The organism is Pseudomonas peradeniyensis (genome assembly GCF_014268935.2).
Taxonomy (GTDB): domain Bacteria; phylum Pseudomonadota; class Gammaproteobacteria; order Pseudomonadales; family Pseudomonadaceae; genus Aquipseudomonas; species Aquipseudomonas peradeniyensis.
Window position 1 is genome coordinate 1,302,556 of sequence record NZ_JABWRJ020000001.1, and the last position, 115,343, is coordinate 1,417,898.

87 protein-coding genes (1 of these 87 running past the window's edge) are annotated in these 115,343 nt (G+C 66.0%); 37 read left to right on the plus strand and 50 right to left on the minus strand.

Features of this window, described 5'->3' with window-relative positions; all coding sequences use genetic code 11:
• Window positions 1-173 (plus strand): IS3 family transposase gene (locus HU751_RS05635; protein ID WP_437181031.1); it begins 1,191 nt to the left of the window's first position. Within the gene, window positions 1-173 belong to an annotated coding region that runs on past the window's edge; the region does not span the whole gene.
• An 820-nt stretch (window positions 174-993) separates the two neighbouring features.
• On the opposite strand, the gene HU751_RS05640 is transcribed toward HU751_RS05635, so the two are convergent.
• Genes HU751_RS05640 through HU751_RS05650 form a run of 3 tightly spaced genes read right to left on the minus strand, consistent with a single transcriptional unit; the run spans window position 994 to window position 3,641 of the window.
• Window positions 994-1,581: a TetR/AcrR family transcriptional regulator gene (locus tag HU751_RS05640; RefSeq protein WP_186733308.1), complete on the minus strand. Its 588-nt coding sequence runs from the start codon at window positions 1,579-1,581 to the stop codon at window positions 994-996.
• Between the two features lie 12 nt (window positions 1,582-1,593).
• Window positions 1,594-2,442 (minus strand): 3-hydroxybutyryl-CoA dehydrogenase, encoded by an 849-nt coding sequence (locus HU751_RS05645; RefSeq protein WP_186715304.1) that lies wholly within the window; start codon window positions 2,440-2,442, stop codon window positions 1,594-1,596.
• 14 nt (window positions 2,443-2,456) lie between these two features.
• Window positions 2,457-3,641 carry an acetyl-CoA C-acyltransferase family protein gene (locus HU751_RS05650; protein WP_186733307.1) on the minus strand — a complete coding sequence of 395 codons (1,185 nt, stop codon included), beginning with the start codon at window positions 3,639-3,641 and terminating at the stop codon, window positions 2,457-2,459.
• A 172-nt stretch (window positions 3,642-3,813) separates the two neighbouring features.
• Here HU751_RS05650 and HU751_RS05655 point away from each other — a divergent pair, with 172 nt between their 5' ends.
• From HU751_RS05655 to HU751_RS05680, 6 genes are all read left to right on the plus strand, one after another.
• Window positions 3,814-4,839, plus strand: a complete 1,026-nt coding sequence (locus HU751_RS05655) for an AraC family transcriptional regulator (RefSeq protein ID WP_186733306.1) — start codon at window positions 3,814-3,816, stop codon at window positions 4,837-4,839.
• A gap of 484 nt (window positions 4,840-5,323) precedes the next feature.
• The gene (locus tag HU751_RS05660; RefSeq protein WP_186733305.1) at window positions 5,324-14,299 is read left to right on the plus strand and encodes a non-ribosomal peptide synthetase; all 8,976 of its coding nucleotides are present in this window, start codon (window positions 5,324-5,326) and stop codon (window positions 14,297-14,299) included.
• Complete coding sequence (locus HU751_RS05665) at window positions 14,296-18,411, plus strand: non-ribosomal peptide synthetase (protein WP_186733304.1); 4,116 nt, start codon at window positions 14,296-14,298, stop codon at window positions 18,409-18,411. Before HU751_RS05660 ends, HU751_RS05665 begins: the two co-directional genes overlap by 4 nt.
• Window positions 18,408-27,428 (plus strand): non-ribosomal peptide synthetase, encoded by a 9,021-nt coding sequence (locus HU751_RS05670; RefSeq protein ID WP_186733303.1) that lies wholly within the window; start codon window positions 18,408-18,410, stop codon window positions 27,426-27,428. Before HU751_RS05665 ends, HU751_RS05670 begins: the two co-directional genes overlap by 4 nt.
• The gene (locus HU751_RS05675) at window positions 27,418-28,101 is read left to right on the plus strand and encodes a hypothetical protein (protein WP_186733302.1); all 684 of its coding nucleotides are present in this window, start codon (window positions 27,418-27,420) and stop codon (window positions 28,099-28,101) included. The genes HU751_RS05670 and HU751_RS05675 overlap by 11 nt, the downstream gene beginning before the upstream one ends.
• A complete protein-coding gene (locus HU751_RS05680) occupies window positions 28,083-28,952 on the plus strand; it encodes a TauD/TfdA dioxygenase family protein (RefSeq protein WP_186733301.1) in 870 nt (289 codons plus the stop codon). Before HU751_RS05675 ends, HU751_RS05680 begins: the two co-directional genes overlap by 19 nt.
• On the opposite strand, the gene HU751_RS05685 is transcribed toward HU751_RS05680, so the two are convergent.
• From HU751_RS05685 to HU751_RS05695, 3 genes are read right to left on the minus strand one after another with little or no spacing between them, the layout of a single operon-like run.
• Window positions 28,949-29,638, minus strand: a complete 690-nt coding sequence (locus HU751_RS05685; RefSeq protein ID WP_186733300.1) for a hypothetical protein — start codon at window positions 29,636-29,638, stop codon at window positions 28,949-28,951. The two genes, HU751_RS05680 and HU751_RS05685, sit on opposite strands and share 4 nt — an antisense overlap.
• The gene (locus tag HU751_RS05690) at window positions 29,607-30,641 is read right to left on the minus strand and encodes a GSCFA domain-containing protein (protein ID WP_186733299.1); all 1,035 of its coding nucleotides are present in this window, start codon (window positions 30,639-30,641) and stop codon (window positions 29,607-29,609) included. Before HU751_RS05690 ends, HU751_RS05685 begins: the two co-directional genes overlap by 32 nt.
• Before the next feature lie 3 nt (window positions 30,642-30,644).
• Entirely contained in the window at window positions 30,645-31,163 is a 519-nt protein-coding gene (locus HU751_RS05695; RefSeq protein WP_186733298.1) for a GNAT family N-acetyltransferase, read from the minus strand.
• A 308-nt stretch (window positions 31,164-31,471) separates the two neighbouring features.
• Between HU751_RS05695 and HU751_RS05700 the strand changes: the two genes are divergently transcribed.
• Together HU751_RS05700 and HU751_RS05705 are read left to right on the plus strand one after the other, a co-directional pair.
• The gene (locus HU751_RS05700) at window positions 31,472-32,665 is read left to right on the plus strand and encodes a DUF3142 domain-containing protein (RefSeq protein ID WP_437181044.1); all 1,194 of its coding nucleotides are present in this window, start codon (window positions 31,472-31,474) and stop codon (window positions 32,663-32,665) included.
• Window positions 32,652-34,799, plus strand: a complete 2,148-nt coding sequence (locus HU751_RS05705; protein WP_186733296.1) for a hypothetical protein — start codon at window positions 32,652-32,654, stop codon at window positions 34,797-34,799. Before HU751_RS05700 ends, HU751_RS05705 begins: the two co-directional genes overlap by 14 nt.
• Before the next feature lie 43 nt (window positions 34,800-34,842).
• Here the strand turns inward: HU751_RS05705 and HU751_RS05710 are convergent, their stop codons facing one another.
• From HU751_RS05710 to HU751_RS05735, 6 genes are read right to left on the minus strand one after another with little or no spacing between them, the layout of a single operon-like run.
• On the minus strand, window positions 34,843-36,384 hold the full coding sequence (locus tag HU751_RS05710; protein ID WP_186733295.1) for an ABC transporter substrate-binding protein: 1,542 nt from the start codon (window positions 36,382-36,384) through the stop codon (window positions 34,843-34,845).
• Between the two features lie 34 nt (window positions 36,385-36,418).
• Entirely contained in the window at window positions 36,419-37,393 is a 975-nt protein-coding gene (locus tag HU751_RS05715; protein WP_186733294.1) for an ABC transporter ATP-binding protein, read from the minus strand.
• A complete protein-coding gene (locus tag HU751_RS05720; protein WP_186733293.1) occupies window positions 37,390-38,376 on the minus strand; it encodes an ABC transporter ATP-binding protein in 987 nt (328 codons plus the stop codon). Before HU751_RS05720 ends, HU751_RS05715 begins: the two co-directional genes overlap by 4 nt.
• Window positions 38,373-39,221, minus strand: a complete 849-nt coding sequence (locus HU751_RS05725; protein ID WP_186733292.1) for an ABC transporter permease — start codon at window positions 39,219-39,221, stop codon at window positions 38,373-38,375. Before HU751_RS05725 ends, HU751_RS05720 begins: the two co-directional genes overlap by 4 nt.
• Entirely contained in the window at window positions 39,218-40,165 is a 948-nt protein-coding gene (locus HU751_RS05730; protein WP_186733291.1) for an ABC transporter permease, read from the minus strand. Before HU751_RS05730 ends, HU751_RS05725 begins: the two co-directional genes overlap by 4 nt.
• A 3-nt stretch (window positions 40,166-40,168) precedes the next feature.
• Window positions 40,169-41,059, minus strand: a complete 891-nt coding sequence (locus HU751_RS05735) for a proline iminopeptidase-family hydrolase (RefSeq protein ID WP_186715266.1) — start codon at window positions 41,057-41,059, stop codon at window positions 40,169-40,171.
• A gap of 172 nt (window positions 41,060-41,231) precedes the next feature.
• Between HU751_RS05735 and HU751_RS05740 the strand changes: the two genes are divergently transcribed.
• Together HU751_RS05740 and HU751_RS05745 are read left to right on the plus strand one after the other, a co-directional pair.
• Entirely contained in the window at window positions 41,232-41,993 is a 762-nt protein-coding gene (locus tag HU751_RS05740) for a LuxR family transcriptional regulator (RefSeq protein ID WP_186733311.1), read from the plus strand.
• Between the two features lie 98 nt (window positions 41,994-42,091).
• Window positions 42,092-42,991: a proline iminopeptidase-family hydrolase gene (locus HU751_RS05745; protein ID WP_186733290.1), complete on the plus strand. Its 900-nt coding sequence runs from the start codon at window positions 42,092-42,094 to the stop codon at window positions 42,989-42,991.
• 145 nt (window positions 42,992-43,136) lie between these two features.
• Here the strand turns inward: HU751_RS05745 and HU751_RS05750 are convergent, their stop codons facing one another.
• Both HU751_RS05750 and HU751_RS05755 read right to left on the minus strand, forming a co-directional pair.
• Window positions 43,137-43,355, minus strand: coding sequence for a hypothetical protein (locus HU751_RS05750; RefSeq protein ID WP_186733289.1), 219 nt, complete (start codon window positions 43,353-43,355; stop codon window positions 43,137-43,139).
• A gap of 98 nt (window positions 43,356-43,453) precedes the next feature.
• Window positions 43,454-44,086 carry an SEN1982 family lipoprotein gene (locus tag HU751_RS05755; RefSeq protein WP_186733288.1) on the minus strand — a complete coding sequence of 211 codons (633 nt, stop codon included), beginning with the start codon at window positions 44,084-44,086 and terminating at the stop codon, window positions 43,454-43,456.
• Between the two features lie 246 nt (window positions 44,087-44,332).
• On the opposite strand from HU751_RS05755, the gene ppk2 reads away from it, so the two are divergent.
• Window positions 44,333-45,151, plus strand: coding sequence for a polyphosphate kinase 2 (ppk2, locus tag HU751_RS05760; protein WP_186733287.1), 819 nt, complete (start codon window positions 44,333-44,335; stop codon window positions 45,149-45,151).
• 70 nt (window positions 45,152-45,221) lie between these two features.
• On the opposite strand, the gene HU751_RS05765 is transcribed toward ppk2, so the two are convergent.
• Window positions 45,222-45,887 (minus strand): HAD family hydrolase, encoded by a 666-nt coding sequence (locus HU751_RS05765; RefSeq protein ID WP_186733286.1) that lies wholly within the window; start codon window positions 45,885-45,887, stop codon window positions 45,222-45,224.
• A gap of 304 nt (window positions 45,888-46,191) precedes the next feature.
• Here HU751_RS05765 and HU751_RS05770 point away from each other — a divergent pair, with 304 nt between their 5' ends.
• The 8 genes from HU751_RS05770 to HU751_RS05805 all read left to right on the plus strand — a co-directional run bounded on the left by HU751_RS05770 (window position 46,192) and on the right by HU751_RS05805 (window position 55,717).
• Entirely contained in the window at window positions 46,192-46,602 is a 411-nt protein-coding gene (locus HU751_RS05770; protein ID WP_186733285.1) for an acyl-CoA thioesterase, read from the plus strand.
• 268 nt (window positions 46,603-46,870) lie between these two features.
• Window positions 46,871-47,398 carry a thioesterase family protein gene (locus HU751_RS05775; protein ID WP_186733284.1) on the plus strand — a complete coding sequence of 176 codons (528 nt, stop codon included), beginning with the start codon at window positions 46,871-46,873 and terminating at the stop codon, window positions 47,396-47,398.
• 160 nt (window positions 47,399-47,558) lie between these two features.
• Window positions 47,559-48,320: a hypothetical protein gene (locus HU751_RS05780; protein WP_186733283.1), complete on the plus strand. Its 762-nt coding sequence runs from the start codon at window positions 47,559-47,561 to the stop codon at window positions 48,318-48,320.
• A 3-nt stretch (window positions 48,321-48,323) separates the two neighbouring features.
• Entirely contained in the window at window positions 48,324-49,922 is a 1,599-nt protein-coding gene (locus HU751_RS05785) for a hypothetical protein (RefSeq protein ID WP_186733282.1), read from the plus strand.
• A gap of 70 nt (window positions 49,923-49,992) precedes the next feature.
• Complete coding sequence (lexA, locus tag HU751_RS05790; RefSeq protein WP_496197677.1) at window positions 49,993-50,601, plus strand: transcriptional repressor LexA; 609 nt, start codon at window positions 49,993-49,995, stop codon at window positions 50,599-50,601.
• Entirely contained in the window at window positions 50,601-51,221 is a 621-nt protein-coding gene (gene imuA / locus HU751_RS05795; protein WP_186733280.1) for a translesion DNA synthesis-associated protein ImuA, read from the plus strand. Before lexA ends, imuA begins: the two co-directional genes overlap by 1 nt.
• Before the next feature lie 6 nt (window positions 51,222-51,227).
• On the plus strand, window positions 51,228-52,646 hold the full coding sequence (locus HU751_RS05800) for a Y-family DNA polymerase (RefSeq protein WP_186733279.1): 1,419 nt from the start codon (window positions 51,228-51,230) through the stop codon (window positions 52,644-52,646).
• On the plus strand, window positions 52,643-55,717 hold the full coding sequence (locus tag HU751_RS05805; RefSeq protein ID WP_186733278.1) for an error-prone DNA polymerase: 3,075 nt from the start codon (window positions 52,643-52,645) through the stop codon (window positions 55,715-55,717). The genes HU751_RS05800 and HU751_RS05805 overlap by 4 nt, the downstream gene beginning before the upstream one ends.
• Before the next feature lie 16 nt (window positions 55,718-55,733).
• Here HU751_RS05805 and HU751_RS05810 read toward each other — a convergent pair whose 3' ends face one another.
• Window positions 55,734-57,020 (minus strand): sensor histidine kinase, encoded by a 1,287-nt coding sequence (locus HU751_RS05810; protein WP_186733277.1) that lies wholly within the window; start codon window positions 57,018-57,020, stop codon window positions 55,734-55,736.
• Entirely contained in the window at window positions 57,017-57,757 is a 741-nt protein-coding gene (locus HU751_RS05815) for a response regulator (RefSeq protein WP_050705623.1), read from the minus strand. Before HU751_RS05815 ends, HU751_RS05810 begins: the two co-directional genes overlap by 4 nt.
• A 219-nt stretch (window positions 57,758-57,976) precedes the next feature.
• Between HU751_RS05815 and HU751_RS05820 the strand changes: the two genes are divergently transcribed.
• Window positions 57,977-58,252: a DUF2790 domain-containing protein gene (locus HU751_RS05820; RefSeq protein WP_186733276.1), complete on the plus strand. Its 276-nt coding sequence runs from the start codon at window positions 57,977-57,979 to the stop codon at window positions 58,250-58,252.
• Window positions 58,242-58,787 (plus strand): thioredoxin family protein, encoded by a 546-nt coding sequence (locus tag HU751_RS05825; RefSeq protein WP_186714448.1) that lies wholly within the window; start codon window positions 58,242-58,244, stop codon window positions 58,785-58,787. Before HU751_RS05820 ends, HU751_RS05825 begins: the two co-directional genes overlap by 11 nt.
• A gap of 35 nt (window positions 58,788-58,822) precedes the next feature.
• On the opposite strand, the gene HU751_RS05830 is transcribed toward HU751_RS05825, so the two are convergent.
• The 12 genes from HU751_RS05830 to xthA all read right to left on the minus strand — a co-directional run bounded on the left by HU751_RS05830 (window position 58,823) and on the right by xthA (window position 75,753).
• On the minus strand, window positions 58,823-59,830 hold the full coding sequence (locus tag HU751_RS05830; RefSeq protein ID WP_186733275.1) for a GlxA family transcriptional regulator: 1,008 nt from the start codon (window positions 59,828-59,830) through the stop codon (window positions 58,823-58,825).
• A gap of 130 nt (window positions 59,831-59,960) precedes the next feature.
• Window positions 59,961-62,405, minus strand: coding sequence for a TonB-dependent siderophore receptor (locus HU751_RS05835; RefSeq protein ID WP_186733274.1), 2,445 nt, complete (start codon window positions 62,403-62,405; stop codon window positions 59,961-59,963).
• Window positions 62,406-62,635: 230 nt separating this feature from the next.
• A complete protein-coding gene (locus HU751_RS05840; RefSeq protein WP_050705627.1) occupies window positions 62,636-64,300 on the minus strand; it encodes a cyclic peptide export ABC transporter in 1,665 nt (554 codons plus the stop codon).
• A gap of 130 nt (window positions 64,301-64,430) precedes the next feature.
• On the minus strand, window positions 64,431-65,309 hold the full coding sequence (locus HU751_RS05845) for a formylglycine-generating enzyme family protein (RefSeq protein WP_186733273.1): 879 nt from the start codon (window positions 65,307-65,309) through the stop codon (window positions 64,431-64,433).
• 607 nt (window positions 65,310-65,916) lie between these two features.
• The gene (locus HU751_RS05850) at window positions 65,917-67,860 is read right to left on the minus strand and encodes a hypothetical protein (protein ID WP_186733272.1); all 1,944 of its coding nucleotides are present in this window, start codon (window positions 67,858-67,860) and stop codon (window positions 65,917-65,919) included.
• Entirely contained in the window at window positions 67,857-68,756 is a 900-nt protein-coding gene (locus HU751_RS05855) for a hypothetical protein (RefSeq protein ID WP_186733271.1), read from the minus strand. Before HU751_RS05855 ends, HU751_RS05850 begins: the two co-directional genes overlap by 4 nt.
• Window positions 68,753-69,526 (minus strand): polysaccharide deacetylase family protein, encoded by a 774-nt coding sequence (locus tag HU751_RS05860; protein WP_186733270.1) that lies wholly within the window; start codon window positions 69,524-69,526, stop codon window positions 68,753-68,755. Before HU751_RS05860 ends, HU751_RS05855 begins: the two co-directional genes overlap by 4 nt.
• On the minus strand, window positions 69,526-70,872 hold the full coding sequence (locus tag HU751_RS05865) for a Coenzyme F420 hydrogenase/dehydrogenase, beta subunit C-terminal domain (RefSeq protein ID WP_186733269.1): 1,347 nt from the start codon (window positions 70,870-70,872) through the stop codon (window positions 69,526-69,528). The genes HU751_RS05860 and HU751_RS05865 overlap by 1 nt, the downstream gene beginning before the upstream one ends.
• Window positions 70,859-72,091 carry a polysaccharide pyruvyl transferase family protein gene (locus HU751_RS05870; RefSeq protein ID WP_186733268.1) on the minus strand — a complete coding sequence of 411 codons (1,233 nt, stop codon included), beginning with the start codon at window positions 72,089-72,091 and terminating at the stop codon, window positions 70,859-70,861. The genes HU751_RS05865 and HU751_RS05870 overlap by 14 nt, the downstream gene beginning before the upstream one ends.
• Entirely contained in the window at window positions 72,079-72,969 is an 891-nt protein-coding gene (locus tag HU751_RS05875) for a class I SAM-dependent methyltransferase (RefSeq protein WP_186733267.1), read from the minus strand. Before HU751_RS05875 ends, HU751_RS05870 begins: the two co-directional genes overlap by 13 nt.
• Window positions 72,959-73,942 (minus strand): glycosyltransferase family 2 protein, encoded by a 984-nt coding sequence (locus HU751_RS05880; protein WP_186733266.1) that lies wholly within the window; start codon window positions 73,940-73,942, stop codon window positions 72,959-72,961. The genes HU751_RS05875 and HU751_RS05880 overlap by 11 nt, the downstream gene beginning before the upstream one ends.
• Window positions 73,943-74,940: 998 nt before the next feature.
• Complete coding sequence (gene xthA, locus HU751_RS05885) at window positions 74,941-75,753, minus strand: exodeoxyribonuclease III (RefSeq protein ID WP_186733265.1); 813 nt, start codon at window positions 75,751-75,753, stop codon at window positions 74,941-74,943.
• Window positions 75,754-75,916: 163 nt separating this feature from the next.
• Here xthA and HU751_RS05890 point away from each other — a divergent pair, with 163 nt between their 5' ends.
• From HU751_RS05890 to HU751_RS05900, 3 genes are read left to right on the plus strand one after another with little or no spacing between them, the layout of a single operon-like run.
• Complete coding sequence (locus HU751_RS05890; RefSeq protein WP_062574305.1) at window positions 75,917-76,567, plus strand: GNAT family N-acetyltransferase; 651 nt, start codon at window positions 75,917-75,919, stop codon at window positions 76,565-76,567.
• Window positions 76,568-76,620: 53 nt separating this feature from the next.
• Window positions 76,621-78,363 carry an autotransporter assembly complex protein TamA gene (locus HU751_RS05895; protein WP_186733264.1) on the plus strand — a complete coding sequence of 581 codons (1,743 nt, stop codon included), beginning with the start codon at window positions 76,621-76,623 and terminating at the stop codon, window positions 78,361-78,363.
• The gene (locus HU751_RS05900) at window positions 78,360-82,034 is read left to right on the plus strand and encodes a translocation/assembly module TamB domain-containing protein (RefSeq protein WP_437181035.1); all 3,675 of its coding nucleotides are present in this window, start codon (window positions 78,360-78,362) and stop codon (window positions 82,032-82,034) included. Before HU751_RS05895 ends, HU751_RS05900 begins: the two co-directional genes overlap by 4 nt.
• Before the next feature lie 54 nt (window positions 82,035-82,088).
• Here the strand turns inward: HU751_RS05900 and HU751_RS05905 are convergent, their stop codons facing one another.
• From HU751_RS05905 to HU751_RS05955, 11 genes are all read right to left on the minus strand, one after another.
• Window positions 82,089-83,144: a hypothetical protein gene (locus HU751_RS05905; RefSeq protein WP_186733262.1), complete on the minus strand. Its 1,056-nt coding sequence runs from the start codon at window positions 83,142-83,144 to the stop codon at window positions 82,089-82,091.
• 88 nt (window positions 83,145-83,232) lie between these two features.
• The gene (locus HU751_RS05910) at window positions 83,233-85,629 is read right to left on the minus strand and encodes a hypothetical protein (protein ID WP_186733261.1); all 2,397 of its coding nucleotides are present in this window, start codon (window positions 85,627-85,629) and stop codon (window positions 83,233-83,235) included.
• A 10-nt stretch (window positions 85,630-85,639) separates the two neighbouring features.
• Window positions 85,640-86,794, minus strand: coding sequence for a hypothetical protein (locus HU751_RS05915; RefSeq protein ID WP_186733260.1), 1,155 nt, complete (start codon window positions 86,792-86,794; stop codon window positions 85,640-85,642).
• Window positions 86,773-88,209, minus strand: a complete 1,437-nt coding sequence (locus HU751_RS05920; RefSeq protein WP_186733259.1) for an alkaline phosphatase family protein — start codon at window positions 88,207-88,209, stop codon at window positions 86,773-86,775. The genes HU751_RS05915 and HU751_RS05920 overlap by 22 nt, the downstream gene beginning before the upstream one ends.
• A complete protein-coding gene (gene eboE / locus HU751_RS05925) occupies window positions 88,196-89,431 on the minus strand; it encodes a metabolite traffic protein EboE (RefSeq protein ID WP_186733258.1) in 1,236 nt (411 codons plus the stop codon). The genes HU751_RS05920 and eboE overlap by 14 nt, the downstream gene beginning before the upstream one ends.
• A complete protein-coding gene (locus HU751_RS05930) occupies window positions 89,428-90,312 on the minus strand; it encodes a TatD family hydrolase (protein ID WP_186733257.1) in 885 nt (294 codons plus the stop codon). The genes eboE and HU751_RS05930 overlap by 4 nt, the downstream gene beginning before the upstream one ends.
• 58 nt (window positions 90,313-90,370) lie before the next feature.
• On the minus strand, window positions 90,371-91,111 hold the full coding sequence (locus HU751_RS05935; RefSeq protein ID WP_186733256.1) for an EboA domain-containing protein: 741 nt from the start codon (window positions 91,109-91,111) through the stop codon (window positions 90,371-90,373).
• On the minus strand, window positions 91,108-91,998 hold the full coding sequence (locus HU751_RS05940; RefSeq protein ID WP_186733255.1) for a UbiA family prenyltransferase: 891 nt from the start codon (window positions 91,996-91,998) through the stop codon (window positions 91,108-91,110). Before HU751_RS05940 ends, HU751_RS05935 begins: the two co-directional genes overlap by 4 nt.
• Window positions 91,995-93,869, minus strand: a complete 1,875-nt coding sequence (locus tag HU751_RS05945; protein ID WP_186733254.1) for a 3-dehydroquinate synthase — start codon at window positions 93,867-93,869, stop codon at window positions 91,995-91,997. Before HU751_RS05945 ends, HU751_RS05940 begins: the two co-directional genes overlap by 4 nt.
• Before the next feature lie 60 nt (window positions 93,870-93,929).
• A complete protein-coding gene (locus HU751_RS05950; RefSeq protein WP_186733253.1) occupies window positions 93,930-94,151 on the minus strand; it encodes a hypothetical protein in 222 nt (73 codons plus the stop codon).
• 42 nt (window positions 94,152-94,193) lie between these two features.
• A complete protein-coding gene (locus HU751_RS05955; protein ID WP_186714430.1) occupies window positions 94,194-94,562 on the minus strand; it encodes a Mor transcription activator family protein in 369 nt (122 codons plus the stop codon).
• A gap of 436 nt (window positions 94,563-94,998) precedes the next feature.
• Between HU751_RS05955 and HU751_RS05960 the strand changes: the two genes are divergently transcribed.
• Window positions 94,999-95,187 (plus strand): hypothetical protein, encoded by a 189-nt coding sequence (locus HU751_RS05960; protein ID WP_011533313.1) that lies wholly within the window; start codon window positions 94,999-95,001, stop codon window positions 95,185-95,187.
• Between the two features lie 36 nt (window positions 95,188-95,223).
• On the opposite strand, the gene HU751_RS05965 is transcribed toward HU751_RS05960, so the two are convergent.
• Window positions 95,224-95,586 (minus strand): fe2+ zn2+ uptake regulation protein, encoded by a 363-nt coding sequence (locus tag HU751_RS05965; RefSeq protein WP_050706026.1) that lies wholly within the window; start codon window positions 95,584-95,586, stop codon window positions 95,224-95,226.
• Between the two features lie 199 nt (window positions 95,587-95,785).
• Between HU751_RS05965 and pvdQ the strand changes: the two genes are divergently transcribed.
• On the plus strand, window positions 95,786-98,092 hold the full coding sequence (gene pvdQ, locus HU751_RS05970) for a bifunctional acylase PvdQ (RefSeq protein ID WP_437181036.1): 2,307 nt from the start codon (window positions 95,786-95,788) through the stop codon (window positions 98,090-98,092).
• A gap of 215 nt (window positions 98,093-98,307) precedes the next feature.
• Here the strand turns inward: pvdQ and HU751_RS05975 are convergent, their stop codons facing one another.
• Both HU751_RS05975 and HU751_RS05980 read right to left on the minus strand, forming a co-directional pair.
• A complete protein-coding gene (locus tag HU751_RS05975; protein ID WP_186733251.1) occupies window positions 98,308-99,030 on the minus strand; it encodes a UDP-2,3-diacylglucosamine diphosphatase in 723 nt (240 codons plus the stop codon).
• Complete coding sequence (locus HU751_RS05980) at window positions 99,027-99,530, minus strand: peptidylprolyl isomerase (protein WP_110699387.1); 504 nt, start codon at window positions 99,528-99,530, stop codon at window positions 99,027-99,029. Before HU751_RS05980 ends, HU751_RS05975 begins: the two co-directional genes overlap by 4 nt.
• 247 nt (window positions 99,531-99,777) lie before the next feature.
• Between HU751_RS05980 and HU751_RS05985 the strand changes: the two genes are divergently transcribed.
• Window positions 99,778-101,481 carry a glutamine--tRNA ligase/YqeY domain fusion protein gene (locus HU751_RS05985; RefSeq protein WP_050706022.1) on the plus strand — a complete coding sequence of 568 codons (1,704 nt, stop codon included), beginning with the start codon at window positions 99,778-99,780 and terminating at the stop codon, window positions 101,479-101,481.
• 9 nt (window positions 101,482-101,490) lie between these two features.
• Window positions 101,491-102,873 (plus strand): cysteine--tRNA ligase, encoded by a 1,383-nt coding sequence (cysS, locus tag HU751_RS05990; RefSeq protein WP_186714427.1) that lies wholly within the window; start codon window positions 101,491-101,493, stop codon window positions 102,871-102,873.
• Window positions 102,874-102,975: 102 nt separating this feature from the next.
• On the opposite strand, the gene HU751_RS05995 is transcribed toward cysS, so the two are convergent.
• The 7 genes from HU751_RS05995 to HU751_RS06025 all read right to left on the minus strand — a co-directional run bounded on the left by HU751_RS05995 (window position 102,976) and on the right by HU751_RS06025 (window position 109,332).
• Window positions 102,976-104,355: a sensor histidine kinase gene (locus HU751_RS05995; RefSeq protein ID WP_186733250.1), complete on the minus strand. Its 1,380-nt coding sequence runs from the start codon at window positions 104,353-104,355 to the stop codon at window positions 102,976-102,978.
• On the minus strand, window positions 104,333-105,013 hold the full coding sequence (locus tag HU751_RS06000; RefSeq protein ID WP_050706019.1) for a response regulator transcription factor: 681 nt from the start codon (window positions 105,011-105,013) through the stop codon (window positions 104,333-104,335). The genes HU751_RS05995 and HU751_RS06000 overlap by 23 nt, the downstream gene beginning before the upstream one ends.
• A gap of 259 nt (window positions 105,014-105,272) precedes the next feature.
• Window positions 105,273-106,292 (minus strand): branched-chain amino acid aminotransferase, encoded by a 1,020-nt coding sequence (locus HU751_RS06005; protein ID WP_028690746.1) that lies wholly within the window; start codon window positions 106,290-106,292, stop codon window positions 105,273-105,275.
• Window positions 106,293-106,417: 125 nt separating this feature from the next.
• Window positions 106,418-106,660, minus strand: a complete 243-nt coding sequence (locus HU751_RS06010; RefSeq protein WP_186733249.1) for a hypothetical protein — start codon at window positions 106,658-106,660, stop codon at window positions 106,418-106,420.
• A 155-nt stretch (window positions 106,661-106,815) separates the two neighbouring features.
• Entirely contained in the window at window positions 106,816-108,396 is a 1,581-nt protein-coding gene (locus HU751_RS06015) for an ATP-binding cassette domain-containing protein (RefSeq protein WP_186733248.1), read from the minus strand.
• A 217-nt stretch (window positions 108,397-108,613) separates the two neighbouring features.
• Window positions 108,614-108,967 (minus strand): hypothetical protein, encoded by a 354-nt coding sequence (locus HU751_RS06020; protein ID WP_186733310.1) that lies wholly within the window; start codon window positions 108,965-108,967, stop codon window positions 108,614-108,616.
• On the minus strand, window positions 108,964-109,332 hold the full coding sequence (locus HU751_RS06025) for a glyoxalase superfamily protein (RefSeq protein WP_186733247.1): 369 nt from the start codon (window positions 109,330-109,332) through the stop codon (window positions 108,964-108,966). Before HU751_RS06025 ends, HU751_RS06020 begins: the two co-directional genes overlap by 4 nt.
• Before the next feature lie 284 nt (window positions 109,333-109,616).
• On the opposite strand from HU751_RS06025, the gene HU751_RS06030 reads away from it, so the two are divergent.
• From HU751_RS06030 to ureG, 8 genes are read left to right on the plus strand one after another with little or no spacing between them, the layout of a single operon-like run.
• Window positions 109,617-110,450, plus strand: coding sequence for an urease accessory protein UreD (locus tag HU751_RS06030; RefSeq protein WP_186733246.1), 834 nt, complete (start codon window positions 109,617-109,619; stop codon window positions 110,448-110,450).
• Between the two features lie 11 nt (window positions 110,451-110,461).
• A complete protein-coding gene (locus tag HU751_RS06035) occupies window positions 110,462-110,764 on the plus strand; it encodes an urease subunit gamma (protein ID WP_038706005.1) in 303 nt (100 codons plus the stop codon).
• A gap of 10 nt (window positions 110,765-110,774) precedes the next feature.
• On the plus strand, window positions 110,775-111,092 hold the full coding sequence (locus tag HU751_RS06040; protein ID WP_186733309.1) for an urease subunit beta: 318 nt from the start codon (window positions 110,775-110,777) through the stop codon (window positions 111,090-111,092).
• Window positions 111,089-112,792: an urease subunit alpha gene (gene ureC / locus HU751_RS06045; protein ID WP_186733245.1), complete on the plus strand. Its 1,704-nt coding sequence runs from the start codon at window positions 111,089-111,091 to the stop codon at window positions 112,790-112,792. Before HU751_RS06040 ends, ureC begins: the two co-directional genes overlap by 4 nt.
• Window positions 112,793-112,802: 10 nt before the next feature.
• Window positions 112,803-113,288, plus strand: coding sequence for an urease accessory protein UreE (ureE, locus tag HU751_RS06050; RefSeq protein ID WP_186733244.1), 486 nt, complete (start codon window positions 112,803-112,805; stop codon window positions 113,286-113,288).
• Between the two features lie 19 nt (window positions 113,289-113,307).
• Window positions 113,308-113,853, plus strand: coding sequence for a HupE/UreJ family protein (locus HU751_RS06055; RefSeq protein ID WP_186733243.1), 546 nt, complete (start codon window positions 113,308-113,310; stop codon window positions 113,851-113,853).
• Entirely contained in the window at window positions 113,853-114,527 is a 675-nt protein-coding gene (locus HU751_RS06060) for an urease accessory protein UreF (protein ID WP_186733242.1), read from the plus strand. The genes HU751_RS06055 and HU751_RS06060 overlap by 1 nt, the downstream gene beginning before the upstream one ends.
• Before the next feature lie 11 nt (window positions 114,528-114,538).
• A complete protein-coding gene (gene ureG / locus HU751_RS06065) occupies window positions 114,539-115,180 on the plus strand; it encodes an urease accessory protein UreG (protein WP_186733241.1) in 642 nt (213 codons plus the stop codon).
• Window positions 115,181-115,343: the final 163 nt, after the last annotated feature.

Below are 115,343 nucleotides of genomic sequence, written 5' to 3' on the forward strand. Positions count from 1 at the left end.
GCTTTTTTGGCACGCTCAAGAGCGAGTTCTTTTATCTGGAATCGTTTGAGAGTGTTGAACAACTGGCATCAGGGCTAGAGGATTACATCGCTTACTACAACCAAGAACGCATCAGTCTCAGACTAAATGGCTTGAGTCCGGTACAATTTCGGACCCAAGCGCTGAACCCATAGCGTACCCTGTCCAACTTTCGGGGGTCAGTTCAACGGCGAGTCACTTTTTGTCAAACGCGACAAAAAGTAACCAAAAAACGCTGCGCTCCATTCATCCGGCCCTCCGCTTCGCTCCGGGTCCCCTCACTCCGGCCTTGCTCCCGGGAGGACCGCGCTGCAGGGCCCATCCTGGGCCCCAGCGCTTGACGGGCATCCATGCCCGTCACCTCCCTCCGCAAGGCCTGCGTTCGGCCTCCTGAAGTCGCGAAGTTACGAGCGGCGCCTGGATTGGCGCAGCTGTCGCTAGTTGGAGATTAATTAATCTCTCGATCGTTTCGCGGGGCAAGCCCGCTCCCACGCAATAGCCGCCGTTATATATAACCCTGTAGGAGCGGGCTTGCCCCGCGAAAGGGCCGGAACAGCCAGTACATAATTAACTGTCAAATAAATAACTTCGCATTTCCTGCTCTTGCTCTTGCTCTTGCTCTTGCTCTTGCTCTTGCTTCTAAGCGCGCAATAGTCCAGGCGCCGCCAATTGCGACTTCAGGAGGCCGAGCGGAGTTCTTGCGGAGGGAGGTGACGGCCATGGATGGCCGTCAAGCGCTGCGCCCCAGGATGGGGCGTTCAGCGCGGTCCTCCCGGGAGCAAGAACGGAGCGAGGGAACCCCGGAGCGAAGCGCAGGGGCCGTATGAATGGAGCCAGCGGTTTTTGCCTACTTTTGCCCAAGAGCAAAAGTAGGTCGCCGTAAAGGCGAAAAGGTGACTAAATGTCGACATCACCTACGAATGCGCTTAAAAAAACCAAAACAATCACCAGAGAGCCAGAACCAGATCCAGATCCCTACCCCAAAGCCCTCTCCACAGCCCCCACCACCAAACTCTCCATCAACCCAACCCCTTCAGCCTCTCCCAGCCCCTTCCCCCGCAACATCCCAGGCAACTGGTTCAACAGCGTCGCCAGCACATGCCCGGTAGCCGCGAGAACCTCCACCCCCAACCGCGCCTGTGGCGCAATCAACCGCAAAAGCCCGGTTTCATAGCGCTCCCGCAAGCCCGCCAGCCGCGCCTGCTGCTCCCCGGTCAGGCAGCAGACATCCCGCTCGGCCAGGCGAAACTGCAAAGGTCGCTCCGCATGCAACTGCCAGTGCGCGGCAATCAGGCAAGCCAGCACTGGCCGGCCCTGGGCCTGCGCCCGACGGCCCAGGTCCAGGGTGGCCTGCAACTCCTCGTACAACTCCTCGATCAAGTCATACAAGAGGTCCTGCTTGCTGGGGAAATGGTGGTACAGCGAGCCCGCGGTCAAGCCCACGTGCGCCGCCAGCTCACGCATGCTGACCTGGCCGAAGCCTTTCTCGGCGAACAGGGCCATGGCCCGGTCACGCCGCTCCTCGAAGTTGGCGCAGCGCAGCGCCGCGTTGACCGGGGGCATCGCGCGGCTCCTCTAGTAGGTGAAGAAGCCGCGGCCGCTCTTGCGCCCCAGGTAACCGGCCGCAACCATCTCCTTGAGCAGCGGGGCGGGGCGGTACTTGCTGTCGTTGAAGCCCTCGTGGAAGGCCTCCATGATCGCCAGCAAGGTGTCCAGGCCCACCAGGTCGGCCAGGGCCAGCGGGCCGATCGGCTGGTTGCAGCCCAGGCGCATGCCGGTATCGATGTCCTCGGCGCTGGCCAGGCCCTCCTGGAACACGAAGATCGCCTCGTTGATCATCGGCACCAGGATCCGGTTGACCACGAAGCCCGGACGGTTGCCAGCGGTGATCGGGGTCTTGCCGAGCTTTTCGGTGACCAGCAGCGCCTGGGCGTAGGTCGCATCGCTGGTCTGCAGGCCCCGGATGATCTCGACCAGCGCCATCATCGGCACCGGGTTGAAGAAGTGCACGCCGATAAAACGCTGCGGCTGCTCGATGCTGGCCGCCAGCTGGGTGACTGACAGCGACGAAGTGTTGGTCGCGATCAGGCACTCGGCGCCGACATTGGCGGCCACCTGCTGCAGGATGCGCTGCTTGAGGGCGAGGTTCTCGGTGGCCGCCTCGATCACCAGTTGCGCGTCCGCCAGCTGTGCGTAGTCGGTGCTGGTGCGGATCCGTGCCTTGGCCGCGCTGGCCTTGTCGGCGTCGATGGTGCCCTTGCCGACCTGGCGCTCGAGGTTCTTGCCCAGGGTCGCCACGCCGCGCTCCAGCGCGGCGTCGGAGACGTCCACCAGCAGGACCTGGTAGCCGGCCAGTGCGCACACCTGGGCGATGCCGTTGCCCATGGTGCCGGCGCCGATCACGGCGATGCGTTCGATGTTCATGTTGCTGACTCCTTTCAGACGCGTTCGAAGATGACGGCGATGCCTTGGCCGCCGCCGATGCACATGGTGGCCAGGGCGTAGCGGCCCTGGACGCGGTGCAGTTCATGGATGGCCTTGGTGGCGATGATCGCGCCGGTAGCGCCGACCGGGTGGCCGAGGGAAATGCCCGAGCCGTTGGGGTTGACCTTCTCCGGGTCGAAGCCCAGGGCCCGGGCCACGGCGCAGGCCTGGGAGGCGAAGGCTTCGTTGGACTCGATCACGTCGAGGTCGGCGACCTTCAGGCCGGCCTTCTCCAGCACCTTCTGCGTGGCCGGGATCGGGCCCAGGCCCATCAGCGCCGGTTCCACGCCGGCGTGGGCGTAGGCGACGATGCGCGCCAGCGGCTTGAGGCCCTGGCGACGCACGGCGTCACCGGTGGCCAGGACCAGGCCGGCGGCGCCGTCGTTGATGCTGCTGGCGTTGCCGGCGGTGACGGTGCCGTCCTTCTTGAACACCGCCTTCATGGCCGCCAGCTGTTCGACGCTGGCGTCGCCGCGCACGTTCTCGTCCACGGCGAATTGCACGGGGCCTTTGCGGGTCTTGATTTCGATCGGCACGATCTGGCCGTCGAAGCGGCCCTCGGCGATGGCGCGGGCGGCGCGGAGCTGGCTGGTCAGGGCGACCTCGTCCTGCATCTCGCGGCTGATGCCGTGGGCCGCCGCGACGTTCTCGGCGGTGATGCCCATGTGGAAGTGCTCGAACGGGTCCTGGAGGATGCCGACCATGTAGTCGATGCCCTGCAGGTCGCCCATGCGCGCACCCCAGCGGGCCTGTGGCAGCAGGTAGGGGCCACGGCTCATGGATTCGGCGCCGGCGGCCAGGGCGATGTCGCTGTCGCCCAGCAGCAGGCCCTGGGTGGCCGAAACGATGGCCTGCAGACCCGAGCCGCACAGGCGGTTGACGCTGAAGGCCGGGGTTTCCTTGGGAATGCCGGCGTTCATTGCGGCGACCCGGCCCAGGTAGGCGTCGCGCGGCTCGGTGGGGATCACGTTGCCCATCACCACATGGCCGATCTGCTCGGCGGCGACGCCCGAACGCTCGATGGCGGCGCGGCTCACCTGGGTGGCGAGGTCGGCCAGGGGCAGGTCCTTGAGCGAACCGCCGAAGCTGCCGATGGCCGAACGTACCGCGCTGACGACAAAGATTTCTTTGCTGCTCATGGGGGACTCCGTTTGCGAAGGCGTGGCGGGGTGGGGGTGGCTCTGCGAGAATGGCGGCCGCACCCTCCCGGGGTGGATCGAGTCTAGGCAAAGGCCTTCAGGTGGCCTATGCCGGATCTGTTCAATCAACCTGGCATTTTTTGCCACTCAGCATAGACAGCGGACTTCTGCCATGCGCGATAGCGATACGGTCGCGGTGTACTTCCTCAATGCCATGCTCCACGCCCTGCGTGAGCGGCCACAGGCACGCGACGCCCATCTGCGGGCGGTGGGCATTGATCCGCAGGTGCTGGCCGAGCCCCTGGCGCGGGTGCCGGCCAAGGCATTCGCCCAACTGTGGCTGGCGCTGATCGACGAGCTGCATGACGAGTTCTTCCACCTTGACAGCCACGGCATGCCCCTGGGCAGCTTCGCCCTGATCTGCCGCGGGCTGATCCAGGAACCCACCCTGGGCAAGGCACTGCGCCAGTGCCTGGGCAGTTTCGCCCTGTTCCTGCGCGACCTGAACGGCAGTGTCACGGTGCGCGGCGCGCGCGCGGTGATCAGTGTGCAGTCGAACATCGCCGATCCGCTGACCCGGGTCTATGCCGAGGAAACCTACCTGGTGCTGGTGATCGGCTTGTTGTGCTGGCTGGCGGGAAGGCGCATCGCCATCGACCGCACCGAGCTGGCCCTGGCGCGGCCCGCGCAGGAGGATGATGCGTTGCTGTGGGGGCCGGACCTGCGCCTGGGCAGCGGGCGTACCGAGGTCGAGTTCGACAGCGCCTGGCTGCGTCTGCCGGTGGTGCAGGACCTGGCGGCGCTGAAGGGCTTCCTGCGCAGCGCGCCGCAGGGGCTGGTGATCCGCTTTCGCAACCAGAACGGCCTGGTGGCCGAGGTCTACCGCCACCTGCGCGCCCGCCACTACGGGCAGTGGCCGACCCTCGACGCCATGGCCGAGCGGCAGGGGCTTAGCGCCAGCAGCTTCCGCCGCCGGCTTGAGCGGGAAGGGCGCTCGTACCAGCAGATCAAGGACGAGGTGCGTCGAGCAATGGCTTTCGAGCTGTTGCGTGAAGGGCGCCTGAGCATTGCCGAGATTGCCGAGCACACCGGGTTCCAGGAGCCCAGCGCGTTTCACCGGGCGTTCAAGAAATGGACCGGGCAGAGTCCGGGCAGTTACCGGGCCAAGGGGAAACATGATTCGTGGTGTACTACGTAGTACGTACTATCCCGTTTCGTCGAGCACCTCGAAAGATCAGCACCCAATCAAGAAAACATTTCTTTTTGTTGCCTTGGCGCCGACCCGCATGGTTATCATCCGCCAGCGCGCGGGGCCAGGAGCCCGGCGCCAATGGATCACCGCTGACCCACAGGTCACCGGTACCGCAGCCGAAGGGACCACCCAGGCTCAACGCTCGTGGCCCTTCCACGCCCCCCCATAAGGATGGTGAGGTTTCAATTGGTCACGCAGTCTGGAATCGTAGATATGACGGGCCGTGCGCCCGTAGTCGCTGCTCTTCCCATCACGTGCGCTGCCGCCCGGCCGCACGGCGTCCCGCCCGCCACTCCCGCACGCAACGGTGTAGCGCTCGGCCCCTGATCGCCGACGCATGACCGCCCCGGCCCGATGGCCGGGCCCGACAGGCAGGACGCCCGTCGTCCTGTACGTCCCATAAGAACAATACTCATGGATGGCAGCCTCGATGTTCGACACCACCTCCTCGCGCGGCACGGCCGGCGCGCAGCCCGACGTTTTACCCGAGAACTGGCACCACGATGCCCCGTTCGACGCCGATCAGTGCCTCCACGGCCTGTTCGAAGCCCAGGTGCGGCGCGCGCCGCAGGCCATTGCCGTGCGCTTTGGCGAGCAGGCACTGACCTACGCCGAACTCAACGCCCAGGCCAACCGCCTGGCCCACCACCTGCGTACCCTGGGGGTCGGGCCGGATGTGCGGGTCGGCCTGTGCCTGGCGCGTTCGCCAGACATGCTGGTGGCCGTGCTCGCCGTGCTCAAGGCCGGTGGCGCCTACGTGCCGCTGGACCCTGGCTATCCGCGGGCGCGCCTGGCGCACATGCTGGCCGACAGTGCCCCGGCGGTGTTGCTCAGCCATGGCCCGGCCCGGGCTGCACTCGATGGCCTGGCAGCGGCCTCGACACGGCTCGATCTCGACGACAGCGCGGCCTGGGCCGAGCTTGCGTCCCATGACCCGGACCCGCGAGCGATCGGGCTGACCCCCAGCCACCTGGCCTATGTGATCTACACCTCCGGTTCCACCGGCACGCCCAAGGGGGTGATGGTCGAGCACCGTGGCCTGGTCGCCCTGGGCGCGGCCTGGGCGCAGCTGTATCCGCTGCAGGCACCGCTCAATCACCTGCAGATGGCCGGTTTCTCCTTCGATGTGTTCAGCGCCGACCTGATCCGCGCCCTGGGTTTCGGTGGCACCCTGGTGCTGTGTCCACGCGAGACGCTGATGGACCCGCCCGCACTGTTCCGGCTGTTGTGCGAAGCACAGGTGGGCTTTGGCGACTTCGTGCCGGCGGTGCTCGACCCGTTGCTGGACTGGGTCGAGGCGAACGGCCGCGACCTGGCCTTCCTGCGCACGGTGGTGTGCGGCTCGGATGTCTGGAGTGCCCATAGCGCCCGCCGGCTGCGCCGTCTGTGCGGCGAACGGGTGCAGCTGGTGCAGGCGTACGGCGTCACCGAGGCGAGTATCGACAGCACCTGCCACGAACTGCCGGCGCATGAGGTGGCTGATGCTGTGCTGCCTATCGGTCGACCACTGGCGAACTGCCGCGTCTATCTGCTCGATACGCAAGGGCAGGCGAGCGAGGAGGGTGAGTTGTACCTCGGCGGTGTCGGGGTCGCGCGCGGTTACCTGAACCTGCCGCAGCTGACCGCCGAGCGTTTCATCGACAACCCCTTCGTGGCCGGCGAGCGGCTGTACCGCACCGGCGACCTGGCGCGCCTGCGCGGCGATGGCCAGCTCGAATTCCTTGGTCGCGGCGACCAGCAGGCCAAGCTGCGCGGCCTGCGCCTGGAACTGGGCGAGATCGAGGCGCGCCTTGCGCAGGTGCCCGGCGTGCGGCAAAGCCTGGTGCTGCTGCGTCAGGATACGCCCGGCGAGCCCCGCCTGGTGGCCTACTTCGCCCAGCAGCCGGGCGCCGGGCTGAGCCCGGCGGCCCTGCGCGAGCAGTTGAGCGAACACCTGCCTGACTACATGCTGCCGAGCGCCTACGTGCAGCTGGCTGCCTTGCCGCTGACCGCCAACGGCAAGTTCGACCGCGTCGGCCTGCCCGCGCCGGACGCCGCTGCCTTCGAGCGACGTGACTACCAGGCGCCGCAGGGGGCGCTGGAAACCAGCCTGGCGGCGATCTGGGGCGAGGTGCTGGGGGGTGCGCGTATCGGTCGCGACGATCACTTCTTCGCCCTGGGCGGCCATTCGCTGCTGGTCATGCGCGTGCTGGCCCGCGTGCGCCAGGAGCTGGGGCGCGAAGCGGCGCCGGTGGCGCTGTTCGAAAACCCGCGGCTCGTAGACTTTGCTAAACGGCTGCAGGCCAGCCAGGACGAAGCGCGGCTGCCGATCGAGGCAGTCGAACGCACGGGCGCGCAAACGTTGTCGTCCGCCCAGCGTCGGTTGTGGTTCCTGGCGCAGATGGAGGGTGGCAACGCCGCCTACCACATGCCGCTGAACCTGCGTCTCAAAGGTGCCTTGCAGGTGCAGGCGCTGGCGGACAGCCTGGACAAACTGGTGGCGCGCCATGAGGCACTGCGCACTACTTTCCTCAGCGTCGAGGGTGAGGGCCGACAATGTGTCGGCGCCGCAGACCAGGGCATGGCCCTGGTCCAGCTCGATCTGCAAGGCCTACCCGATGCCACCGCACGCCTGGACGCGCTGATCGAAGAGGAGGGCGCAAGACCGTTCGACCTGGCCAAGGGACCGCTGATGCGTGCCTGCCTGGCGCGCCTGGCACCAGACGAGCACGTGCTGCTGCTGACCCAGCACCACATCATCTCCGACGGTTGGTCGGTGGGCGTGCTCACCCGAGACCTGGAGGCCCTGTATGGCGCCGCCGTGCAAGGCATCGACGCGACACTGCCGGCGTTGCCGGTGCAGTACGTGGACTACGCCGCCTGGCACCCGCGCTGGCTGGCGGGTGAGCGGCTGGAGGGCCAGCGCCGATACTGGCAACAGGCGCTGGACGGCGCGCCGCCGCTGCTGACGCTGGCGACCGACCACCCGCGCCCGACGGTGCAGGATTACCGTGGTGGATTCGTGCCGCTGATGCTGGATCGCGAGCTGACCACGCGCCTGAAGGCGCTGTGCGGCGCCCATGGCTGCACGTTGTTCATGGGTTTGCTGAGCGCCTGGTCGCTGCTGCTGATGCGCCTGTCCGGGCAGGACGACGTGGTGGTTGGCGTGCCCACGGCCAACCGTCCGGACCCGGCGCTGGACGGGCTGATCGGTTTCTTCGTCAACACCCTGGCGCTGCGCATGACCCGCAGCGCTGCGCCGACGCTGGAGCAGTGGCTGCGCCAGGCCCGCCAGGTAACCGTGCAGGCCCAGGCTCACCAGGACCTGCCGTTCGAGCAACTGGTGGAGTTGCTCAACCCGCCGCGCAGCCTGGCCTACAGCCCGGTGTTCCAGGTGCTGTTCGCCTGGGAGCAGGACCAGGGCCAGACCCTGGCCTTGCCCGGGCTGGACATCAGCCCCGTGCCGAGCAGCCAGTCGGTGGCGAAATTCGACCTGCAACTGGCCCTGAGCGAACGTGATGGCCAGATCGTCGGTGGGCTGGAGTACGCCAGCGGGTTGTTCGAACGCGCCACCGTGGCGCGTATCGGCGAGTACCTGCGCCGCCTGTTGGAAGGCATGGTCGACAACCCCGGACAGTCCATTGCCACCCTCGAGCTGCTCGATGCCGCGCAGCGCGAGCAAGTGTTGGACCGCTTCAACCGCACCGTCCGCGACACAGCCGGCCAGCCGGATTGCATGGCGCGCCTGACGGCCATCGCCCGCCAGACACCGGATGCCGTGGCGCTGGTGGCCGACGGGCAGTCGCTGAGCTATGCCGAACTGGACCGTGCAGCCAACCGCCTGGCCCAGCACCTGGTCGGCCTGGGCATCGGCCCCGAGCAGCGGGTGGGACTATGCCTGGAGCGCTCGGCGCAGATGGTCGTCGGCCTGCTGGCGATCCTCAAGGCCGGCGCCGGCTATGTGCCGTTCGACCCGGCGTATCCGGACGAGCGCTTGGCCTTCATGCTCGCCGACGCCGCGCCGCGCCTGGTGCTGACCCAGGCCTCGCTGCGCCCGGGCCTGCCGCAGGCGGTCGAGCTGCTGTGCCTGGACGTCGACGCCGAGCGCTGGGCCGACTGCCCGGACAGCGAACCGCAGGTGACGGTCCATCCCGAGCACCTCGGCTATGTGCTCTACACCTCCGGCTCGACCGGCCGACCAAAAGGCGTCGCCCACAGCCGTCGGGCCCTGGACAACCTGATCGCCTGGCAACTGGAGGACGCGCCAACGCCATGCCGCGTGCTGCAGTTCGCCTCGCTGAATTTCGATGTGTCGTTCCAGGAGATCTGCAGCACCCTGTGCCAGGGCGGCACCTTGCAGTTGATGAGCGAGGCTGAACGCAAGGACCTGGCCACCCTGCGTCCAACCCTGGTGGCCGAGGGCGTGGGGCGTGCGTTCCTGCCGTTCGCCGTGCTGCAACAACTGGCCGCCGTGACCGAGGCCGACGCGCCGATGCCGCCCGGCGGCTGCGAGATTGTCACCGCTGGCGAGGCGCTACAGGTCAATGACGCGCTGCGCGCCTTCGTCCGTGGCCTGGGCGGCACGCGACTGCGCAACCAGTTCGGGCCGACCGAGACCCATGTGGTCAGTCAGTTCAGCCTTGATTGCGCCGATGCCGAGCACTGGCCGGAGTTGCCCGCCATCGGCAAACCGATTGCCAATGCGCGTCTCTACGTGCTGGACGTCGACCTGAATCCATTGCCGGTGGGTGTCCCGGGCGAGCTGTATATTGCAGGCGACTGCCTGGCGCGTGGCTACCTCAACCGCCCACTCCTGAGCGCCGAGCGCTTCCTGCCCGACCCGTTCAACCCGCGGCCCGGCGCGCGCATGTATCGCAGCGGCGACCTGGCCCTGTTGCAGGCCGATGGCAACGTGCAGTACCTGAGACGCGTGGACCAGCAGGTCAAGCTGCGCGGTTTCCGTATCGAGCTGGGCGAGATCGACAGCCTGTTGCGCCAGCAGCCGGGCGTGCAGGATGTCGCCGTGCTGCTGCGTGAAGACATTCCCGGCGATCCGCGCCTGGTGGCCTACGTGGTGGGCAGCGGCGATCCGCAAACCCTGCGCGCCGCCTTGCAGCGCCAATTGCCCGAGCACATGCTGCCCAGCGCCTGGGTCAGCCTCGCGCAGCTGCCGCTGACCCGCAACGGCAAGCTCGACCGCCAGGCGCTGCCGGCGCCCGAGCGTGGCGGCGCGGCGCATTTCGAGCCACCACGCAACGAGACCGAACGGCGCATGGCCCAGGTCTGGGCCGAGGTGCTCAAGTGCGAGCGGGTCGGCATCCATGACAACTTCTTCGACCTGGGCGGCCATTCGCTGCTGGCCACGCGCCTGGTCTACGCGATCAACCAGCGCCTGGGCGCGCAGCTGTCGCTGAGCAGCCTGTTCCAGGCACCGGTGCTGATGGACCTGGCCGCGCAGGTCGGGGTGACGCAAGAGGCCCATGGCGAACGCCAGGGGCAGGCTCTGCAAGCCGACCCGGCCGGGCGCCATGCGCCGTTCCCGCTCACCGACATCCAGCAGGCTTACTGGTTCGGCCGTGAGGCCAGCGTCAGCCTCGGCGGGGTCAGCGCCCATGGTTACGAGGAGTGGCGCATCCCCGATTTCGATGTGCCGCGCTTTGAGACGGCGCTGAACCGCATGATCCAGCGTCACGACATGCTGCGCGTGGTGTTCCTCGACGATGGCACCCAGCAGGTGCTGGAACAAGTGCCGGTTTACCAGCTGGCCCGCCGCGACCTGCGCGGCATGAGCGGCGAGGAAGCCCGGAGTGCCCTGATGGCTGTCCGCGAGCGCCAGTCGCACCAGGTGCTCGATGCCAGCCGCTGGCCGCTGTTCGACTTCAGCGTGTCGCTGCTAGATGACGGCATCAGCCACCTGCACATCAGCCTCGACGCCCTGGTGGTCGATGCCGCCAGCACGCAGATCCTGTCCCGTGAGCTGATGGGGTACTACCACGAGCCCGAGCTGGAACTGCCCGAGCCGGGCGTGACCTTCCGCGACTATGTGCTGGCCGAGCGCCGCTTGCGTGCCGACTCGTCCTATGAACGCGCCCTGGACTACTGGCGCGGGCGGATCGAGACCCTGGCTCCCGCCCCGGACCTGCCACGGGTGTGCCAGCCGGAAAGCATCGCCAACCCGCACTTCACCCGCCGCGACCGCGACATGCCGGCGGCGCAGTGGAGCCGGCTCAAGGCCATGGCCCGGCAGTTCGGCGTCACCCCGTCGGTAATGCTGCTGACCGCGTTCAGCGAAGTGCTGGCGTTGTGGAGCCGCCAGCCGTGCTTCACCCTCAGCCTGCCGCTGTTCAACCGCCTGCCGCTACACCCGCAGGTGGATGCGATCATCGGCGACTTCACCTCCCTGGTGCTGCTGGAAGTGGCCATCGACGGCAACGCCAGTTTCACCGACAAGGCCCGCGCCGTGCAGGCGCGCCTGTGGCAGGACATCGACCACTCGGTGGTCAGTGGCGTGCGTGTGCTGCGCGAGCTGTCCCAGGCCCGCGGCGTGCAGCAGACGGCGATGCCGATCGTGTTCAACAGCACCCTGTCCGAAGCGGCGCCGGAGCTGGCCGAGTTCAACCTGGGCGACGCCCTGGGCGCGACGCTGGAACACAGCATCACCCAGACCCCGCACGTGTGGCTCGACCACACCCTGCTTGAACTCGAAGGCCGCCTGCTGTTCAACTGGGACAGTATCGACGCGCTGTTCCCCGAGGGCATGATCGGGCAGATGTTCGCCGCCTACAACGCGTTGCTCGACCGCCTGCTCGCCCCTGAAGCCTGGGCCGCCAGCACGCCGCAGTTGCTGCCCCAGGCGCGCCTGGCGCAGGCGCCGCCAGCGCCACGGGATCTGCCGTTGCTGCACGCGCTGTTCGAGCGCCAGGCCCTGGCCAGGCCACAGGCCATCGCGGTGCTGGGTGCCCGTGAGCTGAGCTACGGTCAATTGCGCCAGGAGGCCCGCCAGCTGGCTGCGCAGTTGCAATCCCGTGGCGTAAAGCCCAACCGACTGGTCGCCGTGGTGATGGAGCGCGGCTGGGAACAGCTGGTGGCGACGCTGGCGATCCTCTATGCCGGCGGCGCTTATCTGCCCATCGACCCAAACCTTCCCGGCGCGCGCCTGCGCCATATCCTCGAACGCGCCGAGGCCAGCCTGGCGCTGACCCAGCCGTGCCTGCTGGAGCGGGTGGCGTGGCCGGCGCAGGTCACCGCGCTGCCGGTCAGCGACCAGCCGGACAGCCCGGGCGAGCCGCTGCGCGACGTGCAGGTGCGGCCCGACGACCTGGCCTACGTGATCTACACCTCCGGTTCCACCGGCACGCCCAAGGGCGTGGTGATCGACCACCAGGGCGCGGTGAACACCTTGCTGGACATCAACCGCCGCTTCGCCGTGGGCCCGCAGGACCGGGTGCTGGCCATCTCGTCGCTGAGCTTCGACCTGTCGGTGTACGACTTCTTCGGCACCCTGGCGGCGGGCGCGGCGGTGGTCATGCTCGAACCGCAACTGAGCCTGGATCCCGCGCACTGGACCGCGTTGGTCGAACAGCACCGGGTCAGCCTGTGGAACTCGGTGCCGGCGCTGCTGGGCATGCTGGTGGAATACCTGGAGGGCGAGGGCAGGGTGCTGCCGGCTAGCCTGCGCCTGGCCATGCTCTCCGGCGACTGGATCCCGCTGGCACTGCCCGAACGCGCCCGGGTGTTGCGTCCGAGCTTGCAAATGATGAGCCTGGGTGGGGCTACCGAAGCGTCGGTCTGGTCGATCGGCTACCCGATCGACCAGGTCGATCCGGCCTGGCGCAGCATTCCCTATGGCCAGGCGCTGGATCACCAGCGTTTCCATGTGCTGGACGAGGCGCTGCAAGTGCGCCCGACCTGGGTCACCGGCCACCTGTACATCGGTGGCATCGGCCTGGCCAAGGGCTACTGGCGCGACGAGGCGCTGAGCGCCAGTAGCTTCTTCGACCATCCGCTGACCGGCGAGCGCCTGTACCGCACCGGAGACCTGGGGCGCCTGCTGCCGGATGGCAACATCGAGTTCCTCGGTCGTGACGACAACCAGGTCAAGGTCCAGGGTTATCGGATCGAGCTGGGCGAGATCGAGGCGGTGCTCAACCGCCACCCCGGCGTGCACAGCGCGGTGGTGCGCATCCTCGGCGAGGCCCAGGCGCACAAGCGCCTGGCCGGCTACGTGCTCAAGGCCGACCCGGCGCTGCAGGCCGGCGATTTCACCAGCTACCTGGCCGACAAGCTGCCGGCGTACATGGTGCCGGCGTCCTTCACCTTCGTGGAGGCCTGGCCACTGTCGGCCAATGGCAAGGTCGACAAGAGCCGCCTGCCCGAACCCGAGCAGGTCCGGGCAGGCGGCCTGGCGCTGGAACTCGAAGGGCCGCAGGAGCAGCGCCTGGTGGCCATCGTCGAGCAGGTGCTGGGCAGGGTGGGTATTGCCGCCGACGCCAACCTGCTGAGCCTGGGCGCCACCTCCATCGACATCGTGCGCATCAGCAATGCGCTGTCGAGCGAGCTGCGCTTCCGCCCCCATGTGGCGAACCTGCTGGCGCAGCCGACCCTGCTCAACCTGCTTGCGCTGTACCGCCAGCGCCAGGAGCAGAGTGGGTTACCGAGTATCAGTGTCGACGCCGTGCTGGACGATCCGCAGCAGCGGGCGGCGTTCAAGGCCGAGCAGCGCGCACGGAGGCGCTTTGCCAGCGACACGCCGCAGGTGGCCCTGGCGCTGCCGGCCGATCCTGCTTTCGCCCGGCGCTACCGCGACTATCGCTCGGTGCGTCAGTACCTGGAACGGCCCATTGCCGAGCAGGCGTTCGCCGAACTGCTGGCGGTGCTGGCCCAGGGGCAACTGGACGGCGAGGCGAAGTACCTGTTCCCGTCGGCGGGGGGCGCGTACCCGATCCAGACCTACCTCTACATCAAGCCCGGCCGGGTGCTGGGCGTACCGGGCGGTGCCTACTACCACGATCCGCTCGGGCACCGCCTGGTGGCCACGGGCGCGGGCGAGCTCGACCCGGACATCTACGACTTCTTCGTCAACCGCCCGGTCTACGAGGGCGCGGCGTTCGCGCTGTTCTTCGTCGCCGACCTGGCGGCGATCCGTCCGCTGTACGGCGAGGGCAGCCATGACTTCTGCCTGATCGAGACCGGCGCCATGGCGCAATTGCTGACCATGGCCGCCGCCGACCTCGGGCTGGGCCTGTGCGGCGTGGGCGCGGTGGAGGAGCGCCAGCTCGCCTCGCTGTTCGACCTGGGGAGCAGCCATGCGCTGGTCTACTCGATGGTCGGCGGCCTGCGCGGGGGGAATGTGCCCCATTGCACGCAAACCGAAGCGCTCGCCATCACGGCACAGGACGACAACGACATGGAGGAATTCGAAGTATGAACGCCCATCAACTGCTGGCGTTGTTCGATCGCCATGGCGTGACCCTCGAGGTGGACGGCGACAAGCTGCGCTGCAAGGCGCCCAAGGGGTTTCTCGACGAGGCCCTGATGCAGGCGCTGAAGATTCATAAGCAAACGCTGATCGCCTTGCTCGCCGGATCCGACGACAACGCGCCGATCCCGCGTCGCCCCGATGACCAGACCCGTTGCCCGTTGTCGTTCTCGCAACGACAGCTGTGGTTCCTCGACCAGCTGGAACCGGGCAACCCGTTCTACAACGTGCCCTCGGCGGTGCGACTCAAGGGGCGACTGGACGTGGCCGCGCTGGAACGGGCCCTTAACGCGCTGATCGAACGCCACGCGATTTTGCGTACCACCTTCGCCAACCTCGATGGCGAACCACAGCAGGTGGTGCACGCCAGCAAGCCGCTGAGCCTGGCCGTGCTCGACCTGCGCGGGCTGCCCGAGCCCGAGCGTCAGGCCCGCCTGACTGAGGCGGTCGACGCCGAGGCCCGTGCCCCGTTCGACCTGGCAAGCGGCCCGCTGCTGCGGGCACGGCTGGTGCGACTGGCTGACGAGGACCATGTGTGGTTGTACAGCGTGCACCATATCGTCGCCGATGGCTGGTCGATGGGGGTGATCCAGCACGAGATCGCCAGCCTTTACAGCGACTTCCTGCGCGGCCAGCCGCCGAGCCTGGCTCCGCTGCCGGTGCAGTACGCCGACTACGCCTGCTGGCAGCGGCAACGCCTGGATGGCGAGGCGCTGCAGGGCCAGATCGACTACTGGCGCCGCGCCCTGGGCGACGCGCCAGTGCTGCTGGACCTGCCCAGCGATCGCCCGCGTCCGCGGGTGCAGCGTTTTGTCGGCGCCACCTTCAGCTCGATGGTGGACGGCGACACCCTGGCCGAGCTCGAGGCGCTGGCCCGGCATACCCAGGGCACGCTGTTCAATGTGTTGCTCGCCGCCCTGGACGTGCTGCTGTGGCGCTACAGCGGCCAGCACGACCTGTGCGTGGGCACGCCGTTCGCCAACCGGGGCAGGGCGGAGCTTGAGCCGCTGATCGGACACTTCGTCAACACCCTGGTGATCCGCCAGCGGCTCGATCCGCAACAGACCTTCGCCGAGCTGCTGCGCGAGGTGCGGGCGAACATGCTGGAGGTCCATGGGCACCACGATGCGCCGTTCGACCGGGTGGTCGAGGCGCTCAATCCGCCCCGCGACCCCAGCCACTCGCCGCTGTTCCAGGTGATGATGGTGTTGCAGAACACCCCCGGCGCCACGCTGGCCATGCCCGGCCTGGCGCTGTCGGCCCATGGCACCGGCAGTGCCACGGCCAAGTTCGACCTGGCCTTCGAGTGGGTGGTGCGCGACGGCGCGTTGCACCTGCTGGTCGAGTACAACACCGACCTGTTCGACCAAACCACCATCGAGCGCCTCAGCCGCCACTACCGCCAGTTGCTCGCCCAGGTGGCCGCCGAACCCAAGCAGCCGCTGCACGCGCTGTCGCTGATGGATGCCGGCGAGCGCGAAAGGGTGCTGCATGCCTGGAACCAGTCGCCCGCCCTGCAGGCACCGATCGACTGCGTGCATCGCCTGGTCGAGACGCAGGCGGCGCGGCAACCGCAAGCCTGCGCGGTGGTGTTCGAGGGCCAGACCCTCAGCTATGCCGAGCTCAATGCCCAGGCCAACCGCCTGGCCCGCCACCTGCGCACCCTGGGCGTTGGGCCGGATGTCCGCGTGGCCGTGTGCATGGAGCGCTCGCTGGAACTGCCGGTGGCGCTGCTGGCGGTGCTCAAGGCCGGTGGTGCCTATGTGCCGCTGGATCCGGACTATCCGGTCGGGCGCCTGGGCCACATGCTTGGCGACAGCACCCCCGTGGCGCTGCTGACCCTGGGTTCGGCCCGGGCGACCCTGCACCAGGCCATGCAGGTGTGTGGCTGGGAGGCGCCGTTGATCGACCTGCAGGCCGACGCGCCCGGCTGGGCTGAACGGGACGGCGACAACCTGGCGCCCCACGAGGTGGGCGTGACGCCCGAGCACCTGGCCTATGTGATCTACACCTCAGGTACTACCGGCCTGCCCAAGGGCGTGATGGTCGCGCACCGTGGGTTGGCCAACCTGCTGGTCTGGTGCCTGGGCGTCTGCGGTGAGCCCGGGGCGATGCTGCACAAGATCCCGTTCGGCTTTGACGCCTCGGCCTGGGAGACCTTCTGGCCGCTGGCCACTGGCGGGCGGCTGGTGATCGCCCGGCCCGGCGGGCATTTCGAGCCAGGCTACCTGGCGCGGCGGGTACGCGAGCAACAGGTCACGGCCATGGTCTTCGTGCCGGCGATGCTGCAACTGTTCCTGGAGGTGGAGGAGGCCAGCCAGTGCCACGGCCTCACCGACGTGTTCTGCGGCGGCGGCGAGCTGACGCCGGCCCTGGCGCGGCTGCTGCGCGCTCGCCTGCCGCAGGCGCGGCTGCACAATGTCTATGGCCCCACCGAGACCACGGTGATCAACAGCATCTGGACCCTGGCGCCGGGCGATGAAATCCCGGCGTTGCGCCTGCCGATCGGCCGGCCCATCGCCAACAACCGCTTCCATGTGCTCGACGCCTTTGATGCCCCGGTGCCGCCCGGTGTCACCGGCCACCTGCATATCGGTGGGGTAGGCGTGGCCCGCGGCTACCTGGGGCTGCCGGCGCTGACCGCCGAACGATTCATCGACAGCCCGTTCGTGGCGGGCGAGCGCCTGTACCGCAGCGGCGACCTGGCGCGCTACCGCGCCGACGGCCAACTGGAGTTCCTCGGGCGCGACGACTTCCAGGTCAAGCTGCGTGGCGTGCGCCTGGAACTGGGCGAGATCGAGGCGCGGCTGCAGGCCTTCCCCGGCATCGCCTCCAGTGTGGTGCTGATGCTCGGCGAGCAGGCCCAGCACCAGCGCCTGGTGGCCTGCTGCGTGACGAGCGCCGCGCTGGACGAGCAGGCGGTACGTGCGTACCTGGCCGAAACCTTGCCCAGCGCCGTGCTACCCAGTGCCTACCTGTGGCTCGACGGCATGCCGCTCACCGCCAACGGCAAGGTCGACCGCCAGGCCCTGGCCGAGCGCGCGGACAATGACCTGGCGGCGCGCCAGGTCAACCTGAGCAGTCCCCGCGACCCTATCGAGCTGGCCCTCTACCAGATCTGGAAAAGCCTGCTGCTGGCGCCGCAGATCGGCATCCGCGATAACTTCTTCGCCGTCGGTGGCACCTCCATCGCGGCGATCAAGATGGCCTACCAGATCGGCCAGGCGTTCAATGTCGAGGTCCCGGCCCGGGTGGTACTCGGCCATCCGACCATCGAAGCCTTGGGCGGTTGGCTGCGGGCCGGGTCCAGTATCCAGGTGGACAATGGCAACCTGATCACCTTCCGCAGTGGAGACGGGGAGCGCAACGTGGTGTGCATCCACCCGGCCGGCGGCACCGCGTTCTGCTACCTGTCGCTGGCCAAGGTGCTGCCCGAGGCGGTCGGCGTGTACGGCGTGCAGTCGCCGGGGCTGAACCCCGGGGAGGCCACCGAACCCACGGTCGAGGCGATGGCCGAGGCCTACCTGCGCCAGATCGAACCATTGCTGGAGCGGCCGCTGGTGCTCACCGGGCTGTCGTTCGGCGGCCTGGTGGCCTACGAGATGGCCCGGCGCCTGCGCGCGGCCGGGCGGACGTCGGTCAGCGTGGTGCTGCTCGACACCCAGGGCTCGGATGATCCGGCTTTTCGCGGACAGATCGGCACCGTCGACATGGCCGAGTTCCGCGACAAGCTGGTGCGCTTCAACGGCATGTACCCCGGTATCGAGGACGCCCAGGTCGAGCGCTATTTCCACCTGTACAACCACAATCGCCTGGCCATGGCCGCCTATACCTGTCCGCCGCAGGCTGGGCGCGTGGTGCTGGTGCAGGCCCGCGAAGACCTGCCGCGTGGCCAGCTGCGCGTCTTGCGCGAATTCTGGCGGCGTCGCGCCGCCGACGGCTACCTGGCCACCCTGGTGCAGGGCGGTCATTGGGACATGCTCGAAAGCGCCGAGATTCATCGGGTCTCACGGACGATCCAGCGCGAACTGCAACGTTTCGATGCCCAGGAGGGGAAATGATGAGCGTGCTCCAGGAAACCGTGCTCGCGCGTTTTGCCGCCCAGGTGCAACGAGATCCGCAGGCCCTGGCGGTGATCGACCGACAGCTGCACATGACTTACGCCGAGCTGGCCAGCGCCAGTGAGCGTATCGCCCGGGGGCTGCAGGCTCGGGGCGTATTGCCGGGCCAGGCCCTGGCGCTGTACCTGCCGCGCGGCTGGCAATGGCTGGCGGCACTGCTTGGCGCGCTCAAGGCCGGTGCCGTGGTGATGCCGCTGGATCGGGCCAGCCCCGCCGAGCGCCGCGGGTTGATGCTGGCCGATGCCGACTGCGTGGGCGTGCTCAGCCTCGCCGATGCGCCCCAGGGTTTGCCGGGGCCGTGGGAGGCCAGTGTCGAGGCGTTGCTGGACCACCCGGATCAACCGGCCCAGCCGTTGCCGGAAAACTTTGCCGAAGTCATGTGCCTGTTCTACACCTCCGGCACCACCGGGGTGCCCAAGGGCGTGGAGGTCGGCGAGCGCGGGCTGCTGCGCCTGGCGCAGGCCGGCAGCTATATCGACATCCGCCCCGGCCAGCGTTTCGCCTGCCTGTCCAACCCGGCTTTCGATGCCTGCAGCTTCGAGTTGTGGGCGCCGTTGCTCAATGGTGGCTGCGTGGTGATGGTCGCCGATGAGGACGTGCTCGACGCCCGCCGGCTGGCCCGGCTGCTGCAGGTACAGCAAGTCGATACCCTGTTCATCACGGTGTCGCTGTTCAACACCCTGAACGCGCAGTACCCGGCGTGCTTTGCCAGCTTGCGCCAGGTGCTGACCGGTGGCGAGCAGGTCAGCCCGGTGGCGGTGCGTGCCTGGTACCAGGCCAACCCGGACAGCGCCTGCCGCCTGTTCAACGTCTACGGCCCCACCGAGTGCACCACCTTCGCCCTGTGCCACCCCATCCCGCGCGACTTCAGCGGCGACAGCGTGCCCATCGGCCTGCCGCTGCCGGACACCGGCATGCAGGTGCTCGATCCACGCCAACAGCCGGTGGCGCCGGGAGAAGTCGGCGAGCTGTACCTGAGCGGCAGCGGCGTGGCCCGTGGCTACCGCAACCGCCCCGAGGAGACCGCGCGCGCTTTCGTGCGCCTGCCGGCGCTGGATGGCGGGCGGCAGGTGCACTACCGCACCGGCGACCTGGTGCGGGTCAACGACCAGGGGCGGGTCGAATGCCTGGGGCGGGTCGACCGGCAGATCAAGGTTCGCGGTTTTCGCATCGAGCCGGGCGAGGTGGAGCAGCGCCTGCTCGAACACCCCCAGGTGGCCCAGGCCTACGTCTGCAGCCGCCGGCAGGCCGCCGAGGACCATCAACTGCTGGCCTTCCTGGTGCCGTGCGGGGAGCTGGACTATCGCGTGTTCGACGCCTACCTGCGTGCCCACCTGGCGCCCTGGATGCGCCCGCACCAGTTGTTCCGGGTGCCAGGCCTGCCACTGACGGCCAATGGCAAGATCGACCAGGAGCGCCTGCTTGCCCAGGCCGACACGCCCTGGCGACCGCCTGTCGAGGCCGGCGAGCACTCGCCGGCCCTGGACTGGCTGTTGCAGCAGGTGCGCACGCTACTCGGGCAATCCGCCCTGGGTGGCCAGGACGACTGGCTCGGCAGTGGCGGTGATTCGCTCAGGGCCATGCGCCTGAGGTCGGCGATCCGTGACCGCTGGCAGCAGGAAATCAGCATGGCGACGTTGCTCGGCGAACCGTTCGAGGCCTTGGCCGAGCGACTACAGAGCGGGCAGGGCATGGCGCCGGCCTATCCCCCCGCGCCGGCCGCGCAAGGCGCCCGTCGCGGTCCGGCCAGCGCCGAGCAGCGCCGGCTGTGGCTGGAGCAGCAGCGCGTGCCCGACTCGACCGCGTATAACGTGCCCATGGTGCTGCACCTGGCCGCAGGCGCTGATCCGCAGGCCCTGGCCGAGGCGGTGAGGCGACTGGTGGCAAAGCACCCTGCGCTGCGCACGGCTTTCGTGGCGGGCGCCGACGGTCCGGAACAGGTCGTCGGCGAGCAGGCGGCGGTGTGCCGGGTGCTGGCAGCGGGCGCGCTGGACGACAGCACCTGGCCAGCCTTCGCCAGCCTGGTGTTCGACACCCCGTTCGAGCTGGCAAGCCCCACGCTGCTGCGCGCCTGGGTGGCGCCACACGCCGACGGCAGCTGCCGCCTGCTGCTGAACCTGCACCATATCGTCACCGACGGCTGGTCGATGAACCTGCTGTTCGACGACCTGGCCAGCCTGTACCAGGATGCCCTGCAGGGGCAGGACAGCACAGCAGCCACGCTGGCACTGGATACCCTGGACTTCGCCTTGTGGCAGCGGCAGTGGAGCGTCAGCCCGCACTACCGGGAGCAGCGCCGTGCCTTGGCCACGCTGCACGCCCGTCACGGCGAGGCGACCCCGCCGCGGCCAGCCAGGTACCCCGGGGAAACAGGAGGGCGGCTGTATCGCCAGCCCCTGGGTGAACGGCGCAGCGCCGCGCTTGAACGCTTTTGCACCGAGCAGCGCCTGACCCGCTTCGACGTGCTGTTCAGCGTCTTTGCCTGGAGCCTGCACGCCCTGGTCGGCTGCGAGCGTCCACGGATCGCCAGCCCGGTGGCCAACCGCCCGCTGGCCGAGTTCGAGGCCAGCGTGGGCATGTTCGCCAACACGGTGCTGATCCCGACCGATCTGCAGGGCTCGCAAGCGCTGGACGAGCAGCTGCGCCGACAGACCGCCACCGTGCGTGAGGTGCTGGCCTTGCAGGATGTGGCCCTGGCCGATCTGGTCGAGGACCTGCGGTTGTCCTCCGACCAGGCCCTGTTCGACTACCTGTTCGTACTGGAGAACACCGAATACGCCAAGCTCGCCGCCGCCCCCCTGCGCGCCAGCCTGGAACCGTACCCGACACCCCAGGCCAAGTGTCCGCTGACCTTGCTGGTAGTGGGCGGCGAAGGGCCGTTGGAGTGCTGGTGGGAATACCAGTGCAGCCATTTCGACGCCCATGAGGTGGCCGCGCTGGACCAACTGCTGCAGCGGGGGCTGGATTTGCTGCTGGAAGATCCTCGGGCGACCCTCGACAGCCTGGTGGCGCCTTATCGGCAAAGCCTGCCGCCGGCCAGCGAAGGCCTGGCCGCCACGCTGCCGTTCGCCACGCTTGCCGACTGGTTCGAGCACCAGGCGCAGCAGACCCCCGAGGCCACCGCGCTGGTGGCCGGGCAGCGGCGGTTGAGCTACGCGCAACTGAATGCGCTGGCCGACACCCTGGCGGCGACCTTGTCCAGCCAGCACGCACGCGACGAGTCAGCGACCATGGTGCTGTTCCTGGCGCCGTCGGTGGAGCATGTGGTGGCCTTGCTGGCCCTGGCCAAGCTCAATATCACCGCCGTGCCGCTGGACCCGAACTACCCCGTGGCGGTGCAGCGTCAGGTGCTGGCCCAGGCGCGTCCGGACTGCGTGCTGTTCAGCAGCGCCACCGAAACGGCCCTGGCCGTGCTGGACGCCGAGCGCCTCAGCCGTCACCGGGTGGACCTAGAGGCGCCGGCACGGTCCCTGGAACGCCTGCGCCACAACGGCGAGCGACCGCTGTACACCTTGTTCACCTCGGGCTCTACCGGCACACCGAAGGGGGTGCAGGTGGCCGACCGTACCCTGTGCAACCTGTTGCACTGGCAGCGCCACGCCGGGCAGTTACCGGCCCGCTCGGTGACCTTGCAGTTCTCCATGCTGTCGTTCGACGTGGCGTTCCAGGAGCTGTACGGCACCCTGTGCGGTGGTGGTTGCTACCACCTGATCGAGCCCCACTGGCGCCAGGATGCCCAGGCGCTGCTGACATACCTGCAGCAGGCTCGCATCGAGCGGCTGTTCCTGCCCTGCGTGGCCTTGCAGCATCTGGCGCAAGCCGCCGTCGCCCAGGGCATCTACCCAGCGGCTCTGCGCGAGGTGGTAACGGCCGGCGAGCAGTTGCTGTGCAGCGAGGCACTGCGCAGCTGGTTCGGCGGCATGCCCAAGGCCCGCCTGTTCAATCACTATGGCCCCACCGAAACCCATGTGGTCAGCGCCTACGCCCTCCCGGCGCAGGTGAGCGACTGGCCGCTGCGCGCGCCCATCGGCCAGGCGGTCGACAATGCCCGGCTGTTGCTGGTCGACGCCCATGACCGTCCCGTACCCCCTGGCAACCAGGGCTACCTGCTGGTGGCAGGGGCGATGGTCGCCCGCTGCTACCTGGCAGATGCGGTGCTCAACGCCGAGCGCTTCGTCGAACTGCCCCAGGCCGACGGCAATCGCTGCCTGTACTACCGCACCGGCGACCTGGCCTGGGTCGATGCCCAGGGTTGCCTGCACTACATGGGCCGTGACGACCAGCAGGTCAAGCTCAGTGGCCATCGCCTGGAACTGGGGCAGGTCGAATCGGCACTGATGGCGGTGGCCGGGGTGGCCAACGCGGTGGTGACGGTGCAGGGCGAGCCATCGTGCCTCACCGCCTATCTGCAACTGACCGGCATGCCGCCCTCGGCGCAGGATCTCGATCACCAGGTGGCGCGGCACTTGCCGGCCCATGTGCGCATCGACCAGTACCGGCGCCTCGACAGCTGGCCGCGCACGCCCAGCGGCAAGGTCGACCGCAAGGCGCTGGCCGGGCAGGGCGAGGCCCTGGAGCGGCGGCGCGTGCAGGCGGCCACCTTGACCCCGCTGGAAAGCCAGCTGGCCGCGCTGTTCCGCGAGGTGATCGGCCACGACATCGAGCCGATGCAGACCTTCTTCGAGGCCGGCGCCACCAGCCTGGGCCTGATGCGCCTGCAGGCGCGCTATGTTCAAGCCTTGCCCGGCGCGCCGAGCATGGCCGAGCTGTTCGAGCACGTGACCATCCGTCGCCTGGCCGCGCACCTGGCCCGTGCCGAGGCCGCACCGCAACGCCGTGAGCGCGCATCCAACCCAGGCGAACAGCCGATGGCGATCATTGGCATGGCGGTCAACGTGGCAGGTGCCCGCGACCTGGGCGAGTTCTGGACGATGGTCCAGGGCAACGCGCTGGGCATCGAGCACTTCCAGGCCGGCGAAGGCCTGGTCGGCGCACGCAGCCAACTGCAGGGCATGCTCGACTTCGACCCCGAGTACTTCGGCATCAGCCGCCAGGAAGCGCGGCTGATGGACCCGCAGCAACGCCACCTGCTGATGGCCTGCGTACAAGCCCTGCAGCATGCCGCCATCGTGCCGGCGGCGGACGGCCCGCGCATCGGCCTGGTGGCCAGTTGTGGCGAGACCACCTACTTCCAGCAGCTGCTGCGCGAAAACGGCGAGGGCGAGCTGCCGGATGGCTTCCAGCTGGCCCTGCATCACGACAAGGACTTCCTCGCCACCAAGGCCGCCTACCACCTGGACCTCACCGGGCCGGCGCTGAGCGTGCAGGCTGCCTGCGGCAGTTCGCTGATCGGCGTGCACCTGGCCTGCAACCTGCTGCGTCAGGGCGACAGCGACGTGATGCTGGCGGCCGGCGTGCTGATCGACCCGACCCTCAGCGACGGTTACCGCCACCGTTCGCAGCACATCTTCTCCCGCGACGGGCTGTGCCGGCCATTCAGCGAGGATGCCAGCGGCACCCTCGGCGCCAGTGGCTACGGGGTGGTGGTACTCAAGCCCCTGGCCCGCGCCCGTGCCGACGGCGACCGCATCTACGCGCTGGTGGAGGGTTCGGCGCTGAACAACGATGGCCGCGGCAAGATGAGCTATACCGCGCCGTCGGTGGCCGGGCAGGGCGCGGTGATCGCGCAGGCCCTGGAACGGGCCGGGGCCGCAGGTGCCGACATCGGCTATGTCGAGGCCCATGGCACCGGCACCTTGCTCGGCGATCCGGTCGAGGTCGCCGCGTTGACCCACGCATTCGGCGAGGCGCCGGCGGGCAGTTGCGCCCTGGCCTCGGTGAAGAGCCAGATCGGCCACCTGGGCGCGGCGGCCGGCGTGGTCGGGCTGATCCGCGCCACGTTGGCGGTGTACCACGGGGTGATCCCGCCTAACCTGGGCTTTTCCCGGATCAATCCGCAGATCGACCTGGCGTGTTCGCCGTTCCATATCCCGACCACGGCACGTCCCTGGCCGTCGGGGCGCAGGCGCATGGCCGGAGTCAGCAGCTTCGGCATTGGCGGCACCAACGCCCATGTGATCGTCGGTGCCGTGCAGGAGGAGCCACAGCCCCCCGAAGATGCACCACCGCTGTTGCTGCTGTCCGCCCATAGCCGTGAGGCACTGGAGCGCGACATCGCCGCCACCGATGCCTGGCTGCGTGACAATCCCGGGCAGGCACACGCGGTGTTGCGCCACTTGCAGGCCGGTCGCCGGCAGGGGCGTTGGCGCTTTGCGGCGCCGTACCAGGCGGGCGACGCCTTGCCGTTGTCGGCCATCCGCGAGGTCACGCCAACGCAGGCGCGGATCAAGGCCAGCGAACATGCACCTGATGACCTGCTGACGGCGTGGTACGAAGGCGCGCATATCGAATGGCCGGGCCGTTCGGCGCCGCCGCCCTGGAACCTGCCGCCTGCGTCATTCGATCTGCAGGCCTTCCGTTTCCAAGGTCAAGCGGCAGCGCAGCGCCAGCCACTGGCCGACTGGTTCCATCAACGACAATGGCAGCGGGTGCGACGCCTGGGTAAATCCATGGCGCAGGGTGTCCGGCAGACGCTGGTGGTGTGCGTCCGCGAGGCCGTCGACGACGTATTGCTCGCAACCCTGGGCCGTGCCTACCAGCGAGTCGTGCAGGTCCAGGCAGGCCAGGGCTACCGCCAGCTCGCCACGGATCGCTTCGAGCTCGATGTGCTCGACACCCAGGCGCTGGGACGGTTGCTCGAGGCACTGCCGGGTGAACTGGACTGGCTGCACGCCTTGCCCTTGTCGGTGACCGGCGCAGTCGACGAACAAAGTCTGGCAGCGGCCCAGTGGGCCTGCCTCGACACGCCCAGCAGCCTGTTGCAGGCCTGGGGCCAGGCACCGCGAGACGCCGACCTGCGCCTGTGGCTGCTGTCCTGGCAAGCGTGCCCGGTGCAGGGCGCGGTGGCGCGTCCGGAGCTGGCGGCCCTGGCCGGGGTGACCGAGGTGGCGCCCCAGGAATACCCGCTGCGCTGCCACTGGCTGGACTGCCCGAGCCCATCACTGGGCGAGCATGCCAACGCCCTGGCCACGTTGCTGGCCGAGCCCGAGGCATTGCCCCGGCGCATGGTGCTGCGCGAAGGCTACCTGTGGCAGCCGCGCCTGGTGCCAAGCCCGCTGCCGTCGCCCACGGCGCCAGGCCTGGCCGAGCGCGGCACGTACCTGATCCTGGGGGCTGGCGGCATCGGCCGCACCCTGTGCCAGCACCTGCTGCGCGCAGCGGACCGGCGCGTGGTGCTGCTGTCGCGTTCGCCGGTAGCGGACCTGGACCACGAGCGGGTCGATTGGGTGCAGGCCGATCTTGCCGACCTGCAGCGCTGGCCCCAGGTCCTCGAGGCGCTGGCCCGACGCTACGGGCGTTTCGACGGGGTGATCCATGCCGCCGGCATCGGCGCCGGCAGCCTGATTCGCCAGCGCGATGCCCGGCAGATGGCGATCGCCATGGCCGCCAAGACCCGCGGCATGCTCGCCGTGGAGGCTTTGATTGCACGGATGGCACCGGATTTCGTGCTGTACTGCTCGTCCATGTCGGCGCTGTTCGGCGGTGCCGGTCACCTTGACTACGCGGCCGCCAACGCCGTGCTCGACGGCTTCAGCCACTACCGTGCAGCGGGCGACGAAGGCTGCCTGCGCCTGGGTATCAACTGGGACATCTGGTGTGATACCGGCATGGCCACGCGGGGCAACAGCAACGATGCGGCGCACCAGCAGCACCTGAAGGTCGGCCTGTCGGCGCAGGAGGGTTGCGAGGTGTTCGAGCGCGCCATGGCGGCGCAATTGCCCCAGGTGCTGGTCTCGACCACGGCACTGCACAGCGCCCGGCGTTTCTATCCACGCCGTCATGGTGCCGTGGCCGCACCGGTCGACGTGCAGCCGAGCCAGGACGATCTGCCGACACGCCTGCGCGACTGCCTGTGCCAGTGGCTGGGGGTGGACTCGTTGGAGGACGATGCCTCCTTGTATGACCTCGGCGCCGATTCCCTGACCCTGCTGGACCTGATCGACGAACTGCAGCGCGCCACCGGCGTGGTCGTGCAGCTGTCGCAGTTCAGCCCCCATGTGAGCCTGCGCGAGGTGCTGGCCCTGGTTGACGCCGACCCAGGCCAGGCCGAGTGCGGCAGCGACCCGTGGCGCGAGGCGCTGCGCATCGATCCGTGGCAACAGGGCGATGGTCGCCAATGCCTGTACCTGATCCACCCGGTCGGTGGCGATGTCCAGGCCTACCGCGAGCTGGCCGCGGCGCTGCACCCGAGCCTCGGCGTGCGGGTGATCGCCGACCCGGTGCTGCGCCAGCCTGAACTGGCCAACCTTTCACTGGCGGCGCGGGCGCAGCTGTACCTGGAGGCGATACAGGCCGACCTGCCCGATGGCGCAAGCTGGGGGCTGCTCGGCTGGTCCTTCGGCGCCTGGGTGGCCCAGGCCGTGTGTGCCTTGGCCCGTGAAGCCGGGCACAAGCCACCGACGCTGTACCTGGTCGATCCACCTGCGCCGGATGCCGGAACAGAGTTGCGGCAGATTGACGAGGGGCAGATCCAGCAGGTGTTCGAACGGGAGTTCGCCCTGCGCAACGGCGAGTCGGACGGGGCGCGATATCTGGAGCGCCTGGTGACCTGCTGTCGCAACAACCTGGCGAGCATGCTGGGGCATGTGCCGGCAACGCTGGCCGGCCCGACCGGGCGCCTGTTCATCGCCACGCGCCCCAACCCCTATGGCATCGGCAGTGGCTGGCAGACCCAGGACCTGCGCCAGGCCTGGCAGGCCTTGCTGCCGGACCTGGACAGCTGGACGGCGCTGGATACCGACCACTATGGCATCGTCACCGGTCCCTTGGCCCGGCAGATTGCCGAGGCGATCAATGCCGACCTGCTCCGGCAGGAGGAGGGTGTCCATGGTGCCTGAACACGCCACGCCACCGACGTGGCTGAGCCCGCTGCTGCGGGTCTTGGGGGGCGGGCCCTTGGCGCAGCCGCTGGACCGTGAGGCGTATTGGCGACTGCTGCACTTATGGCAGTCCAAGGTAGTGCTGCCACGGCTCGCCGAGGCGCTCCCCGAACACGCTCCGGCCGTAGTCACGCTGCAACGCCTGCACCAACGTGCGAGCCTGGGCCTGCGTGGGCGCATCGGCGAGTGGCGCGCTGCGTTCAGGCCGGTGCTGTTGCCGACGTTTCGCCGGGCCTACGACTTCGAGGGCGCTTATGCCCAGGCCTATGACAGCGCCCTGGCCTACGGCCGGGCGCCGTCCAACCAGACAATGATCGCCGGGCAGTTCGGCGACGCCGAGGCATTCGCCCGGCACTATGCGCAGCTGAGTACCGAGGCCAACGCCCAGGCATTCGCCACGGCCAACGCTGCAGCCAGCAGCGAGGTCGCCGCCCGCGCCTATGCCCACGCTGACGAACAGGCGTGTGCCAGTGTCGTCGGCGCCTTGGCGCGGGTCTGCGGTTGGGCCTGCGCGACCTCGATCGAGCAACGCATGGCGCTAGTGACGCAACTGGCGACGGGGCTCCAGCGCCTGGCGAGCCAACTCAATCAACACACATCAGGGAGGGAAGCATGGATCAACAGGGATTGAACGCCATCGAGCGGATTGCCGGCGCCCAGCGTGCGCCGTACCGCAGCATCAGCGTGGAACGGCTGACGCCAGTCATCGGCGCCGAGATCGGCGGAGTCGATCTGTCGCGCAGCTTGCCGCCGGAACAGTTGGTGGAGATCCGCCGGGCGTTCCTGGAAAACCACGTGCTGGTGTTTCGCGACCAGCAGCTGAGCGTCGAGCAGCACAAGGCCTTCGGTCGGCTGTTCGGCGAGCTGCGCGCCTTGCCGCTGGAGGACATCGACGGCGACGACCCGGAACTGGTGGTGATCCGCGCCAACGCCCAGTCGCGTTTCGTTGCCGGTGAAACCTGGCACACCGACGGCACCGCCGACCCGGAGCCTTCCATGGGCTCGATGCTGTATGTGAAGGAAACGCCGGCCATCGGCACGGGCGGCGACACCCTGTTCGCCAACATGCACCTGGCGCTGGAGATGCTGTCGCCGGCGATGCAGGGGTTTCTCGGCACCTTGACGGCCATTCATGACGGCGAGATCCCGTGGAAGGGCTACACGCCGCCGCCCGGCCTGCCCAAGACCGAACACCCAGTGGTGGTGCGCCATCCCGAGACCGGACGAGCCTCGCTGTTCGTCAACTCGGGCTTCACCTCGCATATCGTGCAGTTGTCCGCCGGCGAGAGCCAGGTGCTGCTGGGGATGTTGTTCGACCTGGTGGCCCGCGAGCCGGTGCTCAGTTGCCGGGTACGCTGGGCGCCGGGGACCCTGGTGTTCTGGGACAACCGCTGTACCCAGCACCATGCAGTGTGGGACTACTTCCCGCATTCGCGGTATGGCGAGCGGGTGACGATTCTTGGCGGGCGGCCACAGGCCTAGGCCATCTGCCGCAACAACTGGTCGAGCACCAGCTCGCCAAAGGCCAGGTTGCCATGCAGCGGATCATCGACTTCGCAGAACTCGACCCGTTGCAGCCCCCGGTCGTCATTGGCGGCCTCCCGCACATCGACCAGCTCGACGCCCAGGGCGCGCAGGCGCTCGACCAGCCGGGCCTGGGCGGCCATGAACACTCGCGCGTCGGACATCGGCGGCACCCGTTGCGGTGGCAGCACGGCGTATACCTTCAAGTCCAGGGCCAGCGCCTGCTCGTAGAACGCCAGGGCAGGGCGCGACAGGGTGTCGATGATCGTGGCGAACAACGGGCCCTCGAGAAAACCGGGGTCGAACTCACCGTCCGCGCCCTGGTAGCACAGCCAGTTCTGGGTGGTGGCCAGGTAATGCACGCTCAGGCCGATGCTGGACACCAGCGGCCCGGGAATCCGCCCGAGGCTGGGGGCGTCGAGCTGGGCGAGGGCCTGGCGGTACAGATGCTCGAGCTCGGCGTCGCGCATTGCCACGTCGTCCGCCGTCAGGCGGAAGAAGTCGACGCCGAAATCGCGCCCGGCACCCAGCGGCCCACCACCGAACGCCAGTCCCCGGGCCCTGGCGGCCAGGCCGACGACACCGACATGGGAGTCGCCCAGCAGCAGGAAGCTAGGCGTAGTAGTCGAGTCTGGCGTCTTCACAGACAAGGTCCTCGCTGGCCAGGGATGCAGTGGCGGTGGGGGCTGCCGGCACGGTTTCGCCATCCAGGCCGGCAAAGAACTGGCGCATCACGAAGGCCACGCCCTCGGGCGTCACCTCGCGCTGGTTGGGCTGGTAGAAGGCGCCCTTGAACGGCGTGCCGGTGATGATCTCGTAGGAGGGGAAGTAGTCCACGCCGGGAAGGTCCTGGCACAGCTGGCCGGCCACGGCGCGCAGCACCGACTTGGAATAGGTGGTGGCACTGAGTACATGTTCGCCAGTGGCGCTGGCGGTCAGCGGCACCGGTGAGACGGTGAGCAACAACTTCAGGTCCGGGTTCACCGAGTGCATCAGCGCGATGGCGTCGGTCATGGCCTGGTAGCTGTCGTTGAAGCCGAAGTTGCGGAATACGTGTACCTGCGGGTCGAACTCACCGCGCACGGTGCCTGGGCACACCGGGTACAGCACATCCGTGTCGCGGTTGGCCCAGGCCTCGGTCAGGCCCAGGGTGAAGACGAACACCTTGGCGCGGCGCAGCGCCAGGCGAATCGCCGCTAGGGTCTGCTCCCGTGCGTCGAACAGTGCCTGCTCGCTGGCAAAGCCGGCCGCATCCAGCGCCGGGCGGAACGGATCGAAGAAGCGCCCGTCGTGCTGCCAGGTTTCGCCCGCCTGTGGCTGCCTGCCCAGCGCCCACTCCAGCCACTGGCGCAGTATCGCCGGGGTATAGAGGTTGCCGGTGCGGAACGAAAAAACGCCGTACTGTTGCGCCTTGCGTTCCTGCTCGGGCATCGCGGTCGGCGCTGGCTCCGCGTCGAGCCAGTTCATCCCGCGCGCCACCAGGGCCTGGCCGATGTGCTGGGCGAAGCAGGAGCCTGCGGTGACGATGGCGTCCTTGGCGTCGATCTCGAAGGCGGGCGACCACAGCTCAGCGATCTGCTCGTCGGGTCGGTCGGCGATCGCCGTGCGCCAAAAGGCGCGGGGCGGCAGGCATTGGTAGGGGTTCATGGGCTACCCGTGCAGCGCGATGCTGTAGATGAGGTCGTCGTGCCAGCGGCCACCAAGCCGGTAGGCTTCCGGCACACGGCGGGCGAGGGTGAAGCCGCACTTTTCCAGGACCCGGCTGGAGGCCGTGTTGCCGTCGGTGACGGTGGCCTCCAGCGAGGTGAGGTCGGTGGCGCTGGCGAAATCCACGATCACCCGCAGCGATTCACTGCCCAGGCCCTGGCCGTGCCACTCGGGCAGCAGCAAGTAGCCGCATTCGGCATGCCCTGGGCGCAGCACGCGCAGGCCGGTGACCCCGACGTTCCGGCCGCTGGCCTTGTCGGTCATCACCAGGCACAGCCAGTGTTCGGCACCGGGCGACCAGTCCGGCAGGCGATGCTCGAAACCCCGGCGCACTTCGCTTTCCGGCAGCTCGTCGAATACATGGCGCATGGTCTCGGGCTCGCGGTGGAGCCTGAGGAACAGCGGCCAGTCGGCTTCGGCCAGGGTACGCAGGTACAAGCGATCGGTGTGCAGCTCCAGCATCCGGTGCTCCTTGCGGGATTGGGAGGGCTGGAGGATTTGTACGCTGGGTTGCCTTGAGGTTCAAGCCTTGCCGACTGTTTGCGCGATGAGCCAACACAGCGAAGGTCCGCAGGTACCTGGTAGATTTGCAGAGTACATGTGGGCTCATTACCTCCCGGGAGCGTGTTGATGTCACTGTTGCCGCCAGACAACCGGCCGAACGCGCTGATTTAAAAAACAGTACCGTGTCCATCCGTTGGCGCACTGGAGTAAAATCTGTACTTCACCCCGGCGCCCAGATTCGTCAGACAAAGGACTGTATGCCCGCCATCCCGCTACTGCGCCGTCTTTTCGCAGGTTTCGCCCTCGCAGTGCTCACCGGCTGCCAGCCCGAGCCTGTGCTGCCCCTCGACCAGCAACTCTACATTTGGCAACGCCAGTGGCGGCCGGCCCACGAGCAGGCCCTGGCCGAAAGCCGCGCCGACTTCTCGACCCTGCGTGTGCTGGCCTTGCAGGCCCAGCCCAAGGCAGGCTGGAGCAGGGCGCTGGTCAACCTGCCTCAGCTCAAGGCCGATGGCCGCCCGGTGATCGCCGTGGTGCGTCTTGACGGTCAGCTGCCCGCGCTCGACCTGCAGCTGGCCGGCACTCAGATCGCCCAATTGCTGGCCGACTGGCAGAGCGCTGGCTTGACCCCAAGCGGGCTCGAGATCGACCACGACAGCGGCAGCGCGCGCCTGCCGGGCTATACCGAATTCCTCCTGAAACTGCGCGAGCAACTGCCGCCGGGCCTGAAGCTGAGCATCACCGCGCTGCCCGCCTGGCTCGACAGTCCGCACCTGCCGGCGCTGTTGCAGGTGGTGGACAGCAGCGTGCTGCAGGTGCACGCGGTGAGCGATCCGCGGCGGGGCCTGTTCGATCCGCTCCAGGCGAAGGCCTGGGCCGAGCGCTGGAGTCGCGTCAGTGACAGACCGTTCTACCTGGCCTTGCCCGCCTATGGCGTCGCGCTGCTGCCGGATACCGGCGGTGCGCCGGTGGTGGAAAGCGAAACCCCATTGAACCGACCCGGCGAGCGCCGCGAGCTGCTGGCCGATCCGCAGCAACTGGCGGACCTGGGCAGGCAACTGCGGGATAAGCCGCCCGCGCGCCTGGCCGGGCTGATCTGGTTCCGCCTGCCATTGCCCGGCGACCGCCGGGCCTGGAGCCTGGCCACCCTGAAGGCGGTGGCGCGCGGCGACGCGCTCGCCAGTCAGTGGCGTGTCGAGCTGTCCGGGCAGCCCGGGCTTTATGACATCAGCCTGGTCAACGCCGGCAATCTCGACCTGCCGGTACCCGCGCGCGTGGAACTGAACGTCGAGTCCTGCGACGCCGCGGATGGGCTCAATGGCTACCGCCTGCAGCAATCCCCGCAACACCTCGTCTTCAACCGTCAGTCCAGCGTGCGTGTGGCCGCTGGCGGCCGGCGCGTCCTCGGTTGGGCGCGCTGCCATGGAATCGAACAAGGAGCATGGAATGTCTACCCCTGACTGGCCTCGGCGCCTGCTGTGCCTGTCCCTGAGCGTGCCAGTCGGCACGGCGCTGGCCTGTGGCCCGGACTTCCCGATGCGCCTGCTGGATGACCGGGCGCAGACCCTGGCCGAGCTGCCGGAAGGCAATTTCGGCTTCGAGGTGAATCGCCTCGGCGAGCAGCTGGCAGGTCTCAAGCCCACCACCGAGATGACCCTGACCCCTTACTGGGACGGTGACGACAACGACCGGCCTTACCGTGAGCAGCGCCGCCGGATCGAAGCCAGCGAGTTGCCGGAATCGCTGCGCGAAAAGGTCGCGCAACTGCGTGCCCTGCAGGATCCGCAACAGGTGCTGGAGCAGGGCGCCGAACTGCCGGATGAACTGCGCCTGTACATTGCCGGCGCAGTGGCCTTCGACACCGACGACCACGCCCTGGCGGCGGATTACTTCGCCAAGGTGCTGGCCCTGCCTGCCGAACAACGCAAGTTGCGCAGCACCTGGGCGGCCTACTCGCTGGGGCGGGCGCTGATGGCCCGCAGCTTCGAGGCCAGCGATGATCCGCAACAGACGCCGCAGGCCCTGCAAGCCCAGGCGCGCGAGGCCTTCCACCAGGCCCGCGCGCTCAGCGTCGAAGGCTTCAGCGACCCGCTGGAGCTCGGGGTGGCCAGCCTTGGTGAGGAGGCCCGCCTGGCCAAGCTCGCCGGCGACTGGAACAGCGCGATTCAGTTGTATGCCAGTCAGAGCCGCCTGGGCTCGGGCAGCGGCTACAGCTCGCTCAGGCAGCTTGCCGACGAACTGGTGAGCCTGCCGGATGAGCAGTTGAAGGCGCTGCTGGCACAGCCGATGCCGCGCAAGCTGCTCACAGCCTACCTGCTCAGCCATGTCGGCTGGGACTACGACGGCCAGCCACCGACCCAGGCCCGGCGCCTGCCCGCGTTGCTGCAGGCCAGTGTCGGCGACAAGCTGGAAGACGCCGACCGCCTGGCTGCGTTGACCTACCAGCAAGGCAACTATGCCGCGGCCAGAAGCTATCTGCAGCAGGCAGGCGACACCGGCCTTGCCTGGTGGCTGCGCGCCAAGCTGGCCTTGCGTGACGGCGACAAGAACCAGGCAGCGGCGGCCTATGCCAAGGCCGCAGCCGCGTTCCCCCGCGAAGAGTCATGGGGCTCGCGGCAGACACCCGATTGGGACTATGAGAGCGTTAAACCCGGCTGCCGGGTCGAAGGCGAGGGTGCGATCCTGGCGCTGGAGCGTGGCGACTACCTGCAGGCCTTCGACCTGCTGTACCGCAGCCAGGAGATCTACTGGCAGGATACGGCCAACGTGGCCGACCGCGTGCTGACCCTGGATGAGCTCAAGGGCTATGTCGATGCCCATGTGCCGGCGCCGCCAGCGCCCAAGGTGGAAGAGGGCGGCTATGTGCCGCGCCCGGTAGCGACACAGTTGCGCGAGCTGCTGGGGCGACGCTTGCTGCGCGAAGGACGCTACGACGAAGCGCCCGGCTACTTTGCCACGCCGCAATTGCAGGCCGACGCCAAGGCCTACGGCCAGCACCGCCAGGATGCTATCTCGCGCTGGACACCCACCGGCCGCGCCGAGGCACTGTACGCCGCGGCAACCCTGGCGCGCAGCGCGGGCATGGAGATCCTCGGTTATGAAATGGCGCCCGACTACGCCTGGTTGGGCGGCAGCTACAGCCTGGGCAGCGCCGAAGTGCAGCCAGGGCCGTTCCTGGCTGCCGGCGAGGTGCAGCGGCAACTGGCGACCGAGGCCAAGCCCGATCAGCGATACCACTACCGCTATGTCGCCGCCGACCTGGCCAACCAGGCCGCTGACCAGCTGCCACACAGCAGCCAGGCCTTCGCCGCGGTGCTGTGCATCGCGGCCGGCTGGGTGCCCGGCAGCGAACAGGAAAGCGCGCTGTACAGGCGCTACGTCCAGCAGGGGCCGTTCGTGCAGTGGGCGGAGGATTTCGGCAAGCAATGCGAAGAGCCCCGGTTCGACCAGGCCAACAAGCGCTACCTGACCGAGAAGCTGGACAGCGTGCGCACGGCGTTGCGGCCGTACAAGGCGCAGGTGCTGCCGGTGGGGTTGGTGCTGCTGGCGGGGGTTGCCTGGGCGTGGATGCGGCGGCGCAAGGCAAAGGCTTGAAATGAGATCGAGCGCCGCGAGGGCGGCGCTCGATAAACCGCCGTCAGTTCTGCGCGGTCTTCTGCCCAGGCTCCAGCTTCACTGTCTCCTCCAGGGTGAAACGCCCCAGCGGGTTCTGCAGGAAGTTCTGGATATTGCTGCGCGAGATGTTGATGTACGGGCTGTAGTACAGGTCGATCCAGTGCACGTCCTGCTTGGCCAGCTTCTGCAGTTCCTGGTACATCTGCTTGCGCTTGACCGGGTCGGTTTCCACACGGGCCGCGGCCACCAGGTCCTTGACCTTGTCGTTGTGGTAGCGGGTCATGTAGTTCATGTTGGTGTCGTGGCCCAGCACGAAGGTGGTCTTCTGGTCCGGGTCGAGCACGTCGTTGGTCCAGTACATCACCGACAGGTCGTAGTCGCCGTCGACCAGCATCTGCCAGCTCTGGGTCGGGTCGACCTTCTGCAGGTTGGCGGTGATGCCGACATCGGCCAGCTGCTTCTGCACCAGTACGGCGATCTGCTCGTCGGCCTCGTTGCCGGCGTTGACCACGTAGTTGACCTTGAGTCCTTCGGCGCCGGCTTTTTTCAGCAGCTCGCGGGCCTTGGCCGGGTCGAACGGGCGCTGCGGGTTGTCGGCGTTGTGGTAGAGCGCACCCTTGGGAATGTACGAATAGGCCATTTCGCCATGGCCGAAGGTCACCGTGTCCACCAGCGTCTTCTTGTCGATTGCCAGGTCGATCGCCTCGCGCACTTCCTGCTTGCCCAGCAGGCCCTTGGAGTGGTTGATCAGCAGGTGGTCTTCACGGGTCGAGGGGTCGATATGGATGGTGATCTTCTTGTCCTTCTGCAACTCGTCCACCTGGGTGAACGGCACAAAGATCGCCGAGTCCAGTTCGCCGGCCTGGACCTTCATCATGCGCGTGCGGTCATCCGGGATGGAGATCCACTCCACGCCATCCAGGCTGACCTTGTCGGCCTGCCAGAACTCCGGGTTCTTCTCCAGGATCACCCGGTCGCCCCGTAGCCATTCCTTGAGTTTGAAGGCCCCGGACACCACCGGGTTCTGTGCGTATTCTTCCTCGCCGAGCTTGTCCATGGCCTTTTTCGACAGGATCGAGATGTTGGCGGTGGCGAGCTGGGCCAGGAACGGCACCGACTTGCTGTGCAGGGTCACCACCAGGGTATGCGGGCCGGCGGCCTTGGCGGTGTCGATGATCTTGTACGAGTCGGCCCAGAGCGAACCCGGGTTGTCGCGGATGCGCAGCAGGGAGAAGGCGGCGTCCTCGGCGGTGATCGGCGAGCCGTCGGAGAACTTGGCGTTGCGCATCTTGAAGGTGTAGGTCAGGCCGTCGTCGGAGACCTTCCAGCTTTCGGCCAGGCCCGGCACCAGTTGGGTGCCGCTGTTGTCGACGCGGATCAGCACGTCATAGACGTTGGCGAACACCCAGCTGTCGCGGTTCTGCGCGCTCTTGATCGGGTCGAAGGTGGTGCTTTCCTCACGGCAGCCGATGGTCAGCACGCCGGCTGCCTGGGCCATGCCGCTGGCCAGGGTGCTGGCGGCCAGTATGGCGGCGGTGAGAAGTTTCAATGCGGCGGGTTTCATGCTCAAGCTCCGTTTGATGGTCATGGTGGTGAAGTCAGCAGGGCAGTTGCGGATGCACGCAGGCGTGGCGCCGGGCGCCCTGGATATGCTCGGGTGGCGCGGTGTCGCCGCAGCCGGGCAGGGCATGCCGGCAACGCGGATGGAAGGCGCAGCCGGAGGGCAGGTTCAGCGGGCTCGGCGGCTCGCCGGCCAGCGGGTCCTGCGGCAGGCGCCGGGCCGGGTCGATGTCGGCGATGGACTGGATCAGCGCGGCGGTGTAGGGGTGGCGTGGGGCGGTAAAGACCTCATGCACCGGGCCCTCCTCGACGATCTGCCCCAGGTACATCACCGCCACCCGGTCGCACAGGCGGCGCACCACACCCAGGTCATGGGTGATGAACAGCAGCGCCAGGCCCATGCGCTCACGCAGTTCCAGCAGCAGGTTGATGATCTGCCCCTGGATCGACACGTCCAGCGCGGCGACACATTCGTCGGCGACGATCAGACGGGGCTCGACGGCCAGGGCCCGGGCGATGCCGACCCGCTGGCACTGGCCACCGCTGAGCGAACCGGGCCGCCGCTCGGCCAGCTCGGCGCGCAGGCCGACCAGCTCGAGCAGCTCGCCGACCCGGGCCGGAATCTGCGCGGCGGGCACCTTGCGCTGCACCTGCAGCACCTCGGCGAGGATCTGGCCGATGCGCTGGCGCGGGTTGAGCGCGCTGTACGGGTCCTGGAAGATCATCGCGGTCTCGCGGCGCAGGCGGGCGATATCCACCGGGTTGCCCTGGTTCATGTCGGTGCCGTCGAACAGCACCTGGCCGCCGCAGCTCGGGGTGAGCTGGAGGATGGCCCGGGCCAGGGTGCTCTTGCCGCAACCCGACTCGCCCACCAGGCCGAGGGTCTCGCCGGCGGCGAGATTCAGCGAGGCACCATTGACCGCGCTGACCTTGCGCGGGCGCAGGTTGAACAGGCCGCTGCCAGCGGCGGGAAACTGTACCTGCAGGTCCTTGACCTGCAACAACGTGGTCATGACAGGCCTCCGGCCAGCAGCGGGGTATGGCAGGCCAGACGGTGGCCGGGGCTTGCTTCCAGCAGTTCAGGCAATTGTTGCCGGCAGAGCGGCATGGCCTGGGGGCAGCGTGATTCGAAGCGGCAGCCCGCCGGCAGGTCATCGAGCAGCGGTGGCTGCCCGGCGATGGTGGTCATGCGCACTGCCTCGGGCTGCGCCGCCGGATGGCAGGCCAGCAGCCCGGCGCTGTACGGATGTCGGGGCCGGGCCAGCATTTCGTGCTTGGCGCCGTGTTCACAGAGGCGCCCGGCGTACATCACGGCGATACTGTCGCAGGTCTGCGCCACCACGCCCAGGTCGTGGCTGATCAGGATCATCGACAGGCCCCGGCGGTCGCGCAGCTCCAGCAGCAGGCGCAGGATCTGCGCTTGCACGGTGACATCCAGGGCCGTGGTCGGCTCGTCGGCGATCAGCACCCGGGGATTGCAGCCCAGGGCCACGGCGATCATTGCCCGTTGGCGCATGCCACCGGAGAACTCGTGGGGGTAGTTGTCGACCCGGGATTGCGGGTCGGGAATACCGACCTGGCGCAGCACCTCGATGGCTTCGGCCCGGGCCTCTCGACGCGAAGCGCCCTGGTGCAGGCGGATGCCCTCGGCGATCTGCTCGCCGATGCGCATCAGCGGGTCCAGGTGGCTGCTGGGGTTCTGGAAGATCATCCCCAGCTCACGGCCGCGCAGGCGGCGCATGCCGGCTTCGTCCAGCTGCAGCAGGTCGTGGCCCGCCAGGCGCACGGACTGGCCCTCGACCCGCAGGTTCGGCGCCGGCAGCAGGCGCATCAGGCCCCGGCAGGCCAGGGTCTTGCCCGAGCCGCTTTCGCCCACCAGGCCGAGGATCTCGCCTTCGCCAAGGTCGAAGGACAGCCGATCAACCAGGGTGATATCCCGTTGGCCGGTACGGGCGATGACGCTCAGCCCGCGGACCTGGAGCAGGGGCGTGGTCATGAACGGTCTCCCAGGCGTTCGGCGACGCCGTCGGCCAGCAGGCTGAAGCCCATGGCCAGGGTCACCACCGCCAGGCCCGGGAAGGTGCAGATCCACCAGGCGCTGGTGATGAAACTCTGCCCCTCGGCGACCATGGTGCCCCATTCCGGGGTCGGCGGTTGCACGCCCAGGCCCAGGTAGCTGACGGCGGCGCCGTTGAGCAGCACCAGCACGGCGTCCGACATGCAGAACACCACCGAGCCGAACAGCGCGTTGGGCAGCAGGTGGCCGAACAGCGTGCGCCGGTGGCTGAAGCCCAGGCTCCTGGCGGCCAGGGCGAAGTCGCTCTGCTTGAGCACGAGGATCTGCGAGCGGATCAGCCGTGCATAGGACACCCAGCCGACCAGCGCCATGGCGATGTAGAAGCTGCCCAGGCCCGGGCCGAGAATGGCCATGATCGCCAGCATCAGCACCAGGAACGGGAAGGCCAGGACGATGTCGATCAGGCGCATGCAGGCGTTGTCCAGCCAGACGCCGACGTAACCGGATACCGCGCCGATGCAGGTGCCGAGCAGGAACGGGAAGATCACCCCGATCAAGGCCATCTGCAGGTCGACCCGGGCGCCCCAGATCACCCGCGAGAGCACATCGCGGCCGAAGTTGTCGGTGCCGAAGGGGTGCGCCAGGCTGGGCTCGGCCAGGCGCAGGTCGCCGTTCTGCAGCAGCGGGTCGAACGGCGCGACCCACGGTGCGCACAGCGCCAGCAGGCACCAGCCGAGGACGATGGCCAGGCCGCAGTACAGGGTCAGGCGGCCATTGCCGAGGTTCCAGGCCAGGCGCACGCGCAGGGCGAAGGTGGCGCTCATTGGATCTTCACCCGCGGATCGAGGACGGTGGTCGCCACATCGGCGAGGAAGTTCACCGCCACCGTGGCGCAGGCCAGCACCATGGCCACACCCTGGACCACCATGTAGTCACGGGTGAAGATGCCGCGCACCAGCAACTGGCCGACGCCCGGCAGGGAAAACAGGCTCTCGATCACCACCGTGCCGCTGATCAGCCAGCCGATGTTGACCGCCAGCAGGTTGATGGTCGGCACCATGGAGTTGGGCAGGACATGCCGGCGCAGGATCGCCCCTTCGCCCAGGCCCCGGGCACGGGCGGCGGTGACATGGTCGGCCTGCATCTCCAGCAGGATGCTGGCGCGCAGGTTGCGCACCAGCACCGCCGACAGCGCCAGGGCGATGGTCAGGCAGGGCAGCACCAGGTGGTGCAGCTTGTCGGCCCAGGTGCGGCCATAGCCGGACACCGGGAACAGCCCCCAGTGCACGCTGAACAGCAGGATCAGCATCAGCCCCAGCCAGAAGGCCGGCAAGCCGAGGCCGGCAGTGGTGAACAGGCGGATCAGGTTGTCGGCCCAGCCGCCCTTGCTGCGGGCGGCAAGTATGGCCAGCGGCACGGCGATCAGCAGCGCCAGGGCCACGCTGCCCAGCACCAGCATCAGGGTCGGCTCGATGCGGCTGGCGATCAGCGGCAGGGCGTCGACCTTGTACAGCAGCGACTTGCCCAGGTCGCCGTTGAGCAGGTTCTTCAGGAAGTACAGGTACTGCACCCAGATCGGCTCGTCGAGGCCGAACTGGGCGCGGATCTTCTGGATCGCGTCCGGGGTGCTTCGTGCGCCCAGCAGCACCCGCGCCGGGTCGCCCGGGATCGAGCGCACCAGCACGAAGGTGATGATGCTGATGCCCAGCAGCACCGGCAGCAATTGCAACGGACGGATGAGGACGAACCGGTAGCGGGCCAGGCTCATCGATCAGCCCCGGTTTCTTTGCAGGAAATCCAGCAACACCGGGAAATAGGCCTGGGGTTCTTCGTAGAACGGCATATGGCTGCTGTTGGGGAACACATGCAGCTCGGCGCGCCCGTGCAGCGCCAGTTTCATGCGCATGGCGCAGGCCGGGGTCAGTTCGTCGTGCTGGCCGGTGGTGATCAGCACCGGCATGCGGAACGCGCCCATCTGCTCGAGGCGGTTCCAGTCCTTGAGATTGCCTATATAAAGGAACTCGTTGGGGCCCTGCATGGTGGTGTAGGGGCCCATGTTCCAGTCGCCCAGCGAACGCTGGATCGGCGCCGGCCATTCATCGAGCCGGCAGACGTGGCGGTAGTTGAGCAGGGTGATGGCGGCCTGGTACTGCGGGTGGTCGAGGGTGCCCATGGCCTCGTGGCGCTGCATCATCGCCACCGTCTCGCTGCCCAGGGCGCCGCGCAGGCGTTCCAGCTCGGTGATCAGGTGCGGGATGTCGCCGACGGTGTTCTCGAGAATCAGGCTTTTCAGCGACTGCGGGTGATGAATGGCGTACTCGATCGCCAGCCAGCCGCCCCAGGAATGCCCCAGCATGTGCACACGGCCCAGGTCCAGGGCCTGGCGCACCTGCTCGACCTCGGCCACGTAGCGGGTGATGTTCCACAGGCTGTCGTCATCGGGACGATCGGAGGCGCCGGTGCCCAGCTGGTCGAAGGCGACCACGCGGATGCCCTTGTCCTTGAGCCAGGCATGGGCGTCGCGCAGGTAGTCGCAGGGCAGCCCCGGCCCGCCATTGAGGCACAGCAGCACCTCGTCCCCTTCGCCAAAGCTGTACACCACGAGATTGTGGCCATCGACCGATACGTTGAACTGCTGGTCAGGTTGCATCTCACGCCACATCGCTACTCTCCTGTTGGCCATGGCTTGCAGCTATAACTAGCGCAGGAGTTTTCGTCGCCTACAAGCTAGTGTTTCCTATAGGTTTCGTATGGCAGTCCCGCGCCAAGCCGTGGCATTCTACGTGCCGGACTTCGAGATGGAAATCCAAAAGGAATCACAGGGAGTGTCAGGTATGCAGGCCAAGGTGGCTGAACTCAATGCGCGGCTGGCGTCCGACGACAGCCTCGACGAGCAGATGGACAGCGTCGCCGAACTGGCGGCGCAACTGGGCTTCGATGCCCTGGTGTACGACTACAGCCCGGTGCCGCTGGATCATGTCGGCGAGCTGATCACCCCGAGCGTGGTCCGGCTGCGCCAGACCCCGAAGGACTGGCAGGACCTGTGGTGCTCCGAAGGCTTCTACCAGATCGACCCGGTGCAGCAGGTGGCCGTGTCCTCCATCGCGCCTTTCGTCTGGTCGTACCTGCCCAAGGGCGAGACCGTCCTGCAGCGCCACATCGACCAGCGCCACGCCCCGGTGGTCGGCTACCTGCACGACGCGCAGCTGACCTGCGGCGTGACCGTGCCCATCCACCTGCCACGTGGCGGGCTGGCGACCCTGACCGGCCTGCGCCCCCAGGTCAGCCAGCGCGACCTGGACGACGCCCGGGAACACCTGGGCGATTTCAGCCTGATCGCCCATGCCTTGCAGGAGGCGGCCTATCCCTTGCTGGCCAAGGAGTCCGCCACCCGCGTCATCCGCCTGACCCGGCGCGAGGTCGAATGCCTGCGCTGGGCCGCCGAAGGCCTGACGGCAGGGGAGATTGCCGAGAAGCTCAACCGCTCGCTGGCGACGATTTCCCTGCACCTGACCTCGGCCATGCACAAACTGGGGGCGAAAAACCGCGTCCAGGCGGTCGCCCGGGCGGTGCACTACCGCCTGCTGGACCCATGAAGCAACAAAAAAGGTCGAAAACCTAGAGAACTCTCTAGTTATGCCGCGCCGCGCGTAAGGTTATTGTGTGCTCCATGATTCGCAAGGAGCCGGATGACATGGAACTCACCCAATCGCGTGAAGGTTTTGCCCCCTTCGGCAACTACAAGACCTGGTACCGCGTTACCGGTGACCTGGACTGTGGCCGCACCCCGCTGGTCATCCTGCATGGCGGCCCGGGTTGCACCTACGATTATGTCGACGCCTACAAGGATGTCGCCGCCGGTGGCTACCCGGTCATCCACTACGACCAACTGGGCAACGGCCGGTCGACCCACCTGCCGCAGATGCCGGCATCGTTCTGGACGGTCAAGCTGTTCCTCGAGGAGCTCGACAACCTGCTGGAACACCTGGGCATCAGCGAGCGCTACGCGCTGCTGGGCCAATCCTGGGGCGGCATGCTCGCCAGCGAGCACGCGGTGCGCCAGCCTCGGGGCCTGCGCTGCCTGGTGATCGCCAACTCGCCGGCCGACATGCGCACCTGGGTACGCGAGGCCAACCGCCTGCGTGAAGAGCTGCCCAAGGAGGTCCAGGACACCCTGCTGCGCCACGAGGCCGTGGGCGACTACACCGCAGCCGACTACATCGCCGCCACCCGGGTGTTCTACGACCGCCACGTGTGCCGGCTCAAGCCTTGGCCGGAAGAAGTGGCGCGCACCTTCGCCCAGGTGGATGCCGACCCGACCGTGTACCACGCCATGACCGGGCCGAACGAGTTCCATATCATTGGCAGCACCAAGGACTGGACCATTGTCGACCGCCTGCCGCAGATCAATGTGCCGAGCCTGCTGATTTCCGGGCGTTATGACGAGGCCACGCCGCTGGTGGTCAAGCCCTATCTCGACCTGATCCCCGGGATCCGCTGGGCGCTGTTCGAGAACTCCAGCCATATGCCCCATGTCGAGGAGCGGGTGGCGTGCATGGGGACAGTGGTGAAGTTCCTCGACGAGAGTCTGTAGCGCGTAGCATCCGACCGTTTTCCCTTCCTCAGGCCTGTCCGGGCGTTGCCCGGCGGGCCTGAGTTTTTTGCGCGGTGTTGTCAGGTAAGGGGCCAAGCCATCCACACGCAAGGCGTCTGCGCTGAAAGACGCTGCTCAGGGGGCATCAGCTGGAGGGCTTGTCGCTAGCGTCCTGCCCTTGCTGGCCGAGATGCTGCCGGGCGGGTGACGGGGCGTCACCCTTGGCAATCTGCTCGGCCGCCTGCTGGCGTTGTTGGGCAAATTGGTCGCTGCGCTCCCTGAGGCGGTCGGCGCCGCCTTCGGCAAAGGCCGAGGTGGCCGAGATCGTTGCCAGCAGGGCGAGTGCGCACGCTAAGGATTTCATCACTGGAGTCTCCATCGATTGACCTGAGGGTCGGCCGCCTGGCGGCCGGGTTGAGGCAAGGATGGCGTGCGCGGATTTTCCCGGGATTAACAAACCGTTCAGTTGGCCAACAGTTGCTCGTGCACCCAGCCCTGGGCCGTAAGGACCATGGATCGGGTTTCCTCCAGCGGCTTGGCGGCGCTGGCGAGCGCCTGGCCAAGCCCGGCGATATCGGCCTGGACCGCCGCGTCGCCGGCCCACCCCGGCAGTTCGGTGATCTGGTAGCTGTAGGTCACCTGGGACTGCTGGCGCCCATTGTGTTCGACAGGAGGGCTGAAGCCCTTGATGGTGGTGACCTGTGCCTTGCCGAAGCACAGGCCGCCGGTACTGGCGCCGTTCGCCTCGCGCCGGGCATCGGCCTTGTAGTGGCGCCGGCCCTCGTCGGTGAGGTCGTAGGCGTAGTAGATATCGGTCCGCGCCGGCTGCCACAGGCGCTCCGGCACCTCGGTGCGGGCGACTTCCCGTTCGCTGACCACGCCGACCCGGGCCAGGGCGTGCAGGGCCTTGTTGGTGCCTTCCACATCGAAGTCACGGGTGCGCGTGGGGAAGGCGCTGATCACGAAACAGTGCGGGTACTGGGTGTCGAGGTAGGCCTGGGCAGCCTGGCGCAGGTCGGCTTCGCGGGGCTGTTGGCCGTCCGAGCAGCCGACCAGGGTCGCCAGCAGGGCCAGCGGTATGATCTTCCTGTCCATCGTAGGGCTTCCTTGAGTTGCCAATTGCAGGGATGCGCGCCGGCCGGGCCGGCTGGTGCAGGATTAGAACCCGCGGGCCAGAGCCCCCGCAATCGTGGCAAGAAGACATATCCTCGATTTGGCAACGCCCGGGCAGCGCCATGTCCGGCAAAATGCCGCTGCTCATCCATACTCCTTTGATCCGCCCTGGCGCCGTCGGGGCAACCGGCAACGGACAGACCTGCAACGCAAACAGAGGAGCCGCCGATGGCCAAGGGCGAGGGCAAGAAACGCAAGGGCGATGCCACGGACAGACTCGGGCGCAAGACCTACGAGGCAGAATTGCGGCGGTTGCACGTCGAGTTGGTCAAACTGCAGCAGTGGGTGGTGGAGAAGGGCCTGAAGGTGTGCATCGTCTTCGAGGGCCGCGACGGCGCTGGCAAGGGCGGCACCATCAAGGCCATCACCGAGCGGGTGAGCCCGCGGGTGTTTCGCGTGGTGGCGCTGCCGGCCCCCACCGAGCGCGAGAAGACCCAGATGTACGCCCAGCGCTACCTGGTCCACCTACCGGCGGCGGGCGAGGTGGTGATCTTCGATCGCAGCTGGTACAACCGCGCCGGCGTCGAGCGGGTGATGGGCTTCTGCACTGACGAGCAGGCCCACAAGTTCCTCACCGTGGTGCCGATGTTCGAGCGCATGATGGTCGAGTCGGGGATCATCCTCATCAAGTACTGGCTCGAGGTCAGCGCCGAGGAGCAGACCCGTCGCCTGCAGGACCGCATCAGCGACGGGCGCAAGCTGTGGAAGCTGTCGCCGATGGACGTCAAGTCCTACAACCGCTGGGACGACTACACCCGTGCCCGCGACGACATGTTCGCCGCCTCCGACTCGTCCTGGGCGCCCTGGTACATGGCGCGTTCGGAGGACAAGCGCAAGGCGCGGCTGAACATCATCAGCCACCTGCTGCAGCAGATCCCCTACAAGGACCTCAGCCACACGCACAAAGTGTCGTTGCCCAAGCGGGGCAAGATCGGCAAGCACAAGGCGCAGCCGTATCCGTTCAAGATGGTGGCGGAGCGGTTCTGATGCCGTGGCGGCGAATGCCAGCCTCTGTTCCGAGCACTCGGGCAAGGTGCACGTTGCGCTCCCCGGACAATCAGCCAGCAGACTGCATTCGCTCGACCAGGTCCCACAACCGCGGGTCGTCATAGTCCTCGATCACCAGCCTTGCCCCGGCTTCCAGCAAGCGCTCGGCGGGCTGGGTGGTCGCCAGCCCGACGGTGAAGATGCCGGCATCGACGGCGGCCTTGACGCCTGGCAGCGAGTCCTCGAATGCCAGTGCCTGTCCGGCTTCGGCGTCCAGGCGCTGCAGGCCGGTGAGGTAGGGCAGTGGGTCGGGTTTGGGGCGCGCCAGTTCATCCGCCACCAGCACGTGCTTGAAACGCGTGGCCAGGTCCATGGCACCGAGCATGTGCTCGGCGTTCAGGCGGGGCGCGTTGGTCACCACGCACATGCCGATGCCATGCCGCGTGGCGTGGTCCAGCAGGCGCAGCAGGCCGGGCATCGGCGCCAGGGTCGGTGACAGTTCGCGGAACAGCGCTTCCTTGCGTTCGGCCAGGGCCTGGCGGCTGGCGGCATCGGCCTGGGGGAATAATTCGGCGAACAACAGGCCGTTGGAGCGACCGCTGACCTGGGTGTTGAACTGCTCCTGCGTCAGCTCGCGGCCGTCATGGTCGAACAGCAGCTTGCGGAAGGCTTGCAGGTGCAAGGTGTCGGTGTCGGTGAGGGTCCCATCGAGGTCGAACAGCAGGGCGGTCAGCATCGGGCATCCTGAGGGTGGAGAAACCATTCAGCATCATAAGGGATCAGGGGTGGGAAATGCACTTGGCTGGGGGGCAGGGGGGATTTCAAGGTGCTCGGCGGGGGAGTTTCAGCGCCTATCAGATCGAAAGCCGCCCGCGCGGCGCATCGCGACGCAAGGCCGCTGCTACATGTGTTTCGGGCCAGTCAATCCTGTGCCATTACCTTGTCCGCCTTGGTGCATGGCTTGAGAGCGGTGGGGCAGCAAAGGTGCTGGCACGTTAGTATGAGCGGCCAGACATTCCCAGCACGGAGCACCCCACGTCATGCCTTTCATCACCACCCGGAAAATCCTCTTTGGCGACTGCGATCCCGCGGGGATCGTCTATACGCCGCGCATCTCCTATTTCGTCATCGAGGCGATCCACGAGTTTCTCTCCCACTGCCTCGGCGGCGAAGGCCTGCGCAGGTTGTTCGCCATGGGCGTGATGCCGCCGGCGCGGGCCCTGTCCATTGAATTCCTGGCGCCCATGACCTGGGATGACCTGATCAGCGTGCAGGTCAGCAGTGGCGTGCCCGGTACCACATCGTTCAGCTTTGCCGTCGAGGCACGCGGTGCCAGCGGCGAGGTTTGCTTTCGCGCCAGCATGACCCAGGTGTGCGTCTGCCCTGAGAGCAAGCAGCCGGTTGCAGTGCCCGAGGCATTGCGCCAGGCATTGAGCGAGCACATGGACTAGGGGGACATCGTGACGAATAGTTTTCCAATAAATGAACAAACGTTTCAGCATCAATCGGATATAAAGTCCGAACGTGACCGGTTATTCAGTTGGCGTTTTTCGACTAATTAAGGTGTTGGCCACTGGTTGCTCTTGGAGAAAGCTGTTAGTTTCGCCCCGCTGTGAAGCAAACAAGCAGGCCTGCAATGCGCCGCTTGCCGCCAGTCGACGCATCAACGGCTGGTTTGACAGGGAACGATAATAAAAAATCCTAGGGAGGGATAACCGGATGAATCTGTACATCCGCCTGTTGCTGGCTGTCCTGCGCGGTTTTTTCAAGCCGCCCATGGCCCTGACCGATACGCTGCACCGCACGCTGCGGGTCTGGCCGAACGATATCGATATCAACAAGCACATGAACAATGGTCGTTACATGACCATCGCCGACTTGTTCATGCTGGAACTTTGCCTGCGCGCGAAAATCCTCATTCCGGCCTTCAAGTTGGGCTGGAAACCGATGCTCGGTGGAAACTTGGTTGTCTACAAGAAGCAACTTTCCATGTTCGAAAAGTATACCGCCGAATTCAGCATCTGCTGCCTCGACGAAAACTGGACCTACTTCCAGTACAGCTTCTTCAACATGGCTGGCGAAGTGGTCGTGACCGGCTACTCCAAAGGTGCCTGGGTCGGCCGCAAGGGCCTGGTCGCCAACGCGGTGATTGCCGAGAAGCTCAAGGTCCAGCCCACCACCGCACCCATGCCCGAAGCCGTGAAGAAATGGCTGGAGGCTGAAGCGCACGTTCTCGGCAAGGCCTGATCGAGGCCGCGCCGCGGCCCTCTTGCCAACCACCTGATACCTGCAACGCCTGTCCATTGCTCCACCGTCCCCGGCCTCTGGCCCGGGCGTGCGCGGCAGGCTTTGCCGTGCCCGGCGTTCGCGCCGCACCTCGATCCATGAATGAGTAGGGAAACACCTCATGTCGAACACCTTGCTGTTGATGCTGGCCTTTTTCGCCGCCTTCCTGCTGGTCGCCGAGCTGTTCAGGCGCTACCGCCTGGTGGGCCTGACCTTCTTCGTCCTGTCGCTGCCGGCGCTGCTGGTGCCCAACGCCAACCTGTTCATGCGCATCAAGACCATCAGCGTGCTGCTGCCCATGTGCTTCCTGGCCTATGCCCGCTACAAGCCAAGGATCGAAGGCTTCATCTACAAGCTCATCTACGTGGTGATCGTGCTGAACATCATCGAGGCCTCGGTGATCGACTGGCAGACCGGCAACATCCTCAACATCGTCGCCGCCGTGGGGCTGATCGTCTGCCTGCCGTACTCGCGCAAGCATTGGGAAATTTCCGGGCGCCACAGTGATTTCGTGGTGCGCGTCCCGGCCTACTGGCCCTACCTCTACACCACCTGGAACCTGTGCTTCCTGTACTCGGCGCGGATTACCACCTTCGGCTACGCCCTGCCGCTGTTGCTGGCGCCGGTGGCGTACGCCTTGCTCCTGCGCCGCACGGACCTGTACTTCCAGGCCCGTGCCTACACCTTCGGCTTCTACCTGTTCGTGCGCACGCTCGCCGGCGATACGCCGTTGATGAACCTGCCGGCCTTCGACCTGACGAACTGGTACAGCCCCGACGCGGCGCTCGCCTGGAGCGTCGTCAACGTGATTTTCACAGGCGCCTGCCTGTACAGCTACGGCGCAAGCCGCAACAAGAACAAAGCGATCGAACAAGGAGTTTGAAGCATGCTGGAAGTCATCCTGCTGGCGTTTTTCATCACCGTCAGCCCCGTGATCATCCTGATGAGCAAGACCCGCGCCGAGCCGTTGAAGCATGTGTACGTGGGCCTGTACTACGTGAAGTTCGTGCCGCTGCTGCTGGCGCTGTACGCGGTCAATCTCGGCACCAGCTTCCTGGCCTGGAAGTGGGTCCAGTTGAAGTGGCTGCTGCCTCGCTACTTCGGCTACCGCCACTACAACCGCGATTCCATCTCGATGGAAAGCACGCCGATCCCGGGCACTGACTACCACATGGGCTACATCCCGAAAAAGCTGCCTGCCGAACTGGTCTACCGCTGGAGAAAGGACAAGGTCTACCACAACTACATCCAGTCGATCATCAAGGCCAACCGCGACTACTACAAGGTGCCGCTGGGCCAGTTCCCGCAGCCGACGGCCATCTCGGACGAGGACCTGCGGGTATTCCTGATGTCCTCGCAGATCACCCACTACCTGCAGACGGTCGATGGCGTGTCGACCTTCGACATGCGTGACTTCACCCGGGAAATCCGCCTGTCCAGCTCGGTGTTCGACGTGGCCAGCATCGCCATCGCCGAGGACTTCGCTGTCGACAGCATGCGCATCACCCTGCGCGACGGCTTCAGCGTCGGCCCGGGCGAGCCGCACTGGGACCTGGCCAAGGTGTACTTCATGTCCAACACCATGGTGTTCTTCATCCTCGGCGCGCACCTGCACCACCACCTGTTCTTCGCCGAAATGGGCGCGGCGTTCCTGTTCAACCTGGTGCCCAGGGAGTCGAACTTCCACAAGCTGATGGACCCGCACACCGCCTACATCCTGATGCTCAACCACCAGTTCAAGGAGTCGCCGCTGTCGCTGCGCGAAACCACCGGCATCGCCGACAAGTTCCTCTACAGCTGCATCGGCTACTACTCGGCGCAGACCTTCTACAAGGTCGGCTATGAAAACGCCCTGAACATGTACAACAAGCGCGAGACCGAGGACCAGGCGCTGACCCAGAAGTTCGAGATCAGGTTCGCCATCCCGTTCGACCAGTACCTCAATGGCCAGCACGCGCTCAACGCCCAGTACCGCGACTACTACGCGGCGGTGCTGAAGTTCGTCTCGGCCAGCTATGACGACCTGCTGCGCGACGGCTCCGAGCCCTACATCAACAACTGGGTCGCCGAGCTGTGCCGCTACGTCAACCTGCCGTGCCAGCCCGGCGACAAGGCCTTCAATATCGAGGTGATCGCCACCTATATCTGGTACGTGTCGTTCGTCCACTCCCTGGAGCACTACCAGTTCCACAAGTACAAGATGAACTACTGCCTGCTGACCCGGGTGCCGTTCTCGGTCGCCAGGCACCTGCCGCAGGACCAGGTGTTCAGCCAGTACGACATCTGGAAGTCCAAGCACATCGTGCACACCTTCGGCAAGAACCACCTCAATGCCGGCGTGTCGGAAAGCTATGCCGACCTGGACTACAAGTTCCGCGACCTGGCGCTGATCGACCGGCAGGAGCAGTTGAAGAAAGAGGTGCTCGGCCTGCTGGACAAACACCAGACCCCGAACGAGGCGATCGCCTTGTCCATTCGCTACTGAGGCAGGGCAGGGATGGCCGGCGACGAAGGGGACTGTTCAGTGTTTTGAAAAAAGAGTACAAATGTACTCCATGGACACTTTATCCCCCAAACGCCGCGCCATCCTCGCGTTCATCCGCGAGCGCATCACCGATCAAGGCCAGCCACCGTCGCTGGCCGACATCGCCGAGCGCTTCGGTTTCGCCTCGCGCAGCGTGGCGCGCAAGCACATCACCGCCCTGAGCCAGGCCGGGTTCATCGACGTCACGCCCAACCAGGCGCGTGGCATCCGCCTGGCCGAGCCCCTGCGCCGACCCGAGATCCTCGAGGTGCCGGTACTTGGCCAGGTCGCCGCCGGTGCGCCGATCGGCCCCGACCTCGACATCCACGAGCAGTTGCTGCTCGACCCCAGCCTGTTCCGGCGTACCCCCGACTACCTGCTCAAGGTGCGCGGCGATTCGATGATCGATGACGGCATCTTCGACGGCGACCTGGTCGGCATCCGCCAGCAGGGCGAGGCCCGTGACGGGCAGATCGTGGTCGCCCGGCTCGACGGCGAGGTGACCATCAAGCGCCTGCAGCGCACCCGCGACGGCTATCGCCTGCTGCCGCGCAACCCGGCCTATGCCCCCATCGACGTGACTCCCGGGCACGAGTTCTTCATCGAAGGCGTGTTCTGCGGCCTGCTGAGGCGTGACTGATGGGCGCCGTGGTCGAACTCGACCGACTGCTCGACCAGCGCCAGGTATGGCGTGGGCGGCAGGCCCAGGCGCGTCCGCAGGGCCTGCAACCCACCGGGCATGCCAGCCTCGACCATCGACTGCCGGAAGGCGGTTGGCCGGCGGCGGCGTTGAGCGAGCTGCTGCTGGCCAGCCCCGGCTGCGGTGAGCTGCAACTGCTCTGGCCGACACTCGCCCGGTTGACCGGGGAGGGGCAGCGGGTGGTGCTGGTGGCGCCGCCATTCATTCCCTACGCGCCGGCCTGGCAGGCCGCCGGGGTGGACCTGCGCTGGCTGGTGCAGGTCGATGCCGAGGCGGCCGATGCCTTGTGGGCGGCCGAGCAATGCCTGCGCTCGGGCAGTTGCGCCGCCGTGCTGTGTTGGCCAGGGTACGCCGACGATCGTGCCTTGCGCCGCCTGCAGGTGGCCGCGGAGACAGGCGACGCGCTGGCGTTTGCCTGTCGTCCGCACCAGGCCGCGCTGAACCCATCACCCGCCGCCCTGCGCATCGCTCTCGACCTGCGTCCGGCACAGTGGCGCGTGCTCAAGTGCCGGGGCGGCCTGGCGCCGGCCACGCCCATCGCCTGCCCGGGGCGGGAGTGATGCGCCATGCTCTGGGCCTGCATTTTGTTGCCACAGCTGGCGCTGGACACCGCCCTGCGCGAACGCGACGACCCCGAGGCGCCGTTGGTGCTGCTGGGCGGACCGCCCCAGCGCCGGGTGCTGCGGGCGGTCAACCCGGCGGCCAGTGAGCTTGGGCTGCGCGCCGGGCAGACGCTGACCGCCGCCCGCGCCCTGGCCGACGGTTTCACCTGTGTCGAGGTCGAGCCGGCACGCATCGAGCAGTTGCAGCAGTTGCTGGCAGCCTGGGCCTACCGCTTCAGCGCCCAGGTCAGCCTGCACTATCCCCGTGCATTGCTGTTGGAGGTGGGCTCGAGCCTGCAATTGTTCGGCCCCTGGCCATTGTTCGAGGCCCGCCTGCGCGAGGAACTGGCGGCATTGGGGTTGCGCCAGCGGATCGTCGTGGCCAGCAATCCGGTGGCGGCGAGGATGCTCGCCAATGGCCATGATGGCCTGGCGCTGACCTGCCCGCAGGCCACCCGCGCCGCCTTGCTCGAGATGCCCGTCGAGCGTGTCGGCCTGCCCGCCGAGGCGGCCGAAGCCTTCGCCCGCATGGGCCTGCACCGGCTCGGGCAGGTGCTGGCATTGCCGCGTGATGCCTTGGCCAGGCGTTTCAGTGTCCAGGTGCAGTTGCACCTGGACCAGCTGCTCGGCCTGCGCAACCTCGGGCTGGACTTCTACCAGCCGCCCGATCGTTTCGAGGCGCGGCTGGAGCTGAATTTCGATGTCGAGTCGCATCAGGCGCTGCTGTTCCCCTTGCGTCGCCTCATCAGCGACCTGGCGGCCTTCCTCGCCGGGCGCGACTGCGGCGTGCAGCGTTTCGAGCTGTACCTGGAGCACGCCGAAGGCGCTGACACCGTGCTCAAGGTCGGCCTGCTGGCCGCCGAGCGTGATGCCTCGCTGCTGTTCGAGCTGGCCCGTGGTCGCCTGGAGCCGCTGCGTATTCCGGCGCCGGTACGCAACCTGCGCCTGCTGGCCGCCGACCTGCCGCCATTCGTGCCCCAACGCCAGGCGCTGTTCGACCCGCGTGCACAGCAGGCCCAGCCCTGGGAGCAGCTGCGCGAACGGCTGCGTGCGCGGCTTGGCGACGAGTCGGTCAAGGGCCTGCGCGCCGAAGCCGACCATCGCCCCGAGTGCGCCTGGCAAGGCGTGGAGCAGGGCACCCAGGGCCAACGGGTGATGGCCCCTGGTCGTCGTCCCGGTTGGCTGCTGCCCACACCCCAGCTCTTGAGCGAGACCGGCCTGCAACTGCTGGGGCAGGCCGAGCGCATCGAGTCCGGCTGGTGGGACGGTGGCGACGTGCGCCGTGACTACTACCGTATCGAGACCCGCGACGGCCTGCGCGGTTGGGCCTTCCGTGACCTGGCGAGCCCCGGACCGCTGTGGTTGCAGGGCTGGTTCGCATGAACAGCCCGGATTATGCAGAGCTGCACTGCCTGTCGAATTTCAGCTTCCAGCGCGGCGCCTCCAGTGCCGACGAACTGTTCCGCCGCGCCCGCGAGCAGGGCTACCAAGCCCTGGCGATCACCGACGAATGCACGCTGGCGGGGATTGTCCGGGCCTGGCAGGCAGCGAAGCAGCATCAGCTGAAGCTGATCGTCGGCAGCGAGGTGCGGGTGCACCAGGGGCCGAAGCTGGTCCTGCTGGTGGAGGACCTTACCGGCTACCAGAACCTCTGCGCGCTGATCACCCGCGCCCGGCGGCGTTCGGAGAAGGGCAGCTACCAGTTGCTCGCCGAGGACCTCGAGGCCCATCACCAGGGCCTGCTGGCGCTGTGGGTGGCCGAGCCCGACGATGGCGCCGGGACCTGGTTGCGGCCGCTGTTCGGCGAGCGCCTGTGGCTGGCGGTGCTCCTGCACCGCGGTGCCGATGACTGCCAGCGCATGGCGCAGCTGCGCGCTCTAGGGGCACGACTGGATATCCCGCTGGTGGCCTGCGGCGATGTGCACATGCATGTGCGCGGGCGGCGGGCGCTGCAGGACTGCATGACGGCCATCCGCGAACATTGCGCGGTCGCCGAGGCGGGGCGCTTCCTGTTCGCCAATGGTGAGCGCCATCTGCGCTCGCTCGACCAGTTGCGCGAGCTGTACCCCGACGATCTGCTCGCGCAGACCACCCAGGTTGCCGGGCGCTGCACCTTCGACCTGTCGCAGCTGAAGTACCAGTACCCGCGGGAGCTGGTGCCCGAAGGGCAGACCCCGGCCAGCTGGTTGCGCGAACTGTGCCGGCGCGGCCTGCCCGAGCGCTGGCCCCAGGGGCCGAGCGACAAGGTGCGCACGGTGCTGGAGCGGGAGCTGGCACTGATCGAGGAACTGGGCTACGAGAGTTACTTCCTGACCGTCCACGACATCGTCGCCTTCGCCCGCCGCCAGCGCATCCTCTGCCAGGGGCGCGGTTCGGCGGCCAACTCGGTGGTGTGTTTCGTCCTCGGCATCACCGAGCTCGACCCCATGGAGCATCGCCTGCTGTTCGAGCGCTTCCTCTCCCGCGAGCGCAACGAGCCGCCGGACATCGACGTGGACTTCGAGCATGACCGCCGCGAAGAAGTGATCCAGTACGTGTTCCGCCGCTATGGCCGGCACCGTGCGGCACTCACCGCCGTGGTCAGCAGCTACCACGCCGCCGGCGCGGTGCGCGACGTGGCCCGGGTGCTCGGCCTGCCGTCCGACCAGGTGGACGCCCTGGCCAAGTGCTGCGGGCGCTGGAGCGATCGCATCCCCGATGCCGGGCGCCTGGCCGAGGCCGGCTTTGATGCGCACAGCCCCTCGCTGCGGCGCATCCTGGTGCTGGCGGGGGAACTGATCGGCTTTCCCCGGCACCTGTCGCAGCATCCCGGCGGTTTCGTCATCTGCGAGCAGCCGCTGGACCGGCTGGTGCCGGTGGAGAATGCGGCGATGGCCGAGCGCACGGTGATCCAGTGGGACAAGGACGACCTGGACATGGTCGGCCTGCTCAAGGTCGATGTGCTGGCGCTGGGCATGCTCAGCGCGTTGCGCCGCTGCTTCGACCTGATCGCCCGGCACCGGGGACGCGAGTACACGCTGGCGACCCTGCCCAAGGAGGACCCGGCCACCTACGCCATGATCGGCCGCGCCGAGACCATGGGCGTGTTCCAGATCGAGTCGCGGGCACAGATGGCCATGCTGCCCCGGCTCAAGCCGGTGAAGTTCTACGACCTGGTGATCGAGGTGGCCATCGTCCGTCCCGGGCCGATCCAGGGCGACATGGTCCACCCGTACCTGCGCCGCCGGCTCAAGCAGGAGCCGGTCACCTATCCATCGGAAAAACTCCAGGCCGTCTTCGAACGCACCCTGGGCGTGCCTTTGTTCCAGGAGCAGGTGATGGAGCTGGCCATGGTCGCCGCCGACTACAGCCCGGGCGAGGCCGACCAGCTGCGCCGCAGCATGGCCGCCTGGAAGCGCCATGGCGGCCTGGAGCCGCACCGCGAACGGCTGGTCGCGGGCATGCTGCGCAATGGCTACGAACTAGCGTTTGCCGAGCGCATCTTCGAGCAGATCAAGGGTTTCGGCAGCTACGGCTTCCCTGAGTCCCACGCCGCCAGTTTCGCCCTGCTGTGCTACGCCAGCAGCTGGCTCAAGTGCCATGAGCCGGCGATCTTCACCTGCGCGCTGGTCAACAGCTGGCCGATGGGCTTCTACAGCCCCGACCAGCTACTGCAGGAGGCCCGCCGCCAAGGGATCGACGTGCGTCCGGTGGATGTGTTCCATAGCGACTGGGACTGCACCCTGGAAGCCGTGGACGAGGGCGCGCTGGCCATCCGCCTGGGGCTGCGCCAGATTCGTGGCTTTTGCGAAGATGATGCCCGCCGCCTGGCACAGGCGCGGGCACAACGTCCGTGGCGCGATGTCGAGGACCTGTGCCTGCGTGCCGGGCTCGACGCTCGGGCCCGTGCGCGCCTGGCGGATGCCGGGGCCTTGCGCGGGCTGGCCGGTGACCGTCACCAGGCGCGCTGGCAGGTGGCGGCGGTGCAGGCGCAGTTGCCGCTGTTTGCCGAGGTCGACTCCGTGCCCGAGCAGGCGGTGATGTTGCCGCTGCCGAGTGTCGCCGAGGACCTGGCCGCCGACTACGACACCCTGGGCACCACCCTGGGGCCGCATCCCTTGACCCTGCTGCGCTCACGCTTGCGGGCACTGGGTTGCCGCAGCTCGACGGAACTGGCGGGGGTCGAGCATGGCGACACGATCGCCGTGGCCGGCATCGTGGTCGGCCGGCAGCGCCCGCAGACCGCCAGTGGCGTGACCTTCGTCACCCTCGAGGATGAGCACGGGATGGTCAACGTGGTGGTCTGGCGCGAGCTGGCCGAGCGCCAGCGGCGGGCGCTGGTAGGCTCGAAATTGCTCAAGGTGAGCGGGCGCCTGGAGCAGGAGAGCGGGGTGCGGCACCTGATCGCCCGACGACTGGAGGACATCAGCCCCTTGTTGCAGGGGCTGGATGTGCGCAGTCGAGATTTTCACTAACAGGCAATGCTGGACCTCAGCGTAGCTCGACCTGCGCGCACAGCCCCCCTTCGGCACGGTTGCGCAGGGTCAGGCTGCCGCCCATGGCCTGGGTCAGTTGCTGGGCGATCGCCAGCCCCAGTCCGGTACCGCCGGTGCTGCGGTTGCGCGAACCCTCGACCCGGTAGAACGGCTTGAGCACGTCGTCGAGTTCCGCCTCGGGGATGCCCGGGCCATCGTCGAGCACGCGGATCAGGGTCACCCCGTTCTCGCAGCCCACCTCCAGCTGCGCGGCGCCTGAGAACTTGAGGGCATTGTCCACCAGGTTCACCAGCACCCGGCGCAAGGCATGGGGGCGGGTTTGCAGGGTCGCCTGGGCGCTGCCGCGGCGGTCCACCCGGGCGCCGCTGTCCTGGTAGTCGAATACCAGGCTGTCGAGGAAGGCGTCGAGGTTGACCCGGCACGGCGCCTCGGTGCCGCTGTCCATGCTGCGGGCATAGGCCACGCCTTCGCGCACCAAGTGCTCCATGGCGTCCAGGTCGTGCGCCAGCTTGTCCTTCTCCTGGCCGTCGTCCATCTGCTCGACCCGCAGCTTCATGCGCGTGATCGGCGTCTGCAGGTCGTGGGAGATGGCGGCGAGCAGTTGCATGCGCTCCTTGAGGTAGGCGCCGATGCGCGCCTGCAGTGCGTTGAAGGCCACGGCGGCGTAGCGCACTTCGCGTGGGCCGCTCTCGTCGAGCTGCGGACCGGGGCTGTTCGGGTCGAGGTTGTCCACCGCCTGGACCAGACGGGTCAGCGGGCCGATGGCCAGGCGCACGGCCAGCCAGGTGCAGGCCAGCAGCACCGCCAGCTGGATCAGCAGCACCACCGGCAGCCAGGTGGCCACCGGCACCGGGGCAGGGGTGACGTCGATGGTCAGCGGTGCGCCGTCGGCCAGGCGCAGGTGAGCCTGGAAGTGCGCGTTAGGGCCGGGGATTTCCTGGAAGGTCAGGGCGTAGCGGTCACCGATGGCCTTGACGATGGATTCGGCGGCCATGGGCGGGTCGGCGCTGGGCATGGCTTCGCCGGGCAGGCCGCCGTCCAGCCGGTAGCGGTAGGTGCGCCGCTCCAGGCGTGACAGCCAGGCCGGGCGCTCGGCGGCGGGCAGGCGGTCGAGGATGGCCACCGAGGTCGAGACATCCAGCTCCAGGTTGCTGAGCATCATCGAGCGGCTGCTGACGTAACGTTCGTAGGCCTGCAGGCTGAACGACAGGCCGTAGGCCAGCACCAGCCCGGTGAAGAAGATCAGGGCCAGGCGCGAAGCCAGGGTGCGCGGCCATTTCATGCCGGCGACTCCAGCAATTGCACCGGTAGCGAGAACACGTAGCCTTCGCTGCGCACGGTCTTGATGCAGGTCGGCTCACGGGCGTCGTCGCCCAGGCGCTGGCGCAGGCGGCTGACCAGCAGGTCGATGGAGCGGTCGAAGATATCCGCCTCGCGGCCCTGGGTGAGGTTGAGCAGCTGTTCGCGACTGAGCACCCGCTGCGGATGGTCGAGGAACACCCGCAGCAGGCGGTACTCGGCACCCGACAGCGCCACCAGGGTGCCTTCGTTGTCGAGCAGGTGGCGGGCGGTGGTGTCCAGCCGCCATGGGCCGAAGGCGATCAGCCGGCTGCTTTCGCTGATGGTCAGGTTCGGTGGCAGCATGCGCGTACGGCGCAGCACGGCGTTGATCCGCGCCAGCAGCTCGCGGGCGGAGAACGGCTTGGTCAGGTAGTCGTCGGCGCCCATCTCCAGGCCGATGATGCGGTCGGTCTCGTCGTTGCGCGCGGTGAGCATCAGCACCGGCGTGTTGCGGTGCTTGCCGGCGCGCAGTTCGCGGCACAGCAGCAGGCCGTCGTCGCCGGGCATCATGATGTCGAGGACGATCAGGTCGACGGCGTTGTTTTCCAGGAAGGCGCGCATCTGCCGGCCATCGGCGACGATGCTGGTGCGCAGGCCGTTCTTCTTCAGGTAATTGCCGACCAGTTCGCGGATCTCGCGGTCGTCGTCGACGATCAGGATGTGATCGGCGTGTTCCATCGGGGTGTCCTTGTACGTGGGGAATGGGCGCAGTGTACCGAGTGGATCCGGGCTTGCCTGCCCGGGTTTGTATTGCAGTGTATCTGCTGGCGACATAGATACAGGAAGAAGCACGGCGGCCCCTGGCCGGACACATGTGCGATACCTGGCAGGCGTGAAATGGCTCTCGGCCGGGGAGGGAAGCCTTCCCACACAAGACCTCGCATCAGGAGACACGCCATGACTATCAAGACCCTCGCCAGCGCCGCCCTGTTTGCCGTCCTCGGCCTTGGCGCGCTGACGGCCCAGGCCAGCAGCAGCTCGCTGAACGACGCCAGCGTGATGCAATACCGCTACGGCGACCGGCTGGATGTGAAGAAAGTGCTGTCGGTGAAGGATGCGCCAGGCACCACCTGCGGGCCGGTGAAGACCCGCATGGACTATCTCGACTCCCAGGGCAAGCCGCAGAGCGTCGAGTACCGCTCCTACGCCACCAGTGGCTGCCATGACAACTGAGGCGCGCGGCAAGCGCCGCCTGCTCAAGGCCGGCGGCGTGGCCCTGGCCCTGCTCGGGCTGGGCCTGGCCGGCCACCTGCTGGCCAGGGACAGTTACGGCCCCATGCCGTCGCTGGCGGGGGCCGAGCAGTGGCTCAACTCGCCGCCGCTGGATGGCACCGCGCTCAAGGGCAAGGTGGTGCTGGTGGACTTCTGGACCTACGACTGCATCAACTGCCGGCGTAGCCTGCCCCATGTCAACGACTGGGCGCGGCGATACGGCGAGCAGGGGCTGGTGGTGGTCGGGGTGCATACGCCGGAGTATGACTACGAGCACGACCTGGGCAATGTCCGGGCCCAGGTGCAGCAACTGGGCATCGCCTACCCGGTGGCGGTGGACAATGGCTACCGGATCTGGAACGCCTGGGGCAACCAGTTCTGGCCGGCGCATTACTTTGTCGATCGCAAGGGGCAGGTGCGTCATGTGCACTTTGGTGAGGGGGATTATGCGGGGCAGGAGCGGGTGATTCAGGCGTTGTTGAATGAGCCGGGTTGATTCGTTGTCCGCTCTGGCCCTATCGCGGGGCAACATCATTCCCCGAGCCGCTGCTCCCGCGACGGCGGATAGCCGAAGTACGCCGCATAGCACTTGCTGAAGTGCGAAACCGAGACGAACCCGCAGGCCACCGCCACCTCCATCACCGACAGGTCCGAATACTGCAGCAATCGTCGGCTCTTGGTGATGCGCAGCTCCATGTAGTAACGCCGGGGCGAGGTGCCCAGCTGGGCCTGGAACAGGCGGTCGATCTGCCGCCGCGAACGCCCGGAGTAGGTGGCCAGTTGGTCGAGGCTCAGGGTCTCCTCGAGGTTGTTCTCCATCAGCTCGACGATGGTGCGCAGGTGCAGGCTCATGGACTTCTTCGCCCCCGGCCCGACCTGGCGATAGCGCGCCCCGGAGAACGACAGGATCTCCTCGACGCCTTCGGCCAAGGCATCGCCGTACAGCCGCCGGACCAGCCCGAGCATCAGCTCCATGGCGCCGTTGGGGCTGGCGGCGCTCAGGCGGTCGCGGTCGAGGGTGAAACTGGCCGGGGTGATGCGCGTCTGCGGGCTGATCTCGGCCAGGCTGGCGCGCTGCTCTGGGTGCACGCTGCAACCATAATCGTCGAGCACCCCGGCGCGGCCGAGGAACCAGGCGCCGTTCCACAGCCCGCCGAGGGTCATGCCGTGGCTGGCGCAATCGCCCAGCAAGCGGTCGAGGTCGGGGTATTTCAAGGGTGTGCGCAGGCCGCCGCAGATCACCAGCAGGTCGAGGTCCTGCAGGCTGCGCGGCGCCAGCGGACTGGCCACCAGTTCCAGGCCCAGGTCGCTGAGCACGCGGTCGCCCGCCAGGGACAGCGGGGTGGAGGTGAAGCTGTCGGCACGCAGCAGGTTGGCGGTGACCAGCACGTCCATCGCCACGGTGAAGCTGGCCATGGAGAAGTGCTCGAGCAGGACGAAGTCGACGCGGTAGGGACGCTGGTTGCCGGCCTCGCCGGACTTGAGCCGCAGCATGTTGCTGGTGCTGGTCTTCTTGCTGAACTGACGTGGCGTGGGCACTGCGGACTCCGCTTCCTGGCTGGCGCGCACGAGTGTGCGGCGGGACGCGGGGAAAGACAACAGGGGCGCTTGCTGGCGCTGAAAGCACGGCGCCCCCTCGAGAGGGGGCGCCGGTCATGCAACGCGGGGTTTAGAAGTCGCCGCGCAGGGTGAACATGTAGCTACGCGGGGTACCGTAGGTGGTGCCGCGGGTCCAGTAGCCCATGGAGTCGAAGTACTTGCGGTCGAACAGGTTCTCGACGTCCACGCCGACGGTCCAGTGCTCGTCGAGCTTGTAGGCGGCGCGGGCGTCGAAGATTGCACGGCCGCTGTTGTACGCCTCGTTGTAGGCATCGACGTAGGAGTTCTGCGCCGAGACGCCACCACCGACGCTCAGGCGGTTCCATTCGCCAGGGAAGGTGTAGTTGGTGTTCACGCGTACCATGTGTTTCGGGGTCTGCGCCGAGATCGGGCCGCCCTCGGACGAGCTCGTGGTGTTGTAGGTGTAGCCGGCCGCGACCTGCAGGCCCGGCAGCAGTTCACCGGTAGCCTCGGCTTCGAAGCCCTTGCTGCGGTTGATGCCGTCGCCGTTGGTCCAGCAGCGGCCGGCCGGGTCGGTCGGGCACTTGCCGCGGTTGGCCGTATCCTGCAGGGCTACGTCTTCCTGCTCGATGTAGAAGACGGCGAAGGACACGTTCAGGCGCTTGTCGAACAGCTCACCCTTGATACCGGTCTCGTAGTTCGAGCCAACGGATGGGTCGAGCACGCTGCCGCTGACGGTGCGGTAGTTGGACTGCGGCAGGAAGATGTCGGCGTAGCTGGCATACCAGGACCACTGGTCGTTCAGGTCGTAGATCGCGCCGACGAAGGGCGTGAACTCGTGTTCCTGCCGGCTGGTGATCACCTTCGGGCCGTTCCAGGCTTCGTTCTTGTACCAGCTCAGGCGACCACCGAGGACGAAGCTCAGGTCTTCGGTCGCGTGCAGGCGGGCGCTCAGGTAGGTGCCGTAGCGGGTGTCGATGGTGTCGTCCATCGACTTCCAGCCGTTACGCTGCAGCTCGGGGATATTGCTGTGATTGGGATCAAACACATTGAGCGGGATAGGGCTGGGTAGCGCGATGGTGTTGTCCTTGTCGTTCATCTTGCGCTTGGACCAGTTGGCGCCGAGGGTCAACTGGTGGGTCAGGCCGAAGGCCTCGAAGGTGCCGTCCAGGTGGCCGTCGACGGCATTGGAGGTGACATCGAACTTGTGATAGCTGACGGTGTTGACCGTCGGACCACCGGGAGCATTGTACTCCAGGGTTTCCCGCGCGCCCCACTCGATGGCGCTACGGTTGTAGCCACCCTCGGAATGGGACAGCGCCAGCTTGGCGGTCCAGTTGTCGTTGAAACGGTGGGTGAGGTCGGCAAACACCTCGTCCATGTCGGTCTGCAGCTTGGTCCAGTCCTGCCCCAGGTAGGTCGAGCGCTTCAGGTGCGGGTTGCTGCCATCGGGGTTGTTGGGGATGCCCAGCACGCTGTAGCCGTCGATGCGCGAAGTCTGGCGGCGCAGGCCCAGGGCGACGGTGGTGGCATCGTTCAGGTCGGCCTCGACGATCCCGTACAGCAGTGGGCGCTTGGACTTGGTGACGTCGGTGAAGTAGCCGCGGTCCTCATAGGAGGCGACCATGCGCCCGCGCAGGGTGCCCTGGGGGTTGAGGCGGCCACTGGCATCCAGGTCCAGGCGGTAGTTGTCCCAGGAACCGGCGCGGGTGATCACGGTGAAACGCGGGTCGGCGGTCGGGCGCTTGCGCACCAGGTTTACCGCGCCGCCCGGGTTGCCGGCGCCGACCAGCAGGCCGGAGGCGCCGCGCAGCACTTCGACGCGGTCGAAGATCGCCATGTCCGGGGTCATCCAGCCGGTGTAGGCGTAGGCCTGCCCGGGCACGCCGTCGACCATGTAGCTTTCGTCGGTGAGGTCGAAGCCACGGGAGCTGAAGTGGTGGTTGCCGTAGCCGCGGTTGGCGCGGGTGATACCGGTGGTCTGGGCCATCACCTGGTCCAGCGAGACCAGGTTCTTGTCGTCCATCAGCTTGCGGGTGACCACGGTCACCGACTGCGGGGTTTCACGCAGCGATTGCGCGGTCTTGCCGATGGTCACCGCACCGGTGGTGTAGGAGTTGCTGCCCTCGGTGGTGGCGCCGAGCACCTGGCCGTTGATGGTGGTGGCGTCCAGGGTCATGGCCGAACCGGACTCCGCCGCGCCGCTGATGATCAGGGTGTTGTCCTGCACGCTGTAGCGAATCCCGCTGTTCCTGAGCAGCTCCCCAGCTGCCTGGGTTGGCGAGAAGCGGCCCTTGACCGGGCTGCTGCGCAGGCCCTGGACGGTTTCCGGGCTGAACAGCACCTGCAGGTTGCCCTGGCGACCCAGCTCTTGCAGGGCGCTGGCCAGCGACTGGGCCGGGATGTCGAAGTCCTGCTCCTGGGCCTGCACCTGGGCGGCCAGCGGCAGGGACAGGGCGAGGCCGAGGGTGGCCATGGCCGGCGAGGAGCGCAGCATCCGGCGCAGCATCAGCGCTTTGCTCAAGGGGGTCAGGGTGTTGGCTGGTATTGGCATTTTTATGCTCTGGCTCAAGGTACGCAAAGTAAATGAAAATTATTCCGTTGCGAGTAGGACGCATGCGAATGCCAAAACCGGAAAAATAATTATTGCGGTTGGTAGAGGCGTGACCTGCGACTTCCCTGTAGGCAGGGTTGATTCAGCGTGCGGCAATAGGGGAACGAGCGGTGCGGCGGGGAATTTAAGCGGCGCGGGCGGTGACAGGGCCACCGCCCGTGGAGGAGGGGTCAGGCGGGCAGGGCCGGTTCCTGGTTGCGTTCGACCAGGATCTTGCCGCTGTGCATGCGCACCAGCTGGTCGGCCACCGGGAAGTAGCGGTCGTCGTGGGAGATGACGATGATGGTCTTGCCCTGCTGCTTCAGCTCCGGCAGCAGCTCGGTGTAGAACACCCGGCGGAAGGCCGGGTCCTGGTCGGCGGCCCACTCGTCGAACACCAGCACCGGACGCTGGTCGAGCCAGGCGTTGATCAGCGCCAGGCGCTTGCGCTGGCCGGTGGACAGGTCGGTGGTGGTGAAGCTGCCGTCGCGGATCCCGACCTTGTGGGCGATGTCCAGGCGTTCGAGGTACTTGGCGGCCTCCGGCGGCAGCTCGGCGAGGCCCGGCAGCGGTTCGTCGAACAGGTAGTAGTCGGCGAAGATGGTGGTGAACAGCTGGCGGTAGTCGTCCAGGCGCTGCGGTGTGACCGCTTCGCCGTTGAGGCGCACCTCGCCCTGTTGCGGGGTGTACAGGCCCAGCAGCAGCTTGATCAGGGTAGTCTTGCCGCAGCCGTTCTCGCCGACGATGAAGACGATATCGCCCTGGCGGATGGTCAGGTCCACCGGGCCCAGGTGGAACGGCTGGCTGCCTTCGACCTGGGGATAGTCATAGCGCAGCTGGCGCAGTTCGATGGAGCTGACCTCGGTCACCTGTGGTGCGCGGTCGCTGACCAGCAGGTGTGGCTCGGGCGATGAGAAACGCTGGGACAGCTCGGCGATACGGCGCAGGGCGATCTGTGCCCGGCTGATGCTCGGCAGGTTGGTGATCAGCTGTTCCAGTGGCCCCTTCATGTACAGCATCACCAGCACAAAACCACCCAGCACGGTCTTGTCGGTGCTCGGCCACAGGGCCTGGAAGGCGATGGCGATGCCGATCACCGCGAAGAACAGCATCGAGCCGAAGGTCTCGGCACTGACGAAGATGTTCGCGGCGCGGATGTTGGCCTTGCAGATGCGCTCGGTGGCGCCGTGGATCAGCTGGTCGTGCATGTGTTGGCGGCGCTGGCGCTGGATGCGCAGCTCCTTGGCACCACCGGAAAGGGCCTGGTAGTGCTTTTGCAGCTCGTCCTCGTTGTTGCGCGCGGTGAGGATGTTCTTCATGCCGTGGCGATGGGCGAGGAACTGCGCGCCGGTGCCGATCACCACGGTCAGCACGGTGACCAGCAGGATCTGCCAGGACAGCAGCGCCAGGTAGGACAGGCAGCCGAGGGTGACGGTGAAGGCGATGACCATCGGCGCCACCGACAGGGCGAAGGCGCTGATGGTGCTGACGTCGTTGAGCAGTACCGGGATCAGGCGGTGGGCGCGGTAGCGCTCCAGTTGCGCGATCGGCGCCACCAGCACCTTGGCGGCCAGTTCGCGGCGCAGGCGCGCCACCACCTTCTGCCCGACGTAGTTGGTCAGCAGGTTCGAGCCTGTGGAGCAGGCCAGGGTCAGCAGGCACAGGCCACCGAACAGCAGGGCGGTGCGGGTGTCCGGCCCGCCCACGGCGTTCATCGCGCTGTTGATGGTGGCCAGCAGGGCGGTGACGCTCAGGCCGCTGACCACGCCGAGGGCCGCCGAAAGCGCGACCAGCATCCAGAACGGCTTGAGTATCCGCAGGGTTTCCTGGGCGAGGCTGGGGGTCTTGGACGTCATGGAGTCATCTCGTGAGTATTCGTTGGCGCAGGGCGGCGGACCAGGCCCTGATCTTGGTAGACGAGAGGGTTTTGCGCGGATTTAGTGGCGAGGCGGATCCGGCGCCAGGGGCGCCGGAAGTGAGGAGGGCTTAGAGTTCGCGGGCGACGCGGAAACCGATCCAGTCGCCGCGCAGGGTGGAGCTGCGTTCGTTGCGGTTGCCCGAACGGGAGAAGATCGGCGCCTCGGTGTAGTCGTTGCCGCGGATCACCCGGCGGTCCTCGCATTCGCTGCTGTTGGTCTGCGGGCTGCCGTCGGTGGGGGCGCTGGCGTAGCTGTCGACGTAGCAGTCGCGGGTCCACTCGTAGACGTTGCCGTGGCCGTCGTAGACGCCGAAGGCGTTGGGCGGGAAGCTGCCGACGGGCGAAGTGAAGGAGAAACCGTCCGTGGGGCCGTAGGTGTTGGCGTGCTTGGAGATCTGGTACTTCTGTTCGTCGTTGTCATCGAGCGGGAAGGGGAACGGCCCGGTGCTGCCGCCGCGCACGGCGTATTCGCGCTGAGATTCGCTGAGCACCTTGTAGACCTTGCCGGTCTTCTTCGACAGCCAGGCGGCGTAGGCCTCGGCCTCGTGGAAGTTCAGGCACACCGCGGGTTGGCGGTCACCCTGCTGGTAGCGCGGCACGCCCGCGATGCATTCGCGGCCCGGGCGGGTGTCGCCGTTGGGGACCTTGTAGCCGCTGGCCTTGAGGTAGGCTTTCCATTCCCCGTTGGTAATCTGGTACTGGCTGACGGCAAAGGCTTTCTTGAAGGTCACCTGGTGCAGCGGGCCTTCGTCGTCCTGGCGGCCTTTTTCGTCGTCCGGGGTACCCATCATGAAGCTGCCGGCGGGCAGCACCACCATTTCCGGGCAAGTCTTGGCGCAGTCGCGGAACACCGTGCCGGGGTTGTGCGCAGGCGCCGCGGCCAGGGCCGGCAGGCTGCAGGCGACCAGCAGGGCGGCCAGGGTGAGGCGGTTCAGGGGTGCGGTCATGGGGAAGCCTTGTTCAGGGTTGCTGGGCAGACAGCGGGAGTTCGTGCTGATGGACGAAATGAACGAGGCGATGTTTAAGGGTGGTTTTGTAACAGGTGTTTGGCGGGAGAGGTGTGGCGCTCGATCTTGAGAGCGCTGCAAGGGGTGCGACGGGCACCTGGCGGCCCAAACGCGATCAATAGCTTCACGACACCAGGACTCTCATTGTTCAGGTGTTTGAGAGTCTGCGTGGCCTGCCAGCATAGGCTGAGCTTTCAACATTTTTGAAGGGTGGGACGCAGCCTGGTGCGCAACTTCCTGGCAAGAGGGCTCAGACCCTGGCCGGTTTCTGCCAGGTACCCAACGTCAGCACCAGCGCCCTTGTTCATGTCGCTATCGGCTTGCTCGTTATGGAAGCAGGCGTCGGCTACCGCTCAGCGTAGTCGACCTTGTTTCTCGGCTGCATGACCATTCCTGCTGCGGACAGCACTTTGACCGACAGCGCGGTACCTCCTTGGCATGACCACATGGCAAGTCTGGCTCTCGCCGAGGAGCAGCACCTCGGCCTCCGTGGCGCAGACTTCGTTCCCCCTTGCCAGGGCAGCACTGACAAGGGGCCGTTTGGAGATCAATTGCCAGGAGGGTGGGGGGGCACTGCTGATGACGCCATTTGCGCCTCAATACATTCACGAACTTCCGGAGACACCCACAGCTCATGATCGCGATACCCCCCCCGCATTGGGATCAACGTCCAGTTTGTTTTCAGATAGTCGTATAGCGGGCTCTGTTGCCAGTGTGCAGAGCTTTCGATGAATACCGCGAACTTGAGGGCCATGGATTGTAACACCGAGGCCGTCGTTGCCTGATCGGAGGTCATCAGCAGCGGGCGGGCGGGTGCGGTGAACACAAATACGGGGGGACGCTTAATGAAGTAGACATTCCACCGATCCGTGTCGACAAACCAGTGCTGGCCTGGCTTCAAGCAGGTAGTAGCTTGATGGAGAATATTGACATGATTGATATCCTCTAGTGTGGAAGGTGTTGTGCGCCAAGGGGCCAAACGTAATGACTGGGAGGCAAGCAATACTGCAAATCCAGTTATCGCTACAACTGCCAGTTGACGGTATCCCTGGCTCATTTTGAGGAAGTCGGCCAGCTTGGTGCCCAGATGAGCTGCGCCGACAATCAGCAAGGGGGCCGATAGGAGGAAGAATGAAAGCGCATAGCGGCCATTGGTCACGAGAGCATTGCGCAGGTTGATGCCTGCATAGTCGAGGGCGCCCGATATGGCGATCAACAATGGGGCCCATAGCCCTAGTAGTAAGGTAAGGTAGGTAATACGACCACGTTCACGTACAAACAGTACAGTGAGAATGCCTACACCCAATGTGGTCAACTGGAGATGCCAGCTGTAGCGACGAAGCAGAATTTCAAGAATGCTTAACCAATCCTGACCTTGTTCTGTCCAGGACTTGCCAATAATCGCTTCGAGCCAAGTTCCCTTGTAGATCGTGTATTGAAGGCCATAGCCCATCAGTTCGCCTGTATTCAGATAGTTCTGAACATAGCGCACCACACTCAGTCCAGCCACAAGCCCTAATGGAACTAGATAGGTCGTCAAGGCTTTACAGGTCGGTCGACGACGCACGACCACGAACGCCAGAACGCAGGTGCCGACGACGAAGCAGAGCATCAGTCCCAGGGTATGCGACATGACTACCAGGGCCCCGTAGGCGCCCACCAGCAAGCCTCGTCGTAACAGTGCGGAGCTGAAATTCAGGTTTAGGGAGCCGAGAGTCACGACGAAGCCTAGCAGTGGGGCTATGCGAAATGCATCACGGCTGAGGGATTCAGTAATGTAGTAAACCCAAGGAACGCAAAGCGCGAGAGCGATCGAGGCAACCATTGCCCAGCGCTTACCTAAAGTTGCAGTTACACCGGCAATTGCCAGGAGCAGATAGACCACTGTTACCTGTTGTGCCAGACGCGGGAGGAAATCCAGCGGCGGAAAGGATGTATCGGCCCCGCCGAGCATCAGGGCATGGGCTAGGTAGGCTTCGAAGATGAATGAGTGCGGATGGACGACGATGACATCGCCCAGCCCACCGGAGAAACCCGGCATCGATGTGGTACCGGGGGCTGCGGCAAACACTTTTGCAGCGCTCATATAGACATTGAAATCGTGGGGAAGGATATTCAATGTCAGGGCATTGTCACGCAGTAGCAGTCCCAATTGAGCGGCAAGCACTGCACCCAGTAGTGTCACCGCAACGTTGGCGGGTGTGATGCGTATCCTGTACATGCAGCGTTGACCGTGTCCTTTCAAGTTCCGGGCAGCGATCGCTAGCAGCGAGACTGCCAGTACTCCAGGGGCGTGTGCATAGAGCGCTGGAGAGCCGACACCTGCCAGGGCCAGGAGCATGACCAGCACGCCTATCACTTGAGGTGTCAATGAGGCGCCAAGCAAAGCCCGAGGTAAGGCACCCAGATGAAAGAACCTTGGCAGGGTCATTGCGAAAAGAGCCAGACCAAGGGCGAGCAGCAGATGCTGGAGGAGGTAGTACGCTGTCATTTTTTGTATAGCCTGACAAGTAACGCAAAGCTGAAAACGCAAAGATCTGCAACTACCCAGATCACGCGGTTGAGAATCGCCGCGCCCAGCAATAGGGTTGTTGGCATATTACTGAACTGGCCTGCCAAGGCCAGGACGCCTTCTCGCACTCCGGCACCGGCAGGCGCGAAGATCGCGGCCATCCCAGTGATAAATGCCGTGGTGTACGCGCCTATGGACCATAACCAGTGATGGATGTTGTTGTGCCCCGGGACCAGCAGGAAGAACGATGTCCCCATCGCTATCCAGCCTAGCAACATGACCGTCAGAGCGCCGAAGGTGATTCGCATGGACTTGCCATCGACGCTCAGAAGACCGAAATGTTGTGCGAGCAATACTGAAGCCGCAAGAGCAAGGCCTGCCGTGGCGCAGATCAGGACAGCGAGCAGTGCGACGGGCCACCCTTGCCTGGCCAGAAGCATCAGGCCTATGGGCAGGCTCAGAAGGACAGCAGTGATTGCAAAACCGAAGTTTTCGAGTAATAGCGTCTTTGAGATGGTGGCGGGCGTCATGCCATGGTTTCGATAGTGGACGATGCGCCCCACGATTGCCCAGACCCCGCCAGGCATGTACTTGGCAGCGTCCGAAGACGCATAGACCCACAGATTTTCCCGCCACCCTTTCAACTGGCTGTTCTGGAGTTGAAGGCTGGCTCGCATCAGGTACAGCGCCGTGAGCTTGCCGAAAAGAATACAGCCAAGGGCACTCAGGAGATTGAACGTTGGTATCTCGAACAACGTACGGATCATCTGCTGGCCGTTATTCCACAGATAATACGAGAGCCCTGCCAAGACCAGTAAAATCCAGCATCTTTTGATCAAAGCCAGCGTTGCTTGACGACTTCTGGATCGTGTCATGGCCTGGCAACCTGACGGGCACGCTTGAGGATGCGCTTGATCGAATTCGTAAGCGTGTCCATAGCCTGGGCGCGCAGGTAACTTGGCAGGTTGTGACTCCAGCGTTCAGGGTGTGTGCTGATATATACCGGATGCTGCGCTTCAGCGGCGAACTGCTTAAATGCTGGCAGGTCAACAGGCAGTGCATGGCGGGGCCAGGCTTGGCCAACGCGATCACGCAGGTTCGTGACGGTGGCCAGCCAGTGGCCACCGGTATCTGTCAGGTAGTAAGGGGTATAGGGTTCTATCGACGTGACGGCGTCACCCAGCAATGTTGCACGCTGCAGATCTTCAGCATGCAGTAGATCCTGATTGTGGTACTTGCTCAGCGGGGCACCATGCATGCTGACAGTAGAGCAGGAGGCAACTGTGCGAAGTGTTTTGAGGTTGCGCAGGAACCGAGCGATCGCGACATCTCGATCGCCCTTGCAGAAGCTCAAATCCTCATAGTGATATCCGATCTCATGCCCCAGTTGAGCGATCATCCGAATCGCAGCGGATGGAAAATCGCCTGAGGCACTTGCGCGGAAGTAGTAGGTGCTACGTACTCCCAACCGCTGTTCAAGGCGAGCTAGCGCACACGCCCGTTGCGGAAGACGATCCACGTCGTGGCGAAGAATGATTCGCTCGGCATTTGGGGCTGCCAGGAAGTCGGCCACCCCTCCAATCGGCTTGTCCAGTTCCAATAGTGCCTCGACGAGGGACTCATACTCTTTTTGCCAGAAGGCCATTATTTGTTCCGGAACAGGTTGACGAGTCGATTTACAAATACGCGTGGCGCCAGCGTGATGAACAGGTACTCAAACACTTGAATGGGGATGTACAGGAGACGAAGTTGCCGAACCCCGCGGAGCCTGATTTTCAGTAGATCCACCATTGCATACTTGTAATGACGGAAGCCAGGGCGCTCAAATTCGGGGTAGGTGGACATGTCGGGTGCCGCCATTCCCAGTTTCCGAGCAACGCGTGAGTAGGCGAGTGCATGGCGACGATTATCCAGCGTATAGCCCTGTGATTCGATTAGCTCCTCTCTTTGCAAAGGCTCGTCGGTGATGAAACCATCGGCCAGTGCCTTGTCATACCATTCGACGCCTCGATCACTGCGTAGCACCACGGCGGAGTGGCCTAGCCCCAGTTTGGAGCGGAAGCGTGGCAGGTGAGGGTCACCCACGGCTATATCAGCAAAATCACTGATCTGGTCGGGGCACATGCGGCAACGAGGGAGCATCCAGTAACCCTGGAACCCGACAACATAACGCAGGATGTTCCAGCGGGAATTGCCTCGGATACGTGCAATTTCGTGAGCCTTGCCTTGTGCATCAACCAGTCGGATCTTGCCGGGCCAAGCGCCATAGCGATAATCGATGCTGGTTGCCCCTTCGAGACCGGTGCCAAACCTGCGCAAGTAGTAATCGATGCCAGCGAAGCGGTTGATGCCTCCACAGAACAGGCCGATGGAGAGCACATGCCGTTGGGCGAGGCGGGGGTCTTTCTGTTTGAGAATCTCAAAGGCTGCGATTTCACAGGGCAGGCCAACGAAGGCGAAGCGCTCCGAACCTTCAATGAGTGCGCACAGGTCGGCGCCCAACACGGCAGGTTGATAGACTGAGCCATGGATGGTGGCCAGGTCTGCGGCATGGCGAAGGATCTTGCCCGAGCGGTTGCCCGGCGGTCCTTCCGAGACAACGCAATAGGCCGCATCGATAGCCTGCTTCTCGAACAGATAGGTCAATAGGGCCGTGGTAACGCCGCCAGAGGCTGAACGTTTACGTACTTCTTCGTCGGTTGAGTGGGCTGCGCGAATACGTTGGTGATGACCGACCCAACTGTCCTGTGGGATGGATCCGTAAGTGGCCTCGGATAGCTGTGGCATGTGCATGCTCGCACCCGGACATACCACCTCCGGTAAGTCCTCCGCAGCCCCGGCGCTGATCAGCGGAATGGCGTGATCATGCTCGGCGCTGTACGCCATGTGCAGCAGTGGTTTTTCTCTGCCGGCATTGGCAGCCGTGCACATGCCACATCCAATGCAGAGCCCTTTTGCCACGACGTTTGCGGGCAGTTCAGTTACCCGCATGAGATTGCCTCATATAGGTTTCCACCAGGTCAAAATTTTTTATGGACAAGTCTCTCACTGTCGAGCCATTGGTTTGGAGGATCGCACGTGTCTGGTCACGAGCCTGCCAGGCACTGTGGAATGCCTCGGTAAGTGCAGCTGCTGAAAACGCGGAAAAGTCGAAGCTTGGAATATCTGCGTCAAATGCTTCCGCCATTTCGCGATACTTGTGGCTCCAACCGAGAATCAGGCAAGGCGCACCAGTGATCAGCGCGGCAACGACAGCGTGGAAGCGACAGCCGACGAAAAATGCGGACTGGCCGATGATGGCGCGCAGTAGCACTGGATCTTCTGACGGTATGTGTAGAAAAGCGCGCTGGTGCTTCACGAGGCGGTGGTGGAGTTCGCGACACAGATCGATATCGTTATTCTTGCTTTTTCCTGTGCCCAGACTATGCGGTAAGATGAGGACGTTGCGTGAATCGTCGTTGAGCAGGTTTTCGACGAACTGTTGCATCTGTTCAAGGAAGTTGATTCCGCGCTGGCTGCATAGCGTGGCCACTACCTGGCTGGGCGACACGATTACCCAGTGGCGATCACTGTCATCGAGCCCACGTAGTACATTTTTCGCCTGATGCTGAATGCCATCGGGAATGGTCAGGGCAAACGAAACATCGGGCAGGGCCTGTGGGGCATGCATACCCAGCTCGATCAGGAACATTCGGCTTTGCTCCCCACGTGCCACAACTGTCGAGCAATGCTGCAGAAGTGGTTTGGCCAGCAAGCGATTGAGTGTAGTCCTGAACGGCCCCAGTGCCTGGGAAAGCTTGAATACTGGCTTGCCCCATATGATGCCAGGCAAGGCGCAGGACAGGTTGTACCACAGCAGTGGTAGCCCACGACCATCGACCAGTGCAATGCCTGACAAGTCAATGACGGCGTCTGCTGCGTCGAGGGAACTGAAAAAAGCGCTACGTCGGCTAAGGAACCGGCGGACACCGGAGCCCAAGGCGCCGAGGAGAGTGAGCGGCATGTACCAGGCGAGAAGTTTCAATGGCGCGGCTGGGACAACTTTCAGGTCATCTTCCCGGTTGCAGCGTTGATCGGCTTCTGGGTAGATGCTGAGCAATTCGAACCTGGCCCCTGGAAAACGGCTCCTCAACTGCTGCAAGGTGGCATGTAACATTGCGCTGCCGCCCATGTTTCCGGTCAAGGTGACACCGGTGATTACGAAGCGCACTGACGTCTCCTTACAAGAACGGTTTGTATATCTCCGAGATTGATCGGTACAGCCCAACGCAGCGGCAGTTTAGCCATTGTTTGCTCCAGGCTGCGCAGGCCCAGGCTGCGAGCCAGCTTGACGAGCAGAAAATTGAGCGAAACACGCTTGCCTTGGCATTCCATGCGGACAATTTCGAATCCGTTGTCGTGCATCAGACGTTCAAGGCTTTTCTTGGAGAAGTAGTGCAGATTCACGGGTGGAATCCAAAGGGGCCAGCGCTTGTTGGCAAGTCGACAGGTCAGCGAGTCACCCATAGGCACGGTGAGCGCAATGTGTCCTCCGGGGCGTAAGAGCCTGGCGGCATGCGAAAGCGTGGCATGCACGTCAATCATGCTGGCCAGCACGTCCCAGAATGTAAGGACATCGAAACTCTCTGCCGCATAGTGTGCATGGGTGAAGTCGCCACTGTCCAAGGTCACGCCGAGGGCCTGGCCGTACAAGGATGCATTCGCCGAATAGTCGATTCCACGTGTGTCGAAGTGATCCTGTGCGGCCTTGACGAAATAGCCACGTCCAGCACCTACATCCAGCAGCCTTCCTTGCAGTCCGCATTCGCTTAGCCACTGTGCGCGCCTGACCGCATTGAGCATCACGGCTGATGATGGGCCATTTGCCTGTTGTTGGCTTGAGGCATGAAATGCGTTGTCATAGACCTTGCTCAGGATCTGCTCGGTCACCGGGCCAGCCGCAAAGCGGTGCCCGCAATCATCACAGTGCCGGATTTGGTAGAGCAGCTGGTCAATATACGGAGATTTCAAGTTGAACAAAGCCTTGACATGATCTCCGACACAGACTGGGCAGCGGGAGTCCTTTGATGCCCCCGACTCAATTGACATGTCTGGGCCTCACTCGTCGAACCTCGACGCAAAGATCCTTGTTTACCTGGAAATCAAGTGAGAAAGCGTTGAGGATGAGTTGGATGGTTACGCTAAGGGTAGTACTGAACATGATCAGTGCCCCCATGGGAATCGCTCCTGTGATAGCCCATTTGATGAGCAAGTAGGAGAACAATAATGCGGACAGGCCCATAAATAGTGCGCCTGCCAGATAATAAAGTACGATGGGGTGTCCACTCATGTAGATGTACTTGCGGTACATGCGATGAACGAACAGGTTCCACATCAGGGCAAGAATCGGGAATATGACACGGCTCACCTTCATCTTGCTGGTCCAGTTGACGCCGTAGCGGGGCTTGACACTGACTTCGATGACGCGCATCTCGACAATGTTCAGGCGTGTCAGAATATCATTGGGGCAGCCGTAGCGCGGATAGACTTCATCCCATTGCACGGCTCCGAGTGCGGCGCGATTAATAACGGTGTAACCGCACTGAGTATCACTGACATGCCAATAGCCTGAAACGATCTTGGTCAATGCTGAGAGTACCAAGTTACCAAATAGTCTCACAGTAGGGATCTTATCGCCTGTGGCCGCCTTGAAGCGATTGCCTTTGGCATAGTCTGCCTGGCCTGATGCCAAAGGATCGAGCAGGCACTCGAGATCTTCCGGGTCCATTTGCCCATCGCCGGCCATGACGGCGACAAGATCGAAGTTATCTGCGTAGGCATGCTTGTAGCCTTGGCAGATCGCCGCTCCTACACCTGAATTCATGGGCTGGCGTATGATGACGATGTCCTTGCTGGTTTCGCGTGCCGTAAACTCTGCTACTGCTATGCTGTCGTCTTGGGACGCGTCATCAACTAAATAGATGCGGTCGACCAAGGAAGGCATGGTACTTATTACGTTGGCTATTTTTTGTTCTTCGTTGTAGCAGGGGATTACAACGGCGACAAGCAAGTTTTTATACATGGGGCTCCAGCTATCACTTGGTGTAGAGAAATCACGGGATCAGGGTGTTTTCAATGGATCTTATAGTTTTCATTGCCTGTGGCGTGATGTGGGTTATATAAGTGCTCTCTATCTGGGTTAGTTCGAAATGCTATGGGTTGAAATTTCGAGTGCGTATTTTGTCGTTAGGTTATGCTGGTTGTTGCGGGTTAGTTTAGCGTAAAACTCAATGGCCTCACAATGGCCAAGGTAGCCTGACAGATGGCCGCAATGCAAAGATGTCAGATATTTCCCACGATGACTTCCGCCTGTCGGCTGGTGAGTGGCGAACGCGATGTGACTGGAGATTGCCACCTGGGAGGGGAGGGGATGCCAAATCCTTGGCTGGCGATCTCAGGTAGAGGCATAGCAAGTGCGGCGAGTACTTCCAGGTCCGGGGCGAGCGCAGTGTGGTGCTCGAGTTCGACTCCTGCTACCCGTCTGACCTGTGCCAGCAGGCCTGCCGTCATCGCCATAGGGCGGCGACGGCGCAGGTGGTCATCGTCGAGGGTGTCGTGTCTTGCGCGGCCTCGCCTGAACCGGGTGTGCCTTACTCGCGGTCACAACCGGCCTGCACTGCCCAGGAGTGTTGAGGGCGCAGGTCCTTGAGGTGCTCGGGCACATTGATCGGTAGCTCGTTCGGGCCCAGAAATACCTCGATCTCATGGCCGCTGCGCAGGTAGGGGTCGAGAGGCCTGGTGCGGTATCCACCAGGCGATGATCCGGGGCTGACCCTGGTCATCCTCGGTCAGCTGCACCGTCCGTGGTCAAGCAGGGTGAGCGGCGTGGCGGCAGTGACGGGAGGCGAGGGGTGCAGGAGGTCAGGCTGAGGGCCTGCAGCAGGAACGGCAAACGACGCATGATGCGTCTCGCGGGATGGTACAGCAGCCGGGGATTCACCCGCCCGAAGATTTGCGGCCAACCCCCGCAGGGGTTGGCCAGGTCAGCATGTCATGTGTGGTTGCACAGGGCAGGCCGGCTCAGCTCAGCTCAAGCCAGATCGGCGCATGGTCCGAAGGCTTTTCCATCCCGCGCAGTTCATAGTCGACCCCGGCAGCCTTGACCCGTGGCAGCAAGCCCTGGGAGGCCATGATCAGGTCGATGCGCAGGCCGCGCTTGGGCTCGTCCTCGAAGCCGCGGCTGCGGTAGTCGAACCAGCTGAAGCGGTCGGCCACTTCCGGGTGCAGGTGGCGGAAGCTGTCGACCAGGCCCCAGCCCTTGAGCCGCTCCATCCATTCGCGCTCCTCGGGCAGGAAGCTGCACTTGCCGGTCTTCAGCCAGCGCTTGGCATTGTCCGCGCCGATACCGATGTCGCAGTCCTGGGGCGAGATGTTCAGGTCACCCATCACCACCAGCGGCTGGCTGTTCTGGAACTGGCTTTCCAGCAGCGCCTGCAGGTCGCTGTAGAAGCGCTGCTTGGCCGGGAACTTGGTGGGGTGGTCGCGGCTCTCGCCCTGGGGAAAGTAACCGTTCATCACGGTGATCGGCGTGCCGTCGGCATCGGCGAAGGTGCCCCAGATGAAACGGCGCTGGGCGTCCTCTTCATCGCTGGCAAAGCCTTTGAACAACGACAGCGGCGCCTGGCGCGAGAGCAGGGCGACGCCGTAGTGGCCCTTCTGGCCGTGGTAGTGCACGTGGTAGCCGAGCGCCTCGACGTCGGCCAACGGGAACTGATCGTCGCTGACCTTGGTTTCCTGCAGGCCGATCACGTCCGGCTGGTGTTTGTCGATCAGCGCCGCCAGCTGGTGCGGACGGGCGCGCAGGCCATTGATGTTGAACGAGACGATCTTCATGGAAAGATGATCCTGGTAAAAGCCACGGATGCTAGCCGACATCGCCGGCCACGGCCAGCATGGCGCCGCGCGGCGGGCACTGCTAACGTGCTGGAGGAGGTGAACCCAGCGCCGGAATCTGGCTCCAAGGCACTGTACGCCCATTCCAGGAGGACTGCCCGCAATGCCCGACGTCATCGCCGCCCCGGCCCGGACCTGCCTGCTCGACGCCGGCTACGCCCGTGAGGCGCGTTCGCTGCTCTACCATGCCTATCGCCACGAGCCGACCTTCGCCTGGCTGTTCGAGGGCCAGCGCCCCGGCTACGAGCGTCGCCTGCGGGTGATGGTGCGCGAGTGGGTGCGCCAGCACTTCTATCTGCAGCTGCCGGCAATCGGCCTGCTGCTGGAGGACCGCCTGATCGGCCTGGCGCTGATCGTGCCGCCGCAGCGGCGCCTGGGCGTGGCCGACAGCTGGGCCTGGCGCCTGCGCATGATCCTCGGCACCGGCCTGCGCTGCACCCGGCGTTACCTGGACTACCAGGCCGCGCTGGCCGGCTGCCTGCCGGGCGACAATGTCCATGTCCTGCCGCTGCTGGGCGTGCACCCGCAGTTCCAGGGCCAGCACTACGGCGAGCAACTGCTGCAGGCCGTGCACGACTGGTGCGCGGAGGACGCCAGCACCGAGGGCGTGGTGCTGGACACCGGCAATGCGCACTACCTGGCGTTCTACCAGCGCCAGGGCTATGAAGAGATCGGCGAGATCGCGGTGGGACCGATCAGGGAGCGGGTGTTCTTCCACCCCAATCCCCGCTCGTCCAGGGTGGCGAACCTGTGACAGGTGGTTGCCGACAACCCTCTTGACCCCTTTGCTCTGGTAGCATGCCGCGCATGACGTATTCAGGAAGACTTGGCTGGGGCCTGCTGTTGCTGGCCGCCAGCTCCATGGCATGGGCGCAGAGCGAATTGCTGGTGCGGGTCAAACCCGCCAACAAGGCGCTCAAGTCCAATATCGAAGGGTATATCGGCAGTCTGGGCGAGCGCGACGAAGAAGCCCTGTTGCGCTTCAGCCGGGGCGCCGAGGAGCAGACGCGCAAGGCCGCCCAGGCTCTGGGCTACTACCAGGCGCGGGTCGAGACCGAGGTCAAGCCCGCCAGCGACAAGGACAAACCCGCGCAACTGATCATCCGGGTCGAGCCCGGGGAGCCTGTGCGCCTGCGTAACGTGACCGTGCGCATCGACGGGCCGGCCAGCGAACTCAAGGCCTTTCGCATCCCCGACAGCAAGGCGCTGCGCCCGGGCGAGCAGCTCAACCACGGCATCTACGAGGATGCCAAGCGGCTGATCCAGAACCAGGCGTCGCGCTACGGCTTCTTCGCCGGCCGTTTCGAGCGCCAGCGCCTGGCAGTGGACCCGCAGGCCGGCGTGGCCGATATCGAGCTGGTCTACCAGAGCGGCCCGCGCTACCGCCTGGGCGCGGTGACCTTCGGCGGCGACGCGCCGCTGGACAACGACCTGCTGCAGCGCATGGTGTCGTTCAAGCCCGGCACCCCCTACGACTCGGAACTGATCGCCGAACTCAACAACGACCTGCAATCAAGCGGCTATTTCGACAGCGTGCGGGTCGACGCCGCACCCACCGCCGCGGTGGGCGAGGACATCCCGGTGGACGTGCGCCTCGATACCCGCAAGCCGCGTACCTTGGGCCTGGGCCTGGGCTTTTCCACCGACGTCGGGCCGCGCGGCAAGGCCAACTGGACCCGCCACTGGGTCAACCCGCAAGGGCACAGCTATGGTTGGGAAACCGAGCTGTCGGCGCCCCGGCAGAACGTCGGGCTGTGGTACGACATCCCGCTCGACCCGCCGCTCACCGACAAGCTGCGCTTCGCTGGCGGCTACCAGAACGAGGAGATTTCCGGCACCGACACCCTGAGCAAGCTGCTCACCGTCGGCCCCGAGTGGCACAGCAAGCTGCCCAGCGGCTGGCAACGGGTGATCTCGCTCAAGTACCAGCGCGAGGAATACCGCCTGGGCGACGACTCGGGCCTGAGCAACCTGCTGATGCCGGGCGTCAGCTTCTCGTACCTGCGCAGCGACAACCGCATCGACCCGCATAACGGCTACCGCCTGCAGTTCGACTTGCAGGCGGCCAAGGAAGGCCTGGGCTCGGACACCAACCTGATCCACGGCAACGTGTTGCTCAAGGGCTTGACCACCCTGGGCCAGAACCATCGCTTCCTTGGTCGCGTGCAGTTCGGCGGCAGCGCCACCAACGGCTACCAGCAGAACATCCCGCCGTCGCTGCGCTTCTTCGCCGGTGGCGACCAGAGCGTGCGCGGCTACGACTACCAGTCGCTGTCGCCAAAGAACAACCAGGGCGACCGCATCGGCGGCCGCTACCTGGTGGCCGGCAGCGCCGAGTACCAGTACTCGATCGCGGAAAAATGGCGCCTGGCGACCTTCGTCGACCAGGGCAACTCGTTCAATTCGCTGGAGTTCCCCAGCCTCAAGACCGGTGTCGGCATCGGTGTGCGCTGGGTGTCGCCGGTCGGGCCGCTGCGGCTGGACCTGGCCCGCGCGTTGGATGATGACGGTGGTTTTCGCTTGCACTTCTCCATGGGGCCCGAGCTGTGATGCGTGTGTTCAAACCGATCCTGCTGGTGCTGGCGGGCCTGCTGCTGCTGGTCGTCCTGGCGTTGGCGCTGGTGCTCGGCACCCAGGCGGGCAGCCGCTGGGCGCTGGCGCGGGTGCCGGGGCTCGAGGTCAGCGATTTTACCGGGCGCCTTGGCGGCAGCTGGCAGGCTGGCCTACTGCGCTGGTCCGCCGGCGACGATCGGGTCGAGCTGCTGGCGCCACAATTGGCCTGGTCGCCGGCCTGCCTGCTGCGTGCCACATTGTGCATCGAGCGCCTGCAGGCCGAACGCATCGACATGGCCTTCGCGCCGGGTGAGGACAGCCCCGACAGCGGCCCACTGCAATTGCCGGCGCTGAACCTGCCACTGGCCATCGAACTGGGCGAGGTCAAGGTGGGCCAGTTGCGCCTGGATGGCAGCGACCTGCTGGGTGACCTGAGCCTGGCCGCGCACTGGACCGCGAGCGGCCTTCGGGTGGACAGCCTGCAACTGCGCCGCGACGATCTGCACCTGGACGTTCAAGGCGACCTGACGCCCCAGGGGGACTGGCCGCTGCAACTGCAAGGCACGCTGCAACTGCCGACGGTGGATGGCAAGCCGTGGCAGCTGGCGCTGAACGCCAAGGGCGAGCTGCAGAAGACCCTCGTCATCGAGGCCACCAGCAGCGGTTACCTGGACGCCCGGCTGAACGGCGAATTGCAGGCCCTGGCCGAACACCTGCCGGCCCGACTGAGCATCCGCTCGGAGGCCTTCAAGCCCGCCGGCGAGTTGCCCGACACCCTGCAACTGAACCAGCTCAAGCTCGATGCCCAGGGCGACCTGCTCAAGGGCTACCAACTCTCAGGCTCGGCCACCTTGCCCGCCGAGCAAGGGCCGGTGGGCCTGGTGCTGGCCGGCAAGGTGGACGCCAAGGGCGCCCGGGTCGATGCGCTGGACCTCAACGCCAGCGACACGCAGCGGCTCAAGCTGCAGGCCAGCGCCGACTGGCAGCAGGGCTTGAGCGCCGAGGCCAGCCTCGACTGGCTGGACTTCCCCTGGTTGCGCCTGTATCCGTTGGAACAGCCGCCCCAGGTCACCCTCAAGCGCTTCAACGCCCAGGTGCAGTACCGCGACGGCAACTACAAGGGCACATTCAACGGCGACCTGGACGGCCCGGCGGGCGCTTTCAGCCTGGCCAGCCCGTTCGAGGGCGACCTGGGCCAGGTACGCCTGCCGCAGTTGCTGCTCAGCGCGGGGCAGGGCAAGGCCGCGGGCAGTGTCGCCTTGCGCTTCGCCGACACCTTGGCCTGGGATGTCGACCTGCAATTGTCGGCGCTGGATCCGGCCTATTGGCTGGCGGAGCTGCCGGGTACCCTGGCCGGGCCGCTGCGCAGCCAGGGCGAGTTCAAGCACGAGCAACTGGCGCTCAAGGCGCAACTGGACCTCAAGGGGCGTCTGCGCGGCCAGCCGGCGCTGGTCAAGGTCGACGCCGAGGGCGCCGGCGAGCGCTGGACCCTGGGCAGCCTGGCGGTGCAACTGGGTGACAACCGCATCAGCGGCAGCGCCAGCCTGCAGCAGCGCCTGGCCGGGCGCATCGACCTCGACCTGCCGCGCCTGGGCCAGCTCTGGCCGCAACTGCAAGGGCAGGCCAAGGGCCGTCTGGACCTGGCTGGTACCCTGGCTGCGCCCCAGGGCACCCTGGCCCTGCAGGGCCAGCAACTGGGCCAGGCTGACAACCGTGTACAGCGCCTGGACCTCGATGCGCGACTGGACAACGCCCAGCGCGGCCAGCTGACGCTCAAGGCCGGCGGGATCCGCCTGGGGGACACCGCCCTGGGCAACCTCGACGTGCAAGGCAAGGGTGATATCCGCCAGCAGGTCGCGACGCTAGCCCTTGATGGCCCGCAACTCAAGCTCGACCTGGCGCTGGACGGTGCGCTGAACAAGGGCGACTGGCGTGGCCGCCTGGCCAGCGGGCGCATCCAGGCCGGCGGCCAGGATTGGCAGCTGCAGGCACCGGCGCGCCTGCAACGCCTGGCCAGCGGCCAGCTCGACTTCGGTGCCCACTGCTGGCGCTCCGGCCAGGCCAGCCTGTGCGGCGAGGACCAGCGCCTGGCGCCGGAGCCGCGCCTGCGCTACCACCTCAAGCAGTTCCCCCTGGACAGCCTGGCCCAGTGGCTGCCCAAGGACTTCGCCTGGCAGGGCCTGCTCAATGCCGACATCAACCTCGACATCCCCGCCAGCGGGCCCAAGGGCAGCATTCGCATCGATGCCGGCGGCGGTACCCTGCGGGTGCGTGACAAGGATCGCTGGATCGACTTCCCCTACCAGGTGTTGCGCCTGGACAGCACCCTGGCGCCGCGCCGGGTCGACACCCGCGTGGATTTCCGTGGCGAGCGCCTGGGCGAGCTGAGCCTGAATGCCCGCATCGACCCGCTGGGCCGCAACAAGCCGTTGTCCGGCGACTTCCGCTTGGCCGGGCTCGATCTGTCGATCATCCGCCCGTTCCTGCCGATGGTCGAGCGCCTGGCCGGCCAGCTCAACGGCAGCGGGCGCCTGTCGGGCAGCCTGCTGGTGCCCCAGGTCAATGGCAACCTGGCCTTGAGCGGCGGCGAAGTCAGCGGCGCGGAGCTGCCGGTCAGCCTCGAGGACCTGTCGCTGCAGGCACTGATTGCCGGCGAGCAGGTGCAGTTGAACGGCAACTGGCGCAGCGGCGCTGCCGGTCGTGGGCAACTGGCCGGTCACCTGACCTGGGGGCAGGCGCTGGGCATGGACCTGCGCCTGCAGGGCCAGCAACTGCCGGTCAGTGTCGAGCCGTACGCGGCATTGGAGGTGGCGCCCGACCTGACCATCCGCCTGCTGGACGACCGCCTGGCGGTCACCGGCAAGGTGCTGGTGCCCAAGGGCAAGATCACCGTGCGCGAGTTGCCGCCGTCGACGGTCAAGGTCTCGGATGACACGGTGATCGTCGGCCACCAGACCGAGCAGGGCAAGCCGCCGATGGCGGTGGCCATGGACATCGATGTCGAGGTCGGCAGCGAAAAACTGTCGTTCAAGGGCTTCGGCCTTACCGCCAATCTGCTGGGCCATGTACATATCGGCGACAACCTCGACACCCGCGGCGAACTGAGCCTGGCCGACGGGCGCTATCGGCAGTATGGGCAGAACCTGACCATCCGCCGCGCGCGCCTGTTGTTCGCCGGGCCCATCGACCAGCCGTACCTGGACATCGAGGCCATCCGCCAGGTCGATGACGTGATTGCCGGCATCCGCCTGAGCGGCAGCGCTGAGCAGCCGACCACCAAGGTGTTCTCGGAGCCTGCGATGAGCCAGGAGCAGGCATTGTCCTACCTGGTGCTGGGTCGGCCGCTGAACAGCTCTGGCGAGGACAACAACATGCTTGCCGAGGCGGCGCTGGGCCTGGGCCTGATGGGCAGCGCCGGCCTGACCGGCGGCCTGGCCTCGAACCTGGGCATCGACGACTTCCAGCTCGACACCCAGGGCACGGGCAACAAGACCAGCGTGGTGGCCAGCGGCAATCTTACCGAGCGGCTTAGCCTGCGCTATGGCGTCGGCGTGTTCGAGCCGGCCAACACCATCGCCTTGCGCTACAAGCTCAGCAAGAAGGTCTACCTCGAGGCCGCCAGCGGCCTGGCCAGTTCGCTGGATATCTTCTACAAGCGCGATTTCTGAGCTGGCACTCGGTAGCGGCAACGCCGGCTCCCACAGGGGCCGCGTTGTCGGGCGTCAGAGCACTACCCGGCGCAAACGCCCGCCCAGTGGCACCACTCGGCCATCGGGCGTCGGCAGCGGACGGCCCGACAGGCCCATGCCTTCGCTGATCACCACCGCATCTTCCACCAGGCACAGGTTCGACGGTGTATCCAGCTCGCGGGCCAAAATGCTCACCAGGCCGCTGTGCAGGTCGCAATGCAGCAAACGTCCGCTGAAGCGGGTGAAGCCGCCGTGCAGCGCCTCGCCGTTCCATTCGGCGCGCAGGGGTTGCTGCAGGCTGGCGCAGAGTTCCAGGACCAGCACGTTGCCCTGTGCGTCCAGGGCCAGGCCGGTGGGCAGTTGCAGGCCGTCGATCAGCACCTCGAGGCGCCCGCTGTCCGGCCAGACCCGGACCACCTGGCCGGCCTTGTCGGCGAAGTCCACGCCCTTGCGCGCCGGATCGCCATGCAGCTCGCCGGAGAACAGGCTGACCAGTACCGCTCCGGTAGCCGGCTCGTATACCAGGGTGACAGGCACGGCCTCCTGGTTCTGCGCCAGGTTCGGCAGGTGCACCAGCACCTGTTCTGGTGCGCCGGGGCGCAACTCCACCAACTCGTTGGTATCCGGCTTGACCGCCAGCCAGCTGCGCCGGCCGGGGTGATAGCACAGGGCATTGAGATTGCCCTGGCTGTGACACACAGGCTCCGGCGGGCTGTATTGCAGGTCGAGGAGTTTCGAGCCTGCGACGTAATCGGTCTGGCTGACGAGGTAGCGACCGTCGCCAAAGGCGATGTCCGACAGGCCCATGATCTCGTCGCGCAGCATGCGCGCCTGCATGTTCATGGCACGGAAACCCTGGGCGAGGGTTTCGCGGGGCAGGTACGCGCCTGGCTTGCCCGGGTCGACAGGCAGGCGGCTGATCCGTCCTGTGAACGGGTCGCCGGGCAGGCCGCTGCCGGCTTCGACCAGCAGCAGGCTGCCGTTGTCCTCGGCGTGGACGCCGCGGGGGTTGAGCAGGCCTTCGGCGATGATCGAGGAGGGGCGCAGGGTTTCGCGGGGGTGTTGCGGAATATGCAGTGTTGTTGGCATGGATCCTTCCTGTCGCGGGGGGCTCGGGCCTTGTTCCCTGAACCATGAAAAGCGCCGGGCGACATCACTGCCACCCGGCGCCCGTGCCTCAGTTGATCTTCAGATGGTTATAGTCATCCATGCTCAGCTGCTTCGGTGGGTACTTCAGTTGCACCAGCTTCTGCGCCCAGAGCTCGAGCACCGATCGACGGCTTTGCGGCATGTCCCGGGTGATCGGCATGGCCACGGTGCTTTCTTCCTGGTACGCCTTGCTGATCAGGCGGGTGAGCTGGTCCACCGCGCCTTCGATGCGCGACAGGTCATTGAGCGGCATGTACTTGCCCATGATCGGGTACAGGTAGTAGTAGGGCTCGAAGATCCTCGGGTAGATGAAGCTGTCCCAGATCAGTTGTCCCGAGTCGGGTTTCGAATAGACCTTGTTCCATTGGTCGACGAACTCCTGCTTCAGCGTGGGTTCCTCCGGCAGCACCCGCAGCGGCGCGAGGAAGTCCACATAGGCGCCCAGGTAGTTGAAGCTGAAGACGATATCGGCCTTGCCATCCTCGTTGGGGAAGAAACGCAAGGTCGGGAAGCCGGGAAGCTTGCCGGTGACCGTCACGCTGGCGATGCCGTTGTCGTCGGTGGTGATCTGCAGGTAGTTGTAGGTCACCTGTTCGTTCGCCGGCTCCTGCAGGTCTCGGCTGGCCATCTTGGCGCCCTCGAGGACCAGGCAGGCGCCCAGCGATATGCCAGCGGGGGTGGTCTTGTACTGCTGGTACGTCACCTGCGTCCCGCCCTCGGTCGCCACCTCGCTGCGCAAGCCCACCAGCTTGCGTCCCGCGCCCTCGGTGGCCATGGCAGCGACCTCGGGAGCACCGACGAACTGCGGCCAGACTTCGGTGTTCTGCGTGCGATCAGCCGGGAAGTCCTTGAACAGGGTAAAGTCCGGATTGTTGCTGAAACCCAGGTAGTAGCTGGAGGTGCCCAGCAGATAGGGGTTGTTGTATTCCGCCACCAGCAGGTTGGTGTTCTTCGCCGGCACGCCGTTCTTCTGCACCATGATCTGCAGGGTCCTGGTTTCGCCCACGTCGATGAAACTGCCGCTCTGGATCACTTCGGCGGTCCAGGTCGCCTGCGTGGAGGTCGGGATCCCGGTCGCCTGCTGTTGCAGCGCCAGCGGTGCGCCGCTGGTCAACTGCGCCTGCTGGCTCTCGGTGAGCAGCAGGTCAAGGATGCCCGAGCGCTGCTCGAACATGCTCTGCTGGTAGTCCGCGTAGGTGAAGCTGGTCACCGGGACGAACGTACCGCTTTGGTCGATGCCCACGTCGAAGCTGCCGAGATCGAGTTTTTCCGCCGTCGGTATATCGGGATTTTGACCCACTTGCGGTGTGGCGGGTTTGAACGGGAAGGTATTCATCAGGTCCAGCGACAGGATGCTGTCGTGAACCTGCGCCGAGACGACACCCAGCTGTACGACGGGCGGAGACTCGAAGTTGTACTGCGGGGGCACGGCCACGGCAACGTCAGGCACCAGGCGCACGCCGGCCGGAGCGGTCGGGTATTCGTCATCGAGCCACAGGCCGAGGACACCGGAGGTGCAGCTGTAGGCCGGGTTGAAGAAGATGTCCGCGGGATTGCTCAGGCCTTTCTGGTACAGCGTCTGGACCCTGGCCATGTCCATCGGGCTCTGGGATTTGGCACTGATGGGGGGCTGGTCGTTGAACACGCCGTTCTTGTCGTAGAAGGTCAGGTAGGTGCAGAAACGGAACATCAGGCCCTGCACACCCGGCGCGTCCAGTTGCGCCTGGAGGTTCTTCAGCAGCGCCGAATCGCCGACCACCCAGCTCAAGTTTTCTTTCGGGAAGCAGGTCTGCCAGGTGGTGGTGACATAGTTCAGCCCGCCGAACGCGCCCCAGTTGAAGTTGAGGAAGCGATCGAGCATGCGGAACTGCCGCTTGGCGGTCAGGCCGCAGGTGTCGTCGCCCAGGACCAGCCTGTCGAAGTACAGCGCGGTGAAGGTGTTCTGCCAGGGGCTGACGTCGACGAAGCGCGCCGGGCTCGGGTTGGTGCTGCCGAACGGGTTGCCGTACAGGTTGTAGGGCAGGGTGATCAGCGGGTCGCTCTTGACATAGCCACCGGTGGGCAGTTCGCCGCCGATGATGGTGGAGGTGGTCTCTTTGTAGGTGACGGTGCCGCAGCCGTTGTCGCCGAACAGATCCCACTCGGCGGGCATCATGACGGGATAGCGATTGCGCGGGGACGGCGCGTTGGGCGGCGCCTGGGTGACGTAGTCCGGCGCCTCGTGCAGCGCCCGGGGCGTGATCATCCAGTTCAGCAGAAGGTCGCCGGCATTGTCCCTGTTGATGTTGTAGTGCTGGAGGAAGCGCCAGTTCATCTCCATGTTCACCGCGTCGTACAGCGGGAACATATCGTTGTTGTTACCCGTTGGCGGGTTCCAGAACATGTGGCCTTTCATGTAGATGCGGGGGAAGTTCAGTACGCTCATGTCATGCTCCTCAAGGACGCTGCCACTGGGCGCGCTTCAGCGACCAGACAAAATCGAGTTTGTTGTAGCCCTTGAACTCGGACGCGGGCACCGGCTCGGTCGGGTAGACGATGCCACCCTGGCCGGCCTCGCCGCCCTGGGCGAAGTTGAAGTAGCCGTCGCTCTTCGAATAGGCCGCCGTGCCGTGGCAGGCAAAGCACGAGGACTGGGTCTGGAAGGCCGACTCCAGCTGGGAATTGGCCAGCAGCGTGGGACTTGTCTGCAGTTGCGTACCGATCAATTCGTAGCGCGACAGATCCCCGTACCAGCCCTGGAACTGCGCGTTGACCGGGACCGCCGCCGGCGTCGGCCCGGTGCTGTTGGTCATCGGCTGGGACGGCACGGCATTGGTCACGGTGTACAGGTGATTGTTGACGTTCTCGAAGGTGGTCCAGACCCAGCCGGTGACCAGCTTGTTGATCACGTGCAGGGCCGTGAGCGCGGCGTAGCCGACCTCGTAGGTGCCGTCCTTGTTTTGGTAGTAGGCCTGGGCGATGTAGTAGCCGTCCTTCTCCAGTTGCGCCTGGTAGGTGGCGTCGCTGCCGATCCACAACCAGCCGGCTTTCACTTCCCAGGCGGTGGCCGGGAAGTCCAGGCCGGTGGTGAGGGCGTCCTGGCCATTCATGTTGTAGACGCCCTGGTCGACGATGTAGTTGAAGGTGGACTCGCCCATCAGCAACTGGAAGCGCACGGGCTTGCCGCGTTGCGACTCCGGTACCGCTCCGCCCATTTCCAGGGACAGGCCATCGACCTGCTGGGTGGCGTTGAGGTTGTGGAAGGCGCGCTTGAGGTTCATCCCGGGAATCGTGGCGGCCTGTTTCGTCACGTCCTCCGGAGGGGTGAAGGGCGTGCCGTAGGGCGTGGGTTTGGAACCATCGGCCAGGTACACCTGGTCCGACGGCTTCATGGTTTCCCAGACCCGGTCGAGACCGTTCGGCGCCAGCTGGTTCAGGCAGTTGAACCAGTTCCAGCTCAGGGTTTCCTTGCTCGTCTCGAGCAGGGCCTGGGCCTGCGCCTGATTGCCGTTGAAGGTCAGGAAGTTGCTGCAACTGAAGGTGTTGGTGTTGTCAGCCTGGGCCAGTCCGGCCAGTGTACTGAGAACGGTTATCGTGATGGCTCGCCGCATGTGTGCTCCTTGGCATTGGCCAGGTCATGTTGGTTCTGCTCCAGGAAATGCAGAAGCAGCAGGTGCTTGACCGCCGTTGCCGCAATGCTCCGCGGCAGCGGTACGTCGCAATCGGTGATCAGCAACGGGCCTGTCTGCTCGCTGGCGGGCGGGCGGCCGTGACTGCCACGGACCAGGCCGCTGTCCAGCGGGATCAGGTCCATGTAGTAGCGCATGCCGAGCTTCTTCTGCAGCAGACGGCGCGCCACCTTCAACCTGGGGAAGCGGATGGCCGGGTCGACGAACAGCTCCACCGGGTCGTAGCCGGGCTTGCGGTGGATGTCCACGGTGCGGGCGAAGTCCGGCGCCTTGCGCTCGTCGAACCAGTAGTAGTAATCGAACCAGAATCCCGGGGCGGCCAGCGCCACCAGCTCGCCGCTGCGCGGATGGTCCAGTTGCCAGGTGCGCTGCCCGGCCCGGTCCAGCACCTGCTCGATGCCGGGCTGGCGCAGCAGCAGGGCCTTGATGCGCGGAACATCCTCCTCGCGCCTGACGTAGACATGGGCGATCTGGTGATCGGCCACCGCGAAGGCCGCGCTGGCACCGGGGTCGAGCAGTTCCCAGGTCAGCGACTGGCGCACCTGCAACAAGCCTTGCTCGCGCAGTACGCGGTTGATGGACACCGATTGCCCGACCGCCTCGATGCCGTACTCCGACAGCAGCATCACCGCCGCGCCCTGGTCCCGGGCGAAGCTCAGCAGGCGTCCGACTTCATGGTCGATGGCCCGCACCTCAGCGGCGATCGACGGGTGCTCGGGGCCGACCCTCTGCAGGCTGTAGTCGAGGTGGGGTAGGTAGACCAGTTGCAGGTCGGGGCGATTGAGCTGGAATTCGAGCAGGGCGCAATCGACGATCCAGCGGCTCGAGGCGATGCCCGCCGCCGGCCCCCAGAAGCCGGGGAAGGGGAACTCGCCGATCTGCGCTTCGATCCGTTCGTGCAGGCCTGGCGGCGACGAATACAGCCCGAAGAGCTTGCGCCCGTCGGCCGGGTAATGCGGGCGCGGGGTGATCGAGGCATCGACGTTGGCGTACATGTTGTACCACCAGAACAACTGGCTGCAGCGAAACCCGGGCAGCTCGCGCTTGAGCGTGTCCCAGACCTTCTCGCCCTGGATCAGCGCGTTGGGTTGCAGCCAGAAGCGCACCTCGGCCTGGTCGCGGAAATACCAGCCGTTACCGACGATACCGTGCTGCGACGGCGGTGCCCCGGTCAGGATCGAGGCTTGCACCGTGGAGGTCACCGCCGGGAACGATGGTTGCAGGCTGGCCATCTGCGCGGTTTTCAGCAGTTCGTTGATATGCGGCGTGTTCGCGCCCAGCAGCGAGGGAGTCAGGCCGACCACGTTGATCAGCAGCAGGGGTCTACGGGCAGGCATCGGCATGCCCCTCGTGTATTGGCGCGTGCAGCAGGCGACGCTGGCGCAGCTGGGCCTCGACCCAGTGCAATTCGGCGGCGATGCCGCGCAGTTGCTCCTGCTCATTGCCCGGCCGCAGTTGTGCGGGGAGGACGCCCCAGCTGTAGGTTTCCACCTCCAGCACCGGGCGCAGGTCGCCGTGGGCGGCCAGATAGTCGAAGGTCTGCCCCAGTGCGACCTGGCTGCCGCTGAGTTCGGGCAGCAGAAGCTGCTCGCTGAACAGCGGGACGTGGAAGTGAATCCGCAACTCACCATGGCGTCCGGGATCACGGGCGCAGTCGGCCAGTGCGCCAGGCAGGTCGGCCCAGGCCATCAGGCGGCCCTGATGGTCCCGCGCCTTGACCTGATGCAGGTAGGTGGCTTCGCAGAACTGCCTGAGCACGTCGAGGACCTGCGCGAAACGCTGCGGGTCATCGACCGGCAGGCGACAGATCATGGCGTTGGACAGCTGGATCTTGCCGATCGGTACCCCGGCCAGGCGCAGGCGCTCCAGCGAGCGATAGCAGTCCTCGAACATCACGGCCTGATGGCAGACGTCGAAGCACAGGGCCAGGTACTCATGGTACGGATCGCTGGCTTGCCAATGGGCAAAGAAGGCGATGGCCTGGTCGGTGTTTTCCAGTACGCAGTCCGGCTCCATCTCCAGGCAGAACACCACCTTCCGGCCGCTCTCGCGATGCAGCTCGGCCAGCCCGGCGGTGAGCTGGCCGAGCTGCTGTTCGGCACGCTGCTGTTTGGCCGGACTCCAGCTGGCGGCGTAGCCCAGGGGCACGCTGGAAATCACCCCTTGCCGGCAGTCCGCCGGCAAGGCCTGCGCCAGGATCCGCGCGAGGTTCAGGCTGTAGGTCAGGCGCTCGGGCATGGACCAGTCGGGCAGGTAGACCTCGGCCTTCACCGCGCCCTCATGGAATTCGCCATAGGGAAAACCGTTCAACGAGGTAAGGCGCAGCCCGGTGTCCTGCAGCAGGTCTAGGAACCGGCCGCGTGCCGACGCATCCTGCAACTCACTGGCGGCACGGGCGCAGATCCACAGGCCGCTGTCCTGTTCGCGCAGGCCGCGCAGGTGGCGCACACCCTGGAAGTGGCGCTCGATCGAGGCGCGCAGCCCGGCCAGGTCGCGGGTCGGATGCACATTGCTGCAGTAACCGAGCTGGGTAGGCGTCCAGCACAGGGCGGCGCTCATTTGATCACCGGGTCCTGGCCGCGCAGGGCAGAGTTTTCCTGCCAGGTCTTGCGCTGGTCGATCGGCAATGGCGTGCTGACCAGGGCCTTGTCCAGCTGGCCGCTCTGGGCGAAGAAATCGACCGGGTTATGGAACAGCACCTGCTCGACCTGGGCCTCGCTGAAGCCGGCTTCGCGCATGGCCTGGCCGGTCTTCGGCACTTTCAGCGGGTCGCTGACGCCCCAGTCGGCGGCGCTGTTGACGATCATTTTCTCCGTGCCGTACTGCTGCAGCAGGGCGACCATGCGCTGCTCCGACATCTTGGTATTGGGATAGACCGAATGGCCGCGCCAGCAGTCGGTCTCCAGCACCAGGGGCAGGGTCAGCTCGTTGAGGTGATCGATCACCACCAGGTGCTCGGGGATGCCGACTTCGCGGATCACCGCCAGGGTGCGCTTGGTGCCGCCGATCTTGTCGCGGTGCGGGGTGTGCACCAGGACCGGTAGTTTGAACTGCTTGGCCAGCTCCATCTGCAGGGCCAGGAAGCGGTCTTCTTCCGGGGTGATGTCGTCGTAGCCGATTTCGCCGACCGCCACCACGCCATCCTTGACCAGGTAGCGCGGCAGGATCTCCAGCACTTCCTCGGCCAGCCGCAGGTTATTGGCTTCCTTGGGGTTGATGCCGAGGGTGCAGAAGTGGTGGATGCCGAACATGCTGGCGCGAAAGCGCTCCCAGCCCAGCAGGGTGTCGAAGTAGTCGACGAAGCTGCCGACGCTGGTCCGCGCCTGGCCCTGCCAGAACGCCGGCTCGATCACCCCGGTGATGCCGGCGGCCGCCATATTCTGGTAGTCGTCGGTGGTGCGGCTGACCATATGAATGTGCGGGTCGAAATACGTGGGCATGGTGAATCCTCATCAAGGGCAAGGAGATGTCGGTTGTGCGGGGCCAGCGGTGGATCGGTCAGCTGCCGAAGAGGTGCTCGTGCCACTGCGTCGGCAAGCGTTGCTGCTGGTACAGGTCTGCCAGGCGCTTGCGCTGCGGCGGGCTGAGCAGGCCGAAGGCGATCAACCGGGGCAGGCCGGGCGATACCGGGCGCCCGGCGGCGAGCTGTTCGTCCATCAGGTCGAGGGCCAGCTGGTTGAGGGTTGCACCCTGGCGCTGCGCCAGGCCGATCACCCGTGCGGCATCCAGGCCCATACCCAGCGCCTTGAGCACCAGTTGATGGAAGGCCCGCTCCGGGTAGTGGCGGGAGGCATAGGGTGTGTCCAGTGCCAGGGCGGCGAACACCCGCGGGTTGCTGGTGCGGCCGGCGAGCAGGGCCAGCTCGAGGCAGCGCCCCTCGCTGTCGAGGTCATCGAGGGCCTTGAGCAGGGCGGCCTTTTCCTGGTCGTCGCCCCATTGGAACAATTGCTCCAGCAGCGCCGGGCGGGCCGCGCCGGGTTGCAGGCCGACGACATGGGCCAGCAGCAAGGCGCGGGCCAGCTCGATGGTGCTCCAGCCATCGGCACCGGGCACCGCCTGTTCACGCAGATGGCGCTTGCATTGGCTGCTGAGGATGGCGGCGGTATTGGCGTCCGGCGATTGCCGCAGGCGTTCCTGGGCCTGTTGCCACCAGCGTTTTTCAGTTTCATCGAGCAGTTGGCCCAGGGCCTGGCTGCGTTCGGCCAGCCGTGGCTGGGGCACGCTGACGTCCATGTTCATGTCGGTTTGATCCAGCGTTGAAAGTGGGGAAGCAGGAAAAACATCAGCACGCAGAACAGGCTGCCCAGGGGCTGGTTGGCCACGGCCATCACCAGGGCATCGAACAGGGGCAGGGCGGCGAGGCCCGCACCGATGAAGGCGCGGACCTTCAAGTGCTGCGGGTTGGCCAGGTGCAGCCAGTAATGGCGACCGAGCCAGCCCAGCCAGAGCATCAGCAGCGGCCAGAACCACAGGGTCTCGGCGTAGATCGCCAGAGCCAGGGGGCTCAGCATCAGCAGCAGGGGCAGGCGGCTGAGCAACTGGTTGCGGTGCTCCTGGCTGGCCAGGTAGGTCAGCCCGCTGATGTACACGCCAAGCAGGATGGCGCAGAGCCAGATGGGTTCCGGCGGCACCGTCAGGCTGGCCGCTGCGGTGAGGTACAGCGCCGAGCGGCAGGCACCCATCAGCCAGACGCTGTGCACGTACTTTTTATGCAGCAGGTTGTAGCCGAGGATGCAGCCGACCAGCAGGGTGATGCTGCCCAGCAACCACTGGGGCTGCTCGGTCAACTGGCTCAGGCCCAGTGCCGAGGCACCGGCCAGGGCCAGCAGGAGCAGGGTCGCGAGCCGCACTTGCCGGCAGCTGACCAGGCCCAGGGTAATCGGGCGGGGGTTGTTGTGCCGCTGGTCCCAGTCGGCGTCCAGCAGATCGTTCAATAGCATGCCGGCCAGGTAAAGCAGCGACAGCGTCACCAGCAGCAGTGCCCACACCAGCCCCGACGGTGGCGCCAGGGCGCCGGTGCTGCTGGCCAGGAGGGCGGCGGCGAGGGCGTTGGTCCACACGGTCGGCAGGTTGGAGACCCGGCCCAGGGTCATCCAGGTCTTGAGGTTCGCCTGGGGCTGGCTCATTGCGCGCAACCCTCGCTCAGGCCGAAGGGCGCCGCGTCGAGGCTGGCGAGGCGCAGCAGGGCCTGCTGCATCAGATGGTCATCGATTTCATGCAGGTCGATTGAGGCGCCGATGCGGCTGAGCATGGGGATCGACAGCTGGCCGCCCAGATGTTGACGGAACTCCTCCAGCCCGAGCATCACCTGGAAGCGTCCCGACCCGTCTTTCAAGGTCAGTTCCGTCGGGCACAGATCGAACCCGAGCTTTTGCAGGAGGCTCACCACCCGCTCACTGTCGGTATCGCTCAACAGCCCCAGGGCATTGGCATAGAACGCGTCGAGGGCCATGCCCACGGCGACCGCCTCGCCATGGCGCAAGCGGTGCTGGCCAAGGTTTTCCAGCTTGTGCGCGGCCCAATGACCGTAGTCCAGCGGCCGGCCGTTGCCGCGCTCGAACGGATCGCCGGCGCCGGTGATATGCCCCAGGTGCAGTTGGGCGCAGCGGAAAATGGCATGGCGGCTGGCCGGATGATCGAAACGGGCGAGGGCTGTGGCCTGCTCTTCCATCCATTGGAAGAACGCCGCGTCCTTGATCAGCGCCACCTTCACTGCCTCGGCCAGGCCGGCGATCTGGTCGCGGCGGCTGAGGCTGGTCAGCAATTGGAAGTCGTTGATCACGGCGGTGGCGGGGTAGAAGGCGCCCAGCAAGTTTTTCTGGCCGAAGGCATTGATGCCGTTCTTAACGCCAATGCCGGCGTCGTTCTGCGCCAGCACCGTGCTCGGCAGGCGGATCAGGCGGATGCCGCGGTGGAAGGTGGCGCAGGCGTAACCCACCGAATCCAGCAGTGCGCCGCCGCCCATGGCCAGCACGTAGCAGTGCCGGTCGAGGCCGTGCTTGAGCATATCGGCGTACAACTGCTGGAGTACCTGCGCGGTCTTGCTCAGCTCACCAGCCGCCACGGCGATCGGCGCGGCCTGCAGGTGCAGGTCGCGGGCATGGCTGGCGAACCAGGCCTCGATCTGCCCGGGCAGATGCGGATTGCACTGCAACAATTGCTGGTCGGCGAAGATCAGCACTGTCACCCGGCCGTGCTGTCCGGCGGTGAGCTGCTGGTGCAGGCAGGGGTTGTCCAGGTCGAACAGATGATCGGTAAAGCGCACCGGATAGTCGTAGCTGACCTCGAAGCGGCCGTGCAGGACCTCTGGCGTGGCGGGTTTGCGCAGCCTCCTGAACAGGCTGTAGGCGGCGATGAAAAGCCCCGGCAGGACCATGCTGGCGAGGAGCGTGACCAGCAGCGCGTTCTCCTCGACGAGGAAGCTGCCGATGGCGCTATAGGCCAGGGCCAGGCCCATATTGGCCAGGGTCGTGACCAGGACGAAGGCGCGCAGCGGATAGCGCTGCATGCCGGCGGCGACTACCGAGGTCTCCGCCAGTACCGGCACACCGCGCAGGCAGACCAACGACAGGGTGCCGAGCTTTTGCACCAGCTGCCCGGGTTTGCGCTGATGCAGGCCGAGGCGGCCGGACAGCACGCGCAAATAGCCGGCGCCCAGGGCATAACCCAGCCAGGCGCCGAGGCACAGGCCCACGAAGATCACCAGGTAGCCACCGATGCTGCCCAGGGCGGCCACGGCGAGCAGCGCGACCACGCTCGACGGCACCGGCAGCACGACGTCCAGTGCCAGCAAGGCGATCAACAGCAGGGCCAGGTTGGCTTTGCGGGCGGGGGTATCGGGCAGGTACAGCGCCAGGTGGGCCAGGAAGTCCTGGATTTGTTGCTCGAACAACAGAAAGCTGGCGACCACCAGTGCGCTGAAACAAACAAGTGATACCCAGAAATATTCGGCAGGCGCCTTGTTGCAGAGCGCACGAAGCCATTGGCCGCGCTTCATCAAGCATCCCTCTTGATATTGTTATGACTGATTTCCGTTTCAGTTTTTCAAAGCAGGGTGTTAATGCTTGGACGGAATAAAAAGCTCCAGGCTGAGTGATATTGTTTTAATGGCTACTTCGACGGTTTCCGAAAACTTAGACGCTCGCGAGGCTTTTGCAAGGCGGGATTGAACGATTTCTTCTCCATATGTCGGTTGCACCGCAAGCGCTGCCTGCAGGGCGCGGCCGGGCGTTTTTTCCAACCGCGCAGGTTCATGGCGGGCCAGCACGGCGAGCGCCATGGCTGGCCACTCCAGCAGCGCGGATGAACGAAAATGAAGAAACTATGCCTGGCGGCGAATATTACCGATCTGCCGCAGGCTCAGGCCGTACTTGTTGGCCAGCAGGCTGCGCGACAGCCCGCTGGCGCTTTCCTTCTGGATCTGCTGGTTGCGCAGCTGGCGCTGGAAGTGATCGGGCTTGGGGATTTCCAGGGCCAGACCGGCGTAGCGCTCGATCAACGCGTCGAGCGCCTGCGATGGCAGCACATCGGCCAGCTTGCTGCGGTCGCGGTGCTTGGGAATGTACTTGGGGCGTCCGCCGAAAGCGCAGGTCAGGCGGTAGGCGCTGTCCAGGCCGATGCACTCAATCAGCGCCTGCAGCGATTGAGGCAGTTGGGTGATGTCGATATTGCTCAGGTCTGGCTTTTCCACGAAATGGTTCCTTCCGTCATGTAGGTTTGGCAGACGCCGAGGCCCGGTTGGCTGCGGCGTGGTCGGCCACGGGTGGCGGTCCGAGTGGCGTGGTCCGATTTTCGAACAGCAGCGGAAAGGGTCGCTAGGCGCGAAGCGGACCGGAGCTTGTAGCCGCAACTGCCTGTTGTTTGCGGGCAGCCTGATAACGTGAAGTAGGAAACGCCTTCACCCTTTAGCTACAGGCCCCAAATCGTCTAGTGAAGGGGTTCCATGATGGCGGTTTGGGTGTGTGACCCAGACGTTCGCGCGCAGACGCGCCCGGGTGTCTTTGGGGTGAGGAGGTATGTGCAGGGAAAGGGGGCGGGCAGGAACTTCAGCGGGGGAAAAGCGGGCGAGGTATCATGGCGTCGGCTCCGCTGGAGCCTCATGTCCCCGATGTCGCAAGGAATTTCCGATGACCCACGTGCAGCGCCTCAAATACTCGATCCTGATCATCCTGGTGGTCCTGGGGATCATGCTCGGCCTAAGCTACCTGCAGAAGCAGGGCACTATCAGCGAGCAGACGTTCCAGTACATCGCCATCGCCATCGCGGTGGTCGTGGTGGTGATCAACGGGATCCTGCGGCGCAAGGTCAAGCCCTGAGACGGGCGGGCCGGCATATCCTTGCCGGCCAGGCGCTCAACGCGAGACAGGTTGCTCGAGCACGGCCCGGGCCTGGGGGTTGAGGCTGTAGCACTTGTCGCTGCCCAGGCTGATGACGCCTTCGCTGCACAGGCGCTTGAGCACCTCGCGCACACTCAGGAACGACAGTGGTATATCCAGTTGCTCGAGTTGCGCATGCACGCCGCGCACGCCAATGCTGCGGCCACTGCGCCCGGCGGTGTGCAGCGCGTCGATGACCTTCAGGCGGATCAGGCTGGTGCGCAGGCCATAGGCACGCAGCAGCTCGCGGATCTGTTCGTTGCCCACGCGTTCCTCCTGGGGGGCGGCGGCCTGGCCTGGGGCGGGCGGCGCCGATAGCGATTGTTGCGGGTTGTACATGTGAATGCTCCTTTTCGTGGACTGTCCCGAAATCATGGGTGCCTCACATCTAAAGACGAATGAGATCGACAAAACTGCAACCCTCGGTGAAAAAAATCTGACACGTTCTGTTGAGGACGTTGCAGCCTCGCGTCGACCGTAAAATTTTCATCCGGCCATTCGTCTGTTCGGGATGACCCCGATAGCACGAGGAGTGCCTGTGATCCCTCTTCCCCTGTTCCGCCTGGGCCTTGCCGCCGCCCTGGTTGCCTCCAGCCTGGCCGTCCAGGCCCGGGAGGTCGCCGACGAGGCTTCTGCGCAGATCCGCCGCACCAGCTTCGGCGTGCCGCATATCCTGGCCAAGGATGAACGCGGCCTGGGCTACGGCATCGGCTATGCCTACGCCCAGGACAACCTGTGCCTGCTGGCCAACGAGGTGCTGACGGTCAATGGCGAGCGCTCGCGCTATTTCGGTGGCGACGCCAAGACGGTCGAGCAGCGCGACAACCTGTCCAGCGACCTGTTCTTCACCTGGCTCAACGAGCCGGCGGCGGTGGACGCCTTCCTGCAGGCGCAGCCGGTGGCGGTACGCGACCTGCTCGACGGCTATGCCAGCGGCTACAACCGGGCCCTGGGCGAGCGGCGTGCCCAAGGCCTGCCGGCCGAGTGCGGGGCAGGGGACTGGGTGCGGCCGATCAGCAGCCGCGACCTGGTCAAGCTGACCCGGCGCCTGCTGGCCGAAGGTGGTGTCGGCCAGTTTGTCGAGGCGGTGGTGGCCGCGACTCCGCCGAAGCTGGCGGCGCAACGCCCGGCGGTCGATTACGGCGTGGCCCTGGCGCGCCAGGCGCAGTTCGCCGCCGAGCGTGGCAGCAACGCCGTGGCGGTGGGCAGCGAGCGTTCGGCCAATGGTCGCGGGCTGCTGCTGGCCAACCCGCATTTCCCCTGGATCGGCGGGATGCGCTTCTACCAGATGCAACTGACCATCCCCGGGCAGCTGGATGTGATGGGCGCGGCCCTGCCGGGCCTGCCGGTGATCAATATCGGTTTCAACCGCCATCTGGCCTGGACCCATACCGTCGACACCTCGAAGCATTTCACCCTCTACCGCCTGCAGCTGGACCCCAAGGACGCGACCCGTTACCTGTATGACGGCCAGTCGCTGCCGCTCGAGCGCAAACAGCTCAAGGTCATGGTGAAGGGCGAGGACGGCTCGCTGAGCGAGGTGGAGCGCACGATCCATCTGTCGAAGTTCGGCCCGGTGGTGCAGTGGCCAGGGCGGCTGGACTGGGACAACCAGGCGGCCTACAGCCTGCGCGACGCCAACCTGGACAATACCCGGGTCCTGCAGCAGTGGTACCGGATCAACCGTGCCGACAGCCTGGAGGCGCTGAAGGCCTCGGTGGGGCAGTTGCAGGGCATTCCCTGGGTCAACACCCTGGCGGTGGATGCCGCCGGCCAGGCCCTGTACCTGAATCAGTCGGTGGTGCCCTATGTCGACCAGGCGCTGCTGGCGCAGTGCAGCAATCCGGCGGCCTCCGGCCCGCTGGTGGTGCTCGATGGCTCGCGCAGCGCCTGCCAGTGGAAGGTCGATGCGCAGGCGGCCCAGCCGGGGATCTTCCCGGCGAACCTGCTGCCGAGCCTGGAACGACGCGACTATGTGCAGCATGCCAACGATTCGGCGTGGATGGCCAACCCGGCCCAGCCGCTGACCGGCTTCTCGCCGCTGGTCAGCCGTGCCGACCAGCCCCTGGGCATGCGCAGCCGCTTTGCCCTGCAGCGCCTGCAGGGCAAGGACAAGCTGGGTGTCGCCGAGCTGCAGCGCATGGTGTTCGATGACGAGGTGTACCAGGCCAGCCTGCTGTTGCCGGACCTGCTGCAATGGTGCAAGGGCGTGGAGGCGGATATCGAGCCAGTGTGTGCCAGCTTGCGGGACTGGAACGGCAAGGCCGACCTGGACAGCAGTGTCGGCCTGGTTCATTTCATCAATATCGCCGGCGCGTTGGCCGAACACCCGCAAAGCTGGCGCGTGCCGTTCGATCCGGCCGACCCGCAGCACACCCCGCGTGGCCTGGCGGTGGAGCAGGCCGCGGTAGGCAAGCTGCTGCGCGAGGCGGCGCTGGCGTCGCTGGAGCAGGTGGGCAAGGCGGGCATCGCCGCCGACCAACGTTGGGGGCAGATCCAGCAGGCCGCCGACGGCACGCCGGTGCCCGGTGGTCCGCAGGCCCTGGGGGTCTACAACGCGATGGTCAGCGTGCCGGTGGGGCCGGGCAAGCGCCTGGTGGTCAGTGGCTCGAGCTATCTGCAGGTGGTCAGCTTCACCGAGCAAGGGCCACAGGCTCAGGGATTGCTGGCGTTCTCGCTGTCGAGCGAAAAGGCGTCGGCACATGCCGCCGACCAGACGCGGGCCTTCGCGGCCAAGCAACTGGCGCCGATCCCGTTTACCGAGGCGCAGATCAAGGCTGACCCGCAGTATCGGCAGTATGTGATCAGCGAGCGGGACAAGGGGCGCGTGGTCAGCGCCCAGTGATCAGGCGTCCTGATGGTTCAAAACGTAACTGCTTTGATTAGATCTGGACTGCGTGGGAGCGGGCTTGCCCCGCGATCACCGGCGAAGCCGGTGCCATACACTGCATCGCGGGGCTAGCCCGTTCCCACGCTGGTGATCCTTGCAACTACGCTTCCTGCGCGATAGCGCAGCTCGAAGGGCTGGGAGTTTTTTAAGGGCTGCGCATGGGCGGTCGTTCAGGAAAACTCGAACGGCGCCAGCTGGAAGCCCTGTTCGTCCACCTGCAACGCCCAGCCCCGCCGGTCCCAGTCCCCCAGCACGATACGCCGCGCCGGCTGGCCGTCGACCACCAGCTTGTGCAACGCCGGCCGGTGGGTGTGGCCATGGACCAGGGTGCGCACGCCGTGGGCGGCCATCACCTTGGGCACTTCCTCGGGGGTGACGTCGACGATCTCGGTGCTCTTCATGCGCACCTGCGTACTGCTTTCGCTGCGCAGCTTGCGCGCCAGCTTGTGCCGCGTGGCCAGCGGCAGGTGCCGCAGGATCCACAAGGTCAGCGGGTTGCGCAGGTAACGGCGCAGCTTCATGTAGGCCACATCGCGGGTGCACAGGGTGTCGCCGTGCATCAGCAGCACCGCCTCGCCACCGAGCTCGACCACGCTGGGGTCGGCCAGCAGGGTGCAGCCGGCGGCGTCGCAGAACGCCTGGCCGATGAGGAAATCGCGGTTGCCGTGCATCAGGTAGATCGCCGTGCCGCTGTCGCTCAGCCGGCGCAGGGCCTGGCAGATCGACTGCTGGAACGGCGTCATCGCATCGTCGCCAATCCAGGCCTCGAAGAAGTCGCCGAGGATGTACAGCGCCTTGGCGTGGCGGGCGCGGCCGTCGAGCAGATCAAGAAACGCCCGGGTAATATCCGGGCGTTCTTCTTGCAGGTGCAGATCGGAGATCAGCAGTATCACTCAATGATCTCGGCTTTCTCGATGATCACGTCTTCTTTCGGCACGTCCTGGTGGCCAGACTTGGAACCGGTGGCGACCTTTTCGATGGCGTCGACAACCTCGGTGCCTTCGGTCACTTTACCGAACACGGCGTAGCCCCAGCCCTGGACGTTCTTGCCGCTGTGGTTGAGGAAGTCGTTGTTCGAGGCGTTGATGAAGAACTGCGCCGACGCCGAGTGCGGCTCCATGGTACGGGCCATGGCGATGGTGTACTTGTCGTTCTTCAGGCCGTTGTCGGCTTCGTTCTGGATGCTGGCACGCTTGTCACGTTTTTCGTTCATGCCTGGCTCGAAACCGCCGCCCTGGATCATGAAGCCCTTGATCACACGGTGGAACACGACGTTGCTGTAGTGCCCGGCCTTCACATATTCGAGGAAGTTGGCCACGGTGATCGGGGCTTTTTCGTCATTCAGTTCAATGACGATATCGCCGTGGTTGGTGCTCAGTTTGACTTTGGACATGCTGAAATTCGCTCTTTCAAGGCATTCGGGAAATAGGGTGCGCGGTGCGCTCGGATGACCTGACGCAGGATCAGGCCGCCGCGGCACACTCCACTGGGGCGCCATTGTGCCGGATTGTAGACCGCTGCGGCGACAAAACGCGCCACTTTGTCGGTGCTCCGGCTGTCAGCAGCTTGACTGCTTCGGCTATGATAGGCGCTTTGATTCAATCGGCCTACCCGGCCGGCTACCTGCATTCAAGGACACTATGAGCAAGCCCACTGCCGACAACGCGCCAAACGCCGCTGCCAAAGGCGCACCCGCCGTCCCTGTGAACTTCCTGCGGCCGATCGTCCAGGCCGACCTGGACTCGGGCAAGCACCAGAGCATCGTCACCCGTTTCCCGCCGGAGCCCAACGGTTACCTGCACATCGGTCACGCCAAGTCGATCTGCGTCAACTTCGGCCTGGCCAAGGAATTCGGCGGTGCCTGCCACCTGCGTTTCGACGACACCAACCCGGCCAAGGAAGACCAGGAGTACATCGACTCCATCCAGCGTGACGTCAAGTGGCTGGGCTTCGAGTGGGCAGGCCCGGTGCGCTATGCCTCGGACTACTTCGAGCAGCTGCACGCCTGGGCGGTGGAGCTGATCAAGTCGGGCAACGCCTATGTCTGCGACCTGACCCCCGAGCAGGCCAAGGAATACCGCGGCAGCCTGACCGAGGCCGGCAAGAACAGCCCGTTCCGCGAGCGCAGCGTCGAGGAGAACCTCGACCTGTTCGCGCGCATGAAGGCCGGCGAGTTCAAGGATGGCGAGCGCGTGTTGCGCGCCAAGATCGACATGGCCTCGCCGAACATGAACCTGCGCGACCCGATCCTGTACCGCATCCGCCATGCCCACCACCACCAGACCGGTGACAAGTGGTGCATCTACCCCAACTACGACTTCACCCACGGTCAGTCGGACGCCATCGAAGGCATCACCCACTCGATCTGCACCCTGGAGTTCGAAAGCCACCGTCCGCTGTACGACTGGTTCCTCGACAAGCTGCCGGTGCCGGCGCACCCGCGCCAGTACGAGTTCAGCCGCCTGAACCTGAACTACACCATCACCTCCAAGCGCAAGCTCAAGCAGCTGGTGGACGAAGGTCACGTCGAGGCCTGGGACGATCCGCGCATGTCGACCCTGTCGGGCTACCGTCGCCGCGGCTACACCCCGGCCTCGATCCGCAATTTCTGCGAGATGATCGGCACCAACCGTTCCGACGGCGTGGTCGACATGGCGATGCTCGAGTTCAGCATCCGCGACGACCTCGATCGCACCGCGCCACGCGCCATGTGCGTGCTGCGCCCGCTGAAGGTGGTGATCACCAACTACCCCGAGGGCCAGGTCGAGCAGCTCGAACTGCCGCGCCATCCGAAGGAAGACATGGGCGTGCGCGTGCTGCCGTTCGCCCGCGAGCTGTACATCGACCGCGACGACTTCATGGAAGAGCCGCCCAAGGGCTACAAGCGCCTGGAGCCGGCCGGTGAAGTGCGTCTGCGCGGCAGCTACGTGATCCGCGCCGACGAGGCGATCAAGGACGCTGACGGCAACATCGTCGAACTGCGCTGCTCGTACGACCCGGACACCCTGGGCAAGAACCCCGAAGGCCGCAAGGTCAAGGGCGTGATCCACTGGGTGCCGGCGCAAGGCAGCGTCGAGTGCGAAGTGCGTCTGTACGACCGCTTGTTCCGCTCCGCCAACCCGGAGAAGACCGAAGACGGCGGCAGCTTCCTCGACAACATCAACCCCGATTCGCTGCAGGTACTCAGCGGTTGTCGCGCGGAACCTTCCCTGGGCCAGGCCCAGCCAGAAGACCGCTTCCAGTTCGAGCGCGAAGGCTACTTCTGCGCCGACCTGAAAGACTCCCAGCCGGGTCGCCCGGTATTCAACCGGACCGTGACCCTGCGCGATTCGTGGGGCAGCTGAGGAACCTTCGTGCTTACCATCTACAACACGCTGAGCAAGACCAAGGAAGTTTTCAAGCCGCTGGACGGCAACAAGGTGCGCATGTACGTGTGCGGCATGACCGTGTACGACTACTGCCACCTGGGCCACGGCCGCAGCATGGTGGCCTTCGACCTGGTCACCCGCTGGCTGCGCAAGAGCGGCTATGAGCTGACCTATGTGCGCAACATCACCGACATCGACGACAAGATCATCAACCGGGCCAACGAGAACGGCGAGTCGTTCGACGCGCTGACCGCCCGCATGATCGACGCGATGCACGAGGACGAGCGCCGCCTGAGCATCCTGCCGCCGGACCTGGAACCGCGTGCCACCGACCATATCCCCGGCATGCACGCGATGATCCAGACCCTGATCGACAAGGGCTATGCCTACGCGCCGGGCAACGGCGACGTGTACTACCGGGTCGGCAAGTTCGTCGGCTACGGCAAGCTGTCGCGCAAGAAGATCGAAGACCTGCGCATCGGCGCCCGCATCGAGGTCGACGAGGCCAAGCAGGACCCGCTGGACTTCGTCCTGTGGAAGGGCGTCAAGCCGGGCGAGCCTTACTGGGATTCGCCGTGGGGCCCGGGTCGTCCGGGCTGGCACATCGAGTGCTCGGTGATGTCCACCTGCTGCCTGGGCGAGAGTTTCGACATCCACGGTGGCGGCAGCGACCTGGAGTTCCCGCACCACGAGAACGAGATCGCCCAGAGCGAGGCGGCCACCGGCAAGCAGTACGCCAACGCCTGGATGCACTGCGGCATGATCCGCATCAATGGCGAGAAGATGTCCAAGTCGTTGAACAACTTCTTCACCATCCGCGACGTGCTCGACAAGTACCACCCGGAAGTGGTGCGTTACCTGCTGGTGGCCAGCCACTACCGCAGCGCGATCAACTACTCCGAGGACAGCCTGCGCGATGCCAAGGGCGCGCTCGAGCGCTTCTACCACGCGCTGCGCGGCTTGCCGCGGGTCGCGGCCAAGGGGGGCGAGGCATTCGTCGAGCGTTTCACCGTGGCGATGAACGACGACTTCGGCACGCCGGAAGCCTGCGCCGTGCTGTTCGACCTGGTGCGCGAGATCAACCGCCTGCGCGACAGCGACCCCGAGGCCGCCGCCGGCCTGGCGGGTCGCCTGCGCGAGCTGGGGGATGTGCTGGGTGTGCTGCAGCTGGAGGCCGATGACTTCCTGCGCGCCGGCGCCGAGGGCAAGGTCGATGCCGCCGAAGTGGAGGCGCTGATCCAGGCGCGTCTGCAGGCGCGCACCGACAAGAACTGGGCCGAGTCCGACCGCATCCGCGACCAGCTGACCGCCATGGGCGTGGTGCTGGAAGACAGCAAGGGCACCACCACCTGGCGCCTGGCTGACTGATCCGCTCAAGCCCTATCGCGGGGCAAGTCGCATCGGCGCACCGCCGCTCCCACGATAGCGTGGGAGCGGCGGTGCGCCGATGCGACTTGCCCCGCGATGCTTTTAAACGACGGAACAGTGCAGCACTAATTTGGCGCCACCCAGTTCGCTGGACCCCACCTCAAGCCCAAAGCCATGCAGGTCGACGATCGCCGCGACGATCGACAACCCCAGCCCGAACCCCGGGTGGCGATGGCCTTCCTCGCTGCGGTAGAAGCGCTTCAACACCGCCTCACGCTCATCCGCCGGAATACCCGGCCCGCTGTCCTCGACGGCGATATGCACGCCTTGATCGTCTTCGCTGGCGACCATGCGCACCTGGCCGCCTTGCGGGGTGAACTTGATCGCATTGCCTACCAGGTTGGCCAGGGCTTCGAACAGCAATTCCCGATCGCCATGCAGGGCCGCCAGTTGCGCGGGCTGCTCCAGCTGCAGACGGATGCCGCCATCCTCGGCCAGTGGCAGGTAGAAGTCGTGCAGCTCCACCAGCAAGGCCTGCGGGTCGAGCTGGACGAAGCCGGCGCGGCGTTGGCGGTCTTCCAGTTCGCTGATGCGCAGCAGGCCACGGAAGCGCGCCATCAGCGTGTCGGTCTCGCCGATCGCCTGGTCCAGTGCTTCGCCTTCGGCAGAGTCGGCGCCGCTTTGCTGGCGAATGCGATAGAGCTGTGCGCGCAGGCGGGTGAGGGGCGTGCGCAGGTCGTGGGCGATGTTGTCACAGACCCCCTTGACCTCATGCATCAGCCTTTCGATGCGGTCGAGCATCGCGTTGACGATGGCGGCCAGCATGTCCAGTTCATCACGGCGCACCGACACCGGCAGGCGGTGGGTCAGGTCACCGGCGACGATAAGTTCGGCCTGGGCCTGGATCGCCCGGATGCGTTTGAGCGGTCGGCGGCGCAGCAGGTACCAGCCGGCGAAGCCTGGAATCAGGGTCAGGGAAATGCCCCAAAGCAGCGCGTCGAGAATGATCCGGGTGACCACGAACAGCGAGCCGTTGTCGCGCACCAGCACCAGCCAGCGACCGTCCTGGACCTTGATCGCCACCGCGTCGCAGCTGTCGCGGGGCAGGTGCGGATCGTCGGCGTCCAGGCAGCGCTTGAGTTCATGGACCTTGCCGTCCAGGCCCAGCTCCGGCGGGATGCTGCGGATGCGCCCGCCAATCGGGTTGAGCTGGGGGGCGAACAGGCCGTAGGCGTCGAAGCTGCGCTCCTCGAAGGCCTGGCTTGCGATCAGCGCGTCGTCCAGCTGCTTGCCGCTCATATGGGCGAACAGGTGCTGGCGTTGCAGCATGGAATGACGGGTGAGTTTGTTCAGGTAGCTGGTGACCTCGAAGTACAGCACCCCCATGAGGATGCTGCTCCAGGCCACGAACAGGAAGCTGTACAGCGCCAGCAGGCGGCTGGTGGAGGAACTCCAGCCCTTAGACGGGTTCGGCAATGGCATAGCCGGAGCCCCGCACGGTACGGATCAGCGGGTTCTGCCCGGGCGAGTCGATCTTCTTGCGCAGACGGCCGATGTGCACGTCGATCAGGTTGGTGCCCGGGTCGAAGTGGTAGCCCCAGACTTCCTCGAAGATCATCATCCGGGTGATCACCTGGCCGGAGTGGCGCATCAGGTACTCGAGCAGCTTGTACTCGGTGGGCAGCAGGTTCAGCGCCTGTTCGCCGCGGCGCGCCTCGTGGCTGATCAGGTCCAGCTCGAGGTCGGCGACCTGCAGGCGGGTCTGGGTCATCGGCACGCTGTTGCGGCGCAGCAGCACCTCGACCCGGGCGGCCATCTCGTCGGAGGCGAACGGCTTGGTCAGGTAGTCGTCGCCGCCGGCGCGCAGGCCGCGCACGCGCTCGTCGACGTCCGACAGGGCGCTGATCATCAGGATCGGCGTGGTGATCTTCAGGTTGCGCAGGGTGGTGACGATGGTCAGGCCATCGACCTCGGGCAGCATGCGGTCGAGGGTGATCAGGTCATAGCCGCCGGCGATGGCCTTGGCCAGGCCTTCACGGCCATTGTCGGCCCAGTCGACTTCCAGACCGTGGCTGGACAGTTCGGCGACGATTTCCTGGGCGGTGACGGCGTCGTCTTCGATGGTCAGTACGCGAGGCATGCTGGTTCCTGGGCGGCGAGTGGAGACCTGATTGTGCCAAAGAATAGACAACCGGCGATTTAAGAAAAATTCATCTGGCAGCCCGGGAGACGCATTCCCCTGTAGGAGCGGGCTTGTCCCGCGAACACCGGCGAAGCCGGTGCCATGCAGCGTGGTGCCTGCTTCGCGGGGCAAGCCCGCTCCTACAGGGGTCGTGGAGTCCAAGAAAAACGGGGCATGCCATCGCTGGCATGCCCCGTCTCTACCGCAGGCTGGCGCCTCAGGCGACCTTGACGATCCAGCCCGCCGGGGCTTCGACGTCACCGCTCTGGATACCGGTCAGCTCGGCGTAGAGCTTCTGGGTGACCGGGCCGACTTCGGTTTCGCTGTGGAACACGTGCAGCTTGCCGTTGTACTGGATACCGCCGATCGGCGTGATCACCGCAGCGGTGCCGCAGGCGCCGGCTTCGACGAAACGGTCGAGCTTGTCGATTTCCACGTCGCCTTCGATCACTTTCAGGCCCAGGCGCGATTCGGCCAGTTCCATCAGCGACAGGCGGGTGATGCCCGGCAATACCGAGATCGACTTCGGCGTGACGAATTCGTTGTTGGCGGTGATGCCGAAGAAGTTGGCCGAGCCGACTTCCTCGATCTTCTTGTGGGTCAGCGGATCGAGGTAGATGCAGTCGGCGAAGCCGGCTTTCTTGGCCTCGTAGCCCGGTTGCAGGCTGGCCGCGTAGTTGCCGCCGACCTTGGCTGCGCCGGTGCCTTGCGGGGCTGCGCGGTCGTAGTCGGAGATCAGGAACTTGTGCGGGGTCATGCCGCCCTTGAAGTACGAACCGACCGGGATGGCGAAGACCGAGAAGATGAACTCGGGGGCGGTGCGCACGCCGATGTTGTCACCGGTGCCGATCACGAACGGACGCAGGTACAGCGCGCCCTTGCCGTGCGGCGGAACGAATTTCTCGTTGGCCTTGACCACCTGCTTGCAGGCTTCGATGAACTGTTCGGTCGAGACCCGTGGCATCAGCAGGCGGTCGCAGCTGCGCTGCATGCGCGCGGCGTTCTGGTCGGGGCGGAACAGGTTGATCGAACCGTCCTTGCAGCGGTAGGCCTTCAGGCCTTCGAAGCACTGCTGGCCATAGTGCAGGGCGGTGGAGCCTTCACTGATGTGCAGCACGTTGTCTTCGGTCAGGGTGCCCTTGTCCCACTCGCCGTTACGCCATACGGACAGGTAACGTTTGTCGGTCTTGATGTAGTCGAAACCCAGCTTGTCCCAGTTAATGCTTTCGTTACTCATGACACCCTCATTGCTCTGGCCCGAACACGGCGGGCTGCTTTTATATGCGCACCCCGCCACCATAATACATCCGGCGCGGATCGGGAACGGCCAGTCACACAATCCGCCGGGCGTGTACGTTCGGGTCAGTCGCTGTCGCGATGGCGATTACGATGAACGAACAGGCCTGAGCCTGTGCAGAGCAGAAATGTCACCCACATGGACCACTCTACATTCAGGTACAGACCCTGAGGCAGGAACCACCAAGCCAACACACCTGCGCCAAGCAGAGACAGCCCGGCCCATTTGCGGAGCTTTGCAGCGCGAAGGCTGTGGTGGAGCACGGCTACTACAAGTGTGAGCAGTATCGCGGCGATGAAGGCGTTCATGGCTGTGCCTGGATAATCAGCGATTGGCTTAGAATTTACCTTGGCCAGGAACATTGCCGTGCGGGGGGATGTTGCCAAAGATCCCGGCTTCCGAATGATGTGTAGGAAGATTCTGAAGGTTGTCAGATGCTTAGTCAGACATGTCTTTGCTGAATTCAGCCTAAACGCAGATAGTCCTTCAGAATCAGGTTTTCCAGAAAAACGTGGTCATGCGAGACCACCAGCAGCGTCCCCTTGAACTGTCGCAACAACTGCTCCAGCGCCTCGAGCGACGGCAGATCGAGGTGGTTGTTCGGCTCGTCGAGCAGCAGCAGGTCCAATGGCTGTTCCCGGTACAGCACGGCAGCCAACGCGACCTTGAGCCGCTCGCCGCCACTGAGCAGAGCACCGGGCAGTGCGATGCGTGCTGCATCAATGCCCAGCTGCGCCAGCCGACGATGCAGTTCATCGCGCTGCAGGCGAGGATTGGCGGCGCGCAGGTGTTCCAGGGCGCTCTGTTGCGGTTCCAAGCGGCTGCCGTGCTGGTCGAGCAGGGCCACTTCGCCAGTCAGCCGCAGGCTGCCCGCGCGCGGCGCCAGCTCACCGGCCAGCACCCGCAGCAGGGTGGACTTGCCGCTGCCGTTGTCGCCCACCACCCCCAGTCGCTGGCCCAGGCACAGGCGCAGGTCCAGCGCATCCGTCGTGCCCCGTGGCAGGCACAAACCCTCCAGGGCCAGCACCTCGCGCCCCGCATGCCGTTGCGGCGTGGGGGCGTGCAGCATGATCGGCACCTCGCGCTCGACCTGGCGCGCTGCCTGGCGCACCTGTTCGTCCAGCGCCACCTTGGCGTCTTGCTGCTCGCGGCGCTGGCGCCCGGCGGTGGCCTGGCTGCGCTGTTGCTGGCGGTCGAGCAGAATCTGCGCCTGGTTCGCCTGCCTGGCCTGGCGCCCGGCGCAGGCCTGGTGACGCTCGAGGTTCTCGCGCTGACGTTGCAATGCCTGGGCCTGGCGTTGACGCTGCTGCTTGAGGCGCAGCAGTTCCTGCGCGGCCAGTTCGGCCTGCGCGGTGCTCTGCTGCCGGTAGAAGGCGAAATCGCCGCCATAGGCGCGCAAGCCAAGGGGCGACAGTTCGACGATGCGTGTCATGTGCCCGAGCAGTGTCCGGTCGTGGCTGATCACCAGCAGGCCTTTTTCCCAGCCCTGGAGCATGTCCAGCAGCATGGCCCTGGCACTGCTGTCCAGGTGGTTGCTTGGCTCGTCGAGGATCAGGTAGTCGGCCTCGCTCAGCCAGGCGCCGAGCAGGGCGACGCGCATGGCCTGGCCGCCGCTCAGGCGATTGGCCGGGCAGTGCGGGTCGAGATGACCCAGGCCATGGCGTTGCAACTGGGCCTGCAATCGCGAGCGGATGTCCCAGCGATCGCCGACTGCGTCGAAGTCCGCCGGGTCGATGCTGCCGCGTTCGATCCGTTCGAGGGCGCGCAGGGTGCCACCGATCCGGGCCAGGTCAGCGAGAGTGGCGCTGTTGGCGAGCACCTGCTGGTCGAGATGATGCACCCGGCCATGGCGCAGGCAGTGGCCCTGGCTGGGCTCGCGCAGGCCGGCCAGCAGCTGCCCGAGCAGGCTTTTGCCAACGCCGTTGCGTCCGACCAGGCCGGTGTGGCGCAGGTCGAAGGATTCGTTGAGGTCGGTGAAAAGTGGCCTGCCATCGGGCAGGACCAGGGTGACGCTGTCCAGCGTCAGGATCGACGAGTTCGTCATGCACAACTCCACTCATGCCGCGACATCCCCGGTGTGAACCGGAGGCTGAAGACTGGCCGTCAGACTGACGGCGGCATCAATGGCGCATTGGACGAATACCTCGTGGTGTGGAATGGGTGCAAGACTAGTCCAGCAACGCGTTGGAAGGCAACGTTTTCGCCTATGCGCGTCGTCAGCACATGCGCAATCCCTTGTAGGAGCGCAGGGCTTGAAGGGCTCAGCGCAAGCGCCGGTTCCAGTCGCCGCCATGATCGCGCCAGCAGGCTTCTTCGCTGTCGAAGCGCACATGCCAGGCCACATGGTCCAGCTCGATCCCCGCGTCGCTCAGCGCTTGGGCGGTCAACGCGATCATCCGCGCCTTGTCCGCGCCGGCCAGGGCCCGGGCCTTGTCGGTGTCGTCGGTGAACACCCAGGTGATGCGCAGGCTGGCGGGGAAGTCGTCGAGGTCCACCTGGTGGGTGAGCCAGGCGAAACCGACGATCTCGCCCTGGGCGGTGGCGCAGGCCTCGGTCAGGCAGGCGACCATCTCCCGCTCCAGGCGCGCCAGGGCACGCTTGCCGCCGGCCATCAGACGTTGTCGATCTGCTGGCAGAAGCGCAGGCGGTTGCCGAACGGGTCGGCCACCTGCATCTCCAGGCCCCAGTCGACTGCCTCGGCCTGTGGGCGCGCATAGCCGTAGCGCTTGGCTAGCAGTTCGCGCTCCAGGGCCTTGAGGTCCTCGACCCGGGCGAACACCGCCGCGCCCGGCGTGGCGTCGCCGTGGTGCTCGGACAGGTGCAGGATCAGGCCGTCGCGGTGGACCTGCATGTACAGCGGCAGGTCCGGGGCGAAGCGGTGTTCCCAGTCGAGCTGGAAACCGAGGAAGTCGAGGTAGAACTCCCGGGCCTTGTCGACCGAGAAGATCCGCAGGATCGGAATGGCGGGGGCGAATTGCATGGGGGCGTCCTTGGCTCGAAAAAGGGCAGGGTGGTCACTTTAGCGCACTTCGCCATCGAGGCTGGCACCCGAATTGCGCGCCCGGGCGCAGCCGCTCTGGGCCGTAGCCTTGCGGCATGACTGGCGGTCCGAAAGTTTCATCATCGTTCATCTGCGCAGTTGGCCCGCTCCCTGCTATATCCCCTCAGCGAATATTGATCGAGTGGTCAGCCCGGAATGCCCGCAAGCACCCCGCGCTTGACCCTCAATCCGGCCACCAGGCCACGGATTTCAGGGGTTCCAGGATGTCGTTGGCGCAACAGATCGACCCACCGCAGGCAGACCCGGGCTGGAGCGCCCATCTGCAGTTGCGCTTCGTCCAGCGCGAGGGCGTGACCCGCCTTGGTGCGCGTCGTCATGTCGGACCTCTTTTGGTGCAGCGGCCGTTCTACCCGGAGGGCGCGCCGTGCCATGTCTATGTGCTGCACCCGCCCGGCGGGATCGTTGCCGGTGACCGCCTGGAGCTGGACATCCACCTGGAGAGCGGCAGCCACGCCTTGCTGACCATGCCCGGCGCCAGCAAGTTCTACCGCAGCATCGGCCCCACCGCGCGCCTGGCCCAGCGCTTTCACCTCGCCGCCGGCAGCACCCTGGAGTGGTTGCCCCAGGACAGCATTTTTTTCAACGGTGCCCGGGCCTGCCTGGACAGCCGTTTCACCCTCGAGCCCGGTGCCCGCCTGCTGGCCTGGGAGACGCTGTGCCTGGGCCGGCCGGTGATGAGCGAACGCTTCGAGCAGGGCGCCCTGGATAGCCGATTGCGCATCGAACTGCCCGGTGAGCCCGGCCTGCACGAGCGCCTGCGCATCGAAGGCGGGCACCTGGACAAACTGGCCGGGCATCCACTGATCGCCACGTTCTGCGCCGCGCCGGCCGACCAGGCGCTGCTCGACCAGGTGCGCCAGGCCCTCGACGAACTGGCCACGCCCGCCGGCGCGACCTTGCTCGGCCCGCTGCTGGTGATCCGCCTGCTCGACCATGACAACCAACACCTGCAACGCAACCTGCAGCGCCTCTGGCACCTGCTGCGCCCGGCCGTGCTCGGCCTGGCGCCGTGCCCGCCGCGCATCTGGGCCACCTGAAGAGAGCCGCCATGGAGCTGACCCCGCGAGAGAAAGACAAACTGCTGCTGTTCACCGCCGCCTTGCTGGCCGAACGGCGCCTGGCCCGTGGCCTGAAGCTCAACTACCCGGAAGCGGTGGCGCTGATCAGCGCCGCGGTGCTCGAAGGCGCCCGCGATGGCCGCACGGTGGCCGAGCTGATGAGCCTGGGCCGCGAGGTGCTGGTGCGCGAGCAGGTCATGGCCGGCGTGCCGGAGATGCTGCACGACGTCCAGGTCGAGGCGACCTTCCCCGACGGCACCAAGCTGGTGACCGTGCATGAACCCATCGTTTGAGGAGGCCGGCATGATCCCCGGAGAAGTCCAGGTCGCCGCTGGCGACATCGAGCTCAACGTCGGCCGCCAGACCCTCAGCGTCAGCGTGGCCAACCATGGCGACCGCCCGGTGCAGGTGGGCTCGCACTACCACTTCCACGAAGTCAACGACGCCCTGGTGTTCGAGCGCGAGCCGACCCGTGGCTTTCGCCTGGACATTCCGGCCGGCACCGCGGTGCGCTTCGAGCCGGGGCAGGCGCGCACCGTGCAACTGGTGGCCTATGCCGGCAAGCGCGAGGTGTACGGCTTCCAGGGCAAGGTGATGAGCGCGCTGGAGGGCAGGGCATGAGCCGCATTTCCCGCCAGGCCTACGCCGACATGTTCGGGCCCACCGTCGGCGACCGTGTGCGCCTGGCCGACACCGCGCTGTGGGTGGAGGTGGAGAAGGACTTCACGATCTACGGCGAGGAGGTCAAGTTCGGTGGTGGCAAGGTGATCCGTGATGGCATGGGCCAGGGGCAGATGCTCGCGGCCGAGGCCATGGACCTGGTGCTGACCAACGCGCTGATCATCGACCACTGGGGCATCGTCAAGGCCGATATCGGCGTCAAGCACGGGCGTATTGCCGCCATCGGCAAAGCCGGCAACCCCGATGTGCAGCCCGGCGTCACGGTGCCGGTGGGGCCGGGCACCGAGGTGATCGCCGCCGAAGGCAAGATCGTCACCGCCGGCGGCATCGACTCGCATATCCACTTCATCTGCCCGCAGCAGGTGGAGGAGGCGCTGACCAGCGGCGTGACCACCTTCATCGGCGGTGGCACCGGCCCCGCCACCGGCACCAACGCCACTACTTGCACCCCCGGCCCCTGGTACCTGGCGCGCATGCTTCAGGCCGCCGACTGCCTGCCGATCAACATCGGCCTGCTGGGCAAGGGCAACGCCTCGCGGCCCGAGGCCCTGCGCGAGCAGATCGCCGCCGGCGCCGTGGGCCTAAAGCTGCACGAAGACTGGGGCTCGACGCCCGCCGCCATCGACTGCTGCCTGGGGGTGGCCGAGGAGATGGACATCCAGGTGGCGATCCACACCGACACCCTCAACGAGTCGGGCTGCATCGAAGACACCCTGGCCGCCATCGGCGAGCGCACCATCCATACCTTCCACACCGAAGGGGCGGGCGGCGGCCACGCGCCGGACATCATCCGCGCGGCGGGGCAGGCCAACGTGCTGCCGTCCTCGACCAACCCGACGCTGCCCTACACCGTGAACACGGTGGACGAGCACCTGGACATGCTCATGGTCTGCCACCACCTGGACCCGAGCATTGCCGAGGACGTGGCCTTCGCCGAGTCGCGCATCCGCTGCGAGACCATCGCCGCCGAGGATATCCTCCACGACATGGGTGCCTTCGCCATGACCTCGTCCGATTCCCAGGCCATGGGCCGGGTCGGCGAGGTGGTGCTGCGCACCTGGCAGGTGGCGCACCAGATGAAGCTGCGCCGTGGCCCGCTGGCGCCGGACGGCGCCTACAGCGACAACTTCCGGGTCAAGCGCTACATCGCCAAGTACACCATCAACCCGGCGCTGACCCATGGCATCGCCCACGAAGTCGGTTCGGTGGAGGTGGGCAAGCTGGCCGACCTGGTGCTGTGGGCGCCGGCGTTCTTTGCGGTCAAGCCGGCCCTGGTGCTCAAGGGCGGGATGATCGCCACGGCGCCGATGGGCGATATCAACGGCTCGATCCCGACCCCGCAACCGGTGCACTACCGGCCAATGTTCGGCGCCCTGGGCGCGGCGCGGCATGCCACGCGCATGACCTTCCTGCCCCAGGCCGCCGTGGACCGTGGCCTGCCCCACGAGCTGAAGCTGCAGAGCCTGATCGGCGTGGCCCATGGCTGCCGGCGGGTGCGCAAGGCCGACATGGTCCACAACACCCTGCAACCGCTGATCGAGGTCGATGCCCAGACCTACCAGGTGCGCGCCGATGGCGAGCTGCTGGTGTGCGAGCCGGCCCACGAGCTGCCGCTGGCGCAGCGCTATTTCCTGTTCTGAAGGAGCGAACATGATTGTCCTCACCCGTCGCATCACCCAGGCCGAGGCCATCACCGGCACGGTCACACTCGATGTCGACAGCCGCATCAAGAGCCGCCTGCGGGTCACCCTCGACGATGGCCGCGAGGCCGGGTTGCTGCTCGAGCGCGGCCATCTGCTGCGTGGCGGCGAATTGCTGGGCGACGCCGAAGGCACCCAGGTGATCCAGGTACTGGCCGCGCCGGAGGCGGTGTCCACGGTGCGTTGCGCCGACCCGCACCTGCTGGCCCGCGCCGCCTACCACCTGGGCAACCGCCATGTGCCGCTGCAGATCGAGCCGGGCCTGCTGCGCTACCAGCACGACCATGTGCTCGACGACATGCTGCGCGGCCTGGAGCTGGAGGTGGTCGCCGAACAGGCGCCGTTCGAGCCCGAGGCCGGTGCCTACCAGAGCGCACCCCACGGCCATTCCCATGGCCACGACCATCCGTTCGTACGCCTGCCAGCCCATTCCTGACCTCACCCTGGAGCCCACAATGAAAAAGACTTTCGCCCTGGTACTGCTGATGGTGGCCCTGCCGGCCTTCGCCCACCCCGGCCACGATGCCAACCCGCTGCAAGACGGCCTGCTGCATCCGCTGACCGGCCTCGATCACCTGCTGATGCTGCTCGGCACCGGCGTGCTCGCCGCCCTGACCCGACGCAACCTGACCCTGCCGCTGGCGACCCTGGCGGCGATGTTCGGCGGCGCGGTGTGCGGACACCTGTTCGGCGACGTGGTCGGCATGGAGCAGATGATCCTCGGCTCGCTGCTGGTGGCCGCCGCCGCCATGCTGCTACCGAGCCGCCAGTGGCTGCTGTCGCTGATCATGCCGGTGTTCGCCTTGTTCCACGGCTGGGCCCATGGCGTGGAAGCCACGCCCAGCGCGTTCTGGCAGTTCAGCGCCGGCTTCGTCACGGTCAGCGGCCTGCTGCTGGCGGTAGGCTTCGGTGTCGGTTGCCTGCTGCGCCGCCATGCCGGCCTGCAGAAAGCCTTTGGCGGCGGCCTGCTGGCCGGAGCCGCGCTGGTGCTGGCCGGCTGATGAACAGCGACCTGGCGCTGCTGCGCCTGCTGCAGCTGGCCAGCCCCGGCCTGCCCGTGGGCGGCTTCACCTACTCGCAAGGCCTGGAGTGGGCCGTGGAAGCCGGCTGGGTGACGGACGCCAAGGGCTTCGCCGCCTGGCAGCGCGAGCAGATGCACGACACCCTCGGCCATCTCGACTGGCCGCTGCTGGCGCGCCTCTACCGGGCTTGCCAGGAGGACGATGCCGAGGCCTTCGCCCACTGGAGCATGTTCCTGCTGGCCAACCGCGAGACCGCCGAGTTGCGCCTCGAGGAGCGCCAGCGCGGCAGCGCCCTGGCGCGTCTGCTCGATGGCTGGCAGCTGGCGCAGGCTCCGGCCTGGCGCGCCAGCCTCGAACTCAGCCAGCTGGGCGGCATGGCCTGGCTCGGCGCGCACTGGTCGATCCCGCTGCGCCAGCTCGCCCTGGGCCATGGCTTTGCCTGGCTGGAAGGCGCGGTGATGGCGGGGGTGAAGCTGGTGCCGTTCGGCCAGCAAGCCGCACAGACCTTGCTGCGCGACCTGGGCGAGGCGCTGCCCGCCGTGCTCGATCATGCCCTGGCGCTCGACGACGACCAGCTCGGCGGCGGCCTGCCGCTGCTGGCCATTGCCTCATCGCGTCACGAAACCCAATACACCCGTTTGTTCCGTTCCTGAGGACTGCCTAGATGGAAAACTACCAGCAACCCCTGCGCGTCGGAGTCGGCGGCCCGGTCGGGTCCGGCAAGACCGCGCTGCTCGAGTGTCTGTGCAAGGCCATGCGCGACCACTATCAGATCGCCGTGGTGACCAACGACATCTACACCAAGGAAGACCAGCGCATCCTCACCGAGGCCGGGGCCCTGGCGCCCGAGCGCATCGTTGGCGTCGAGACCGGCGGCTGCCCGCACACCGCCATCCGCGAGGACGCCTCGATGAACCTGGCCGCCGTCGAAGCACTGGCGCGCCGGTTCGGCAACCTCGAAGTGATCTTCGTCGAGAGTGGCGGCGACAACCTCAGCGCCACCTTCAGCCCGGAGCTGGCCGACCTGACCATCTACGTTATCGACGTCGCCGAGGGCGAGAAGATCCCGCGCAAGGGCGGGCCGGGGATCACCAAGTCGGACTTCCTGGTGATCAACAAGACCGACCTGGCGCCCTATGTCGGCGCTTCGCTGGAGGTGATGGAGCGAGATACCCGACGCATGCGCCCGGAGCGGCCATGGACGTTCAGCAACCTGAAGAAGGGCGAGGGGTTGCAGGCGGTGATCGACTTCATCGTCGAACGAGGGATGCTGGGGGAAAGAGGTTGTAGGGGTAACGAAGTATGAGTCATCTACTCGGCTGATTTCCTACGGTTCTGAAGTGTGTTTCAGGCGGCGGAGTGGGCTTTTCCTAAAGCCCAGTGGCTCGGCTGACAGATAAAGTCTGTCGGGCTGCAGGGGAAAGAATTCGCCGGCGGTAAATGAAACCAAGACTCACTGAAAGGACACC

Coding starts and splice junctions, on each gene's coding strand:
- HU751_RS05640 (WP_186733308.1), bottom strand. CDS start 1,581: ATGCCCCCGGTCAACGCGGCGCTGCGCTGCGCCAACTTCGAGGAGCGG.
- HU751_RS05645 (WP_186715304.1), bottom strand. CDS start 2,442: ATGAACATCGAACGCATCGCCGTGATCGGCGCCGGCACCATGGGCAAC.
- HU751_RS05650 (WP_186733307.1), bottom strand. CDS start 3,641: ATGAGCAGCAAAGAAATCTTTGTCGTCAGCGCGGTACGTTCGGCCATC.
- HU751_RS05655 (WP_186733306.1), top strand. CDS start 3,814: ATGCGCGATAGCGATACGGTCGCGGTGTACTTCCTCAATGCCATGCTC.
- HU751_RS05660 (WP_186733305.1), top strand. CDS start 5,324: ATGTTCGACACCACCTCCTCGCGCGGCACGGCCGGCGCGCAGCCCGAC.
- HU751_RS05665 (WP_186733304.1), top strand. CDS start 14,296: ATGAACGCCCATCAACTGCTGGCGTTGTTCGATCGCCATGGCGTGACC.
- HU751_RS05670 (WP_186733303.1), top strand. CDS start 18,408: ATGATGAGCGTGCTCCAGGAAACCGTGCTCGCGCGTTTTGCCGCCCAG.
- HU751_RS05675 (WP_186733302.1), top strand. CDS start 27,418: ATGGTGCCTGAACACGCCACGCCACCGACGTGGCTGAGCCCGCTGCTG.
- HU751_RS05680 (WP_186733301.1), top strand. CDS start 28,083: ATGGATCAACAGGGATTGAACGCCATCGAGCGGATTGCCGGCGCCCAG.
- HU751_RS05690 (WP_186733299.1), bottom strand. CDS start 30,641: ATGAACCCCTACCAATGCCTGCCGCCCCGCGCCTTTTGGCGCACGGCG.
- HU751_RS05695 (WP_186733298.1), bottom strand. CDS start 31,163: ATGCTGGAGCTGCACACCGATCGCTTGTACCTGCGTACCCTGGCCGAA.
- HU751_RS05705 (WP_186733296.1), top strand. CDS start 32,652: ATGTCTACCCCTGACTGGCCTCGGCGCCTGCTGTGCCTGTCCCTGAGC.
- HU751_RS05710 (WP_186733295.1), bottom strand. CDS start 36,384: ATGAAACCCGCCGCATTGAAACTTCTCACCGCCGCCATACTGGCCGCC.
- HU751_RS05715 (WP_186733294.1), bottom strand. CDS start 37,393: ATGACCACGTTGTTGCAGGTCAAGGACCTGCAGGTACAGTTTCCCGCC.
- HU751_RS05720 (WP_186733293.1), bottom strand. CDS start 38,376: ATGACCACGCCCCTGCTCCAGGTCCGCGGGCTGAGCGTCATCGCCCGT.
- HU751_RS05725 (WP_186733292.1), bottom strand. CDS start 39,221: ATGAGCGCCACCTTCGCCCTGCGCGTGCGCCTGGCCTGGAACCTCGGC.
- HU751_RS05730 (WP_186733291.1), bottom strand. CDS start 40,165: ATGAGCCTGGCCCGCTACCGGTTCGTCCTCATCCGTCCGTTGCAATTG.
- HU751_RS05735 (WP_186715266.1), bottom strand. CDS start 41,059: ATGTGGCGTGAGATGCAACCTGACCAGCAGTTCAACGTATCGGTCGAT.
- HU751_RS05740 (WP_186733311.1), top strand. CDS start 41,232: ATGCAGGCCAAGGTGGCTGAACTCAATGCGCGGCTGGCGTCCGACGAC.
- HU751_RS05745 (WP_186733290.1), top strand. CDS start 42,092: ATGGAACTCACCCAATCGCGTGAAGGTTTTGCCCCCTTCGGCAACTAC.
- HU751_RS05750 (WP_186733289.1), bottom strand. CDS start 43,355: ATGAAATCCTTAGCGTGCGCACTCGCCCTGCTGGCAACGATCTCGGCC.
- HU751_RS05755 (WP_186733288.1), bottom strand. CDS start 44,086: ATGGACAGGAAGATCATACCGCTGGCCCTGCTGGCGACCCTGGTCGGC.
- ppk2 (WP_186733287.1), top strand. CDS start 44,333: ATGGCCAAGGGCGAGGGCAAGAAACGCAAGGGCGATGCCACGGACAGA.
- HU751_RS05765 (WP_186733286.1), bottom strand. CDS start 45,887: ATGCTGACCGCCCTGCTGTTCGACCTCGATGGGACCCTCACCGACACC.
- HU751_RS05770 (WP_186733285.1), top strand. CDS start 46,192: ATGCCTTTCATCACCACCCGGAAAATCCTCTTTGGCGACTGCGATCCC.
- HU751_RS05775 (WP_186733284.1), top strand. CDS start 46,871: ATGAATCTGTACATCCGCCTGTTGCTGGCTGTCCTGCGCGGTTTTTTC.
- HU751_RS05780 (WP_186733283.1), top strand. CDS start 47,559: ATGTCGAACACCTTGCTGTTGATGCTGGCCTTTTTCGCCGCCTTCCTG.
- HU751_RS05785 (WP_186733282.1), top strand. CDS start 48,324: ATGCTGGAAGTCATCCTGCTGGCGTTTTTCATCACCGTCAGCCCCGTG.
- lexA (WP_496197677.1), top strand. CDS start 49,993: ATGGACACTTTATCCCCCAAACGCCGCGCCATCCTCGCGTTCATCCGC.
- imuA (WP_186733280.1), top strand. CDS start 50,601: ATGGGCGCCGTGGTCGAACTCGACCGACTGCTCGACCAGCGCCAGGTA.
- HU751_RS05800 (WP_186733279.1), top strand. CDS start 51,228: ATGCTCTGGGCCTGCATTTTGTTGCCACAGCTGGCGCTGGACACCGCC.
- HU751_RS05805 (WP_186733278.1), top strand. CDS start 52,643: ATGAACAGCCCGGATTATGCAGAGCTGCACTGCCTGTCGAATTTCAGC.
- HU751_RS05810 (WP_186733277.1), bottom strand. CDS start 57,020: ATGAAATGGCCGCGCACCCTGGCTTCGCGCCTGGCCCTGATCTTCTTC.
- HU751_RS05815 (WP_050705623.1), bottom strand. CDS start 57,757: ATGGAACACGCCGATCACATCCTGATCGTCGACGACGACCGCGAGATC.
- HU751_RS05820 (WP_186733276.1), top strand. CDS start 57,977: ATGACTATCAAGACCCTCGCCAGCGCCGCCCTGTTTGCCGTCCTCGGC.
- HU751_RS05825 (WP_186714448.1), top strand. CDS start 58,242: ATGACAACTGAGGCGCGCGGCAAGCGCCGCCTGCTCAAGGCCGGCGGC.
- HU751_RS05835 (WP_186733274.1), bottom strand. CDS start 62,405: ATGCCAATACCAGCCAACACCCTGACCCCCTTGAGCAAAGCGCTGATG.
- HU751_RS05840 (WP_050705627.1), bottom strand. CDS start 64,300: ATGACGTCCAAGACCCCCAGCCTCGCCCAGGAAACCCTGCGGATACTC.
- HU751_RS05845 (WP_186733273.1), bottom strand. CDS start 65,309: ATGACCGCACCCCTGAACCGCCTCACCCTGGCCGCCCTGCTGGTCGCC.
- HU751_RS05850 (WP_186733272.1), bottom strand. CDS start 67,860: ATGACAGCGTACTACCTCCTCCAGCATCTGCTGCTCGCCCTTGGTCTG.
- HU751_RS05855 (WP_186733271.1), bottom strand. CDS start 68,756: ATGACACGATCCAGAAGTCGTCAAGCAACGCTGGCTTTGATCAAAAGA.
- HU751_RS05860 (WP_186733270.1), bottom strand. CDS start 69,526: ATGGCCTTCTGGCAAAAAGAGTATGAGTCCCTCGTCGAGGCACTATTG.
- HU751_RS05865 (WP_186733269.1), bottom strand. CDS start 70,872: ATGCGGGTAACTGAACTGCCCGCAAACGTCGTGGCAAAAGGGCTCTGC.
- HU751_RS05875 (WP_186733267.1), bottom strand. CDS start 72,969: ATGTCAATTGAGTCGGGGGCATCAAAGGACTCCCGCTGCCCAGTCTGT.
- HU751_RS05880 (WP_186733266.1), bottom strand. CDS start 73,942: ATGTATAAAAACTTGCTTGTCGCCGTTGTAATCCCCTGCTACAACGAA.
- xthA (WP_186733265.1), bottom strand. CDS start 75,753: ATGAAGATCGTCTCGTTCAACATCAATGGCCTGCGCGCCCGTCCGCAC.
- HU751_RS05890 (WP_062574305.1), top strand. CDS start 75,917: ATGCCCGACGTCATCGCCGCCCCGGCCCGGACCTGCCTGCTCGACGCC.
- HU751_RS05895 (WP_186733264.1), top strand. CDS start 76,621: ATGACGTATTCAGGAAGACTTGGCTGGGGCCTGCTGTTGCTGGCCGCC.
- HU751_RS05905 (WP_186733262.1), bottom strand. CDS start 83,144: ATGCCAACAACACTGCATATTCCGCAACACCCCCGCGAAACCCTGCGC.
- HU751_RS05910 (WP_186733261.1), bottom strand. CDS start 85,629: ATGAGCGTACTGAACTTCCCCCGCATCTACATGAAAGGCCACATGTTC.
- HU751_RS05915 (WP_186733260.1), bottom strand. CDS start 86,794: ATGCGGCGAGCCATCACGATAACCGTTCTCAGTACACTGGCCGGACTG.
- HU751_RS05920 (WP_186733259.1), bottom strand. CDS start 88,209: ATGCCTGCCCGTAGACCCCTGCTGCTGATCAACGTGGTCGGCCTGACT.
- eboE (WP_186733258.1), bottom strand. CDS start 89,431: ATGAGCGCCGCCCTGTGCTGGACGCCTACCCAGCTCGGTTACTGCAGC.
- HU751_RS05930 (WP_186733257.1), bottom strand. CDS start 90,312: ATGCCCACGTATTTCGACCCGCACATTCATATGGTCAGCCGCACCACC.
- HU751_RS05935 (WP_186733256.1), bottom strand. CDS start 91,111: ATGAACATGGACGTCAGCGTGCCCCAGCCACGGCTGGCCGAACGCAGC.
- HU751_RS05940 (WP_186733255.1), bottom strand. CDS start 91,998: ATGAGCCAGCCCCAGGCGAACCTCAAGACCTGGATGACCCTGGGCCGG.
- HU751_RS05945 (WP_186733254.1), bottom strand. CDS start 93,869: ATGAAGCGCGGCCAATGGCTTCGTGCGCTCTGCAACAAGGCGCCTGCC.
- HU751_RS05950 (WP_186733253.1), bottom strand. CDS start 94,151: ATGGCGCTCGCCGTGCTGGCCCGCCATGAACCTGCGCGGTTGGAAAAA.
- HU751_RS05960 (WP_011533313.1), top strand. CDS start 94,999: ATGACCCACGTGCAGCGCCTCAAATACTCGATCCTGATCATCCTGGTG.
- HU751_RS05965 (WP_050706026.1), bottom strand. CDS start 95,586: ATGTACAACCCGCAACAATCGCTATCGGCGCCGCCCGCCCCAGGCCAG.
- HU751_RS05980 (WP_110699387.1), bottom strand. CDS start 99,530: ATGTCCAAAGTCAAACTGAGCACCAACCACGGCGATATCGTCATTGAA.
- HU751_RS05985 (WP_050706022.1), top strand. CDS start 99,778: ATGAGCAAGCCCACTGCCGACAACGCGCCAAACGCCGCTGCCAAAGGC.
- HU751_RS05995 (WP_186733250.1), bottom strand. CDS start 104,355: ATGCCATTGCCGAACCCGTCTAAGGGCTGGAGTTCCTCCACCAGCCGC.
- HU751_RS06000 (WP_050706019.1), bottom strand. CDS start 105,013: ATGCCTCGCGTACTGACCATCGAAGACGACGCCGTCACCGCCCAGGAA.
- HU751_RS06005 (WP_028690746.1), bottom strand. CDS start 106,292: ATGAGTAACGAAAGCATTAACTGGGACAAGCTGGGTTTCGACTACATC.
- HU751_RS06010 (WP_186733249.1), bottom strand. CDS start 106,660: ATGAACGCCTTCATCGCCGCGATACTGCTCACACTTGTAGTAGCCGTG.
- HU751_RS06015 (WP_186733248.1), bottom strand. CDS start 108,396: ATGACGAACTCGTCGATCCTGACGCTGGACAGCGTCACCCTGGTCCTG.
- HU751_RS06025 (WP_186733247.1), bottom strand. CDS start 109,332: ATGCAATTCGCCCCCGCCATTCCGATCCTGCGGATCTTCTCGGTCGAC.
- HU751_RS06030 (WP_186733246.1), top strand. CDS start 109,617: ATGTCGTTGGCGCAACAGATCGACCCACCGCAGGCAGACCCGGGCTGG.
- HU751_RS06035 (WP_038706005.1), top strand. CDS start 110,462: ATGGAGCTGACCCCGCGAGAGAAAGACAAACTGCTGCTGTTCACCGCC.
- HU751_RS06040 (WP_186733309.1), top strand. CDS start 110,775: ATGATCCCCGGAGAAGTCCAGGTCGCCGCTGGCGACATCGAGCTCAAC.
- ureC (WP_186733245.1), top strand. CDS start 111,089: ATGAGCCGCATTTCCCGCCAGGCCTACGCCGACATGTTCGGGCCCACC.
- ureE (WP_186733244.1), top strand. CDS start 112,803: ATGATTGTCCTCACCCGTCGCATCACCCAGGCCGAGGCCATCACCGGC.
- HU751_RS06055 (WP_186733243.1), top strand. CDS start 113,308: ATGAAAAAGACTTTCGCCCTGGTACTGCTGATGGTGGCCCTGCCGGCC.
- HU751_RS06060 (WP_186733242.1), top strand. CDS start 113,853: ATGAACAGCGACCTGGCGCTGCTGCGCCTGCTGCAGCTGGCCAGCCCC.
- ureG (WP_186733241.1), top strand. CDS start 114,539: ATGGAAAACTACCAGCAACCCCTGCGCGTCGGAGTCGGCGGCCCGGTC.